Raw genomic sequence first — 112,238 nt, 5'->3', positions numbered from 1 at the left:
GGCAAGCGGGGAATTGTAAACGCATACCTCCCTGTAGGAGCTGCCGCAGGCTGCGATCTTTTGATTTCGTTTTTAAGGGCAAGATCAAAAGATCGCAGCCTGCGGCAGCTCCTACAAGGAATTCGCTTCAATGATGGCCATTCAGTTTCAATTAAGTTGATGTCGCTATGGTGGCCCCGTAGGCAACACCTAAAAATACGGAGACACCCCATGAAATTCCTGACTGCCCTGTCCATCGCGTCCCTCATCGGCCTGACCGCCAGCCTCGCCCATGCACGGGATCTGGGGCCGGATGAAGCCTTGCGACTGCGTGACGCTGGTACCATTGTGTCTTTTGAAAAACTCAATGCCACGGCACTGGCCAAACATCCCGGCGCAACGGTGACTGAAACCGAGCTGAAAGAAGAGTACGGCAAGTACATCTATCAGATCGAACTGCGCGATCCGCAGGGCCTGGAGTGGGATCTGGAATTAGACGCGGTCAGTGGGCAGGTACTCAAGGATCATCAGGATTCGTAATGACGTTGCTTTCTTTTAAACATCGACGCGTCAGTAGCCGGTTGGCGCTGGCGCTTCTGGCTGTTTGTTCAGTGGCGATGGCACGTGACCTTGACCAGGACGAAGCCCTGCGCCTGCGCCAGCAAGGGGTCATCCTGCCGCTCGAACAATTGCTGCAGCAGGCGCTGGCCCTCTATCCGGGCGCCAAACTGCTAGAGGCTGAGCTTGAAGAGAAGGACGACGTCTACATTTATGAAGTCGAGTTGCTGACCGCGCAAGGCGTGGTTCGCGAGCTCGACCTCGATGCCGCCACCGGCCGTTTACTCAAAGACAAGGAAGATTGATCGATGCGTTTGCTCCTGGTGGAAGATCACGTGCCTCTGGTGGACGAACTGAAGACCGGTCTCAATCGCCAGGGTTACGCCGTGGATTGGCTGGCCGACGGGCGCGACGCGGTGTACCAGGGCAGCACCGAACCCTATGACCTGATCATTCTCGACCTCGGCCTGCCGGGGTTGCCGGGGCTTGAAGTGCTGGCGCAGTGGCGAGCGGCCGGGCTGGCCACGCCGGTGCTGATCCTCACTGCCCGCGATTCCTGGGCCGAGCGTATCGAGGGGCTCAAGGCCGGAGCCGACGATTACCTGACCAAGCCGTTTCATCCCGAAGAACTGTACCTGCGCGTCCAGGCATTGCTGCGCCGCTCCCACGGCCAGGTCAATCAACCGACGCTCAAGTCCGCCGGATTGCATCTGGATGAAGGGCGCCAATGCGTGACCCGCGACGGCGCCGACATTCAACTGACTGCCGCCGAGTTCCGCCTGCTGCGTTACTTCATGCTGCACCCACAGCAAATCCTCTCCAAAAGCCACCTGGCCGAACACCTCTACGACGGCGAAACCGAGCGCGACTCCAACGTGCTGGAAGTCCACGTCAATCACCTGCGTCGCAAGCTCGGGCGCAGCGTGATCGAAACCCGTCGCGGCCAGGGTTACTTGTTCGGCGGGCAAGCGCAGTGAGGTCGATCCAGCGCCGCTTGAGCCTGGGCCTGATTAGCGTGATGGTGGTCGTCGGCCTGGTGCTGGCACAAACCAGCCTGTGGCTGTTCGAAATCGGCTTGCAGCGCTACCTCGAAGCGGGGCTGCGCAACGACAGCGAGAACCTGCTGGTGGCGCTGGTACGTGGCCCGCAGGGCTTGCAGCTGGATGAGCGGCACCTGGCGCCGGCCTATCAACGACCGTTTTCCGGTCATTATTTCCGCATCGATTTTGCCGACAGTCATTGGCGTTCCCGCTCGTTATGGGATCAGGAGCTGCCGCCGCTCGATCATCCCGGCCTGCACAGCAACCTGCAATTGGGGCCTGAGGGTCAGCAGTTGCTGGTGTTGCGTTCAGACTATCGCCGGCTGGGCCAATCGATTTCCATTAGCGTGGCGCAGGATTACACGCCGGTGCGCGAGAGCTTCCAACGCATGCGGCAGGTCGGTCTGGGGCTGGGCCTGGCGGGCTTGTTGCTGATTCTGCTGTTGCAACGGGTCACCGTGCGGCGTGCTTTACGTCCCCTGGAAAAGGCCCGCGAACAGATCGCGCAATTGCAAAAGGGCCAGCGCTCGCAACTCGATGACGAGGTGCCGGTGGAGCTGGAACCGCTGGTGGCGCAAATCAACCATTTGCTGGCCCACACCGAAGACAGCCTTAAGCGCTCGCGCAATGCCTTGGGCAATCTCGGCCATGCGTTGAAAACCCCCTTGGCGGTGTTGCTGAGCCTGACCGAGAGCGAACAGCTCGACGCACACCCGCATTTGCGCCAGATCCTCAAGGCGCAACTGGAGCAGGTCCAGCAGCGGCTCAACCGCGAACTCAACCGTGCCCGGCTGGCGGGCGACGCACTGCCTGGCGCCTTGTTTGACTGCGACGCCGAACTGCCAGGGTTGCTGGCGACCTTGAACATGATCCATGGCGAACATCTGGACCTGAGCTATCGAGCGCCGACCGGCCTGCAATTGCCGTGGGATCGCGAAGACTTGCTGGAGTTGCTTGGCAACCTGTTGGACAACGCCTGCAAATGGGCGGATGCCGAAGTGCGTTTGAGCGTGATCGAGTCCGCGCAAGGGTATGAGCTGAGCGTGGAAGATGACGGACCGGGCATTCCCGAAGACCAGCGCCACCTGGTCCTCAGTCGCGGCACCCGGCTGGATGAGCAGACCGATGGGCATGGACTGGGCCTGGGTATCGTGCGCGACATCGTCGACAGCTGGGGCGGGGTTTTGCAGTTGCAGGAAAGCGAGTGGGGTGGGTTGAAGGTGGTGATCGAATTGCCCAAAAGGTCAGGTTGAACACGGAACTTGTGGGAGCGGGACCTGTGGCGAGGGGATTTATCCCCGTTGGACTGCGCAGCAGTCCCATTTTTTGGGGTCGCTTCGCAACCCAACGGGGATAAATCCCCTCGCCACAAAGCCCGCTCCCACAGGGATTTCATAGGGCCCAGAGATTCAGGTGTGATGAATCTCCCGATCCTTGGTTTCCGGCATGAAGAAAATCCCCAGCACCGCGGTCATCAACGCGATGACAATCGGGTACCACAGCCCGTAATAGATATCCCCCGTGGCCGCGACCATGGCAAAAGCCACGGTTGGCAGGAAGCCGCCGAACCAGCCGTTGCCGATGTGGTAGGGCAGCGACATCGAGGTGTAGCGGATGCGCGCCGGGAACAGCTCCACCAACCAGGCGGCGATCGGGCCGTAGACCATGGTCACGTAGATCACCAGGATCGTCAGGAGCAGCAGCACCATCGGGTAGTTGGACTTGGCCGGGTCGGCTTTCTCGGGGTAGCCGGCCTCCTTGAGGGCGGTGGCGAGCGACGCAGTGAACGCGTCGTTCTGGGTCTTGAAGTCGGCGGCCGGCATACCGGTGCCTTCGAAGCTGGTGAGCACTTTCTCGCCGATGCGCACCTGCGCCACGGTGCCCGGCTCGGCCTTCACGTTTACATAGGGGATGGCGCGCTTGGCCAGCACGGTCTTGGCCAGGTCACAGGAACTGGTGAATTTGGCCTTGCCCACCGGGTCGAACTGGAACGAACACTGACCGGGATCGGCGATCACCGTGACCGGGTTTTTCTCCTGCGCGGCAAACACGTCGGGGTTACCGTACTGGGTCAGCGCATGAAAGATCGGGAAGTAGGTCAGCGCCGCCAGGATGCAGCCGGCCATGATGATGCCCTTGCGCCCGATGCGGTCGGACAGGCTGCCGAAGATGACGAAGAACGGCGTGCCGATCAGCAGCGAACCGGCGATCAGCAGGTTGGCAGTCTGCGGGTCAATCTTCAGCGTCTGCAACAGGAAGAACAGCGCGTAGAACTGCCCGGTGTACCAGACCACGGCTTGGCCGGCGGTGCCGCCAAGCAGGGCCATGATGACGATCTTGAGGTTTTCCCAACGGGCGAAGGATTCGGTCAGCGGTGCCTTGGACGCCTTGCCTTCGGCCTTCATTTTCATGAACACCGGCGACTCGCTCAGTTGCAGGCGGATGTACACCGAGACAATCAGCAGCAGAATCGACAGCAGGAAGGGGATCCGCCAGCCCCAGGCTTCGAAGGCCTCGGTGCCCAGCGCGGTGCGACAGGCGAGGATCACCAGCAGCGACAGAAACAGGCCCAGGGTCGCGGTGGTTTGAATCCACGAGGTGAAATAACCGCGTTTGCCCTTCGGTGCATGTTCGGCCACGTAGGTCGCAGCGCCACCGTATTCCCCCCCCAGGGCCAGGCCTTGCAACAGGCGCAGGGTGATCAGGATGATGGGCGCCGCCACGCCGATGGTGGCATAGCCGGGGAGAAAACCCACCACTGCCGTGGAGACACCCATGATCACGATGGTGATCAGGAAGGTGTGCTTGCGCCCGATCATGTCGCCCAGTCGGCCGAACACGATGGCGCCGAAAGGCCGCACGGCAAAACCGGCGGCAAAGGCCAGGAGGGCGAAGATGAAGGAGGTGGTTTCGTTGACGCCGGCGAAGAAGTGTTTGGCGATGATCGCGGCAAGGGAGCCGTAGAGGTAGAAGTCGTACCATTCGAACACGGTGCCCAGGGACGAGGCGAAAATGACCTTGCGCTCCTCCTTGGTGATCCCGCGGTTGGGCGCGCTGCCCGTGGTGGTGTTGTCGATTGCCGCCATGAGTTTTCTCCGTTGTTCTTGTTTTAGGCCGGAGCACCTTCAGTGTTTATTGCCGCACCCTGGCCCTGGGGCTGATGTCATCGAGCACGAACTGACGGCCTCACATCGCTGCAAGGTTTCTAGAAGCATAATCGGCTTTACGTGGATATCCACTCGCCATCATGGCGGGGGGAATGCGGGGGATTATGGGGGGGCGCTATCTGTAGGAGCGAAGCTTGCTCGCGATGGTGTGTCAGCTGCGGTGATGTCGCCTGACACACCATCGCGAGCAAGCTTCGCTCCTACAAGGATGGGTGTCAGGCGGCAGGATTGGGGCTACACGCGAAACTGGTCCATCAGGCTCTGTTGTTGGTTGGCCAGGCTATTGAGCGACTGGCTCACCCGCGCCGATTCATTGGCCTGTCCCGACAGCGATTCGGTGACGTCGCGAATGGTCGCCACGTTGTTGTTGATCTCCTCGGCCACCGCGCTTTGTTCTTCGGCGGCACTGGCGATCTGCAGGTTCATGTCGCTGATCACAGTCACCGCCTCGCCGATCTGCCGCAGGGCCGTCACGGCCTGACCGACTTGCTCGACACTGCCCTGGGCCTGGCGATGGCTGTTGCCCATCGACCCCACCACATCCTGGGTGCCGCTTTGCAGTTGTTCGATCACCAGACGGGTTTCTTCCACCGACTCCTGGGTGCGTCGTGCCAGGTTGCGCACTTCATCGGCCACCACGGCAAAGCCGCGTCCGGCCTCACCGGCACGGGCTGCTTCGATGGCGGCGTTGAGCGCCAGCAGGTTGGTCTGTTCGGCGATGGCGCGGATCACTTCCAGCACCGAACCGATCTTCTCGCTGTTGGCGGCCAGGCCTTCGACCTGGACCATGGCCGCGCTCATGTCGGCGGCCAGATGGTCGATGCTGGTGGTGGTGCGATCGATCACGGTCAGGCCCTGGCGGGTCGCCTGATCGGCATCCCGTGCCGCTTGTGCCGCTTGGGCGGCGCTGCGGGCGACGTCCTGGGCGGTGGCGCTCATTTCGTGGGAGGCGGTGGCGACCTGATCCACCTGGCGGTACTGCTGCTCCATACCGGCGCTGGTCTGGGTGGCGATGGCGGAAGACTGGTCGGCGGTGCTACGCGCGTCCTGCACCGAGCGTTTGACCTCGGCGATGATCGGTTGCAGCTTGTCGAGGAAGCGATTGAACCAGCCGGCCAACTGGCCCAGTTCATCCTGTTTGTCGTAGGCCAGGCGTCGGGTCAGGTCACCTTCGCCGCTGGCGATGTCTTCGAGCATGTGCGCTACGCCGAGGATCGGCTTGGTCACACTGCGGGCCATCAGCCACACCAACAACAAGCCGATCAACGCGGCCAGTACGCCCAGGCCCAGTTCGGTCAGAGAGCCGGCGGTGTTGCTGTCATCCAGTTGCTTTTTCAACGCTTCGGCAGGGCCGACCAGCACTTTTTCAGGCACGTCGAGCAACACGCCCCAGGATTTTCCACCGGGAATCGGTTGGAACGGTGCCAGCACCTTCAGTTGCTGATCGCTGTGCAAGCTGGTGGTCTTGCTGGCGGCAGCAAGCATGCGCATCAACTCGGCACCGGAAGTCTTGTCCACGGCTTCCAGGCGCTGGCTGAGTTTGCTCGCGTCCGAGCTGTAACCGGCGAGCAGGCCGGCGGGGCTGACGATGCTGACGCTGGTCTGGCCGTCATAGAGTTTCTTGCTGGCGCTCTGGCTGAGTGCTTGCAGGCTGTTGAGGTTGATGTCCACCGACAGCGACGCGATGACCTTGCCGTTGACCATCAGCGGGAAAACGATGCTGGTCATCAGCACGTTCTGGCCGTCGATCACATAGAAGTACGGCTCGATTACGCAGGGCTTGAGCGTGGCGCGCGGGCAGGTGAACCAGGCATTGGCCGCTTCACCGCTGGGGCCGGTGCTGGTGTCGGCGATGTCTTTTTCCGGCAGTGGCATGGCGGTCAGCTTGCCGGGCGTCGGTTGTGACCAGTACAGGGCAAAGCGGCCCTTTTCGTTACTGCCAACGTCGCTCTGACCGGCGAACAACTCGTCCTTGCCGTCCAGTGCGTTGGGTTCGAACACCAGGGACAGGCCGAGCAATTGCGGATTGGCTTGCAGCGCCGACTTGACCTGGCGGGTCAGGTCTTCGCGCAGGTCGAAGGCATCGAGAAAACGCTTTTCAGCCTGATCACGCAGAAACAGCACCTGCCGGGAAAAGCCATGGCCGTATTGATAGGCATCCATGAACTGCTGGCGAATGTTCAGCGCCTGGTTCTCGCCTTGGGACTCGATCCGCGCCTGGGCCGCTTCGTTCAGCATCTCCATGCTCGAGGCTTTCACAAGCGCAGAGCTGTGCTCCATGCGATACAGCGAAAGCCCCACCAGCAGGGTCACGATGCCCGCCAGGCAAAGTCCGGCCAGCAGGGTGATTTTCCATTGGATGGAAAGTTGTCTGAGCGACATGGAGACGTCCTTATTCGATAAGTATCTGAGACTTTGCACTGTAACGGCCGGGATTTGGATTTCTTAAGGCTCTGTAGGAGCCGGCTTGCTGGCGATCGCGGCAGGTCAGGCTCTGCATTGTTCAATGGACGGGCATCATCGCCAGCAAGCCGGCTCCTACAGTGGGCACACGCAGTTACATGTCCGCAAGGCCGAGGTTCTTTGACACCGGCCCCACTCTGCGGCACAGTGCGCGCCCTCTAATAAAACCCATTCTTCTTCAATCCGCTGGCGTCTCTCCTAGACTGCCGGACGGAGTCTTTCCGTTTGTCTCGAGGTAATGAAATGAATGCAGTGATTGCCGCGGTCGGCATCATGCTGATCCTCAGCCTGTCCCGTGTGCACGTGGTCATCGCGCTGATCGTCGGTGCACTGGTGGGCGGCCTGACCGGTGGCCTGGGTATCGAAGCGACGCTCAAAGCCTTTAACAGCGGCCTGGGCGGCGGGGCGACGGTGGCGTTGTCTTACGCGTTGCTCGGCGCTTTTGCCGTGGCGATTGCCAAATCCGGCCTGGCTCACGCCTTGGCTGACAAAGCCCTGGCGATGGTCGATCGTCAGCACGCCACCGGTGGGGGGCAGGTCAAGTGGCTGCTGATCGGCCTGCTCTGGGTGGTGGCCATCGCTTCGCAGAACATCTTGCCGATACATATCGCCTTCATTCCCTTGCTGGTGCCGCCGCTTTTATATGTGCTGACCAAGCTGCAACTGGACCGTCGGTTGATTGCCTGCGTTATCACTTTCGGTCTGATCACCCCGTACATGTTCCTGCCGGTGGGCTTCGGCAACATCTTCCTCAATGAAATCCTGCTGGCCAACGTCGCCCGCAGTGGCGTAGACATCAGCGGCATCAACGTCACCCACGCCATGGGCATCCCGGCGCTGGGCATGCTGGTCGGGCTTGGGGTGGCGTTTATCAGCTATCGCAAGAAGCGCGTCTACAACCTGGAAAAGATCGAGCAGGTCGAACAGGTGGCGGTTCAATACAACCCGTTGAGCCTGATGGTGGCGGGCCTGGCCATCGCGGCGGCGTTCATTATCCAGTTACTGCTCGATTCGATGATCATCGGCGCGCTGGCCGGTTTCCTGATCTTTTCGCTGTCGGGCATCGTCAAGTGGCGTGACACCGATGACCTGTTCACCGAAGGCATGAAGATGATGGCGATGATCGGCTTCATCATGATCGCCGCCTCCGGGTTCGGCGAAGTGATCAAGGCCACCGGGGAAGTGCAGACACTGGTCGAAGCGTCCGCCTCGTGGATCGACCACAGTAAAGCGGTTGGCGCGCTGATGATGTTGCTGGTGGGGCTGCTGGTGACCATGGGCATCGGTTCGTCGTTTTCCACGGTGCCGATCCTGGCGGTGATCTTCGTGCCGTTGTGCGTGCAACTGGGCTTCAGCCCGCTCGCCATCGTGAGCATCGTCGGCACCGCCGGTGCGTTGGGTGACGCCGGTTCACCCGCGTCGGACTCCACCCTCGGCCCGACCTCCGGCCTGAACATCGACGGCCAGCATCACCACATCTGGGACACCGTGGTGCCGACATTTTTGCACTACAACCTGCCGTTGCTGGCGTTTGGCTGGATTGCCGCGATGGTCCTCTAACCCCTTACCCCTGTAGGAGCAAAGCTTGCTCGCGATAGCGATGTACCAGTCAACATCAATGTTGGATGTGCGTACGTCATCGCGAGCAAGCTTTGCTCCTACAGGGGGCGTGTGACCTCAACTTTTGATCTGGCGTGCCGTTAAAGCCTTTAACCACGCCAATAAAACCAAAAGAGTGAACGTCATGCGCATGAGCCTGAAGGCCAAAGTCCTGTCCCTTGCCGTCCTCCCGGTGCTGCTCTTTGCGCTGGTCATCAGCCTGACCACATTGTTCATTCTGCAAGGGCAAGCCCGGCATGAAGTCGAGCAAACCCGTGAGCGCCTGCTCAGCGATGCCAAAGCCACTTTGCAAAGTTACGTGGCCGTGGCCATGACCACGATCAAGCCGTTGTACGACGCTGCCGCCCAAGGCGATAACGCCGCGCGCGCCCAGGCGATCAAGTTGCTGTCGAACATCAAGTACGGCAAGGAAGGCTACTTCTTTGGCTACGACTCCGAGACCGTGCGCCTGTTCAAGGCCAATGACCCAGAGGGCGTGGGCAAGAGCTTCAAGGACAATCGCGACCCGAACGGCGTCTACGTCAACCGCGATCTGGTGAAGGTCGCCAAGGACGGGACCCACTACCTGCAATACAGCTCGCCGTTGCCGGGCAATGCGCAGGTGCTGGTGCCGAAACTCGGCTACACCGAATACCTGGCGAAATGGGACATGGCGGTGGGTACCTCGGTCAATCTGGACGGCATCGAGGCGCAAGTGGCCGTGGTCGAAGCCAAGGTCCAGGAGCGCATGCAAGGCATGGTGCTGAGCATCGTCGGCGTGGCCGTGGTGGTGCTGTTGCTGATCGCGGCGGCCGGGATGTTGTTGGCCAATACCATTCTGCGTCCGCTGAACCTGATGAAAGCCAACCTCGACGACATCGCGGCGGGCGAGGGCGACCTGACCCGTCGCCTGACCATCACCAGCCAGGATGAACTGGGCGAGCTGGCCGCCTCGTTCAACCGGTTCGTCGACAAGATCCACGGCCTGGTGCGCCAGATCAGCGAAATGACCACCCAACTGACCGGGTTGGTGAATCAGGTCTCCGATCAGGCCCAGCGTTCGGACCAGGCCATGGAGCGTCAGCGCCACGAGACCGATCAGGTGGCCACGGCGATCAATGAAATGTCTGCCGCCGCCCAGGAAGTGGCCAAAAGTGCGCAAAACGCCGCGGTGGCTGCGCAGCAGACCGACGAAGAAGGCCAGGCCGCCAAGCGCGTGGTGGCCGGCAGTATCGTGAAGATCCATGCACTGGTGGACGACATCCGCAGCAGCGGCGTGTCTTTGGACAGCCTGCAAAAAGACGTGTCGTCGATTGTCAGCGTGCTCGGGGTGATCCGCTCAATTGCCGAGCAGACCAACCTGCTGGCGCTCAACGCGGCCATCGAAGCGGCCCGCGCCGGTGAGGCCGGGCGTGGTTTTGCGGTGGTGGCCGATGAAGTGCGGGCACTGGCCAGCCGCACACAGATCAGCACCCAGGAAATCCAGGGCATGATCGACCGCTTGCAGGCCGGCACCCAGTCGGCGGTGGAAGCCATGCGCCGTTCCAGCGAGGCCGGTGACGGCACCTCGGCCCAGGCCAACGAGGCGGGCGCTTCGCTCGACACCATGGCGCAGCTGATCGCCACCATCAATTCGATGAACGCCCAGATCGCCAGTGCCGCCGAAGAACAGACCGCGGTGGCCGAAGAGATCAACCGCAGCGTGCATCAGATTGCGGTGGCGGTGGACAACGTGGCCGATGAGACCCAGTTGGGCGCGCAAACCTCCAGAAGCCTGGCGGACCTTGGGCAGCGCCTGGGCGGATTGGTGGGGCAATTCCGGATCTAAGCCGCCCCTGTAGGAGCAAAGCTTGCTCGCGATGGCGGCGTGTCAGACACAGATGATGGCGCCTGACACACCGCCATCGCGAGCAAGCTTTGCTCCTACAGATACGGTGTGGGTATCACTGCCTATCCCAGTAAGGCACCTCGCCAAAACACTCCATAAAGAAATCAATCACCGTGCGCACCTTCACCGACAGGCGCCGGCTTCCCGGCCAGAGCACGGTGATCTGCTGCGGTTCGAAGCTGTTGGACACCTGATAATTGCCCAGCACCGGCACCAGCGTGCCGTTGCGCACCGATTCGCCAATCAGCCAAGACGGAAACATCACTAGCCCCAGGCCTTGTTCGGCGGCCTGGGTCAGGGTGTCGGCGTGGTTGCCGGTGATCGGGCCTTTCACCGAATACGGACTCCACGGCTGCTGACCCTGGCGAAAGTACCAGCGTTGCAAGCCGGTCACGCCCTTGTAGGCCAGGCAATCATGGGCCGCCAGGTCATCGGGGTGCTGCGGTGTGCCACGCCGCTCAAGGTAGGCAGGGCTCGCCGCCACCTGAAAACGGTGGGGCGCGAGGATGCGCGCCTGCATGCTGGAATCGGGCAGTGGACCAATGCGGAACAACAGGTCCGCGCCTTCCTGCAACGGGTCGATGTAGCTGTCGGTCTGCTGGATATCCAGTTGCAGCTTCGGGTAACGCGCACAGAGGCGCCCCAGCCAGGGTGTCAGGTGCCGTTGGCCGAACACCACCGGCGCGTTGATGCGCACTAGGCCGCTGGGTTCGCTTTGTTGTTCCTGCAAGGCCTGTTCGGCTTCCTCCAGTTGCACCAGCACCAACCGCGCATGGTGGCCGAGCATGCGCCCGGCTTCGGTGGGGGTAACGGCGCGTGTATGGCGGTAGAGCAATTGCTGGCCCAAGGCCTGTTCCATCAATTGGATCTGCCGCGAGATGGAAGAGGGCGCCAGACCTTCGCGGCGGGCGACTTCGGAAAAGCTGCCGTGGTCGAGCACCGCGACAAACAGGCGAAGCGCCTTGAATCCCAGTTCGTTGAGGCCGTGCATGGTGAGTCCTGTTGTGCGAGTTACGCAAAAGTGTTGTCAGGATGCTCCCATTTATCGCAAAGCATCGCCACCGGATAATGCCCCCCACAAACCTTGTAGGAGCAGAGCTTGCTCGCGATGGCGGTGTATCAGACACAAACGATGGGGCCTGACACACCGCCTTCGCGAGCAAGCTCTGCTCCTACAAGGGGAGTGTGTTTTTCATCTGATGACGGGTAGGTTTTCCCTATGCAATCTTCTTCAATCGATATCGCGATAACACCCACGACGAAACCGGGACTGCGGCTATTGCTGCTGCCTCTGGTGATCCTGGCGGGCATGGGCCTTTCCGTGGAGGCCGGTCTGCTCGGGCCGTTGGGTGTGCAGGTCGGGCACCTGTGGGCAACCTTGAGCATTTTCGGTGTCGGCTCGGCGATTCTGTTTCTGCTGTTGCTGTTCAGCGGCCCGCAACAAGGCCCGGCCCTGAGCGAGTTACCGCGCTGGCAGTTGATTGGCGGGTTTCTGGGGCCGATTTATGTGGTGGTGCTGACACTGGCCACGCCGCACATCGGCATTGCCATGACCATGATCGCGATCCTCTCGGGGCAGGTCGGTAAAAGCGTGCTGATCGACCATTTCGGCTGGTTCGGCGCGACCCGTAAGAAGGTCAACGCTGAACGCTGGCTGGCCTTGCTGCTGATCGTCGCGGCACTTGTTCTGATTGCTCGGGGGTAAGGATGAACCTGATTATTTTGTTGGCCGTGGTCGTGGTGGCCGGAGCGGTGTTGAGTGTGCAGGCGGCAATCAATGGACGCCTGGGGGAAACGGTCGGTGTGCTGCGCAGCAGTTTGCTGACCTTTGTGGTGGGCGCGGTGAGCACGGGGTTGCTGATTCTATTTTTTGAACCGGCCCACGCGGTGACCCTGCTGGACGTGCCGAAGTGGCAACTCGGCGGGGCACTGTTTGGTGTCGTCTACATGATGGTCATGGTCGGCGCGGTGCCACGGGTGGGAACCGCAGTGGCGACGGTCGCGGTCATCGTCGGGCAGTTGGGGATGGGGATGTTGATCGACAACTTTGGCTGGCTGGGCAATCCGGCGATCGAGTTATCGGGCAGCCGGATACTGGCGATGGTGCTGCTGGGGGTGGCGCTGGTGTTCATGTACCGCAGCAGTCGGGCCTGACACCGCTCTGTGTAGGAGCTGCCGCAGGCTGCGATCTTTTGATTTTGCTTTCTAAAAAACAAGATCAAAAGATCGCAGCCTGCGGCAGCTCCTACACTGGTTAAACGGGTTGTTTGTTCTGCCCTCGACGACCACTGCAAAAGGAGTCAGCGTCATGAGCGATGACCGCAAATGTGACTGTCCAAAATGCAACTGCAAGCTTGGCGAGCATCCGATCGTGCGTCACGGCAAACACTATTGCTGTGAAGCCTGCGCCAAGCACCATGAGCACGGTGAAGAGTGTGTCCATGAAGGCTGCAAGTGCGCCCACTGACCCGGCTTGAACCTTGTAGGCGCTGCCGAAGGCTGCGATCTTTTGATCTGCCTTTGAAAGATCGCAGCCTCGTTGCACTCGACAGCTCCTACGGGGCAGCGTCAGGCGTCAGTTCGCGGGTCGCCATTTGACGTTTTCGACGCCGAATTTCTCGGCCATCGGCTTACTGGTTTTCTGCACCTTTTCCCGGCCAAAACGCGGAATGCGGCCCACCCCCGCATCGCAACTCGCCCAGTGCCAGGCTTCGGCGTTGTCCATTTTGTCCAGGCGGATGATGAACGATTTGGGGACGCCATGAAGGGTGTACTCAATGACGAAGAGTTTTGCGTTGTTCATATGGCCCGTATTCCTCCCTGTTGTATCTAAACGGATCGCGGGCCGGACGGAAAATTCAGTCGGATTTTCAGTCGGGCGCACGCGCTGGCAGCCGGTTCGGCGTCTGGTTAACATAAAGCCTTCTTCCTACCCCAATGATCATTGACCATGGCCCTTGCCGCCCCTCCGGATCTGAGTGATACCGATGTGCCGGTGCAACCGCTGGCGCGAACCTATCCGCGTGGGTTGTTCATCGAGCCGCACGAGCATGTCTGGGGGCAGTTACTGTATGCCATGAGTGGCGTGATGTGGGTCGAGACGCCCCATGAGGCGTTGGTGGTGCCGCCGCAACGGGCGGTGTGGCTACCGCCGGGCGTGCCCCACGGGATTCGCGTGGTGTCTGACCTGCAAATGCGCAATATCTACCTGCGACCGTCCCTGGCAGCAACGCTCGATGACAGCGTTCAGGTGATCGAGGTCGGCGGGCTGTTGCGCGAGTTGATCGTCAGTCTGGTGGAGCAGGGCGACGATGGTGCTCCTGAGTATTACGAGGCATTGGTGGGGCTGGCGCTGCTGGAGCTCAGGCGGGCCCGGCGTTCGTTGATGAAAATCCCCTTGCCGGACGATTCCGACCGGCGTCTGATGAACCTGTGTCAGGCGGTCATGGCCCAGCCATCGCTGGACATTCCCTTTGAGCAACACGCCGAAAGCGCCGGTGCCAGCGTGCGTACCCTGGCGCGGTTGTTCAAGGAAGGGTTGGGCATGGGGTTCGCCGAATGGCGGCGCCAGGTGCAACTGGCGACGGCGACCGCCGAGTTGATCCAGGGGATGCCGGTCAGCGCCATCGCGAGGGAATTGGGTTACTCACCTAGCAGCTTCAGCGACATGTTCCGTCGCGAACTGGGGGTCGCACCCTCGCAGTTCTGCGCGAACCAGAACCTGTAGGAGCGAGCATGCTCGCGATGGACTCAAGCACACCGCGTTAATTCAGGAAGCACGCGTTATCGTTCACGTCCATCGCGAGCATGCTCGCTCCTACAAGTTCCATGTATTGAGGGTGGTTTGGCCGAAATTCCGAAGCACTTGGCCGGTGTCCGCATTCACCGCTCACTAGACTGGCGGCATCTCTCAACGGCCCACGGAGCCTGCCATGAGCTACTTCATTTCCCTGGTGATCGGTCTGGGTGTCGGCCTGCTCTACGGCGCCCTGGATGTTCGTTCTCCCGCACCGCCGGCCATCGCTCTGATCGGCCTGCTCGGCATGTTGACCGGCGAAAAACTCTGGCCGATGGGCCGGCAGTTGGTCGCTGGCTGGCTCTCCTGAATCGCGCTTATTGACTCGATGGAAACCCTCATGAAAGCACTACAGTTCGACAAAACCGGCGATCTCTCGGCCCTGCGCTACGTCGAGGTGCCGACCCCGGTTCCCGGCGCCGATGAAGTGTTGGTGGAAATCAAGGCCGCCGGCCTCAACCCCAGCGATGTGAAGAACGTGCTGGGGCGCTTTCCCTACACCACATTGCCGCGCATTCCCGGTCGCGATTTTGCCGGCATCGTCGTCGAAGGCCCGCAAGCGTTGATCGGCCAGCAGGTTTGGGGCACTGGCCGTGAGCTGGGCTTTTTCGCCGACGGGTCCCATGCGCAGTTCGTCAAACTGCCGGCCAATGGCGTAGCGCTCAAGCCCACGCATCTGAGTTTTGCCCAAGCGGCCAGTCTTGGCGTGCCTTACACCACGGCCTGGGATGCACTGGAGCGCAGTCTGGTGACGGCGCAAACCCGTTTGCTGGTGATCGGCGGCGGGGCGGTAGGCAGTGCCGCTCTGGCCTTGGCGAAGGTGCGAGGCGCCCAGGTGCTGGCGGCGGCGCGCCGACCGGAGCAGGTCAAGGACTTGCAGGATCAGGGGTACCAGACCCTGCAACTGGACAAACCCGAGGATCTCGGCGCACAGGTAAACGCCGTTTTCAGTGGCGGCGCCGATGTGATTTTCGACACCACCGGTTTTTGGCTGCCGGCGTCCGTCGCAGCGCTGGCCACGTTCGGGCGCATCGCGATCATCGCTGCACCGGTGGATGGCATGGTGCAGTTGCCGGCCCTGGCGCTGTATCGCAAGGGCGGGTCGGTGGTGGGCATCAACTCGTTGCTGTATGGCGTGCAAGCCTGTGCGGCGATGCTTGACCAGTTCGGCCGGTTTTTCGATCAGGACCTGCTGCCGTTGCCTCAGGGATTGTTCGAATCGCCGTTGTCTGAGGGGTTGGAGCGCTATGCCGAGGTAAATCAGGGCAGTGGTGAAAAGGTCATCCTATTACCTTGACCCCCGACACCCCCTGTAGGAGCTGCCGCAGGCTGCGATCTTTTGATCTTTTGATCTTTTGATCTTTTGATCTTTTGATCTTAAAAGATCGCAGCCTCGTTGCACTCGACAGCTCCTACACAGCTCCTACACAGCTCCTACAAGTGTTAACGAAAAACACCCCTCTGCTAGAATCGGCACCACTGTTTAAGCGAGGTGCCCCGATGAGCGAACCGATCCGCCTGACCCAATACAGCCACGGTGCCGGTTGCGGTTGCAAGATTTCCCCCCAGGTTCTGGAAGTGATTCTGGCCGGTAGCGGGGCGCAGAACCTGGACCCGAAACTTTGGGTCGGCAATGCCTCGCGCGATGACGCGGCGGTTTATTCGATCGATGAAGAACGCGGCGTGGTCTCGACCACCGACTTTTTCATGCCGATCGTCGACGATCCCTTCGATTTCGGCCGAATCGCCGCCACCAATGCCATCAGCGATATCTACGCCATGGGCGGCGATCCGTTGATGGCGATTGCGATCCTTGGCTGGCCGGTGAATGTGTTGGCGCCGGAAATTGCCCGCGAGGTGATTCGCGGCGGCCGCTCGGTGTGCGACGAGGCGGGCATTCCCCTGGCGGGCGGCCACTCCATCGATGCGCCGGAGCCGATCTTCGGCCTGGCCGTCACTGGCCTTGTGGAAAAACGCCACATGAAGCGCAACGACACCGCCACCGCCGGTTGCCTGTTGTATCTGACCAAACCCCTGGGCATCGGCATCCTCACCACCGCCGAGAAGAAGGGCAAATTGCGCAACGCCGACATAGGCCTGGCCCGCGACTGGATGTGCACCCTGAACAAGCCCGGCAGCCGTTTCGGCAAGCTCGAGGGCGTGACGGCGATGACCGATGTAACGGGGTTCGGGCTGCTGGGGCATCTGGTGGAAATGGCGGACGGCAGCGGCTTGACCGCACGTATCCGGTACGACCGGGTGCCGCGTTTGCCGGGGGTCGAGTATTACCTCGAACAGAACTGCATTCCAGGTGGCACCTTGCGTAACTTCGACAGTTACGCCAACAAGCTGGGCCGTCTTCAGGAACTGCATAAACGCGTGCTGTGCGATCCGCAGACCAGTGGCGGCTTGCTGATCGCGGTCACCCCCGCCGGTAACCGACAGTTTCTCGAAACCGCCGCGCAATTGGGCCTCAACCTTGAACCCATCGGCGAACTGGTCGAGCGACAGAATCACGCGGTCGAGGTGTCTTGATGTCTGTCGACTGCACCGATTACCGCGATATCTTCCTCAACGACCGGCCGATGATGGACGCCCGCGCGCCTATCGAGTTTGCCAAGGGCGCGTTCCCCGGTACGGTCAATCTGCCGCTGATGAACGATCAGGAGCGGCAACGGGTCGGCACCTGTTACAAGCAACACGGTCAGCAAGCGGCCATCGAGCTGGGGCATCAGTTGGTGTCTGGCACCATCAAGGTCGAGCGCATCGAAGCCTGGGCGGACTTCGCCCGGGCGCATCCAGACGGCTATCTGTATTGCTTTCGCGGCGGCCTGCGTTCGCAGATCGTCCAGCAGTGGCTCAAGGCCGAGGCGGGCATCGACTACCCGCGTGTCGTCGGCGGCTACAAGGCCATGCGCAGTTTCCTGTTGAACACGGTCGATGAGGCCGTCGCTCAGTGCGATTTCGTCTTGCTGGGTGGCATGACTGGCACTGGCAAGACTGAAGTGCTCACGCAATTGCGCAACGGGCTGGACCTGGAAGGCCACGCCAATCATCGCGGCTCCAGTTTCGGCAAACGGGCCATCGGCCAACCCTCCAATATCGACTTTGAAAACCGCCTGGCAGTGGACCTGCTTAAAAAGCGTGCCCAGGGCATTGAACAATTCGTGCTGGAAGACGAGAACCGTGCCATCGGCAGTTGTGCGCTGCCATTGCCGCTGTATCAGGGCATGCAGCAGTTTCCGATGGTCTGGCTCGAAGACAGCCTGCAAGGGCGGGTCGAACGGATCCTGCGTGATTACGTGGTGGATTTGTGTGCCGAGTTCATCCGGGTGCATGGCGATGAAGGCTTTGCGCTATTTAGCGAACGCATGCTGGAAAGCCTGAATAACGTGCACAAGCGCCTGGGCGGGGAGCGTCATCGACGGATGTTGGTGTTGATGGAAGACGCCCTGGCAGAGCAGGGGCGAAGCGGCGCTGTGGATTTGCACCGGGGATGGATCGAGGGATTGCTGGTTGAGTATTACGATCCGATGTATGAGTTTCAGCGGGAGAAAAAGGGCGCACGGATCGAGTTTGCGGGGGAGCGGGGGGCGGTGTTGGAGTATTTGCGTGAGCGGGTGAATCAACGAGGTTGATGGTGATTCTGCTGGCCTCTTCGCGGGCAAGCCCGCTCCCACAGGTACCACGTCGTACATAAAATTTGTGACCGACACGATAACTGTGGGAGCGGGCTTGCCCGCGAAGGCGTCGGAACAGGCACAGCAAAACTCAGGTCGGGCAAGTTTGCTGCCCATTATCCAGCCCCTGCTTGTAAATGTGGCTTTGCAGGCTAGCCTTGCCGTTGTGCCAAGTCAGGGTCAGCACATACAGCGAATCGTAATCGTTGGATGCCCAGTCTTCGGTGATCGTCTGTTCCTTGCCGACAGCTTCCCCGGCGACCTTGTTGATCAGTTCCGGCAGGTAACCGTGGGACCAGGCCGTGTAGATCACCGAGTTGTGATACTTGTCGTGCAGCAGCTCATCGGCCAGGTCGCTGGTGTCGTTGGCCGAAAAGTTGATGTTGACCGGCAGGCCGAGCTTGATCGCGCTGGGGCTGATGGTTATCAATGGCCGGATGTAGCTGTAGGAATTGTCCTGTTCGCCTTCCTCGACGTTGCGCGTCGGGTTGGCGGCAAACACATAGTTGGCCTTGCCGAATTTTTCCGGGAGCAGGGTCGCCAGGTCGATGGCGCGGTTCAGGCCTTGGCAATTAAGCTGGCCCAGGCCACCGGCGGGTTTTTCAGCATGGCGCAGGAACACCAGGGTCTGGGTGCCATCCACCGGTTGCGCGCGACTTTCGCGGGACTCCAGCGCCAGAAACAACGCGCTGGCCGCCAGCAGGGCGGGCAGGAAAATATAGGCGCGACGCTTGAAGCGATTGGCAAGTTTCAGAAAGTTCATCATGAAAAAAGGTTCTTCAGCGTATTGGGTTAAGGCTGACAAACCTTTACACCACGATTTTCCTGCATCGGGTGTTTTCCATGTCGTTGAGCCGGTCCGTTTTCAAAGGGGCAGTGCTCAGAGTCCTCTGAAGCCCGATTGGTTCGATTCCGGCCAAAAGCGCCGCAATGTATCGATAACCTGGTTCGGGTTCGAGCAGATGTTATCGACAGGATGTTGCGAATTTATGGACAGGGTACACGGGCGGGGGCGCAAGCCGGTCCTGAACTCTTCTGATCTTTACCATCAGCGATATTGATGGCTTGCGGCGCCGCACCCGGCGCCAACTCCATTATGATCATCACTCTCAACTGCCCGTGGATCTCGCCCATGACCGATTTGTCTGCGTTCCCCATCACCCGCAAATGGCCGGCCCAGTACCCTGAGTGGATTCAGCTGTACTCCTTGCCGACCCCCAACGGCGTCAAGGTTTCGATCATGCTCGAAGAGATCGGTTTGCCCTACGAGCCGCACCGCGTCGGTTTCGACACCAACGACCAGATGTCCCCCGAGTTCCTGTCGCTCAACCCCAACAACAAAATCCCGGCCATCCTCGACCCCCACGGTCCGGATGGCCAGCCACTGCCGTTGTTCGAGTCCGGGGCGATTCTGATTTACCTGGCCGACAAGAGTGGACAACTACTGGCCCAGGAATCTGCGGCCCGTTACGAAACCATTCAGTGGCTGATGTTTCAGATGGGCGGCATCGGTCCGATGTTTGGCCAGCTTGGCTTCTTCAACAAATTCGCCGGCAAGGATTACGAAGACAAGCGTCCACGTGACCGCTATGTCGAGGAGAGCCGGCGCCTGCTCAGCGTTCTCGATAAACGCCTGGATGGGCGGGACTGGATCATGGGCGAGCGCTACACCATTGCCGATATCGCCACCTTTCCGTGGGTGCGCAACCTGATCGGCTTCTATGAAGCTGGCGATCTGGTGGGCATCCAGAATTTCCCGAACGTTACACGGGTGCTGGAGCGCTTCCTGGCGCGACCAGCGGTCAAGCGCGGGTTGGAAATCCCGAAACCCCTCACTAACTGACACACCCCATACCCTGTAGGAGCGAGCCTGCTCGCGATGGACGTTAACGATAACGCGGGCCTCCTGATTCCCCGTGGTGTTCTTACCTCCATCGCGAGCAGGCTCGCTCCTACAGGGGGTGAACTCATTTCGTTTAAGATTTTTCAGGAATACTCATGTCCAGCCAATTCCCCGAAGCACGTCCACGCCGTCTGCGTCGCAATGCGAGCCTGCGCAGCCTGTTCCAGGAAACCGAGTTCAGCCTCAACGACCTGGTCCTGCCGATTTTCGTCGAAGAAGAGATCGACGATTTTGTGCCGATCAAAAGCATGCCCGGTGTCATGCGCATTCCCGAATCGAAACTGGCCGGTGAAATCGAGCGGTATGCCCGTGCCGGGATCAAGTCGGTGATGACCTTCGGTGTGTCCCACCACCTGGACAGCAGCGGCAGCGACACCTGGAACGACAATGGCCTGGTGTCGCGCATGTCGCGGATCGCCAAGGACGCGGTGCCGGAGATGATCGTCATGTCCGACACCTGTTTCTGCGAGTACACCGATCACGGCCATTGCGGCGTGCTGCACAACCATGAAGTGGATAACGACCAGACCCTGATCAACCTCGGCAAGCAGGCGGTGGCGGCGGCTCGGGCCGGGGCCGATGTGATTGCGCCGTCCGCGGCCATGGATGGGCAGGTCCAGGCGATTCGCCGGGCGCTGGATGACGCCGGTTTCACCCAGACGGCAATCATGGCGTATTCGACCAAATTCGCCTCGGCGCTCTATGGCCCGTTCCGCGAAGCCGGCGGCAGTGCGCTCAAGGGCGACCGCAAGAGCTATCAAATGAACCCGATGAACCGCCGCGAAGCGGTGCGCGAATCGCTGCTGGATGAGCAGGAGGGTGCCGATGCGCTGATGGTCAAGCCGGCCGGCGCGTACCTGGACATCATCCGCGACATCCGCGAAGCCTCGCGCTTGCCGTTGTCGGCGTATCAGGTCAGCGGCGAGTACGCGATGATCAAGTTCGCCGCGCAAGCCGGCGCTATCGACGAGGATCGCGTGGTGCGCGAAAGCCTGGGGGCGATCAAGCGGGCGGGGGCGGATCTGATCTTCACCTACTTCGCGATGGACCTGGCGCTGGCCGGGATCTAAAGACAACCACAAAAACCTGTGGGAGCGGGCTCGCCCGCGATGACGGCAGTTCATTCAATAAAGATGCTGAATGTGCCGGCCTCATCGCGGGCAAGCCCGCTCCCACAGGTTATGTATTGTCTTCAGGTTCTGCCAAAAAATGGCCGAATCCCGTGCTGGAGGAAATACCGCTCGATCAACTTCGGGTCCGAGCGGGTTTCGGCAATCGCCACATAAGTATCCGGGCGCAACAGATAAAACCCGTCGCGGCCCAGGCCTGCGGTCTCGAACGCCGGACGCCAGCCGAACACGTGTAGCGGCAAATGGTGTTCGTGGCACCAGGTGATCATTTCGTCGCTGGCGTCGCCATACACATGCACCTGCCAGGTCGGCGATGCCAGTGGCCCGAAATTGTCCCCTTCACCGTCATGTGCCCAGGGCAGGCGATCGCCGCCATGCACGTGCCCGGCAACGCCTTTGCTCAACGGCATCCCACGGTAGTTCAGGGTGATCTGCGACACCGTGCGAAAGAGGAATTCGCGAGAGGTTTCAAACGAGGCCATTTTCGGCAGCAGGAACGGCGCCAGGCGTGTGCGCAGCAGGTCGGCCATGCGACCTTCGGCGGTGACGAAGGTGAAGACCCGGTCGGTGGTGGACACCAGTTTTCGGGCAAACGCGATGCGTTCGGGTTCGTAGGTGGCGAGCAGTTTGGCCTCGGCGCCGCCACTCAACACGGCCGCGAGTTTCCACGCCAGGTTGATCGCATCGCCAATCCCGGTGTTCATCCCCTGACCGCCGGCGGGGCTGTGCACATGGGCGGCGTCCCCCAGTAAAAATGTGCGACCGGTGCGAAAATGATTCGCTACCCGGTGGTGCACGCGGTAGGTCGAGAACCAGTTCAGTTGCTCGACCTTGACCTTCATGTGCTCGATGGCCCGGCTGCTGACGTCTTCGAAACGCAGGGTTTCGGCATGCTCAGCGCGTTCGTCCCGGACCGTGCCGATCAGGCGCGCATGACCTTCGCCGGCCAAGGGGAACACCGCGAGGAAATCCGCTTCATCGAGGTCCACATGCAGTTCGCCATTGAACGTCGGCCCGCTGGCCTGCACGTCGGCGACATAGAAAATCTGTTGATAGGTGCCGCCGGGAAACCCGGTGTCCAGGGTCTTGCGCACGATGGAGCGGGCGCCATCGCAACCGGCCAGGTAGCATGCCTGGCAGTTTTCCTGCTGGCCGTCGGGCAGGCGCAAGGTGGCAATGATGTCGTCGCCGGTTTCGTCGAATCCCAGCAGTTCAGTGTTGCGCTCGACGGTCACGCCGAAAGTGGCGAGGCGATCGATCAGCAGCCGTTCGTGTTCGTCCTGGGGGAAAATTTCGAGGAATGCATAAGGCGTCAGGCCTTCGCCGACACGGCTCAGCGGCAAGCGTGCCACGGCTTGGCCCTTGACCCAGAAATTGGCGGCCGCCACGCGATGGCCTTTGTTGACCACCGCGTCGGCGAGGTCGAGCTGGCGATACAGCTCCAGCGTCCGCGCCTGTACGGCCAATGCTCGGGACGTGGTGCCGGGGGCTGACACCTTGTCGACGATCCTTACCCGAACTCCCAGTTTGCTCAGCCACAGTGCCAGTACCAGCCCGGTCGGGCCGGCACCGATAATCAACACGTCGCTACGGTGCATGAGCCCGTCCTCCTTTACCGTGTGGGTCAAGTATGGTCCAAACAGACCGGACAGCCAGATCATGTGCCCAATGGAACAGGTCTGTAGGAGCGAGCATGCTCGCGATGGACATCAACGATAACGCAGGCATCCTGAATCCCCGTGGTGTTCTTGTGTTCATCGCGAGCATGCTCGCTCCTACAAAGGGGGGGGGCAGCCAAGGGAACAGCGTGTGCTTGCCACAGTCATAGCCAGCACCCTGCCATCGGCCTTATGGTTGACCCGGCGCCTTCAATCACCAGGAGCAACATGCAAGCCCATCGATTGATCATGAGCATCGCCATATTGCTGGCGCTGGCCGGTTGCGGCAGTCAGCGGCCCCAGGAACCCCCGGCGCGCACGCCCGCCCAGATCAAGGCTGACATCCTGCGCCTGTTGCCGGCCAAAACCGCCGACCGCCAGGGTTGGGCCACCGATATCCAGGCGGCGTTCGCCGCGCAGAAGATCGCGCCGACCACGCAAAATCTCTGTGCGGTACTGGCGGTGACCGAGCAGGAATCGACCTTCCAGGCAGACCCTACCGTGCCCGGACTGGGCAAGATCGCCCGTGACGAAATCGACCGCCGGGCAGCCAAGGCGCACATTCCCGGCCTGTTGGTCAGCGGGGCGTTGCAGGTGCGTTCACCCAATGGCAAAAGCTACAGCGACCGGCTGAACGCGGCCCGCAGCGAGAAGGAACTGAGTGCGATTTTCGACGACTTCATCAGCATGGTGCCGATGGGCAAGACCTTGTTTGCGGGTTTCAATCCTGTGCATACCGGCGGGCCGATGCAGGTCAGCATCGAGTTTGCCGAGCAGCATGCCAAAGACTATCCCTACCCAGTGCAAGGCTCGATCCGCCGTGAAGTCTTCACCCGCCGTGGCGGCATGTACTTCGGTATCGCGCATTTGCTTGGTTATCCAGTGAATTACCCGGAGCCGCTGTATCGTTTCGCCGATTTCAACGCCGGTTGGTACGCCAGTCGCAACGCCGCCTTCCAGAACGCGGTCAGTCGGGCGTCAGGAATCCCGTTGGCGCTGGATGGCGATCTGGTCAACTACGGTTCGATCATGCCCGGCACCACGGAAAAGGCCGTGCGCACCCTCGGCAAGTCATTGGACATGCGCAATACGACGATCCGGGATCAATTGGAGCAGGGCAATACGTTGGCGTTCGAGAGCAGCAAGCTCTATCAGCGGGTTTTCGAGTTGGCCGAACAGGCAGAAGCTCGGTCGTTGCCCCGCGCGGTGCTGCCGGGGATCGTGCTGCAAAGTCCGAAAATCACCCGCAAACTGACCACGGCGTGGTTTGCCAAACGGGTGGATGAGCGATATCAGCGTTGCGTGGCGCGTGCGGATTAAGGTCAAAAGATCGCAGCCTGCGGCAGCTCCTACAGGGGTTAGGTGTTCTCTCTGTAGGAGCTGCCGCAGGCTGCGATCTTTGCGAGGCAGGCATGAAAAAGCCCGGCTGATCAGGCCGGGCTTTTGGGATGTAGCGATTTGATCAAGCGATGCTGTTGCGTTGCAGGTGGTCCGAGCCATCGGCAGCGACGGTGTTGCCTTGCAGGTGGTCCGAGCCATCGGCAGCGACGGTGTTGCCTTGCAGGTGGTCCGAGCCATCGGCAGCGACGGTGTTGCCTTGCAGGTGATCCGAGCCATCGGCGGCAACGGTGTTGCCTTGCAGGTGGTCCGAGCCATCGGCAGCGACGGTGTTGCCTTGCAGGTGATCCGAGCCATCGGCAGCGACGGTGTTGCCTTGCAGGTGGTCCGAGCCATCGGCAGCGACGGTGTTGCCTTTCAGGTGATCCGAGCCATCAGCGGCTACAGCGCGTTTTTCCAGCAGGCGATCAGCGCCACCTTCAGCGACACGGTTCTCGATCAGTCGATCCGAACCCCCTTCAGCGACACGATTTTCGATCAGGCGATCCGCGCCGCCTTCGGCGACCACAGGTTGAGCAGAGGTAGCGGCAAAAGCGTTCACTGCGAAAACCGAGAAAGCGATGCTGAGAAGGGTTTGGCGTTTCATGATCGTGTGCTCCAGGGTGTTATCGGTTGGTATGGAGCAGATGTTACGCCGCTGGATTTTCAAGAGAACTTGATTGACATGATTGCGAACATCGACGGGATTGATAGGCCGAGCCGCCGACTGCTCGCAGGGTTGATGATGCAGTCGTCGGATCGTTACGGCGTGGTCGGTGGCGGCTTCTACACTGGTTAGCTGTCGCGAGCCATCGCAAGGGGGTGTGCATGTATCAGCTCTACGGTTATCAAAACTCCGGCGCCGCGGCGATCGAGGCCGCCCTGGTGCTCTGCGGGGTTGCCTTTCGCTTCATCGATGTCGAAGCGTCGAAGGAGGCCGCCCAGACGTTGGGCACGCTCAATCCACTCAAGCAGATCCCGACCCTGCAATTGCCCGACGGCAGCATCCTGACCGAAAGCGCGGCGATCCTGATTCACCTCGGGCTGACCTTTCCACAATCGAAACTGCTGCCGGACACGCCCGCCGACCGCGATCAGGCCATACGCGGCATGGTCTACATCGTCAGCAATTGCTATGCCGCCATCGGCATCATCGATTACCCGGAACGCTGGCTGGCGAGTGCCGATGAAGGGTCGCGACAAAACCTGATCGCCGGCAGTCGTGCGCGGTTGCATGGGTATTGGGAGGTGTTTGCCGACCAGTTTTCCGGCGAACTGTACCTGGCTGACGAGAAGCCCGGAGCGCTGGATGTGCTGGCGGCGGTGATATCGCGGTGGGCCGGGAGCCGGGAGCATCTGCGCAGTACCCGACCGGGTTTCTTCGCCTGGCTGGAACGCATCGATCGTCATCCGACACTGGCACCGGTGTTCGCCCGGCATTGGCCTGCCTGAGCACGAATAATGACACCTGCAGCGCCCCATCCCCCTTGTAGGAGCGAGCGATGCGGCGACCCGACTTGCCCGCGAAGGCGGTGTTTGAGTCTATACATGTGTCGATGGACACACCGCCTTCGCGGGCAAGCCTCGCTCCTACGGAGGATAGGGTGGGTAAGTCATTCCCCGCGAATGTACTGTTCGAGCTGGATGATCAATTCCTTTTGTTCAGCCAGTGCCTCCTTGACCAGGTCACCGATCGACAGCAAGCCGATCAATTTGCCGTTTTCCACCACCGGCAGGTGGCGCAGGCGTTTGTCGGACATGATGCCAAGGCACGTATCGACGGTCTGGTGCGTGTCCACGGTGATTACCGGCGACACCATGATGTCGCGCACCGGCGTACCCACCGAAGATCGGCCGTGCAGCACCAGTTTGCGCGCATAGTCACGTTCACTGATGATGCCCAGCACCTGGTCGTTCTCCACCACCAGCAAGGCGCCGACGTTCTTTTCGGCCATCTTCATCAGCGCTTCGAGCACCATGTGATCAGGTTTGATCTGGTGCACTTCCTGATTCTTCTGATCTTTCAATTTGAGCAGTTGCGCGACGGTTTTCATGGCGGTTTCCCGGGTGTTGTCGTTGTCTTTGAAGAATCGTAGACCCGAGCGTGCAGGGCAAGGGCGAAAGCGGCGGATATCGCTCAAAAAACGTCATTTAGCGGATTTTATTTGGCCAGGCTGAAAAGATCGCAGCCTTCGGCAGCTCCTACAGGAGAACGCATACCTGTGTAGGAGCTGCCGAAGGCTGCGATCTTTTCAGGGCCTGGACGCGTAGAATCAACACCCTGAATCAATTCGAGGTTTGCAGTGGTGGATTTACCCCAGGGCTTTGTCCTGACCCGGCATTGGCGCGATACCCCGGCGGGGACGGAAGTCGAATTCTGGCTGGCGACCGACAGCGGTCCCCGACGCCTGCGCCTGCCTCATCAGCCGTCGGTGGCGTTCATCCCGGCCAGCCAGCGCGAGCAGGCCGAGGCCTTGTTGCAGGACGAAAAGCACGTCGAACTCAAGCCCCTGGCCCTGCAGGATTTCGAGCACCGCCCGGTACTCGGCCTGTATTGCCGGCAGCACGGCCAGTTGATGCGCCTGGAAACCACCCTGCGCCGAGCCGGCGTCGAGGTCTACGAAGCCGATGTACGCCCGCCGGAACGCTACCTGATGGAGCGTTTCATCACCGCACCGGTGCGCTTTGGCGGCACGCCGGGGGCGGAGGGCCTGTTGCTCGACGCACAGATGAAACCCGACCCTGACTACCGGCCGAACCTCAGGCTGGTCTCCCTGGACATCGAAACCACCGCCCAGGGCGATCTGTACTCCATCGCCCTGGAAGGCTGCGGCGAGCGCCAGGTGTACATGCTCGGCCCGGCCAATGGCGACGACAGCGCGGTGGATTTTCAGCTCGAATACGGCGAGTCGCGCACCATCCTGCTGAAAAAACTCAACGACTGGTTCGCACGTTTCGACCCCGACGCCATCATCGGCTGGAACCTCGTGCAGTTCGACCTGCGGGTGCTGCACGAACACGCCCGGCGCCTGGGCGTGCCGCTGAAACTGGGGCGCGGCGGCGAGGAAATGCAGTGGCGCGAACACGGCAACGGCAACCACTACTTCGCCTCTGCCGCCGGCCGGCTGATCATCGACGGCATCGAAGCCCTGCGTTCGGCGACCTGGAGTTTCCCCTCGTTCAGCCTGGAGAACGTCGCGCAAACCCTGCTGGGTGAAGGCAAGTCCATCGACAACCCGTACCAGCGCATGGACGAAATCAACCGCATGTTCGCCGAGGACAAGCCGGCGCTGGCCAAATACAACCTCAAGGATTGCGAACTGGTCACGCGGATCTTCGCCAAAACCGAACTGCTGAAATTTTTGCTGGAGCGATCCAGCGTCACCGGTTTGCCCGTGGACCGCATGGGCGGCTCGGTGGCGGCGTTCACTCATCTCTACATGCCCTTGATGCATCGTCAGGGCTTCGTCGCTCCCAACCTGGGCGGCAAACCACCGCAAGCCAGTCCCGGCGGTTTTGTCATGGATTCGCAACCGGGCCTGTACGAATCGGTGCTGGTGTTCGACTACAAAAGCCTCTATCCGTCGATCATCCGCACCTTCCTGATCGACCCGGTGGGCCTGATCGAGGGGCTCAAACACCCTGACGACGCCGACTCGGTGCCGGGTTTTCGCGGGGCACGGTTTTCCCGCACCCGGCATTGCCTGCCGTCCATTGTCGCCCGGGTTGCCGAAGGCCGGGAAACTGCCAAGCGCGAGCACAACGCGCCGTTGTCCCAGGCGTTGAAGATCATCATGAACGCCTTTTACGGGGTGCTGGGTTCCAGCGGTTGCCGCTTCTTCGATACGCGCCTGGCATCTTCCATCACCCTGCGCGGCCACGAAATCATGCTGCGCACCCGCCAGTTGATCGAGGATCAGGGGCATACGGTGATCTACGGCGATACCGACTCGACCTTCGTTTGGCTGCGTCGCGCCCACGGCCAGCAGGAAGCGGCGCAGATCGGCCGGGCACTGGTGGACCATGTCAATCAGTGGTGGCGTGAGCACGTGCGCCAGCAATACGGCTTGGAAAGCGCGTTGGAGTTGCAGTACGAAACCCATTACAAGCGCTTCCTGATGCCGACCATCCGCGGCGCAGAGGAGGGCAGCAAGAAGCGTTATGCGGGCTTGGTCACCCGTGCCGATGGCACGGACGAGATGGTTTACAAGGGGCTGGAGACCGTACGTACTGACTGGTCGCTACTGGCCCGGCAGTTTCAGCAGGAGCTGTATTCGCTGATCTTTCATCGCAAGCCCTATCAGGACTACGTTCGCGACTACGTGCGCAAGACCCTGGCCGGCGAGTTCGACGAGCGGCTGATCTATCGCAAGCGACTGCGCCGAACCCTCGACGACTACCAGCGCAACGTGCCGCCCCACGTACGGGCGGCACGCCTCGCCGACGAGTACAACGACCGCCAGGGCCGCCCGCGGCAGTACCAGAACGGTGGCTGGATCAGCTACGTGATTACCGTCGCCGGCCCCGAGCCGCTGGAAGTCCGCAGCGCGCCTATCGATTACGACCACTACATCAGCAAACAACTGCAACCGGTGGCGGATGCGATCCTGCCGTTTGTCGACGATGACTTCTCAACCCTGATTGGGGGGCAACTGGGCCTGTTTTGAGTCCAGCAACGACAGGGTCCAGTCGTCCAGGATGCCGTGGAAGTACTGGTTCAAGGCTTGATGAAACAGACTGTCTTGCGGCGCGACCTGGGAGAACAGGGTCATCGACGAGTGAAATTTCAGGTCATCCGGATGGCCGAAAATCGCCGCCACCGAGCGCTGCTGGATGTTCAGCACTTCATGGGTACAGGTGCGTAACCGGGCACCCAGCACGGGGTGATCAAGGTAGGCCTGTGCTTCCTCCCGAGAGCGGATCGCGTAGCGTCGGGACATTTCGCTGCCCCCCAATCCGGCGAATTGCGGAAACACGAACCACATCCAGTGACTGCGCTTGTGGCCGGCGGTCAGTTCGGCTTGAACCCGGTCGAACACCGGGTTTTGCGCCTGGATAAAGCGTTGCAGGTTAAAGGCGTCCTTCTGATCGGTGCTTCTCATGGCGAAGCCCTCTGACACTTATGGGTGTCGGGGCGCTGGCCTAGACCATGGCCAGTCGCTGCTTGCGTTTGGGCGCTTGAAACGCATGGTCCAGCGCCTCCAGATCCCCGGCTTCAAGCTGCAGTCCGGCGGCTTGGGCGTTAAGTCGCACGTGTTCGGGGCGAACCGCTTTGGGGATCGCGATCACGCCATCCTGTCGCAGCAGCCAGGCCAGCGACACCTGCGCCGGTGTTACGCCATGACGGCTGGCCACTTGCCTGAGCGTGGCATTGGCCAGCATCTGCCCACCCTGACCGATCGGACAATAGGCCATGACAGGCATCCTGTGCTGCTGGCACCAGGGCAGTAAATCAAATTCTATCCCCCGTTCCTCCAGGTTGTAGAGCACCTGATTGGTGGCGCAGGCGGGGGCGTTCAGTTCCAACAGGTCATCGACGTCGAAATTGGACACGCCCCAGCGGCCGATCTTGCCGGTTTCGCGCAGGCGTTCGAACGCTTCGACGGTTTCTTCCAGCGGGTACTGACCGCGCCAATGCAGCAGGTACAGATCGATGTAATCGGTATCGAGCCGGCGCAGGCTGCGTTCACAGGCCTGGGGGATGCCTTTGCGGCTGGCGTTGTGCGGGTAGACCTTGCTGACCAGGAACACCTTGTCCCGCTGACCGGCGATGGCTTCACCCACCACGTGCTCGGCACCACCTTCGGCGTACATTTCGGCGGTGTCGATCAGGGTCATGCCCAGCTCGATGCCCAGGCGCAGGGCGGCGACTTCTTCCTTGTGGCGCGATCGGTCTTCACCCATTTGCCAAGTGCCCTGGCCGATGGCTGGCACTTGGGTATCGGCCAGTGGTTCGGTTCGCATATCTCATTCCTTTTGCTCTTGCTGTTGTAGGAGCATGGCTTGCCCGCGATGGCGGCCTTTCAGGCAACCTCTGTGCTGTATGTGCTGCCGTCATCGCGAGCAAGCTTAGCTCCTACAGGGGTTGATGGTGAGCGAAGGCGAAGTGTCAGGCGAAATTGATGTTGCAGGTGCCGGCCTCTTCGCGAGCAAGCTTCGCTCCTACAGGTTTTTCGGGTGCCTGTTAGCCGATGATCGATTAGCCACTCTCAACACCGCACTTTTTGCGATTGACCGGCTCTATCCATTGCCGTTGCGGCGAATTCCGCCGCACAGGAATAAGCCGGCCCAATCACTTATGGTTCGAGTGTTGCCCTTATTTTTTTTCAGAGTTCGTCTACTGGCCGGGCTGTTGCTGCTCTGTGTCAGCGGTTGTAGCCACCAGGACGGTAACGATCTGTTCACTCAGTTGCGCGAAGGCAAACCCCAGGAATTCCTGCAAACCAGCGTCGACCGCATGGCCACGCTGACCATGCGCGATAACCTCGACAGTCTCTATTTGCTGATGAACAAGCTGTACCTGCGTAATCCCGATGAACTGAAAAAATCCGGTTTCCTCGACGCTCGCACCGCTGGCAAGCAAGTCCGCATGGCCATCGAGCAGCAACAACCGTTGCCCACCCTGGGCGGGAAAAAAGACCTGGCGGCACTGCGCTTCGCCATGAGCCCGGAGTTTCTCGGCGACCGGGTCGGGGCGTTCATCTATGCCATCGGCAGCATGCTGGTGACCGCCCATGGCAATCGCCTGGAGTTCTACATGACGGATGCAATCAACCCGACCTTCGTCAGCAACGCTGCGCGCAACATCGAAATCGCCACCTGGATTCTGAGTCAGCGGCAGAACAAGGATGGCCAGCCCATGCTGTTTTCCAACGAAATCTCGGAGGAGGGCAGCAACCTGAGTTTTGCCGTGGAGTTCGGCAAGATCGTTGCCCGGCTGGACCTGCTGACGCAGATGCTCGATGAGCGCTACCGGCGGATTGGCCTGAACTATGCGCAGAGCCTGTTGTTCCTCAATTTCCTTCCAGTCCAGTGAACGTCACACACCTCTGTAGGAGCAAAGCTTGCTCGCGATAGCGGTGTGCCAGTCGACGAATCGGTGGCTGACACTCCGCTATCGCGAGCAAGCTTTGCTCCTACAGGGATCGACGTGTGTTATTGGCATAAATATAGATCGCATCGTTCTAACTGGTTATAAGAAAAATCGCTATGCTGCGGGCCAGATTTCCCCTGCGATCTTTGTGGACGTATCAATGGATTTAGTGAACATCGGGTTGATCGTGGCCGGGCTGGCTGTAGGCTTCATCGTCGGCATGACGGGTGTAGGTGGCGGGTCGTTGATGACTCCAATCCTGCTGGCGTTTGGCATCAACCCGGCAACGGCGGTCGGCACCGATCTGCTCTACGCGGCCATCACCAAGTCCAGCGGCGTACTGGTTCACAGAAAGAACAACAACATCGACTGGGCGATTACCGGTTGGCTGACCCTGGGCAGCGTGCCGGCAGTGGCATTGACCCTGTGGTTCTTGAGCAGCCTGCACGAAGCCCCTGATGCGATGAACGCGATCATCAAACAGGCGCTGGGCTTCGTGCTGTTCGCCACGGCGCTGGCAATCCTGTTCAAGAAGCGCCTGCTGGATTTCGCCCACAAACGCGCCGGCGGTAAGTACAACCCCAGCGGTTCGCGCCTTAATGCCCTGACCGTGATTACCGGCCTGGTGCTTGGCACCATGGTCGCCCTGACCTCCATCGGTGCTGGCGCCCTGGGCACCGTGGCCTTGTTCATTCTCTATCCGCTGCTGCCGACCCGCCGCCTGGTGGGCACGGAAATCGCCCATGCCGTGCCCCTGACCCTGGTCGCCGGCCTTGGCCACGCGAGCATGGGCAACATGGATTGGCATGTGCTGGGTTACTTGTTGGTGGGTTCGTTGCCGGGGATTTACCTGGGCAGCCATTTGACCGGGCGCATCTCCGATGAGCTGCTGCGTCCTTGCCTGGCGACCATGCTGGTGTTGATCGGTTACAAGCTGGCGTTCTGATTCCAGCGCACAACTCTCGCTTCATTCGCGGGTGAATATTTCCAGCAGATGCCCCTCCGGATCATCGAAATTCACCCGCCGCCCCTGATGATATCTCGACCGTTTCAACGTTCGAGATTGCGTCTGCCTATTGCGCAATGACTGCCCTGACCTAAGCTTGGGTCAAGGCGAAACACATTTGCGAAGCGTCACCGGAACGAACGCCGCAATGCGCAATCAGTAGAGCGTGGATATCAAAAGGAGATGCGCATGCTCATCAGGTCACTGACCCTGGCTACTCTGCTGGCGATTGCCGGCCCCCTGTTCGCCAACGATGGCGATTCACCGCTGGATATCGACAAGGGCAGGGCACGACCACTGATCGTCATCGCACCCAGCACCGCAGATCCCGTCTGGAGAAACCTGAAAAAATCCCTGGAAGACCCGGCCAACAAGCAGGGGCTCACCGACCGCAGCATCAGGGTGTACAGCGTGTTGAACATGTCCGGTCAGCTCGATGGCAAGGACCTCGGCCAACAGGACACCATGGCCTTGATTCGCGCGTTGAAGCTCGGTGCCGGCGCTTTGCCCAAAGTGATCCTCGTGGGCAAGGACGGCGAGAAAAAACTCGAAAGCTCGGGGGAGGAATCGAAGTCGGTGGACCTGAAGAAAATCTTCGACACCGTTGATGCGTTGCCGACGACAGAGAAGGAAATGGCCGCACCCACTCCGCCACCGGTAACCGCCGAGGTAGCACCGCCTGCTGCCAAGGGCGCCAAGAATGCAAAAAATGCCAAAACGGCGAAACCTGCCAAGCCGCCTGAGCAGCCGGATGATTGATCAGACCAGTTGGTTTCGTTTGGCGAAACCAATCGGGCGATACGGGCAGTGATAAACGCGGGCGTGAGTATTAAAAGATCGCAGCCTGCGGCAGCTCTCACACAGGAAAATGTGTAGGAGCTGCCGCAGGCTGCGATCTTTTTATTTGGCTACATCATTCGCTCAAGGCGCTCAAGATCTGATGAGCCACCTTCACCCGCTCCGCATTCGGATAGTTTTTATTGGCCAGCATCACAATGCCAATCTGCTTTTGCGGTACATACGCGACGTAGGCACCGAAGCCGCCGGTGGAACCGGTCTTGTTGAACAGTGCATCCTGCCGAGGCGCTTGTGGCGGGTTGATCCACTGGACTTCATGGGGTTCATACGCCATCTGATTCGAATTGCCGGCCTGCAATTGGTCGAGTGTCACCGGGTACGGATAGAACTCCCAGCCCAGGCCCTGCGTCATGCCGTCCACCTTGTAGTAACCGGTATGAGTGAGGGCGATTGCCTGTTGCAAGGGCTTTTCCAACTTCGCCGGTTTCATGTTCGCTTGAACATAACGAAGCAAGTCCGAGGCGCTGGTTTTCACGCCATACGCTTCTGAATCCAGTGCGCCTGGGCCGACTCGTACCGGGTTGTCGTCCTTGTTGTAGCCCTGTGCGTAAAGTCCCATCTGGTCCTGCGGCACCTTGAGGAAGGTGTGCTTGAGGCCGAGTTTGGGCAGCAGGGTCTTTTCCATGGCTTCATCGAACGGTACGCCCATACGTTGCGCGGCCAGATAGCCGAACAGTCCCAGGCTTGGGTTGGAATACTGGCGATGACTGCCTGCGGTATACACCGGTTTCCACTGCTTGAAATAGCCGAGCATCTTGTCCGGCGCATCGAACTCGTTCGGGAACTGCAGCGGCAGTCCACCCCCTGAATAGGTGCCCAGTTGCAATACGCTGATGTTGTCGAACGCGCTGCCACGCAACACCGGCAGGATATGGCTGGCCTTGTCCGACAGGTCCAGCTTGCCGCTGGCCTGTGCGTAGGCGGCGAGGGTGGCGGTGAAGGTTTTGCTCACCGAGCCGATTTCGAACAAGGTGTTTTCGCTGACGGTGTTGCCTGTTTCCTTCGAAGCGACCCCGTAGTTAAAGTAATGGGATTGGCCATTAATGCTGATGGCAATCGCCACGCCGGGGATCTGCTGTTGTTGCATCACCGGTTTCATGGCGGCATCGACGATGCCTTGCAGGCGATCGTCCGCCATGCACTGGCTGGCACCGAATAAAAGTAGGAAAGCACTGTAGGACGCGAGTTTGTTCAGGTTGATTTGAGACATGACGCAAACACTTCCATGAGTTGTCAGGGGATTGGCCATTGGGCGAAGGCCAATCTATGCACTCTTCTGAGGCTGAACAACCGATGATATTTTGTACGAGCCATTAGAAAAACTTGGGAGTGGACATGATCCGTCCTCAATTACCGCTCAATGCCTTGCGCGCCTTCGAGGCCTCGGCACGGCACTTGAGTTTTACCCGGGCAGCGGTGGAGTTGTGCGTCACCCAGGCGGCGGTGAGCCATCAGGTCAAAAGCCTGGAGTCGCAGCTGAGCGTGACCCTGTTCAAGCGCCTGCCCCGCGGGCTGATGCTGACCCGCGAAGGAGAAACCCTGCTGCCGGTTTTACGCGAGAGTTTCGACCGTATCGCCGAAACCCTGGGGTGTTTTCAGGGCGGGCATTTTCGTGAGGTGTTGACGGTCGGAGCGGTGGGGACGTTCGCGGTGGGTTGGTTGTTGCCGCGACTGGCGGACTTTCAGGCGAAACATCCGTACATAGATTTACGTTTATCGACCCACAACAATCGCGTGGATGTCGCCGCTGAAGGGCTGGATTACGCCATTCGTTTTGGCGCCGGTGCCTGGCATGGCATCGAGGCCGTGCGATTGATTGAGGCACCCCTGTCGGTGTTGTGTGTACCGCAGATTGCTCGCCAGTTGAAATCGCCCGTCGATCTTTTGCAGCAAACGTTACTGCGTTCCTACCGCACGGACGAGTGGCCCGAGTGGTTCCAGGCGGCTGGTCTGTCGACTGTGGCGGTATCGCCCAGGAGCATTGTGTTCGATTCGTCGCTGGCGATGATGGAAGCAGCCTTGCAAGGTGCGGGCGTGGCGCTGGCGCCGTCGTTGATGTTCTCGAGGCAATTGGTGGCAGGGGGGATTGAGCAGCCATTCCCCATTCATATCACCACCGGCAGTTACTGGTTGACCCGATTGCAGTCACGGGCTGAAACGTCGGCGATGTTGGCGTTCAAGGAGTGGTTGCTGAACGCCACGATCCCGTAGGAGCCGAGCTTGCTCGCGATGGCGGTGTGTCAGACAGCCAATGGTGGTCTGACCCGACGCCATCGCGAGCAAGCTCGGCTCCTACAGGGGTTGTGGTGTTTTTGGGTTAGCGCACCAGACACGGCCGCTTGTTATCGAATGTCCACCCCGGAATCAGGAACTGCATCGCCACGCTGTCGTCCCGGGCACCCAGGCCCATGCCTTTGTACAGCTCATGGGCCTTGGCCAGTTGATCCAGGTCCAATTCAACCCCCAGTCCCGGCTTCTGCGGCACTTGCACGCAACCGTCGACGATTTGCAGCGGGGCCTTGGTCAGGCGCTGGCCGTCCTGCCAGATCCAGTGGGTGTCGATGGCGGTGATGTCGCCCGGTGCGGCGGCTGCGACGTGGGTGAACATCGCCAGGGAAATGTCGAAGTGGTTGTTGGAATGCGAACCCCAGGTCAGACCCCATTCGTGGCACATCTGCGCCACGCGTACCGAGCCTTGCATCGTCCAGAAGTGCGGGTCGGCCAGCGGAATGTCCACCGATTGCAGCTGGATCGCGTGGCCCATTTCCCGCCAGTCGGTGGCGATCATGTTGGTCGCGGTTTTCAGGCCCGTGGCACGGCGGAACTCGGCCATGACTTCGCGGCCCGAATAACCATTTTCTGCGCCGCAGGGGTCTTCGGCGTAGGCCAGCACGTGGTGCTGGTCGCGGCACAAGCGGATGGCTTCCTTGAGAGACCAGGCGCCATTCGGGTCGAGGGTGATGCGCGCATCGGGGAAGCGTTCGGCGAGGGCGGTGACCGCTTCGATTTCCGCGTCGCCGCTGAGCACGCCGCCCTTGAGCTTGAAGTCCTTGAAACCGTATTTGGCGTGAGCGGCCTCGGCCAGGCGCACCACCGCATCGGCGCTCATGGCTTTTTCGTGACGCACACGGAACCAGTCGTTGTCGGCGTCCGGCTCGCTGCGGTAGGCGAGGTCGGTCTGGTTGCGGTCGCCGACATAGAACAGGTAGCCGAGCATCTTCACTTCATCGCGCTGCTGGCCTTCGCCGAGCAGGGCGGCGACTGGCACATCCAAGTGCTGGCCGAGCAGGTCGAGCAGGGCGGCTTCCAGGCCGGTGACGGCGTGGATGGTGATGCGCAGGTCGAAGGTTTGCAGGCCACGACCGCCGGCATCGCGGTCGGCGAAGGTCTGGCGCACCTGGTTGAGGATCTTCTGGTAGGTGCCGATCGGGCTGCCAACCACCAGGCTGCGGGCGTCTTCGAGGGTCTGGCGAATGCGCTCGCCGCCCGGGACTTCGCCGACGCCGGTGTGGCCGGCGTTGTCCTTGAGGATCACGATGTTGCGGGTGAAAAACGGGCCGTGGGCGCCGCTCAGGTTGAGCAGCATACCGTCGTGGCCTGCCACCGGGACGATTTGCATGCTGGTGATGATCGGGGCATTGGCGGTTTCGTACGGGGTCATGTTCTTGTCCTTCTCAAAAGCAGTATTCAGGCGTGATTCGTTGTAGGGGCAGCCGTTGCAATGGCAGGTGCGACCTTGGGTTTGTTACGGGCGGCGAAGACGATGATCGCGGCGATGATCGAGGTCACGGCCAGGCCATACAGCCCGCCCTGGATTGACCCCGTACGTTCTTCCAGCAGGCCAAAGGTGGTGGGTGCGACGAAGCCGCCGAGGTTGCCCACCGAGTTGATCAGCGCGATGACGCCGGCGGCGATCCGTGCATCCAGATAGGCCTGGGGAATCGGCCAGAAGCACGATGACGCCGATTTGAAACCCAATGCGGCGAAGCAGATCGCCACGAAGGCGAAGATCGGCCCGCCGGTGGTGGACATGAACATACCGGCGGCGGCAATCAGCAGGGCCACGGCGACCCAGGCTTGCTGGTGCTTCCATTTGGCCGACAGCGAGGCAAAGGCGTACATGCCGACAATCGACAGCAGCCACGGGATCGAGTTGAACATCCCGACCTGGAAATCGCTCAGCTCGCCCATCTTCTTGATGATGCTTGGCAGCCAGAAGGTGGCGGCGTAGATGGTCAACTGGATGAAAAAGTAGATGACGCAGAAGAGGATGATCTGCCGGTCCTTGAGCAGGGTGCCCAGTGACGCCTTGATCGGCGACGCGGCTTCGCGGGCCCGTTGTTCGTCGTCGATGGCCTTGACCAGCGCGTCCTGCTCGTCACGGGTCAGCCATTTGGCATCGTGGGGTTTGGAGTCCAGCCAGAACCAGACAAAGAAGCACAGACCCACCGAGAACATGCCCTCGATGAAATACATCCATTGCCAGCCGTGCATGCCCAGGCCTTCGATTTGCAGGAGCAGGCCGGATAACGGACCGGAAATCAGCGAAGCGAACGCCGAGCCGCTCAGAAAAATGGCAATGGCCTTGCCGCGCTCCGCGCCGGGCAACCAGCGGGTGAAGTAGTAGATCACCCCGGGAAAGAACCCGGCTTCAGCCACGCCCAGCAGAAACCGCAGGATGTAGAAGTGGGTCTCGTTCTGGATGAAGGCCATGCCAGCGGCCACCAAGCCCCAGGTCAGCATGATGCGGGTCAGCCAGATACGGGCGCCGACCTTTTGCAGCAGGATGTTGGAGGGTACTTCGAACAGCGCGTAACCGATGAAGAACAGGCCGGCACCGAGGCCGTAGGCGGCAGCGCCGATGCCCAGGTCGTGTTCCATGTGGGCGCGGACGAAGCCGATGTTCACGCGGTCAATGTAATTGACGATGAACATGATGACGAACAGCGGCAAGACGTGGCGTTTGACTTTCGAGATCGCGGACTGCAGCGCCGAATCGGCACCGTTGTCCATCCCGGAAATGGATGTATTCACTGCGGTTTCTCCCACTGATTATTTTTATGCGGGGTGAGGCGGGCGTTGCGTTGTTGATGGACATCATACAACTAGATTTTTTTGCCCTGCAACCATTGTCACTCAACAAAATAGCCATTGTTAGGCGGTTTTTTATTCTATTTTGGGTTTTGTGTCGTTCGAAAAACAGTTCGTTTTACGGTGGTTGTTGAGTGTTGTCATACAAGTTGAAGGTGTTTTTACGAGATTCCAGACAAGCGCGGTGCTACGATTCCGTTAGCGCTACCTTTGGATGAGTACCATGCAAGAAGACCTCGACGTCCCTGCCCGCAAGCGCAGCCATAATCTGGCCCATGACTTGGTGGCCAAACTGACCCAGAGCATCCTGCTCGGACAGATGCTGCCGGGTGACAAGCTGCCGTCGGAGAACTCCATCGTTCAGGAACACGGGGTCAGCCGTACCGTGGTGCGCGAGGCGATCTCCAAGTTGCAGGCATCAGGGCTGGTGGAAACCCGTCACGGCATCGGCACCTTTGTGCTGGAGCGCGCACCGGAGCAGGGGTTGCGGTTGAATGTCGATACCGCGCTGGGGGTGCGTAGCATTCTGGAGCTGCGCATGGGTCTGGAAACCCAGGCGGCAGCGCTGGCGGCGGTGCGCCGAACGGATCAGCAATTGGCGCAGATGCGCCAGGCGCTGGACGACTATCAAAGCCTGCTGGCCAACAACGACAGTTGTGTCGAGGCTGATCGGCGCTTTCATTTATTGATAGCCGAAGCCACCGGCAATCTGTGCTTCACCGAAATCATGCAGCACCTGGGCAGCGCCATGATTCCGCGAACCCGGGTCAATGCAGCGGAGCGCGGCGCGGTGGACCTGAGCAAGCTCGGGGAACTGGCGAATCTTGAACACGAGGCGATTCTCAACGCCATCAAGCGCCAGGACCCGGACGCGGCTCGGGCGGCGATGTGGCTGCATTTGACCAACAGTCGGGACCGGTTTTCACCGAGCTGATTGTCAGTAAAACCGCGTCATCGTTCTTCGCGGGCAAGCCTCGCTCCTACGGAATTTGGGTCGGGTCAAAGTAATGTGATCGACTCAAATTCCGTAGGAGCGAGGCTTGCCCGCGAAGAGGCCGGTTGCCACAACACAAATCAATGATCAGGTACGCGCAACCTGAACCACCGCCCGCCGCTCCAGATTCAACGCCAGCACACTGATCAACACCACCACCGCACCGACCGCCACCATCAAGGTCGGCTGTTCGCCCAGCCCTACGGACGCCATCGCCATTGCCATTGGCGGCACCAGATACAACGTCATGGTCGCCCGGCTCAAGTCCACATGTGCCAGCACATAGGCCCAGGCCAGATAGGCCAAGGCGCTGGGAAAAATCCCCAACGCAACCACCGCGAACTGCACGCGCAACGGGGCATTGACCGCTTGATCCAGCAGCCCGGGGAGGAAGATCAACAGCAACGCCGTCCCGGACCAGACTGTGTAACACACCAACGTCAGCCCGTCGTAACGCCCGGTGTGGTGCTTTTGCAGCGCAAAATAGACACTCCAGGACAGCGCCGCCAGCAGGATCAGCAAGCCGTGGGCGTCGATGCTGCCCAAGCCATGATCGCCCGCCACCACAATCACCACGCCGATCAATCCCAGCACTACGCAGCCCCAACGCCAGGCGCTCACCCGATCTCTGAAGACGAAGCGCGCCAGCAAGGTGCTGAACAGCGGCGTTGACTGCGCCAGCACACTCGATGCGCCGGCACTGACCCCTTGCTGCCCGAAATTGATCGTCACGTGGTGCAGGCTCACCGCAAAGAAACCCAGCCCCATCAGCAGCGGTACGTCGCGAAGTCTCGGCAGGCGAATGCCCCTGAGAAGCGCGACCACGGCCATGAACAGCGACGCCAGCAAAAAGCGCAACAACGCCAGATGCACCGGGTCGTAGGCCTGCAATCCAATGTGGATACCGGTTGGGGAATAGCCCCAGCAAGCCACGACAAAGGCCATGGCCAGGATGATTTTCAAGGGGGAGGCTGGGGTGAGGTCATTCATGCTTGTGCACCGAAAGGCAGGTGCACTGAGTATCAGAACTCCGATTGCTCGCCACAACTGACTTATACTGCGCAAATCGTTCACTTTGAGTGATGTATATGGAGCTGTCCCAAATTCGCATGTTCAAGACTGTTGCCGAGGTTGGCAGCATTGCCCGCGCGGCTGAGGTGCTGCATTGCGTGCCGTCGAACATTACGGCCCGGATCAAGGCGTTGGAGGCGGAATTGGGTGTCGCGTTGTTTCTGCGTGAGGGGCGCGGGTTACGCATCAGCCCGTCGGGGCAGACTTTTCTGGCCTATGCCTTGAAGATCCTGGCCTTGACTGCCGAAGCCAAGCGCGCGGTGGACCCCTCTGCCGAACCGTCCGGACCGTTGCGCATTGGTGCTATCGAATCCTCGGCCACCGGTCGCTTGCCGCGCTTGCTGGCCAAATTCCACAAGCGTTACCCGGCGGTGGCGCTGGAATTGACCACTGGCTCCTGGGGCCAATTGCTTGATGACACCCTGAGTCATCGCCTCGACGGCGCCATCGTGGCAGTGGATGTCGAGCGCTCGCACCTAAAACGCACCCCAATGTATCGCGAGGACCTGCTGCTGATCGCCTCGACCTCACTGGGGCCGGTGCGTGACATGACGGATTTGCAGGACAAGACCGTCTTCATGTGGCCCCAGGGTTGTCCATATCGCGCGGCGCTGGAGCATTGGTTGTTGCGCCAGGGGCAAGCGCTGCCGATTGTCAGCCTGGCCAGTTATGGCGCGATTGTCGGCTGTGTCAGTGCCGGAGCCGGCGTGGCGCTGGTGCCTAAGGGGGTGTTCGATCAATACGCCAAGGGGGCGGGGTGCGTGGGGTACGAATTCCCTGAACTGACGGCCATCGACAACCTGTTTTACTGGCATGAAAACGCCGGGGTACACCCGGCGCGGGAGGCGTTTGTGGCGATGCTGCGCGAAGAATTTGCATAACCACCCTGTAGGAGCTGCCGCAGGCTGCGATCTTTTGATTTAGTTTTTTAAGATCAAAAGATCGCAGCCTGCGGCAGCTCCTACACGGGGTCAGGCGACTCTGACATCCCGCATCAACAACCCAAACTCTAGATCCACCGCATCCGGTATCGGCAGGTACACCGTATGCCCATCCCCCGGTGCCACGTCGATCGGTGCACCTTTGACGTTCTGCAACTGATGCAGGTCGAAATGGAAATTACCCTTGGGCGTCATCAGTTCCATGTGATCGCCCAGGGCGAAGCGGTTTTTTACCTTTACTTCGGCCAGTCTGTCCCGGCGTGCGCCGGTCAGTTCGCCGACAAACTGTTGCCGCTCCGACACTGAGCTGCCGTTCTGGTAGTTCTGGTATTCGTCGTGCACATGCCGGCGCAGGAAACCCTCGGTATAGCCACGCTGGGCGAGGGATTCGAGGTCGGTCATGAGGCTGCGGTCAAACTCGCGACCGGTCACCGCGTCGTCGATCGCCCGGCGATAGACCTGGGTGGTCCGCGCGCAATAAAAGTGCGATTTGGTCCGGCCCTCGATCTTCAGGGAATGTACGCCCATCTGCGTTAAACGCTCGACATGCTGCACCGCACGCAGGTCCTTGGCGTTCATGATGTAAGTGCCGTGTTCGTCTTCGAAGGCCGGCATCAGTTCGCCAGGGCGATTGGCTTCCTGCAGCAGGAACACCTGCTCGGTCGGCGCGCCGATGCCCAGGGTCGGTTCAGGCTCATACTGCTGGACGATCTCGCCCAGCAAGTCTTGCGTAGCCTCTTGTGCCGAATACTTCCAGCGGCAGGCGTTGGTGCAACTGCCCTGATTGGCATCGCGCTTGTTCATGTAGCCCGACAGCAGGCAGCGACCGGAGTAGGCCATGCACAACGCGCCGTGAACGAACACTTCCAGCTCCATGGCCGGGACCTGTTGGCGGATCTCGGCGATTTCTTCCAGGGACAGTTCCCGCGACAGGATGACCCGGCTCAGGCCTTGTTGCTGCCAGAACTCGACACTTGCCCAGTTCACCGTGTTGGCCTGCACCGACAGGTGAATCGGCATCTGCGGGTAATGTTTGCGCACCAGCATGATCAGGCCGGGGTCGGACATGATCAGTGCATCGGGTGCCATGGCGATGATAGGCGCCAGGTCCTTGAGGAAGGTCTTGAGCTTGGCGTTGTGCGGCGCGATGTTGACCACCACGTAGAAGCGCTTGCCCTGGGCCTGTGCTTCGGCAATGCCGAGGGCCAGGTTGGCATGATCGAATTCATTGTTGCGCACCCGCAGGCTGTAGCGCGGCTGGCCGGCGTAGACGGCATCGGCGCCATAGGCGAAGGCATAACGCATGTTTTTCAAGGTGCCGGCGGGGGCGAGCAGTTCTGGGGCGACGAGGTTCATGGCGGGCGTGATCGCAAAAGCGCGCAGGGTATACGCCTTGCCCCGGGAATTTATTGATCTGGATCTATGCTTGACCAACAAATCGATGGCACTCGCGCGAGCCGTTGTGGCCTAAGCATCAGGGCGTACATTCGCGTCCCGGCGCACTGGCGTGGATCGGACATGAACGAAGAAAGCGTACAAGGCAAATCGCTGACGATCCTGCTGGGCGTGGTGAGTATCGCGTTCATCTGGATACTGTTGCCGTTTTACGGCGCGGTGTTTTGGGCAGTGATCCTCGGTATCCTCTTCGCGCCCATGCAGCGTCGGTTGCAATTGAAGTTCGGCTGGCAGCGCAACCTCACGTCGCTGCTGACCTTGAGCATCTGTCTGGTGATAGCGATTCTGCCGGTGATCATCATCAGCGCCTTGCTGGTTCAAGAAGGCGCGGCGGTGTACCAGCGCATCGAAAGCGGCGAGCTGGATATCGCCGGTTATGTTGCGCAGATCAAGCACAGCTTGCCGCCGTACTTCCAGCATCTGATGGATCGCTTCGGGTTGGGCGGGTTGGAGGGTATGCGCGAGAAAGTCGTCAAAAGCGCGATGGCCGGCGGCCAGGCACTGGCGACCCAGGTGTTCAGTTTCGGCCAGGGGACTTTCGATATCGTCGTCAGCTTTTTCATCATGTTGTACCTGTTGTTCTTTTTCCTGCGTGACGGCGCCGAGCTCGCACGCAAGGTGCGCGCCGCCGTGCCGCTGGAAGAGCAGCAGAAGCGTCGCTTACAGCTCAAGTTCAATCGTGTGGTGCGGGCCACGGTGAAAGGCAACCTGCTGGTCGCGATTACGCAGGGCGCGTTGGGCGGTCTGATCTTCTGGCTACTGGATATACCCAGCGCATTGCTCTGGTCGGTGTTGATGGCGTTTCTGTCGCTGTTGCCAGCAGTGGGGGCGGGGATTGTCTGGGCGCCGGTAGCGGCTTTTTTCCTGTTCACCGGTGCGATCTGGCAAGGCGTGGCTTTGGGGTTGTTCGGGGTGTTCGTGATCGGGCTGGTGGATAACGTGCTGCGCCCGATCCTGGTGGGCAAGGACACGAAAATGCCGGATTACCTGATCCTGATCTCGACCCTGGGCGGCCTGGCGGTATTCGGGCTCAACGGCTTCGTCATCGGCCCGTTGATCGCGGCACTGTTCATGTCGAGCTGGGATATTTTCCTGGAAACCAGACCTCGGGTGCAGTTGCCTTAGGCGTTGAGTTTGCCGTTCTTGCTCGCACTGACTTGTTGCGACATCGCCTGGGCGGCCGGCAATGAGGTGAGCGGCCCGCTGATCGGTTCACCGTCCAGCACCAGATACCAGCAGGCGAGCAATCCCGAGGCCCTGAGCGAGGCGGGAACGGCGCTGCCGATAACGGACATGATCTGAACCTGCGACATCATAAGGACCTCCAACAATCTATGGAGATACCTTACGGCGCCGGGGATTTTTCCGACAATCACCGTTTTCGATAGTGGTCATTGACGCCGTTGAGGCCAACGGACCGTCTGTCGCTCAATCGACCACTTGATCCAGCATATGCACCACTTCCTGTTCGTTCAGCAGGCCCTTGCGCACCAGGTTTTGCGTCAGCAGCGAGAGGAACTTGGCACTGCGATGACCTTCCAGCTGCTTGAGCTCGGTCAAGACGTTATAGACCTTGCTGGAGGTGCACAGGCCGACAATGCGGTGCGGGTTCTGTGTGGGCATGAGGGTGTCCTTGTTGTTATCAACCTGTTGTGGGCGGACAGGTGCAAGCTTGCGGATCTGACATGACATGAAGATGACGGTTTTTACCGGCCGATACTGTCCCGATAGCGACACTGACGCGATTTATCCAGACCTCTACCTGTAGGCGCTTGCCCTGCTCGCGAGGGTCGTCAACGATAACGCGGGCTATCTTAGTGCCCGCGTTGACTGGGCGTTCATCGCGAGCAGGGCTCGCTCCTAAAGGGGTAGATATCAAATCGCAGACATAAAAAAGCCCCGCGTACGGGGCTTCTTGCGTGTTTACCAGTGACCATAACCATGTGGAGGGCCGTAGTAACCGCGTGCGGGGCCGTAATAAACATGGGGTGGTCCGTAGTAGACCGGTGCCGGACGGTAGTAGATCGGTTGTTGTACATACACCGGTGCCGGCTGGTAATAGACCGGTGGTGGCGGTGGTGCGTAATAAACCGGTGCCGGCGCGGCATAGACCGGCTGGGGCGCGACATACACCGGCCGGTTGGCGTTGATCAGGGCCGAGCCGACGATGGCCGTGCCGACGATCGCCCCATATACCGCCGCATCATTACCACCACCATGGGCTTGCGCCTGGCCTGCGATAGCGAGGGCGCCAATCAGCAAGGCAACTGTGGGGACTTTACGGATCATGATAGTTCCTCGGTTCATCGACCCGGCGCTTGTGTCTGCAATAGACCCAAGGATTGTCGCGGGGATACTTCTAAGACAACGTATTTCTGAAAATCAGCACAGCCGCTGGGTAAATTTTGTGTAAGGTCTGTACCGGCTTGCTTACGGTCTCGTGAGGCTGCGGGCAGGCACAGAAATATGATCGATCAGAACACGATGGCCGGCTAATCCCGTCCATCCGAAAGTGCATTGCAAGGAGATCCGCATGCAGATGAACCCGAACAAAGACACTCAGCTATGCATGTCCCTCTCCGGTCGCCCCGGGAACTTCGGCCTGCGATTTCACAATCATCTGTATGAGCAGTTGGGCCTGAATTTCTACTACAAAGCGTTCAGCAGTCAGGATTTGCCGGGCGCGGTGGGCGGCATTCGTGCGTTGGGGATTCGCGGCTGTGGTGTGTCGATGCCATTCAAAGAGGCGTGCATCGCCTTGGTCGATGAATTGGATGCATCGGCCGCCGCAATCCAGTCGATCAACACTATTGTTAACACCCAAGGCCATCTCAAGGCCTACAACACCGACTACATCGCCATTGCCCAGTTGCTGGACACCCACGCGGTGCCCAAGGACACCACTTTTGCCCTGCGTGGCAGTGGCGGCATGGCCAAGGCCGTGGCCAGTGCCTTGCGCGATGGAGGCTACAAGAACGGCCTGATCGTGGCCCGAAACGAGGGCGCCGGCCGGGCGCTGGCCGATTCACTGGGCTACGAATGGCAAGCCGAACTGGGCTCGCGCCGCCCGCAAATGCTGGTCAATGTCACCCCTGTCGGCATGGATGGCGGGCCGGAGGCCGGGCAGTTGGCGTTTGAGGTCGACGTGATCAAGGCGGCGGATATTGTCTTTGATGTGGTGGCGATTCCTTCAGAAACACCGCTGGTCGTGCGGGGTCGGGCCGAGGGCAAACAAGTGATCACCGGGTTGGAGGTGATTGCGATCCAGGCGCTAGAGCAGTTTGTGTTGTACACGGGTGTGCGGCCGACGCAGGAACAGTTTCAGGCAGCGGTGGCTTTTGCTCGGAGTTGATGTTTCCTGAAGATCAAAAGATCGCAGCCTGCGGCAGCTCCTACAGGTGCCGAAGGTTGCGATCTTTTGCTTTTGCCCATGCCTATACTGCTGGCCTCCACTAGCAATCACCGTGACCGAGGCCTCCCATGCACCCGCCAATTCTCAACCTGGACCAGGCTGAACTCCTGCCGCTGCCCGAAGAGCTCGCGCCGACCGGTGAAACCGCCGGTCGCTATCAACAGCGATTTGCGCGCATTGGCCAGCAACTGGGTGCGCAGAAGCTCGGCTATCGCTTGTATGCGCTGGAGCCCGGCATGCGCGGCAGTCCGTTTCACAGCCATCGGGTCAACGAAGAAATGTTCTACGTCGTGGCCGGGGAGGGTGAGGTGCGACTCGGTACCGAGCGTTTTGCGATTCGCGCCGGTGACGTGATTGCCTGCCCGGCGGGTGGTCCGGAAAAGGCGCACCAGATCATCAACACCAGCAATGCCGAACTGCGCTACCTGGCGGTCAGCACTCAGCAATCACCGGAGATTTGCGAGTATCCCGACTCCGGCAAATATGCAGTGATGGACGACTTCAAGGTCGACGCCCAAGGCAATGCCTCAGGGTTCGTCGCCGTGGCCCGGCAGGCGGATGGGGTGGATTATTGGGAGGGGGAATAATTATCCAGATTGGTGGTGACCGTTGGTCTGCCTTCGCGGGCAAGCCCGCTCCCACAGGGATTTGTGGTGTTCACATGTTCTGCGGGCTTGCTCGCGAAAAACGTCCGGGCAGCGCGGTCATTCGGACAGCACGCGTCATCGTTAACGTCCATCGCGAGCAAGCTCGCTCCTACAGGTATTGCGCGGTCCTGTGTGGGCTTGCTCGCGAAAAGCCTCCAGACAAAGCGTTCATCCAGACAGCACGCGTCATCGTTAACGTCCATCGCGAGCAAGCATCGCTCCTACAGGTATTGCGCGGTCCTGTGGGAGCGAGCTTGCCCGCGATGGCGTCGGTTCATTCAACATCAATACATGGGCAGATCACGTTATTCCAACCGCGCCAACCGCTCTTCCAGCGCCGCGATCCGCGCTTCAAGCTCTTCGATCCGCTCCACCGAAACGCCACTGCCACCACTGCGTTCGACCGGGTTCTGTCGTGCGGCAAGGATTGCCTCGATGTCCGCCGGATCGCCCAATGCATGCATATAGCGGTCTTCCCGTTGACCGCCCTGACGCGGAATCAGCAATGCCAGGTCCCGGGCAATCAAGCGTTCCAGCTGATGCACCACTTGTTCGGTGTCTTCAAAATCATGCATGCGCGCGCTGCGGGTCAGCAGTTCGTTGACGGTTTGCGGGCCGCGCAGAAATAGCAGTCCCATTAGAATGACCTGAGCCGGTACCAGTTCCAGCGCCTTGTCGACCTTGTGCTCCCAACGATCGGCGCGACTGCCCATCACCAGTTTGGTAAAACCGCGTCCCTCGAGTGCGCGCAGGCTTTGGCCGACCTGACCCTGGGTCAGGTTCATCACCGGTTCGCGGCTGGTTTTCTGGTTGCAGGCAATCACTAGCGCATTGAGGGTCAGCGGGTAGGTTTCCGGGCTGGTGGCCTGTTTCTCGATCAATGAACCGAGTAGGCGGATTTCCGTGCTGTTGAGGCGTGGTTCGTCGGCGGTCGTCTCTTGCTCAGTCATGGTTCTGCGTCCTTAACCGTTTCAGGTTTTCTCTTGCGTGGATGCACTTTAGATTGGCGCGCGCTAATGGCAATATAAATCGTTACTTCAACTGGTCGGTATCCACGAATCCTGAATGAAATGTTAACGACTTTTTTACAATCTGCCGGGCACCGTATGCGTCGCTGCGCATAGTGGCTTATTGTGAATGGGTGCCATTTCTTCTTCCGCGCACCGACAGCGTCACTGAAAATATAAAAAGGTTATGGGAAAAGGCATGAAACTGACGTTGTGTTTGACCTGGCACGAAGCGCTGATTGACGTGTTCGGGGTATGACCATCCTGGTCACCGGCGCAGCCGGTTTCATCGGTTTTCACGTCGCCAGGCGTTTGTGCCTGGACGGCCATGAAGTGGTCGGGATCGACAACCTCAACGACTACTACGACGTAGGGCTCAAGCAGGCGCGGCTCAAGGAGCTGGAAGCCTTGCCGGGGTTTCGTTTCGAAAAAATCGACCTGGTGGACAAATCGGCCCTCATGGCCGTGTTCGATGAGCACCGCTTCACCGACGTGGTGCACCTGGCTGCCCAGGCCGGTGTGCGTTACTCGCTGGACAACCCCGATGTCTATGCTCAGTCGAACCTGGTGGGGTTCCTCAATATGCTGGAGGCCTGTCGGCAACACCGAACCGGCCACCTGATCTATGCGTCAAGCAGTTCTGTATACGGCGCTAACAGCAAAATCCCGTTCTGTATCGAGGACCCGGTCGAGCAGCCGATTTCGCTGTACGCCGCCAGCAAGCGCGCCAATGAACTCATGGCCCACAGCTATTGCCACCTGTACGGCCTCAAGGCCAGTGGCCTGCGTTTCTTCACGGTTTACGGGCCCTGGGGCCGGCCGGACATGGCGTTGTTCAAGTTCACCAAGGCGATGCTCGAAGGACTGCCCATCGACATCTATAACCAGGGGCAGATGGCGCGGGACTTCACCTACATCGACGACATCGTCGAAAGCATCGTCCGCTTGCGCACCCGTCCGCCGGTCCCGAAAAACCCCGGCGAAGGTGTCAATCGGCTGTTCAACATCGGGCGCGGCGAACCCATGCCCCTGCTGGATTTCGTCGAATGCCTGGAGTCAGCGCTTGATATTTCGGCCATTCGCAACCTCATGCCGCTGCAAGCCGGCGATGTGGTCAAGACCTGGGCCGATGTCTCGGCGCTGACCGAGTGGATCGATTTCCGACCCCAGGTGAGCGTTGCCACCGGCGTCGGGGAATTCGTGAAGTGGTATCGGCGGTTTTACGGGGTGTGAAGTATTCGCCCCGGATCATTTAAATCAAAAAAGAAAATCGAGTGAGCTCCATGAGGCAGGACATTTTTGTATCAGTGCTGATTCCAGCGAAAAACGAAGCGAACAACCTCAAGCCGTTGCTTGAGGAGGTTCGCGTGGCACTGGCCAATGAGGCTTACGAGATCATCGTGGTCGACGATGGCAGCACCGACGCCACCCTGCACGAGCTGCGGCAGATGCGTCACGACGGCCTGGACACCTTGCGCATCCTGCGTCATGAGCGTTCGCTGGGGCAAAGCACGTCGCTCTACCACGCGGCGCAGGAAGCCCGTGGGCAGTGGCTGGCCACCCTCGATGGCGACGGCCAGAACGACCCGGCGGACATCCCCGGCATGCTGGCGCTGGTGCGCGGCGAGGCGGGCCTGGTCGATGTGCAACTGGTGGCTGGGCACCGGGTCAACCGTCGCGACACGGCGAGCAAACGCTGGGCCTCGCGCTTCGCCAATAACCTGCGTAGCCGTCTGCTCAAGGACGCCACTCCGGACACCGGCTGCGGATTGAAGCTGATCGAACGGGCGGCGTTTCTGCGCCTGCCGTATTTCGACCACATGCACCGCTACATTCCGGCGCTGATCCAGCGCCACAACGGCCGGATGATTGTCCACCCGGTCAACCACCGCCCCCGCACCGCCGGGGTGTCCAAGTACGGCAACCTCGACCGCGCCCTAGTGGGTATCCTTGACCTGATCGGCGTCTGGTGGCTGATCAAGCGTACACGCCTGAACACCATCGCCCAGGAGATCGAGGCATGATCCTGACCCGCGAAACGCTGTGGCTGGTGATCGGTTTTGCCGGGCAAGTCGCGTTTACCGGCCGCTTCGTCCTGCAGTGGCTATACAGCGAATACAAGAAACGCAGCGTGATTCCGACCAACTTCTGGTACCTGAGCATCGTCGGCAGCACCTTGCTGTTGGCCTATGCCGTTTACCGGGAGGACCCGGTGTTCATTGTCGGCCAGGCCTTTGGCTCGATCGTGTATTTTCGCAACCTGCAATTGATTGCAATAAGCAAAAAACTCAAGGAATAAGTCATGCGTCGATCGCTATCGCCCAGGGTAGAGTGCCTGGGCTTGATGCTGCTCGCCCTGCTTTTGGTCGGCGCGGGTCTGGGGTTGCGTCAGGCGCAGAACGTCGATGAGGAGCGTTTCCTCGGCGTGGCCCTGGAAATGCTGAACCACGGTTCATGGCTGATCCCGCACCGCGCCGGGGAAATCTACGGCGACAAGCCGCCGATCTTCATGTGGACGGTGGCGTTTTTTGCCTGGCTCACCGGCAAGCCCAACCTGGCTTTGTACATTCCGGGCCTGTTCTCGGCGGTGACGGTCACGGCGATGCTCTACGACCTGGGCCGGCGGGTGTGGACCCAGCGTATCGGTCGCATCGCGGCGCTGTTGTACCTGGCGACTTATCAGACCTACAGCATCCTGCGCACCGGGCAGATCGACAGCTTCCTGATTCTGTTCACCACCCTGGGCCTTTATGGGCTGGCGCGTCACTTGCTGATCGGCCCGGCCTGGCGCTGGTTCTACGTCGGCTGCGCGGCGATGGGCATCGGCGTGATCACCAAGGGCGTGGGCTTTCTGCCGGCGCTGATGCTGATCCCGTACGCCTACGCGGTGCGCAAGGGCTGGCCGGGTGTGGTGGCCATGCCCGGCCAGGCACGCAAGTGGTGGCTGGGTTTGCTGGTGATGCTGGCTGGCATTGCCATCTGGCTGCTGCCGCTGACCCTGTCCATCGTGCTCAACGGCGGCGCCGACGAAATCGCCTATGCCCGGGAAATCCTTCTGCGCCAGACCGCTGGGCGCTACGCCGCCTCGTGGGATCACCGCGAACCGTTCTGGTACTTCCTCACCAACGTCATTCCGCAGTACTGGTTGCCGCTGGTGCTGGTGTTGCCATGGCTGGTACCGGCCTGGCGCCGTCAGCTGCAAAAGCGTGATGGCCGGGTGTTGGTGCTGCTGGGTTGGGTAGCGTTGGTGGTGCTGTTTTTCAGTATCAGTGCCGGCAAGCGCAAGTTGTACATCTACCCGGCGCTGCCTGCGCTGGTGCTGGCGGCAGCGCCATTGGTGCCCTGGTTGCTCAAGCGCTGGTTCCACAAGCGTGCGAAGTGGCAGCGAGTGTTTCCAGTGCTGGTGGCGAGCTGGTTCGCGCTGTGGTTCGCCCGCGGCTTTATCGAGCCGGTCAAGGACGGCGCCAATCCCCATGAGGCAATCATGGCGCAGGCAGCGACCATGACCCATGGCGCCGACCTGGTCCTGGTCAATTGGCGCGAAGGGCACTGGCTGTTTGCCCGCCAGCCGATCGTGCATTTCGGCATGGCTGATTCGACGATCGAGCAGGCGGCGCAGTGGTTGCGCGAGAACCCCAAGGCTTATGCCCTGGTCCCTGACGAATTGCTGAATCGCTGCTTCAAGCCTGAGGCGGCCCATGAACTGGGTGAAACATCACGTGCCGAATGGTCGATCGTCGGGGTTGATGCCGACAACGGCCAATGCCATCCCGGTCAACCTGACCATGTTTTTCGTTTTGTTTGGGATCGAGAAAAAGCATGAGTAAAGCAAAAAAGGTTGGGTTGCTCATTGTCGTTATTGCCTTGGTTCTGTTGTTCGCCACCGGTGCCCGATCTGTCCTGTACTCGCAGTTGTACGCGCACCTGCACAACAAGTGGCCCGGCAATCAGGCACCTGACAAAAATATCTGGCTGCCGGACTTCAAGGCTGTCATCCAGGCCAAGCCCATCGGGAATGTCCTGAATTTGTCCGGCATCGCCTACGACTATGATCGGGATCGTCTGCTGGGCATCACCAATGGTTCACCCATGCAGATTCTGGAGCTGAACCGTGACGGCGATTTGCTCGCAAGCTACCCGTTGATTGGATTCGAAGACACAGAAGGCATCGCTTATATCGGTGGCGGCCGTATCGTGATCGCCGATGAAAGAAAGCAGCAACTGAACGTTGTCACCCTGCCCGATACCCCGGGCCCCATCCATGTTGAGCAGGCACAGTTTCTCGCCATTGGCGTCAACCTCAGCGATCACAACAAAGGCTTTGAGGGCGTAACGTACGATGCGGCCAACGACCGTATTTTCGCCATCAAGGAGCGTGATCCACGGCAGCTGTACTCGGTCACCGGCATGCTGGCTTCCATCGGTGGTCCCCTGCAGATCCGCATCAAGGACCTGACTTCCTGGGTCGACCGCAGCGTTTTCAGCACCGACCTTTCCGAGGGCTATTACGACCCTAAGACCGGGCACCTGTTGTTGCTCAGCGAGGAGTCCAGCAACGTCACCGAACTGGACGAGAAGGGGGATTTCGTCAGCATTCTTTCCCTGCGCAAGCAGGCGGGCGATCTCAAGAAGACCATGCTGGGTGCGGAGGGGATGACGATGGATGCCGATGGCGAGTTGTACATCGTCTGTGAGCCGAATCTGTTCTACCGGTTCAGCAAGTCGAAGAACACTCAAATAGCCCGCGCGGAATAACCCTGATGAAGTCGAACCTGAGCTCATTGTCGACCCGCCACATCGCCTTGCTCGCGGCCATTGCCATCGCTCTGCTGTTTTTCTGGGGGCTGGGCAGTGTGCCGTTCATGAGTGTCAACGAGGCTCGCCGAGCCGTCACCGTGCGTGAAATGCGTGAAGCCGGGAGTTGGTTGCTGCCCTACATGAACGGCGAGTTGTACTTGTCCAAGCCTCCGTTTTTCTATTGGGCGGGCCTGGTTTCGACGGCAGTGCTCGGCAGCTTGTCCGAGTGGAGCGTGCGTTTGCCGTCGGCACTCGCCGCAGCCCTGTGCTGCATCGTCACCTATCTGTACGGCGTGCGGCAGGCTGGGCGCCAGGCTGGATTGTTCGCCGTGGTGTTTCTGGCGGCCAACGGGGGCTTCAGTCTGTTTGCCCGTCGCTCGGAAATCGAGATGCTGCTGACCCTGCTGTGTTTCGGCGCCTTGCTCGCGGCCTGGCAGTTCATTTTTCACCAGGGGCGGGCCCTGTGGAGCCGGCTCAGTTACGTGCTTTTAGGCTGTGCTCTACTGACCAAGGGGCCAGTTTGCCTGTTGTGGGTCACGGCTCCGATACTGTTGTATGCACTGATCTATCGCGACGCCCGGGCCAAGGCCTATCTGTGTGATGGCTGGGGCTGGCTGATTGCCGTGGCGCTGGGCGCTTCCTGGTATGTGGCGGTGTCCCTGAACCAGGGTTGGGGGATCTGGGCGTCGATCATCAACGAAGACATCGTCAAAAAGATCGATGGACAAGGCGCTGAGTCCTGGTATGCCTATCTGTTGTTCCTGGCCGGTGATTTCTTTCCATTCTGGTTGATCGTACTGGTACAGCCTCGACGCTTCTGGGCGATGATCCGCTCGCGTCGCGAGGCAGCCATGCTGTTGTGCTGCACCTTGTTGCCGCTGCTGGTTTTTTCCATGTTCACCGAAAAGCATGGCAAGTACCTATTGCCCATCTACCCCTCCATGGCCTTGTTGCTGGCCATGCATTGGACAACGGTGCTTGATGAGGCGAAGGGCCGCTGGCGTGCCTGCCTGGCTACGGTGCCCTACGTGATGTTGGCCGGATTCGTGGTGTTTTACCTGTTCGTCGAAGCGCGGGTCCTGGCCCATCGGGTCGATGGTCTGCAGGAGGTCGCCACGCTGGCCGCCAGCCAGCCGGGTCAGAAAGCCTACAGTGTCGGTGAACCGGATATCCGCCTGGTCTATTACATGGGTCGACCGGTTGCACGGCTGACGTTGGCTCAATTGCAGGCGGCAAACCGTCCGCAGGGCCTGCTGTTTGTAAAGGAACCCCTGGAGGCGAGCATACAGGGCCTGGCATCGTGCAAAATTGGTAAAGTCGAGCCGTATCTGAGTCCGGGCAAGGCTGCGTTGCTTGTCAAACTCGGAGCGGAATGTCACTGATGGCAGTTCAACGATAAAAAAGACCGGTCTGGGGAGGGGTGTGCATGGCTATAATCGGCCCACGTTCCCTCCTGTCACCACACGAGACTGCCATGACCATTTCCTTGTACGACGCCTCCGTTCCAGTTTTCCAGCAAATGCTCAACGCCCTGAGCGATGTGCTGAAGAAGGCCGAGGCCCACGCCACCGCCAAGAACATTGACCCCAACGCCTTCCTGCAAGCTCGCCTGTACCCGGACATGTTCCCGCTGGTGCGTCAGGTGCAGATCGCTGTTGATTTCGCCAAGGGCGTTTCGGCGCGTCTGGCTGAAGTCGAACTGCCAAAGTACGACGACACCGAAACCACCTTCGCCGAACTGCAAGCACTGATCGCCAAGGTCCTGTCTTTCATCGGCGATTTCAAACCGGAGCAGATCAACGGCAAGGAAGGCATCGAAATCGTGACCCGTCCGGGCACGCCGAAAGAAAAGCGTTTCTCTGGCCAGGCTTACCTGCTGACCTACGGCCTGCCGCAGTTCTTCTTCCACATCACCACCGCTTACGCGCTGCTGCGTCACAACGGTGTGGAAGTGGGCAAGCGTGATTACATGGGCGCGTTCTAAACCGCCCAGGTACAAAAAAACCGCCAAGGTGGAAGCCTTGGCGGTTTTTTTTGCTGAATCAAAAGATCGCAGCCTTCGGCAGCTCCTACATTGGATTGCGTACGCTTGTAGGAGCTGTCGAGTGAAACGAGGCTGCGATCTTTTGATCTGTTGATCTTTATTGCGCCGAACGCTCGGCCTTTACTTCTTCACCCAGGCAAGCCGCCGCCGTGAACAGCACGTCGGTCGACGAATTCAACGCGGTTTCCGCCGAGTCCTGCAGCACGCCGATGATGAAACCGACCGCCACCACCTGCATGGCGATTTCGCTCGGGATGCCGAACAGGCTGCACGCCAGAGGGATCAGCAGCAGCGAACCGCCTGCCACGCCAGAAGCGCCACAGGCGCAGACCGCCGCGACGACGCTCAGCAGAATGGCCGTCGGAATGTCCACGGCAATGCCCATTGTGTGCACCGCTGCCAGGGTCAGTACGGTGATGGTGATCGACGCACCGGCCATGTTGATGGTCGCACCCAGGGGGATCGACACGGAGTAAGTGTCTTCGTGCAGACCCAGGCGCTTGCTCAGCTCCAGGTTGACCGGAATGTTCGCTGCGGAACTGCGGGTGAAGAATGCGGTGATACCGCTTTCGCGCAGGCACATCAAGGTCAGTGGATACGGGTTGCGGCGCAGTTTCCAGAACACGATGGCCGGGTTCATCACCAGTGCCACGAACAGCATGCAGCCCAGCAGCACGGCCAGCAGGTGCGCGTAGCCGATCAGGGCGCCGAAGCCGGAGGTGGCCAGGGTCGAGGCCACGAGGCCGAAGATCCCCAGCGGGGCAAAACGGATCACCATGCGCACGATCAGGGTCACGCCGTTGGACAGGTCGTCCAGCACCCCGCGTGTAGCCTTGCCGGCATGGCGAATGGCGATGCCCATGCCGATGGCCCAGGCCAGGATGCCGATGAAGTTGGCGTTCATCAGCGCACTGACTGGGTTGTCGACCACGCTGAGCAACAGGCTTTGCAGCACTTCGCTGATGCCGCCAGGAGCGCTAACGGCGACATCCTGGGTCGACAGCACGAGGTTCGACGGAAACATCATGCTGGCAACCACCGCGACCACGGCGGCCGCGAATGTGCCCAGCAGGTACAGGAACAGGATCGGCCGGATGTGGGTTTCCTGACCGTGCTTGTGGTTGGCGATGGACGCCATGACCAGGATGAACACCAGGATGGGTGCGACAGCCTTCAGCGCCGAGACGAAGACCTTGCCGATGAAGGCCGTGGACTTCGCCGCTTCAGGCGCCATCAGGGCCAGGGCAATGCCGGCGATCAGGCCGATGAGGATCTGCGTGACCAGGCTCATGCGATTGAGGCGTTGCAATAGAGAAGGGGATGAATCGCTCATAAAACGGCATCTCTGATTTTTTATAAATGCATGGTTTCGCAGGTTTGCAGCAAGAAACAAGACAGGCCGCAGGCGGGAAACCGAAAGGGGGAGCACGTGGCTAATGCCAGCGCTGATCCCTGTGGCGAGGGAGCTTGCTCCCGCTGGCCTGCGCAGCAGGCCCATTTGTTGGGGGCGCTTCGCTGCCCAGCGGGAGCAAGCGCCCTCGCCACAAGGGCGCGGACTTTATCACAGCGTTGTACAGATACTTCAGTCCTGTGACGATCTGCCACTCGGCGCTTAAACGCGATTTGCAGGTTCGTGCAACCCTGATCCGAAACACTCTGTTAAGCTTCGCCATCCTCATTTTCATGTCTGCCAGTGAGCCTTCGGGCTAGCACTGGTGTCGTCGTTTTTCTGGAGTTTTGCATGCTGTTGCCCGTTTTTCTGCTGTCGGCCGCCGGTTTTACGGTGCTGACCACGGAGTTCATCATCGTCGGCCTGTTGCCGGCCATCGCCCGAGACCTCGACGTCAGCATCCCGCAAGCGGGGTTGTTGGTGACCCTGTTCGCCTTCACGGTCGCCGCATTCGGTCCGTTCCTCACGGCGTACTTCGCCCGTTTCGAGCGGCGCAAGCTATTCATCTCAGTGCTGATCATGTTTGGCCTGGCCAACACGCTCGCCGCAATGGCGCCGAACATCTGGGTGATGGCCTTTGCCCGGTTGGTCCCAGCCTTGGGCTTGCCGGTGTTCTGGGCGTTGGCCAGTGAAACGGCGGTGGACATCGTCGGGCCGGACTACGCCGGGCGCGCCATCGCCAAGATCGGTTTCGGCATTGTCTGCGCCACGGTGTTCGGCATTCCCGTGGGCACGCTGATTTCCGATGCCTTCGGCTGGCGCAGTGCTTTCGCCATTCTCGCGTTCATCGCCTTTGCCAAGGCGCTGCTGCTGTTTATCTACTTGCCCAAAACCAACCTGCATCAGCATCAGGTCAGCTTCCGCTCGCAATTCAAGATCCTGCACAGCCCTTTAATGGTCGGGCATGTACTGCTGTCGATCATCGTGTTCAGCGGCATGTTCACCGCTTACACCTATCTGGCAGACATCCTTGAGCGCCTGGCCGGTCTCGACGGCACGGTGGTCGGCTGGTGCCTGATGGGCTTCGGCGCGGTGGGGCTGATCGGTAACTCCTTGGGCGGTCGCGCGGTGGATCGCCATCCGCTGGTGGCTTCGATGATGTTCTGCGCCTTCATGATCGCCGGACTGGTGGCGCTGGTACCAAACATTCACTCGCCCTACGGGTTGGCGGCAGCGATGGGCATCTGGGGCATTACCCAGGCCGCGCTGTTCCTGGTCAGTCACGTGCGCCTGATGAAAGCCGCGCCCGAAGCGCCGGCGTTCGCCGCGTCGCTGAACATCGCCGGGGCCAATCTCGGGATCGGCCTGGGCGCCATGATCGGCGGTCGGGTGATCGACAGCGTCGGCCTACAGGGGCTGGGATTCGCCGCTGCCGGATTGATCCTGGCCTCGATCCTGCTGGCCATCGCGCTGATGACCTTCAAGCCTCGGGAAGTCGTCACAGCGCTGTAAACAGCTCGCGTCGGGCACCTTCGGTAATCGCGACAATGCCGGGGTGCTTGACCTTGCGCTCCACCGAAATGGCGTAGAACGACTCGCTCACCGCGTCGGTCTGGCCAATCACCTCCACGCCCAGTTGGCGCTTCACTTCGTCGGCGATCACGCTGGGGCCGATGAAAATGCCGCTGCCGGATTGGCCGAAGGCCTGCATCAAGGCACTGTCATCGAACTCGCCGACGATTTGCGGCTGGATCTGCTGTTCGGCGAACCAGCGCTGCAAGCGGCTGCGCACCACGGTTTCCGGCCCGGGAATCAACAGCGGTGCGCCGTGCAGGCTGCGAGGAAAGTCCTGGCCATAGTGTGCCGCCAATTCGGCGGTCGCGAAGAAACTGATCCCGCATTCACCGAGTTTCTGGCTGTAACCCTTGATGTCCAGGTGCGATGGCATCGGGCTGTCGGAAATCACCAGGTCCAGGCGTTGGATGGCCAGGTCGGCCAGCAACCGTTCGAGTTTGTCTTCACGACAGGTAATGCGCAGCGGTTCGCTCAATTCCATGGTCGGCGCGATCAGGCGATAGACGATGGATTTGGGCACTACGTCGGCTACGCCCACCCGAAACAGAATCTGCTGTTCATTGGGTTGGGCGCGCAGCATCAACTCCAGCTCGCCACCCAGCTGAAACATCTGTTCGGCATAGGGCAAGGTCTGGCGCCCGGCTTCGGTGAGTTCCAGTTGCCGCCCAACCCGGCGAAACAACTCGATGCCGTAGGTTTGTTCGAACAATGAAATCTGTCCGCTGATGGTCTGCGGCGTCAGGTTCAACTGCTCGCAGGCACGCACGATGCTGCCGGTTTTGGCCACCACCCAGAAGTAATGCAGTTGTCGGTAATTCAACATGTTGGTGAAGTCCCCTCGGTTCACATCATCTATGTAGGAGCTGCCGCAGGCTGCGATCTTTTGATTTTTAAAAGCAGGATCAAAAGATCGCAGCCTGCGGCAGCTCCTACACAGAGCGATCTGCGTATAGAGATCTGAATTCGTAAAAACCGAAGTATAACCGCTGAAAATACGAATTTTCCTGAAGTGTCCATCTCCATAGAATGCGTCGCTATCAACGGGTCATCGTTGCGGTCCGTTCGTTCTATCGAGGAAAACATCATGAAGCTTAAAACCACGGCCCTGCTGATTGCGTCTTTACTGGTGTTGGCCGGTTGTGACCAGGCGGAGAAAAGCGCTCAGCAACTGATGGGCAAGGCGGCCGAGAGTGCCAAGCAAGCCATCGACGACACCCACAAGGCCGCCGAGCAAGCACTCAGTGACGCCACCAGCGGTTTGATCAGCAAGAAAGAATCATCGGAAAAAGATGCGGAAAAAACCGAATCTTCCTCCCAGGAAATCTAAACCGTCTTACAGCGAGTCAGGACTGACCCATGGAATACCTTTTACAGCTAGCCGCCAGCCCCACCGCATGGATCGCTTTGGCCACTCTGGTGGTGATGGAGATCGTGCTCGGTATCGATAACCTGATCTTCATCTCGATCCTGACCAACAAACTGCCCGAGCAGCACCGGCAGAAGGCACGGCGTATCGGTATCGGTATGGCGCTGATCCTGCGTCTGGGCTTGCTGAGCACCATCGCGTTCATCGTCCAGTTGACGGAGCCTGTGATCGAGGTTTTCGGCCAAGCGTTCTCCTGGAAGGACATGATCCTGATCGCCGGCGGCCTGTTCCTGTTGTGGAAAGCCACCACGGAAATCCATCACAGCATGGACCCGTCGCCGGAAGATCCAACGTCGAAAACCTCGACCGTGACCCTGGGCTTTGCTGCCGCGATCGGCCAGATCCTGATGCTGGATATGGTGTTCTCCATCGACAGCATCATTACCGCTGTCGGCATGACCGAGCATTTGCCGATCATGATCATCGCGGTGGTGGTGTCGGTGTTGGTGATGTTGCTGGCGGCTGATCCGCTGGCCAAGTTCATCAATGACAACCCGACGGTCGTCATGTTGGCCCTGGGCTTCTTGATCATGATCGGCATGACGCTGATCGCTGAAGGCTTCGGTGCCCACGTGCCCAAAGGCTACGTCTATGCGGCGATGGCGTTCTCGGCTGCGATTGAGGTGTTGAACATGATGTCCCGTCGGGCCAAACAGAAACGCCTGGCCGCCGAGGTCTAACAGCCGCCTGAACTCACAGTAGGAGCTGCCGCAGGCTGCGATCTTTTGATCTTGTTTTTTAAAAATCAAAGTCAAAAGATCGCAGCCTGCGGCAGCTCCTACAGGAGGGCAGGCGTTTTGGTTTTTGGGTGTCAGTGAGCGTTGACGTGACGGGCAGGGGGCTCGGAGGTTTTTTCCGGTTGTACAGGATGATGGTGGCGGCGAGCGATTCGCAGAACGCCCCACAACATGGCGGCGGCGACGGCCAACCAGCTGAACACCAACATCACGATCGTCATTGCCAGGCTCATCAGTGCCTCCTCTTTGCCCTGCGGCGGGCGCACACGCTTTGCAAGTGACAGTCTAGCCGCTGACGTGTTGCAGGCTATTGACCAAAGGTCGACTGCAACCAACCAGTTCGCTCTATAGAGCGCCATCAACTACCGGTTAAGGCTATACCGCCGCTGCGCGGCATCCTATGATCGACGGCCAAGCCGGGAAGCGGATTGCCTGGCGTCTGACCAAGAGAGTGATGATGGTGCGGGTAATTTCTCGAATTCTATCGGTAGCAGTGATTGCGGGGTGTGTTGCCGGGCTGTCCGGGTGTGCAGGAAACGTTGCGCCGCAGATCAAGCGTCTGCCGGAGCGGGTCGAACTCACGGGCCGGTTCTATCGCGGCGTGGCCAATCAAAGCGGGCCGCAAGTGCTGGCGAGCCTGTTGTCCCAGCAAGGCATCGTGATCACTCCGGGTTTGCTCGACAAACCGCTGCATTTGCCGGGCGCGGAGGCCCAGCTGCAACAAAACATGCAGAACCTGGCCCGTGAGTACGGAATGATGGTCTATCCCCTGGACAGCGATCTGCCTGCCCTGTTGACTCAGGTGGCAGCGGGTTATCCGGTGATGGTGCGCTTTACCGAGGGTTCCGCACTCTGGGCTGAACCGCGTTATGCCATTTTGTCCGGCTACAACCGTCAGAAGCAGACGGTGCTGTTGCGTGCCGGCATGGAGCAGCGGGTATTGATGAGCTTCAGCTCGTTCGAATCGGCTTTCAAGGATGCCGGTGGCTGGGCAGTGTTGATTCAGGCACCGACGCAAATTCCGGCCGAAGTCGATCGGCAGCGCTGGCTCAAGGCGGCGAACGATCTGGCGCAGGCGGGTCAAGAGCAGGCGGCGGCGCAGGCCAAAAAGGCCTTGAGCGCACAGTAAGGCCGTTCGTCATCTGCCGGGCACAGCACGGCGCTGCAGGTATCTGATAGATAGGGCCCGGATGTATCGGGCCGCGATCAGGAGGCGTCCATGGCACATTCCAATACCCCGTCCGGCCCGCACTCGTCTGAACATTCGTCTGGCGACGAGTTGGGCTTCGACCCCGATTCGCCGGACGTTGCCGACCCGCAGGTCGATCCTGTGGGTCCAGCCAAGGCGCCGCTGGACGTAAAACCGGGTGACAATCCCAAGGCTCCGGCAAAGCCCTATGACCCACTCGGCAATCTGAAACCCTAGGTTGCATGGAGGTGTGTATGTCTACCGACTCAAGCTTCAACGACAAACGTCCGGAAAACGTCCCGACAACGCCTGAAGAGAGCATCGATCCGGTGATGGATCCGGACAGCCCACTGAGAGATCCGCTGGCTCGGCCAGTCGTGACGCCAGTGGAGCCTGCGCGAGGTTGGCAAGACCCCAGCAAAGGGGATGGCATTCCCGATGACGACCAGATGCCGCTGCCTAATGACTGATCGCTGACGAAAAAAAGCCCCGAATGTTCGGGGCTTTTTCATGTGATTACAGCAAGACTATTTCGACGCCTCAACCACACTGCTCTGGCGGTGCTTGATGTTCTTATCCGATTTGTACTGCATGGCTGCAGACGCTACGTTGGCGCTTTTGCCGGTTTCGACCCAGTTGCGGATGCGCGTGGCATCGGCAAAATGTGTGTACTTGCCATATGCGTCAAGGAGCACCAGGGCAACCGGACGGTCACTCATCCGGGTCACCAGTACCAGGCAGTGTCCTGCATCGTTGGTGAAACCGGTTTTCGTCAATTGAATATCCCAATCCGGTTTACGGACCAAATGGTCGGTGTTGCGAAAGGCCAGGCTGTAGTTGGGTTTGCGGAACGCGACGATTTTTTCCTTGGTCGTGCTCAGCTCTGTCAGCATTGGGTATTTGTGCGCAGCGATCAGCAGTTTGCTCAGGTCGCGGGCGGTAGACACGTTGCGCGGCGACAGACCGGTCGGCTCAACGAAATGGGTACTGGTCATGCCCAGCGCCTTGGCTTTAGCGTTCATCGCAGCGATGAACGCGGCATATCCGCCCGGATAGTGGTGGGCCAGACTCGCGGCGGCGCGGTTCTCGGAGGACATCAGCGCAATCAGCAGCATTTCCCGACGCGGCATTTCGCTGTTGAGTTTGACCCGGGAAAACACGCCTTTCATTTCCGGGGTGTCACTGATGTTGATGTTGATGTACTCGTCCATGTTCTGCTTGGCTTCAACCACGACGAGGCCGGTCATCAACTTGCTGACCGAAGCGATGGGGGCAATCCTGTCTGGGTTGCTGGCATAGATGATTTTGTTGGTCTGCAGATCCAGCAGCAATGCACTGCGCGAAGCGATCTTGAGTTGCGAGGCGTCTCGAGGCGCGGCGGTGGTTTCGCCTGCGCTGGCAATTGGCGTGATGAAAGTCCCTGTAACTGCAAAAAATAGGCTCAGGATGGAAAGACGGATTTTCACGCTGGCAGACTCATAAAGTGTTGATACGCCGTTATGTAACGGGCTATTTCTTAAAAAGCGCGACATTCTGGAGTATGGCTGAATAACTGTCGATGGTTGTTCGAGGGGGGCGTGAAAGTCCCCGGAAACATGAAAAAAAAGTCATTTTCCGGCGGATGGTCGATCCTTTTCCAAAGGCAAAAAAGAACCCCGCCATGGGCGGGGTTTCTAGAGTCACTGGCTACCTTGGCAACAAGGTTCAGCTGTGCAGGGTTTCGGCTGCATACAGGGTGTTTTCCAGCAGGCACGCGCGGGTCATCGGGCCGACGCCACCTGGTACTGGAGTGATCCAGCCGGCGCGGGGCAGGGCGGTTTCGTAGATGACGTCACCGACCAGTTTGCCGTCGTCCTGGCGGTTGATGCCCACGTCGATCACGATCGCGCCTTCCTTGATCCACTCGCCCTTGACCAGGCCAGGCTTGCCGGCAGCGACGACCACCAGGTCGGCACGACCGACGTGGCCGGCCAGATCCTTGGTGAAACGGTGGGTGACGGTCACGGTGCAACCGGCGAGCAGCAGCTCCATCGCCATCGGACGACCAACAATGTTGGAGGCGCCGACAACCACGGCGTCCATCCCGTACAGATCGACACCGGTGCTTTCCAGCAGAGTCATGATGCCTTTAGGCGTGCATGGGCGCAGTAGCGGAATGCGTTGAGCCAGACGGCCGACGTTATAAGGATGGAAACCATCGACGTCTTTGTCCGGGCGAATGCGCTCCAGCAGTTTGGACGCGTCCAGGTGCTCGGGCAGAGGGAGTTGCAACAGGACGCCGTCAATCGCCGGATCGTCATTGAGGCGATCGATCAGCTCGGTCAGCGCTTCTTGAGTGGTGTCGGAAGGCAGGTCATAGGCTTGGGAAAGGAAGCCGACCTCTTCACAGTCTTTACGCTTGTGCGAGACATAAACCTGAGAGGCGGGATCGCTGCCGACCAGGATCACCGCGAGGCCTGGCGTACGCAAGCCTTGCTGGCGACGCTCGGTGACGCGTTGGGCGATCTGCTGGCGCAGGCTGGCGGCGATCGATTTGCCGTCGATTAGTTGTGCAGTCATTGCGCGTGATTAACCATCGAGAGGGGAAAAAAAGAGAGCGCATTCTCGCATGTCATGCGGTGAGGGCAAAGGCGCTTGGTCTGTAAATTCCCCTAAGCCCTTTAATTAAATGAATTTTTTTCAAAAAGGATTTGACGACCTTTAGGGGGCTCTATACTATTCGTCGCACTTGTCGGGCACAGCCTAGCACTGGTTAAGAAGGTCAAGCGGAATCAAGGTTCTGCAAGGCTGGAAAGCATTTAGTTTGTAGTCCTTCAAGGGTACAGATTAATAAGGCGCCCGTAGCTCAGCTGGATAGAGCATCCGCCTTCTAAGCGGATGGTCGCAGGTTCGAGTCCTGCCGGGTGCGCCATTAGGCAGCTTTGGCACAAGTAGCGCGATATGGTGGGCGTAGCTCAGTTGGTAGAGCACGGGATTGTGACTCCCGTTGTCGTGGGTTCGATCCCCATCGTCCACCCCATATTTCGAAAGGCGCCAGATTTAACGGTCTGGCGCCTTTGCTTTAAAAGCTTCAAGTCGCGGATGTGGTGGAATTGGTAGACACACTGGATTTAGGTTCCAGCGCCGCGAGGCGTAAGAGTTCGAGTCTCTTCATCCGCACCAAATAAAGCTTTAGACGTGTCAAATGACATGGCTGGGGCTCACAAAGAAGTTGTTTGACTTCTTTGGCACGCAATATGGTGGGCGTAGCTCAGTTGGTAGAGCACGGGATTGTGACTCCCGTTGTCGTGGGTTCGATCCCCATCGTCCACCCCATATTCCGAAAGGCGCCAGATTTAATAGTCTGGCGCCTTTTTTGTTTCAGTGGTTCGAATTTCGGCGACTGCTGGTTTCGGGGTCGCAGGGCGGGGTGTTTCGTCGAATTTATGTTTCCCGATGATGCCGCGCTGTCCGCCGGCTTGCTCGCAAGCTCGGCTGCCAGGGAGATGGTTGGCAACCGCTTCTATATATAGAAAGGTTGGCGCAGAGCCCTGGCATGATTGGCTGTTTTCGCCACAGGGGCGAGGTGCATTCGTGCATTCGCACCTATAAATTGCCTGCTGCGTTTTTACCCGTTTTCAGTAGGGTGACTTCTTGAGTTTGACCCACTAGAATGCATGCCCTTGATTCTGGGGTCGGAAACGGCCGGCTAACGTCTGTGCAACGAGGAATATCCATGCAAGTTTCTGTTGAAAATACTTCTGCTCTTGAGCGCCGCATGAGCATCACCGTGCCGGCTGAGCGCATCGAGACTCAGGTCAACAAGCGTCTGCAACAGACCGCCCAAAAGGCCAAGATTGCTGGCTTCCGTCCAGGCAAAGTGCCAATGAGCGAAATCAAGCGTCGTTTCGGCGCTGAAGCTCGCCAGGAAGCTGTGGGCGACGTGATCCAGTCTTCCTTCTACGAAGCTGTTGTCGAGCAGAAGCTGAACCCGGCTGGTTCGCCGTCGATCGAGCCAAAATCCCTGGAAGCGGGCAAGGACCTGGAATACGTAGCCGTATTCGAAGTGTTCCCTGAGTTCACCGTTGCCGGTTTCGAAGGTATCACCGTCGAGCGCCTGAGCGCTGACGTGAGCGATGCCGATCTGGATAAGATGCTGGACATCCTGCGCAAGCAGAACACCCGTTTTGAAGTAGCCGATCGTGCTGCCCAGAACGAAGATCAACTGAACATCGATTTCGTCGGCAAGGTTGACGGTGAAGTGTTCGCTGGCGGTTCCGCCAAGGGTACTCAGCTGGTGCTGGGTTCCGGCCGCATGATCCCTGGCTTCGAAGATGGCTTGGTTGGCGCCAAGGCTGGTGAAGAGCGCGTTCTGAATCTGACCTTCCCTGAGGACTATCAGAATCTGGACCTGGCTGGCAAAACCGCTGAGTTCACCGTGACCGTGAACACTGTTTCCGAGCCAAAACTGCCAGAGCTGAACGAAGAGTTCTTCGCTCAATTCGGCATCAAGGAAACCGGTCTGGAAGGCTTCCGCGCCGAAGTTCGCAAGAACATGGAGCGCGAGCTGCGCCAGGCGATCAAATCCAAGGTCAAGAATCAGGTAATGGACGGTCTGCTGGCCACCAACCCGATCGAAGTGCCAAAAGCCCTGCTGTCCAACGAAGTTGACCGTCTGCGCGTGCAGGCCGTTCAGCAGTTCGGTGGCAACATCAAGCCTGACCAGCTGCCAGCCGAGCTGTTCGAAGAGCAAGCCAAGCGCCGTGTTGTCCTGGGTCTGATCGTGGCTGAAGTGGTCAAGCAATTCGACCTCAAGCCTGACGAAGCTCGCGTTCGCGAAATGATTCAGGAGATGGCTTCGGCTTATCAGGAGCCTGAGCAGGTTGTGTCCTGGTACTACAAGAACGACCAGCAATTGAACGAAGTTCGTTCGGTTGTGCTGGAAGAACAAGTTGTGGATACTGTTCTGCAGAAAGCTAGCGTGACCGACAAATCGGTCTCTTACGAAGAAGCGGTCAAGCCGGTGGAAGCTCCACAAGCCGACTAAATTGTTTTTGCGTTAGAAGAACACACCATAAGCCAGCCTTCGAGCTGGCTTATGCGTATTCAAGACATAACTTTTGGGAGTGACTGCAGAGCATGTTCCGTAATTCTTATATTCAGCAGAACTCTGATATCCAGGCCGCAGGCGGCTTGGTCCCGATGGTTGTCGAGCAGTCTGCTCGTGGCGAACGCGCCTACGACATTTACTCGCGTCTTCTCAAGGAGCGGGTGATCTTTCTGGTGGGTCCGGTAGAGGACTACATGGCCAACCTGATTTGCGCGCAATTGCTGTTCCTTGAAGCGGAAAACCCAGACAAGGACATCCATCTTTACATCAACTCCCCGGGTGGTTCGGTGACGGCGGGCATGTCGATCTATGACACCATGCAGTTCATCAAGCCAAACGTTTCGACCACCTGTATCGGTCAGGCCTGCAGCATGGGCGCGTTTCTGCTGACGGCCGGTGCTCCTGGCAAGCGTTACTGCCTGCCGAACTCGCGTGTGATGATTCACCAGCCACTGGGCGGTTTCCAGGGCCAGGCATCGGACATCGAAATCCATGCCAAGGAAATCCTCTTCATTCGTGAGCGCCTCAACACGCTGATGGCCAAGCACAGTGGTCGCACCCTTGAAGAAATCGAGCGCGATACCAATCGCGATAATTTCATGAGTGCAGAAGCCGCGCGTGAGTATGGGTTGATCGATGAAGTGATCACCCAGCGCCCTGCTTAAAATAAGCAGCTCAAAATAAGGCTGGTCGGCTGGTCCGATCATCGGCGGGCTTGAAAAAGCCCGCAATAGCCTTCATCTTGTGTTGCAAGCCTATCGGATTTGGATCGAACGAATGACTGACACCCGCAACGGCGAGGACAACGGCAAGCTGCTCTATTGCTCCTTCTGTGGCAAAAGCCAGCATGAAGTACGCAAATTGATTGCCGGCCCCTCGGTCTTTATCTGCGACGAGTGCGTTGACCTGTGCAATGACATCATCCGTGAGGAGGTGCAAGAAGCCCAGGCCGAGAGCAGCGCGCATAAATTGCCTTCGCCTAAAGAAATCAGCGGCATCCTTGATCAGTATGTGATTGGTCAGGAGCGTGCGAAAAAGGTTCTGGCCGTAGCGGTGTATAACCACTACAAGCGCCTGAACCAGCGTGACAAAAAGAATGACGACGTCGAACTCGGCAAGAGCAACATCTTGCTGATCGGCCCGACAGGCTCGGGTAAAACCCTGCTTGCCGAAACACTGGCCCGCTTGCTGAACGTTCCGTTCACCATTGCCGACGCAACCACCCTCACCGAGGCGGGTTACGTGGGTGAGGATGTCGAGAACATCATTCAGAAGCTGCTGCAGAAGTGCGATTACGACGTGGAAAAGGCCCAGATGGGCATTGTCTACATCGACGAGATCGACAAGATCTCCCGCAAGTCTGACAACCCGTCGATCACCCGGGACGTTTCCGGTGAAGGCGTGCAGCAGGCCCTGCTCAAGTTGATCGAAGGCACGGTCGCTTCCGTTCCGCCTCAAGGTGGTCGCAAGCATCCGCAGCAGGAATTCCTTCAGGTTGATACCCGTAACATCCTGTTCATCTGCGGTGGCGCCTTCTCTGGTCTGGAAAAGGTTATTCAGAACCGTTCCACCAAGGGTGGCATTGGTTTCAGCGCAGAAGTTCGCAGCAAGGAAGAAGGCAAGAAAGTCGGTGAGTCCCTGCGTGAAGTCGAGCCTGATGATCTGGTCAAGTTCGGTCTGATCCCGGAATTCGTCGGTCGTCTGCCGGTCCTGGCAACGCTGGACGAGCTGGATGAGGCTGCTCTGATGCAGATCCTCACCGAGCCGAAAAATGCGTTGACCAAACAATATGCCAAATTGTTCGAGATGGAAGACGTGGACCTGGAATTCCGGGCCGATGCGCTGAAGGCTGTCGCCAAGCGTGCGCTGGAACGTAAAACCGGTGCTCGTGGGCTGCGCTCCATTCTTGAAGGTGTACTGCTCGACACTATGTATGAAATCCCCTCGCAGTCCGAGGTGAGTAAAGTAGTGATCGACGAAAGCGTTATAGAAGGCAAGTCCAAGCCACTGTATATCTATGAAAACAGTGAGCCTGCTGCCAAGGCCGCGCCAGACGCCTAAGCGTCACGCAGCCGGTACAAAGAAGGGGCCTTCGGGCCCCTTTGCTTTTGTAGGCGCGAGGCTAGCGCGCGAAAGCGGCCGGCACTGTCTGTTATCTGATGCGACCGCGAAATCGGGTCGCAATCGGACAATCTTTAAAGCGGTACTTTTATCCGCTTGTTTTTTTCGAAAGTAGCCCCCATCTTGGTTTCAAGCTTACTTCCATCTGTTTCCGGCCTTGTGGCCGCCGTAGAGGCGAAATCATGAAGACAACCATCGAATTGCCTCTCCTGCCATTGCGTGATGTCGTGGTTTATCCGCACATGGTTATCCCGCTGTTCGTGGGGCGCGAGAAATCCATCGAAGCCCTTGAGGCAGCGATGACGGGCGACAAGCAGATCCTTCTGCTGGCTCAGAGAAACCCTGCTGACGACGATCCCGGTGAAGACGCACTTTATCGCGTCGGTACGATTGCTACTGTCCTGCAGCTGCTGAAGCTGCCTGACGGCACGGTCAAGGTTCTGGTCGAAGGCGAGCAGCGCGGCGCCGTGGAGCGCTTCAGCGAAGTGGATGGCCATTGCCGTGCCGAAGTTTCGTTGATCGATGAAGTCGATGCGCCAGAGCGCGAGTCGGAAGTGTTCGTTCGCAGCCTGCTGTCCCAGTTCGAACAATATGTGCAGTTGGGCAAGAAACTCCCGGCTGAAGTCCTCTCGTCGCTCAATAGCATCGATGAGCCTGGGCGCCTGGTCGATACCATGGCAGCGCATATGGCGCTGAAGATCGAGCAGAAGCAGGAAATCCTTGAAATCATCGATTTGTCGGCACGGGTCGAACACGTTCTGGCCTTGCTGGATGCCGAAATCGATCTGCTGCAAGTCGAAAAACGCATTCGCGGTCGCGTCAAAAAGCAAATGGAGCGCAGTCAGCGCGAGTACTACCTGAACGAGCAGATGAAGGCCATTCAGAAAGAGCTCGGCGACAGCGACGAAGGTCATAACGAAGTCGAAGAGCTGAAAAAGCGTATCGATGCCGCTGGCCTGCCCAAAGACGCGCTGGCCAAGGCCCAGGCTGAACTGAACAAACTCAAGCAAATGTCGCCAATGTCCGCGGAAGCGACCGTGGTGCGTTCGTACATCGACTGGCTGGTTCAGGTGCCGTGGAAGGCTCAGAGCAAGGTTCGCCTTGATCTTGCGCGTGCCGAAGACATTCTCGATGCCGACCATTATGGTCTGGAAGAAGTCAAAGAGCGGATTCTCGAATACCTCGCCGTGCAAAAACGCGTGAAGAAAATCCGTGGTCCTGTGTTGTGCCTGGTGGGGCCTCCGGGGGTGGGTAAAACCTCTCTGGCAGAGTCGATCGCCCACGCCACCAACCGCAAATTCGTGCGTATGGCGCTCGGCGGCGTACGCGATGAAGCGGAAATCCGTGGTCATCGCCGTACTTACATCGGTTCGATGCCAGGAAGATTGATTCAAAAGATGACAAAGGTGGGCGTGCGCAACCCGCTGTTCCTGCTCGACGAAATCGACAAAATGGGCAGCGACATGCGTGGCGATCCGGCATCGGCATTGCTGGAAGTGCTCGATCCAGAGCAGAACCACAACTTCAACGATCACTATCTGGAAGTCGATTACGACCTGTCGGATGTGATGTTCTTGTGCACCTCGAACTCCATGAACATTCCACCGGCGTTGCTGGACCGGATGGAAGTGATCCGTCTGCCGGGCTACACCGAAGACGAGAAAATCAACATCGCTGTCAAATACCTGTCGCCCAAGCAGATTCAGGCCAATGGCTTGAAAAAAGGCGAGCTGGAATTCGACGAGGAAGCGATTCGCGACATCATTCGCTACTACACCCGTGAAGCCGGTGTGCGTGGTCTGGAGCGCCAGATTGCCAAGGTTTGCCGCAAGGCGGTCAAAGAGCATGCGCTGGAAAAACGCTTCTCTGTGAAGGTCACGGCAGACGCGCTGGAGCACTTCCTGGGCGTGCGTAAATTCCGTTACGGCCTGGCTGAACAGCAGGACCAGATCGGGCAGGTCACTGGGTTGGCATGGACTCAGGTGGGCGGCGAATTGCTGACCATCGAAGCCGCTGTCGTGCCAGGCAAAGGCCAGTTGATCAAGACCGGTTCGCTGGGTGACGTGATGGTCGAGTCGATCACCGCAGCGTTGACGGTGGTGCGCAGCCGCGCGAAGAGCCTGGGGATCCCCCTGGACTTCCACGAGAAGCGCGACACCCATATCCACATGCCGGAAGGGGCGACGCCGAAGGATGGCCCTAGCGCCGGTGTAGGCATGTGCACGGCACTGGTATCTGCTCTGACCAGCATTCCGGTGCGTGCGGACGTGGCCATGACCGGTGAAATCACCTTGCGTGGTCAGGTATTGGCAATCGGTGGATTGAAAGAAAAACTGCTGGCTGCTCACCGGGGTGGAATCAAGACGGTGATCATTCCCGAAGAGAATGTTCGCGATCTGAAGGAAATTCCTGACAATATCAAGCAAGATCTCCAGATTAAACCGGTTAAATGGATTGACGAGGTCCTGCAAATTGCGCTGCAATACGCGCCGGAGCCCTTGCCAGATGTGGCTCCGGAGATTGTCGCGAAGGATGAAAAGCGCGAGTCCGATTCTAAGGAAAGAATTAGCACGCATTAGTACGTATTTGCCTGGGGGGCTTCCTTGACAGCTTTTTAGAGCCCTTGTTATAAAGCGGCTCTTAAGTGTCTGTAGGCCATTCAGCACTCGTTTTTGCTTTCACCAAAAAAACTTAGAATCATACTCAAATAGATAGATATAAGGGGACTTAGAGTGAACAAGTCGGAACTGATTGATGCTATCGCTGCATCCGCTGATATCCCGAAAGCTGCTGCTGGCCGTGCGCTGGACGCTGTAATCGAATCCGTCACTGGCGCTCTCAAGGCTGGCGACTCTGTTGTTCTGGTTGGTTTCGGTACCTTCTCCGTAACTGATCGTCCAGCTCGCATTGGTCGTAACCCTCAGACCGGTAAGACACTGGAAATCGCAGCAGCTAAAAAACCAGGTTTCAAAGCCGGTAAAGCACTGAAAGAAGCTGTCAACTAAGTTCGATTCAGTTTTTTGCCTATCCGGGTCGGGGTCATGCCTGACCTGGCAGCGGAGCGGTAGTCCAGTCGGCAGGTCGCCGATCCGAGACACCGAGGCTCGCAAGTTCGAGTCATCGGTCCGCTCCGCCAGTTACGAGAAGGCGCATCCTCGGATGCGCCTTTCTTCTATCCGGATTCTACCCACGCTCCACGGTTGCCTAATTTCGAAGTTCAACCGTTTATGGGGGACGCATGCTGCAGAATATCAGGGACAATTCACAAGGCTGGATTGCCAAGACCATTATCGGGGTCATCGTTGCATTGATGGCTTTGACCGGTTTCGACGCCATTTTCAAGGCTACGACGCACAAAAACGAGGCGGCGAAGGTCAATGGCGATGAAATCAGCCAGAACGAGCTGAGCCAGGCGGTCGATATGCAACGCCGTCAACTCATGCAACAGCTGGGCAAGGATTTCGATGCTTCCTTGCTCGACGAAAAAATGCTGCGCGAATCGGCCCTCAAAGGCCTGATCGATCGCAAGCTTCTGCTGCAAGGCGCAGCAAGCTCGAAATTCGCTTTCTCCGAAGCGGCGCTGGACCAGGTCATCCTGCAAACGCCTGAGTTTCAGGTGGATGGCAAGTTTAGCCCTGAGCGTTTCGATCAGGTTATTCGTCAACTCGGTTACAGCCGCCTGCAATTCCGCCAGATGCTGGCTCAGGAAATGCTGATCGGCCAACTGCGTGCCGGTCTGGCGGGTAGTGGTTTCGTCACCGATGCACAGGTGCTGAACTTCGCTCGTCTGGAAAAGCAGACTCGCGATTTCGCTTCCCTGAACATCAAGGCTGACCCGGCAGCGGTCAAGCTGACCGACGATGAAGTCAAGGCCTACTACGACGAACACGCCAAGGAATTCATGACCCCGGATCAGGTGGTTATCGATTACCTGGAGTTAAAGAAGGCTTCCTTCTTTGATCAAGTCGGCGTCAAGGACGAAGACTTGCAAGCGGCGTATCAGAAAGAAATCGCCAATCTTTCCGAGCAACGTCGGGCTGCGCATATTCTGATCGAAGTGAACGACAAGACCACTGAGGCGCAAGCCAAGGCCAAGATCGACGATATCCAGGCCCGTCTGGCCAAAGGCGAGAAGTTCGAGGCCCTGGCCAAGGAATTCTCCCAGGATCCGGGTTCGGCCAACAACGGTGGTGACCTCGGCTACGCAGGTCCCGGTGTCTATGACCCAGCGTTCGAAAAAGCCCTGTATTCGTTGGCCAAGGATCAGGTTTCCGAGCCAGTACGTACTGACTTCGGTTTTCACCTGATCAAGCTGCTGGGTGTGGAAGCGCCTGAAGTGCCGACGTTCGCCAGCCTGAAAGACAAGCTGACCCGTGAACTGAAAGCACAGCAGGTCGAACAGCGTTTTGTCGAAGCCACCAAGCAATTGGAAGACGCCTCGTTCGAAGCCTCCGATCTGGCCCAGCCGGCTCAGGACCTGAAGCTGACCGTTCACACGTCCAAGCCGTTTGGCCGCGAAGGTGGTGAGGGTGTAACGGCCAACCGTGCCGTGATTGCCGCCGCGTTCAGCCCGGAAGTGCTGGATGAGGGTGCCAACAGTACGGCCATCGAACTCGATCCGGAAACCGTGATCGTGTTGCGTGCCAAGGAGCACCTCAAGCCTGCGCAATTGCCACTGGAGAACGTTGCAGGCCCGATTCGCGCCCAATTGGCCAAGGAGCACGCCAGTGCTGCCGCCAAGACCAAGGCTGAAGAGCTGATCGCCAGCCTGCGCGATGGCAAGACTGCACTGGACAACGCTGTCGACGGTCAGAACTGGAAAGTGACCGAAGCGGCGACCCGTGCTCAGGAAGGGGTTGATCCAACCGTACTGCAGGCTCTGTTCCGCATGCCTAAGCCTGCCGCCAAGGACAAGCCGACGTTCACCAGCGTGACCTTGCCCGATGGCAGCCTGACGATCGTGCGTCTGAATGGCGTCAACGAAGCCGCAGCGCCGACCGAAGAAGAGAAGGCTCAGTACCGTCGCTACCTCGCTTCGCGCGTTGGCCAGCAAGACTTCGCGGCTTACCGCAAGCTGCTGGAAAGCCAGGCCGACATCAAGCGTTTCTGATGTCGGACTGAGTGATGCGTGACACAGGAACCCCGGCCGAGAGGCCGGGGTTTTTTATGGCAGAATCAAAAGATCGCAGCCTTCGCCAGCGCCTACAGACGTACGACCGTAGGCGCTGGCGAAGGCTGCGATCTTTTTCGCGTTTGCGAAGCAATTCATGACCTTTTCCGTTTATAAGCGGTCAACACCCCTGTATCCGTTTTAAGACAGAATCGATGCGACGCTAAGCATCGATCTGTTGCACAATACGCCCCGAATCGTTTTCCCCAGGATGTTCAATGTTTAAATCATTTCCGATGCGTGTTGCCGGGCTGGCGTTGGTGCTGGCCGCCGCGGCCGGGTGCTCGTCGAAGAAAGCCGCCATCTATGAGCATGAGAACTTCGACGACTCCGGAACCTATTCCCGTAATTACCCTGTGACCGACGCACAAAGCTGCGAAGCCGCACGTCGGGCCTTGCTGAGCCAGGGCTATATCATCACCAGCAGTGATCCAAAACTGGTCAGCGGGCACAAGAGTTTCCAGCAGACCGGCGAGAACCATATGGAAATCAGTTTCAGTGTGGTCTGCGCTGATGACGGTAACGTCGAACATCACGCCACGGTGTTTGCCAATGCCCTGCAGGACAAGTACGCACTGAAGAAAACCAACAACTCCGCCAGCCTGGGGGTGGGTGTACTGGGTTCGGTGTCGATGCCGATCGGCTCCTCGGACGATTCCATGGTCAAGGTCGCGAGCGAAACCGTGACATCCGCCAAGTTCTACGAGCGTTTTTTTTCCTTGGTCGAGCTGTTCCTGCCCAAGGAAGCGAAAGAAGCGGCGCATATCGCCGATAAACCGAAAACCGATCTGGGCGTGCCTGAACCCAAGGCCACGCCAGCTCCGTTGGCCCCGCAAACCACCACAGAGCCAGCCCCTGCCGCGCAAGCGACAACACCCCCGACCGACGTCACTCCGGCGGCGTCCGAACCGGTAGCCCCGCCGCCTGAGGCCACACCGATTACCGCGACCCCGAGTGCCGAGCCGACGCCTGCCGTGGAAACGATCACGCCACCGAGCAACCCGAGCGACATCCCGCCACCCTCCGAGCCGATCCGGGCCATGCCGGTCAGCGGCCAATGATTGGCATGGACGCATGCTTGTAGGAGCGAGCTTGCTCGCGATAGTCGTTAACGATGGCGCGCGTTTTCTGGTTGAACGCGACGCTCATTAATCCATCGCGAGCAAGCTCGCTCCTACAGAAAAATCCTGTGATAAATTCCTGACCGCCTGCTACGTTTTATCTTGTAGCGACGAACTGTCGTGCCCGCGTCATTTTTCTTTCACTCGGGCACTTTAAGCTCAAGGCGCTGGTCATTTATTCAGACGTTTTTCGATGTGCTGTGGGGGATTTGAATATGGACGACTATCAAGAAGAACTGCTCGAATATCAGGCTTTCGAACTGGATCCGCCGGAGCCTGCGGAAGACGCTACCGAGCTGTAATCAACGCTTTCAGGCTGACTTTCTATGACTGCGGCGAAACTCGCCGGGTGTCTGTGCGGTCCAGCGCTTGAAGGCACGTTGAAACGCTTCGGCTGAGGCGAAGCCCAGCAGGTAGGCGATTTCTCCGAAGGCCAGTTCTGTATCGCGAATGTAGGTCATGGCCAGGTCGCGACGGGTGTCATTGAGAATGGCGCGAAACTGCGTGCCTTCTTCAGCCAGTTTGCGGCGCAATGTCCAGATCGGTAGCTTCAAACGTGCCGCCACTTCTTCCAGGTCGGGTTCCCGGCCACCATTGAGCAACGGTCCCAGCAACTGAGTGATGCGTTCACGCAGGCTGCGGGTGCGTGTCAGTTGCTCCAGCTCCCGCTCACACAACATCAACAGGTGGCGCCAGGTGCTCGGGCAATGCTCTGGGTTACGTTGTGCGAGGCTGGCCAGGCTCAGGCGCAGCTGGTTGTGCTCGGCGCCAAACTGAATCGGGCAGTCCCCCAGTACGTTGTAAGCGGCTTGGTAGTCGGGTGCTTCAAACTCGATTTCGATGCGCTCGGCCTGCAGCGGGGCAAGGCTCACGCTGGAAAGTTGATGCAGCCAGCCACAGAGGATCGAGTCGACGACGAAGCGGTTATAGTTGTTGTAGGGGCTGATGGAATAAAAACGCAGCCAGGCCCCCTGAGGGTCTTCGTGAAAGCTCGATTGACCGCGATAGTTGGAGCCATACAAGGCTTCGAAGCGAATCAGGCAACGTGCCGCTTCGCGCACCGTCGGCGCCTGGGCCGCCGTGACGCCGGCCAGGCCGACTTGGCTCAGACGGCTGAGCTGGCCCATGCGCAAGCCGAGCGCCGGGTCGTTGGTCAACGCAATGGCACTGTGTCCCAGGCGCATGAAGCGTGGAATGGACAGTCGGGCGCCGGCTTCACCCAAGCGGGCAGCATCGAGGCCGTACTGTTCGAGCAGGGGTTGCGGGTCTGCACCGTGACTGCTCACGGCATCGGCCAGACTGTGAACAATGCCCACCGTGAGGTCGCCGAGCCGCATGGGTAGCGGTTTCATGGGTTACAACCACAGGTTCAGCAAGCGCGCACCGTGAGCATTGCCATCGGCGAAATGCTGTCCGTTGCTGCTGAGAAAACTCTGGCCGGCACTGGCCTGGTCCCAGAATTGTCCACGCAAGAACACGCTCATGCCGGCGATCGCCTGACTGGAAGGGGGTTGAGCGGTCAGGGTCAAGCGATGCCAGGCCTGGCCTTCGCTCAGTTCCCCAGCCTTGAGGCTGACAGAGCTGGGTGTCGACGAGCCCACATAGCCGCGCCACGGTTGATCCCAGGTACCGCGGCCAGCAACGAACGCCGGGACCGCGACGATCCTTGCCTGCTGCTCGTCGAGCTTGCGGTAGTTGTCCGGGTACCAACTGTCGCTGCCGATCAGTACACCCAGTCGTCCGGCCGGGGTATCGACGACGTTGAGCGTGTGCTCGCGATTCGCCTTGATCGCGTCCTGCTGTTCGGAGACTGGGTGCATTTGCCGTTGAGGCTGACCGATCGGTACCCCGTCGCTGCCGAACACGACACTGCTATTGAACAGCGCGCCGCGACCGATTTTCAGGCGACCGTCGATGATGCTGGGCTCGGGTAACACGATGGAGCCCGCCACCAGGGTCACGTGAAATTCCTTTGCCAAACCGCCGAACAAGGCCTGGTAATCCTTGGCCATGCCTTTGGCTTTCATGCGCAGGTGAGCGTCATCCAGGCGACTGCGACCCTCAGCGCTGATCAGGGCTCGGACGAACTTCAAGGGATTACTGACCGCCAGCCAGTTCATGGCTTCCTTGAGGGTGGTGGCCTGGTACAACTCATCCTTTTCGCCGCTGACCATCAACCAAGTGCCGACATGTTCAGGCAGCACGACGATGGTTTTGTCGTTCAACAGACCTTGTTCCTGGGCTTTTTGCAGATAGGCCGCGAGTTTTCGATGCAGGCGCTCAGGGCTTTGATAATCGGTGGGAAACAGCTCGGGCTGGATGCCCAGCAGGTTGCCGCGGTCGCCGGGTGTACCCTGATCGATGGCCAGATTGATCCGCAGGTCCGACAGGTAATGACCCACCGGCCGGTCCGCGGCCCACATTGCGTAGGTCGTCAGGGCGGCGATCAACGCCATGGAGAAGGTCAGGTACAGAAATTTGCGCATGGGAAAGCAGTCGACAGCCTTGTGCAGGATTCATGATTCGGCATTCGGAATGGCATCGAGGCTACGGTAAAACCACGGCCCGGGGCTAGATAAACGTGTTTTTTTTGATTTTTTTTAACGTTTTGCATGGGGCCGGGTCGCACGCAGAACGTTCTGCCGCAACAAGGACAGTGTGCCGAATTCGTCATCGCAGCGGCCTAAAGCGATCAAGCCAGGGAGGTGCGAGTGCGCCAGTCTGCAGGGTCTGTTCAAGGAGTGGATTATGATCCGACTGACCCTGGCCGAAGCTCGCGAGCTGGCCGAATCGATCTTGCTGCACAACGGTTTTAACCTGGCCCACGCTCAGGCCGTTACCGCCACGGTGATTGCCGGTGAACGCGACGGTTGCGCCTCCCACGGATTGTACCGGGTTCTGGGCTGCGTCAACTCGCTCAGGGCCGGCAAGGTGGCGGCCGATGCCGAGCCGCAGGTGATCGATCAAGCGCCGTCGATTGTGCGTGTCGATGCCCGAGGCGGTTTTTCGCAACTGGCATTTCAGGCCGGTTTGCCGTTGCTGATGCACAAAACCCGGACCAATGGGATTGCCGCACTGGCGATCAATCGCTGCGTGCATTTCTCGGCGCTGTGGGTGGAGATCGAGCAACTGACCGCCGCTGGCCTGGTGGCGCTGGCGTGCAATCCCAGTCACGCCTGGGTGGCACCGGCCGGTGGTCACAAGCCGGTGTTCGGCACCAATCCCATTGCGTTCGGCTGGCCGCGTCCGGGCAAGGACCCGTTTGTGTTCGACTTCGCCACCAGCGCGATTGCCCGAGGTGATATCGAACTGCACCGGCGTGCCGGTAAGGCGATTCCCGAGGGTTGGGGCGTGGACGGGTTGGGGCAGCCGAGCACCGATGCCAACGTGGTGCTCGATGCCGGTGCGATGCTGACGTTCGGCGGGCACAAGGGCTCGGCGCTGGCGGCGATGGTGGAGTTGATCGCCGGGCCGTTGATCGGCGACCTGACCAGTGCCGAATCACTGGCCTTCGATGCCGGCAGCAAGTCGTCGCCGTACCATGGCGAACTGATCATCGCCTTCGATCCCAAGCGCTTTCTCGGTGACGCCAGCGAGCATCATCTGGCGCGCGCAGAAGTGCTGTTCGAGAGCATTCAGGGGCAGGGTGCACGGTTGCCATCGCAACGACGTTACGAGGCGCGAACGCGGAGTCTGGAGGAGGGTGTGCAGATTCCCGAGGCCTTGTACCACGACCTCAAGGCACTGCTGGGATAAGTTTGCCGGCAAGATAAAAATGCGCCACCGATAGATCGGTGGCGCATTCGATCAAAGCGGATCGCGCTGACTCATACCATCCACCAACCGCGCGATACCCAGCGGATTGGCGTTTTTCAACGGATCGGGCAACAGCGCGTCGGGGCAGTTCTGGTAACACACCGGGCGCAGGAACCGTTCGATGGCCAGGCTGCCGACCGAAGTGCCTCGGGCATCGGAAGTCGCCGGATAAGGCCCGCCATGCACCATGGCATCGCAGACTTCGACCCCGGTGGGGTAGCCGTTGAACAGCACTCGGCCGACTTTCTGTTCCAGCAGCGGCAGCAGTCCGGCGTGATGTTGCAGGTCGCCGGCCTCGGCGATCAGCGTCGCCGTGAGTTGCCCATGCAGGCTGTGCAAGACACGCTGCAGTTCGACTTCGTCGGCGACCTCCACCAGCACGGTCGCCGGCCCGAACACTTCTTCCTGCAACAGCGGATTGCCCTCAAGCAAAAGGCTGACGTCGGCCTGGAATAGTTGCGGTTGTGCCTGCGTGCCTTGTTGTTCATGCCCGGCCAGATGCTCGATACCCGGCTGCGCATGCAAGGCCTGCACACCCTTGGCATAGCTGCCGAGCGTGCCGCGATTGAGCATGGTCTGTGCCGGTTGTTCGGCCATCAGTGTGCTCAGCGTCGCGGTGAAGGTGCTGAATGCGGGCGAGCGAATGCCGATCACCAGGCCCGGATTGGTGCAGAACTGGCCGCAGCCCTGGACCACGGAAGCGACGAGTTCACCGGCAATTTTCTCGCCACGTGCCTGTAGTGCTTCGGGCAATACCACCACCGGATTGATGCTGCTCATCTCCGCAAACACCGGGATCGGCTGGGGCCGTGCGGCGGCCATATCGCACAACGCGCGACCACCCTTGAGCGAACCGGTAAAGCCCACGGCCTGGATCGCCGGATGCTTGACCAACGCTTCGCCGACCCCCGCACCGTAGATCATGTTGAACACGCCCTTGGGCATACCGGTTTGCTCGGCGGCGCGGATGATCGCCTCGGCCACCTGCTCGGCGGTCGCCATGTGCCCGCTGTGGGCCTTGAACACCACCGGACAACCGGCGGCCAGCGCGGCCGCGGTATCGCCACCGGCGGTGGAGAAGGCCAGCGGGAAATTGCTCGCACCGAACACCGCCACCGGCCCGACACCGATCCGGTATTGGCGCAAATCCACCCGTGGCAATGGCTGGCGCTCGGGCAGGGCGCGGTCGATGCGTGCCCCATAAAAATCACCGCGACGCAGGACTTGGGCAAACAGGCGCATCTGGTTGGCGGTACGCGCGCGTTCGCCCTGGATGCGAGCGGTCGGCAGTGCGGTCTCGCGGGTCAACAGGGCCACGAAGTCTTCGTCCAACGCCTCCAGTTGCGTGGCGATGGCCTCGAGAAACTCGGCACGACGGCTGGCCGGGAGCGAACGGAAGATAGGGTAGGCGGCTGCGGCGGCAAGGGCGGCGGCGTCGACTTCGGCCACGGTGGCCTGCATGAACGACCAGGGCAGTGCTTCACCGGTTGTGGCATCGAAGCTGTGCACGGCGGTGGCGCCAGCGGCGCTGCGCGCGCCGCCAATGTAGTTGTGTCCGATGATCTCGGGCATGAATAACTCCTGACGGAATGTGGGGCGGTGGTAAACCTGCGTGATCCGGTAAGCCGGCTCACGCAAGGCGCAAGTCAGGCCAGCGAATCGCCACGGCGAGTGGCAATCGGTTCGGCGCCATTTTGCGCGGCGACGCGGGCGGCGGATTCGCTGTCGACCAGATGCAGCGACTTGCCACGGGTTTCCCGGGTCAGGCCGACGGCGACGATGGAGATCAGCGAAGCGCCGACCAGATAGAGCGCGATCGGTGTCGAGCTGTGGTACTTGTTGAGCAGGGTGATCGCAATCAGCGGGGCGAGTGAGCCGGCGAAGATCGGCGCCACCTGGTAGCACAGTGACAACGCGGTATAGCGCACATGGGTCGGGAACATTTCGGCCATCAGCGCCGAGTAGGGCGCATAGGTCATGGACTCAATGGCCAGGCCCAGGGTAATGGCGGCCATGATCAGCCAGGCGTTGCCGGTGTCCATCATGGGAAAGCCGACGAAGCCCCAGAACGCCGTGAGCACCGCACCGACCAGGTATACCGGCTTGCGCCCGACCAGATCGGACAGATACCCCATCAGCGGAATCATGAAGAAGTGCAACAGGTGGGCGCCGAACATCAGCAGCAGAATTTCCGAGGTGTCCTTGTTCACCACCAGTTTCAGGTAAGTGATCGAGAAGGTGACGACGGTGTAGTAGAGGATGTTTTCGGCAAACCGCGCACCGATGCCCACCAGCACCGAGCGCCAGTGATGACGCAGTACTTCGACCACACCCAGTTGCTGCTGACGGGTTTGGGCTTGACGGGCCTGGGCCTGTTTGAAGATGGGGGCGTCATCGACGCTGGTGCGAATCCAGTAGCCGATCAATACGACGACGGCCGAGAACCAGAACGCCACGCGCCAGCCCCAGGCGAGAAATTGCTCCTCCGACAGGTTCGAAGACAACAGCAGCAAGGCCACCGTCGCCACCAGGTTCCCCGCCGGAACGCCGGCTTGCGGCCAACTGGCCCAGAAGCCGCGCCGGTTGTCCGGGCAGTGTTCGGACACCAGTAGAATCGCACCGCCCCATTCGCCACCGAAGGCGAAGCCCTGGATCAGTCGCAGCAGCACCAGCAGCACCGGCGCGGCGTAGCCGATCTGGTTGAAGCCGGGCAGGCAGCCCATCAGGAAGGTGGTGATGCCGACCACCACCAGGCTCAGTTGCAGCAGGCGCTTGCGGCCGAATTTGTCACCGTAATGACCGAACACCAGGCCGCCCAACGGACGGGCGAGAAAGCCCACGGCATACAGGGCGAAGGCGGCGATGATACCGTCGATGGCGCTGCCGGTCTGGCGAAAGAACAATTGACCGAAGACCAGCGCCGAGGCGGTGCCATAAAGGAAGAATTCATACCACTCGGCGACGGTACCAGCCATGGCGGCGGCCACGACACGCTTGAGTCCCGAGGGTGTGGTTGCGCTTTGCGGGTGTTGAGTGTTGGACATGCTGATGTTTCCTGTAGAGGCGCAAAAACAGGCAGCCGGGCCGGGTCCGCGAAGACCCGCCCGGCACTCACTCAGAGACCGACATCCGGCAGTTGCGGACGGTTGGCCAGGGCCTTGGCCATGATCTGCTCGACGAACACCCGATCAGCTTCCGGCAGCGCCAGGCGTGGTGGACGGGTCAGCGCGCTGCCGCGACCGGCGATGGCTTCGCACAACTTGATGCACTGCACCAGGTCGGCACGGGCGTCCAGGTGCAGGATTGGCATCAGCCATTCGTAGATCGGCATGGCTTCGGCAAAGCGTCCGGCCTTGGCCAGGCGGAAGATGGTTTCGCCTTCCTTGGGGAACACGTTGGACATGCCCGATACCCAGCCCTCGGCGCCCACGGCGATGCTTTCGAGCACCACGTCGTCCAGGCCCGCGAACAGCACGAAACGGTCACCCACTTCATTGCGCACGTCGATGAAGCGCCGGGTGTCACCGGAGGAGTCCTTGAAGCACACCACGTTGTCGCAGTCAGCCAGGGAAATCAGGATGTCCGGGGTGACGTCGTTTTTGTAGATCGGCGGGTTGTTGTAGACCATCAGCGGCACGTCGGCGTTTTTTGCCACGTAGCGGTAGTGCTCGGCGGTTTCGAACGGCTTGGAGCCGTAGACCAGCGCCGGCATCAGCATCACGCCATCGACACCGACCTTGCGCACGGCGTTGGCCACCTTGGCCGCTTGCACGCTGGTGAACTCGGCCACGCCGCAAATCACCGGCACCCGCCCGCGAGAGGCATCGACCGCTACTTCGGTCACGGCGATTTTTTCTTCAGCGGTCAACGATGTGTTTTCACCCACCGAACCGCACACCACCAGCCCCGAAACACCGTCACGGATGACGTTGGAAATCACCTGATGGGTCTTGTCCAAGTTGATGGAAAAGTCATCGTTGAATTGAGTGGTTACCGCAGGGAAGACGCCACTCCAGTTAATACGCTTGCTCATTGTTGCCTCCGGGTCGTTTTTTGTATTTCGTATACGATATTTAAAATGACAAAACTTGGCGAGTTCTTTTTTGGGTTTTTCAGGGTTTTTATTGGCCGTTGGTCCGAGCGTTCAGAAAGGGTCACTTAACGCCAGAGGCACTCAGGCCCCGGGCCAGGTGTCCGAAAGCCGATAACCTTGTGGCCATGGGTCGCTCGGATCGAGCAGCAACTGGTGAGTGCCGGTGATCCAGGCCCGACCGGAAATGCAGGGGTAGATGGCGGGGCGGCCGGCCACTTCAGTCAGTGAGTCAATGCGGCAGTGAAACTCGGAACCGATGATCGAGCGGCCGATGAAACGCTCGCCCACCCGCATCAATCCCTTGGCCTGCAACACCGCCATGCGCGCGGAGCAACCCGTACCGGTGGGGGATCGGTCGATCTTGCCCGGTTGAATCACCACCGCATTGGCACCGGTAGCGATGCCGTTTTCATATTCGATAGGCGCCGCGATCTGGCAGAAAGAAATGTGCGACCACTCGGGGTTCAGCGGATGGGTGAAGCCCAATTGTTCATTGGCCGCACGGGTGATTTTCAGACCAACCGCCACCAGATCGGCAGCCTCATCGGGGCGTATGGAGAAGCCCAGGCCCTTGGCATCGGCGATCACGAAGCTGTCGCCGCCATAGGCGGTATCGACCTTGAGCGAACCAAGCCCTGGCACTTCGATCCACGCATCCAGGCGATCGGCGAATGAGGGTACGTTCTTCACCTCCACCCGTTGGACCTTGCCGTCTCGACAATCGGCCACGGCCTCGATCAGGCCACCGGGGGCTTCGAGCACCAGCCGGGTTTGCGGTTCGGTCATCGGCAAAATGCCGGTGTCGAGCAACACGGTAGCCACGCACAATGAATTGGAGCCGGACATCGGCGGCGTGTCCGCCGGTTCCATGATGATCCAGGCCATCTGTGCCCGTGGGTCCTTGGCCGGCACCAGCAGGTTGACGTGGCGGAACACCCCGCCACGGGGCTCGTTGAGCACGAAGTTGCGCAGGGTGTCATCCCGTGCGATCCAGCGTGATTGTTCCCACACGGTAGCGCCGGGTGGTGGGGCGACACCGCCGACGATCACATCGCCGACTTCACCTTCGGCGTGGCAGCTGACTACATGAATCACTTTCGATGAGCGCATTATCGTTTCCTTGTGTTGTCTCGCGGGCGGATGCGTACCCCTGTAGGAGCTGCCGCAGGCTGCGATCTTTTGATTTTTGTTTTTAAAAAGACAAGATCAAAAGATCGCAGCCTGCGGCAGCTCCTACAGGGGGTGAGCATTCGCCTGCGATTGGGGTCACGGTTATTTCACCGACTTGAGAAACGCCGCCGTCTCGGCCTGCAGCGGATTGCCAATCACCTGGTCCGGCGAGCCGATCTCGTGCACCAGGCCGTTGCGAAAGAACGCCACGCGGTCGGACACGTCCCGGGCAAAGCGGATCTCGTGCGTCACCAGCACCATGGTCATGCCGTCCTCGGCGAGCATGCGCATGGTGTCCAGCACTTCACCGACCAGCTGCGGGTCGAGGGCCGAGGTGGCTTCGTCGAACAGCATGTAGTCCGGCGACATGGCCAGGGCGCGGGCGATGGCCATGCGCTGTTGCTGGCCGCCGGAGAGTTTGCCGGGGAACACCTTGAGCTTCTCGCCAAGTCCCACGTGGGTCAGTTGTTTCACCGCCAGTTCCTCCGCTTCGGCCTTGCTTTTGCCCAGCACCTTGCGCGGCGCCAGCATCACGTTTTCCAGCACGGTCAGGTGCGGGAAGGCGTTCCATTGCTGGAACACGATGCCGATCTTCTGCCGCAGGCGATTGAGGTCGGTGCCGCGCCCGTGCACCTCGACGCCGTCCACGCGGATGTTGCCTTTCTGGATCGGCTCCAGACCGTTGATGCACATCAGCAGCGTCGATTTGCCTGAGCCTGAGCCGCCGATGATGGAGACCACTTCGCCTTTGTCCACCGTCAGGCTGACACCCTTGACCACATCCAGATCGCCAAAGGATTTGTGTACGTTTTCGATCTCAATCATTTTCTTGCCACCTTCTTTCCAGACGAGCGCCGAGGCGTGCGACCACCAGGCTCATGACGTAGTAGATGAGGCCCGCAACGCACAGCACCAGCAGCGGTTCCTGAATGCGGGTCACGATGGTTTGCGAGGCGCGCAGCAATTCGACGATGCCGATCCACATCACCAGCGCGGTGTCTTTCATCACGCCCAGGACCAGGTTCAGCCAGCCGGGAAAGGCCACGCGGGTGGCGATCGGCAGGACGATCCAGCGCAGGTCCTGGAAGAAACTCAGGCCCAGCGAACGGCTGGCCCGGCGCAGGGTCGGCGGCACCGAGAGCACGCCGCCGCGCACGATTTCGGTGAAGTACGCCGCGGCGTACACCCCGAGCACGATGCAACCGACGCTGAATGCGCTGATGTTGAGGCCGACGATGCTCTTGAGTGAGTTGAACAGCACGAACTGGATCAGCAGCGGCACGCTGCGAAACACATCCAGTACCCAGGCCAGTGGCAGGGTCAGCCGTGGCAGCAGGGCGCGCAGCAGACCGAACAGTAGCCCCACGAGCGTGCCGAGCAAAATCGACCAGCAGGTCAGTTGCAGGGTGACCCAGGCGCCGTTGAGCAGGAACAGCAAATCGTTCCAGGAAAAGCTGGTGGAAAACATAGGTCACGTCCTCAGTAACGGAACAGCCGCCAGGCCATCAGCCGGGCCGTCGCGACGATGGCCTTGGCGATCAGGTAATACAGCACCGCCGCGATGGTGAAGTACTCGAAGGAGCGGAACGTCTTGACGTTGTAGTCCTGGGTCACGCCCGTGAGGTCGTTGTTGAGCCCCACGATCACCCCCAGCGAAGTCATCAACACCGCCCAGACCATCTGGTTGCTTAACGGGTAGAACACGATCCGCAACAGCTGCGGCACCACAATCATCCGGTAAGCCTGGAAGGCGCTCATGCCCAGCGAGCGCGCGGCGCGCACTTGCGTGCCGGGCACGGCCTTGAGCCCGCCGCGAAAGTTTTCCGCCAGATAGCCGGCATTGTTGAAGGTGATCCCGGCCAGCAGCGCCAACCAGGAGCTGACATGCAGCCCCATCGAACCCAGGCCGAAATACAACACGTAGATCTGGAACAGCGACGGCGTGTTGCGGGCAATCGACACCCAGCCGTTGCCAATACCACGCAGCAGCGGGTTCCGGGTTTCACGCATGACCGTCAGGGCCAGGGCGATCAGAACGCCGAAAATCATCGACAGTGCGGCAGTCTCAAACGTGACCCAGGCACCGGCGAGCATGTCCGGCAAGGCGCGCAGGGTCGCACGCCACTGGAAGGTGTAATCAAACATGCGCGGGGGTCTCCATCGGCAGGGCAGGTTGCAACCAGGTCGGCAGCCGCCCGCTGGCGGTGCCAGTGCAGGCGGCATCGACACATTCGGCGAGGCTGGCGAAGTGCACGGTGCGCCCCACCAGACCCGGTGCGTAATGGGCGTATTTGCCCGAGTTGGTCATCAAAGTGGTGGCAGCCGGCGGGATCACGGGCTCGCCGAGCATGCACCAGCAAGTGTCGGTCACCAGCGTGGCGCCGAAGGCTTCGATTGCGTCGAGGTGCCCGGCTGTGCGCGCCTGTTCCAGCACCGCACGACCGCAGGTAATGGCGAGCACCACCTGGGGATGTTTGCGTCGGCCACGGCACAGACGCGCCAGGTGGGCGAATTCGCCGAGGGAGAAATGCGGGTTACCCAAAGTGACCGCATCCACCCGATTGTCCCGGGCGCTGTTGAGTTCACGCCAACTGAGCAACAGGTCCTCCAGGCGGACCCTTTGCACCGGCAACGCAATGTCCGGTTCCAACACCTGCGATGGGTCGAGTGCTTCGGGGGTTATCCCGGCGATGTGGAACAGCGGCGCAGCGGAGGTAGTGGCAAACGCCGCGCCGAAGGCCTTCAGGTCATCCAGATCCGGCTGTTGCTGTTGCAGTCCAAGCACCAGCGGGATCCGGCTGCCGGCGAGGGCGCCGATGTGGTAGCCGAGCAAGGGGTAGAACACATCATCGAGTTCACTCAACGGCGGTAACTCGATCAGCAGTTGCGCCTTGCGTTGTGCGTCCAGATGACAACCGATCAGAGGCGCGCGGCCGGTCAGGGCGATGCAGATATCCAGGTAGTCCGGGTACTTGAGGGTGCGTGCGCCGAGCACGCTGTTGGCGTAGACCACCGCGTTGGATTCGGCCCAGACGATCTGCTCGCCAGCCTTCGGTGCGCTGTCGAGCAAGTAGGGCGCGCAGGTGAAACTGAGTTGCGCGCCCATCGCCATGTAGGCGTCGCCCAAGGCACTGGCCGGTACGCCGAGCGCCGGGTCGATGCCCAATTCGCGCCAGCGACGCTGGTCGACGGAAATCGAATTGAGGGTGGTGGGCACGCGAACCTTCGCACCCCACTGCACCAATTGTTCGGCAAAGCGCAGGCTCGCGGGGCCGGTGTAAATGCAGCCGTCGATGTGGGCCTGGGTGACATCCACCAGACGCGGTGCGCCCTGGATGTGCGCCATGCGCAGGACGATCTGCATCGCCATTTGCGCGGCCTTGCCATGTTCGCCATCGAGTAGCGCGCGGTCGAACTCGGTGAGTTCGATGTGATAGCGGACTTCGCGGGTATCCAACGGCGTGTCGGTGGCCTGCCAGCTATCGACAGGCACCTGATCGAACACCCGCACCGACGCATTTTCCACGCGAGCAAAGGCCCCGCCGCGCAAGGCGGCGAAGGCCTCCCGACCGATGCACAGCACCGGCAGGGAACGCTCGAAAATGGTCTGAGCGACCAGCACGCCCAGGGTCAGGATCTCATCGGCTTCGGCCAGTACCAGCGCGGCTGGCGCATGTCCGTTGCTGATCAGTTCCATCAGCACACTGCTGCCGGTACAGGAGCCGCGACCGCTGGGTATGGCCAGCACCCGACCGGCCAGGCATTGGCCGCTCAGCGCATGGTGACGGTCGATGATCTCGCCAGTGCAGGGATCGACGCCGCCCCAGAAGCTCAAGCCCACATCGGCGAACAGCAGTTCGCCCTGGGCCCAGCCCGCCACCAGACTACGGCCCGTGAGAGTAGATCCAGGCATGCTGGACATCTCAGTAGTAGACCTTCGGCACGGTCAGGTCGGTCGGCGGGATTTCGGTACCGACCCATTTGGTGAACAACTCGTTGTAGCGACCGCTGCGCACCTGCTGGTTGACGAACAGGTTGAGGTAGTTGAGCAAACCGTACTCGCTGCGTTTGGCACCCAGGGACACATAGTCGATGGTGTACGGTGCGTTACCGGCGACTTTCAGGTTCTTGTATTTGCCTGACTTGATCGTCGCGGCAGCCACGGTATTGGTCACCACCGTGGCGTCAATGTGACCCTGGGCCACCGCCAGCAGCGTGTCGTTTTGCGACTGGTAGGCACGGAAGGAACCACTGCCCCATTTCTTCACATCGCCCTCCAGGGCGATGGCTTCGAAGGTGCCGCTGGTGTTGCCCAGGGCCTTGCCCTTGAGGTCGCTGAAATTGTTGATGCCAGTGTCGTCGCGGGTCAGCACCACCATCTGGAAGGCGAAGTAGGGCACGGTGAGGCCGACGGTCTTGGCCCGTTCGAGGGTGTCGGAGGTAGAGGCGACGATTACGTCTGCGCGCCCGGAGATCAGCGCCGGAATGCGGTCGGGGAACGGCGTTTCCACCACTTCGGCCTCCACGCCCAGGATCTTCGCCAGGTCGTTGCAATAGTCCACGTCGAAACCGGCCGGGCTGTTGCTCGCATCACGGAAGCCCATGGGCGGGAAGTCCAGGGTCACGGCACAGCGCAGCTTGCCCGAACCGATGATGTCGTCGAGCTTGTCGGCGTGCGCGGTAGCGATGAAGGAGGTACTGAGAACAGCGCTGAGGGCTACGGCAAATGCGGAGTTTTTCATAGAGGCCTCGTTGTCGGAAAATGCTGTTAGATATCGTATTGGGGATTTCGTATACGATATTAGCTGTTAGCAATGAGCGTGCCGATATTTTTTTCCCCGCTGAAATTCCAACCGACCCTTGAGACAGGGCGGTTCAGGACAAGGCAACGAAAGTAGTGGCGCGATGGCGCGAAACGCAGGGTGTTACGGAAGGGAGCAGGGCGCGTGTGAAACGCACCCTAACGGAACATCTCAGTGACGTCCTTCCCGATACTGGCTGGGCGAGAGACTGGTGAGGGCGCGGAACTGACGGCTGAATGCACTGTGGTCGGTGTAACCGCAACGCAGGGCGATTTCGGTGATGGGCAGATCAGTTTCCAGCAACAGCTGCGAGCCTTCTTCGAGGCGGGCTTTGTGGATCATTTGCCGTGGCGTGAGCTGGAACACCCGTTTGCAATGGCGTTCCAGTTGAGCCACGGAAAACCCGGCAATGGCGGTCAGTTCGGCCAGGCTGATAGGACGGGCGAAATGGCGACGGATATGCGCGTCCACCGCGGCGAGTTTCTGGAACGCCGGGTGATTGGACTGGGGCAGTTGCAGATCGCGCGAGATCCCGGCCAGGCCAACGATCCGCCCCTGATCGTCGTGCAACGCGAGCTTGTGAGTCAGGCACCAGACCGGCTGATTGCCCAGATACAGGTGCAATTCCAGTTGATCGGCCAGTTCGCGGCCGGTGGACAGCACGCGACGATCCTGTTCGGTGTACAGCGGGCCGAAGCGTGCGGGGAAGACCTGGTCGGCGGTCAGTCCGAGCAACTGTTCACTGCGTTTGAAACCGCAGCGCAAGGCCAGCGTCTGGTTGACGAAGACGTAGCGGGCCTGGGTGTCCTTGATGAAAAACGCCACGTCCGACAGGGTGTCGAGCAGCGTCGCGATGGGCTGCAGGCTGCTCAGCAGGGTGGGCAGGTCACAAGGTTTGAAGGCATTGAGTGACGGGAACATGGGGTTGGGGGCCTTGGGGGGACAGCGGGATCATAAAGACTCGCCGTCATGGCTGGAACCCCGGTGCCGGGCATGCCTCTGTAGGAGCGAGCATGCTCGCGATGGCTTTGCGTCTGGCGACTTATTTTTGATGGTGTACATTTCCATTGCTGCGGTAACGGCCGCTTATGGTTCCGCCCTTACGGCGGGTCACTTTGGAAAAGCCTACGCGGCCCGGCGCAAAGTAACCAAAACGCTTGATCCCCTGACGTACGGTGCCTCGCCTGGGCTCGGCATACCCTCGCTCCGGCATTCATCCGGGGGCATCGCCTCTGGATAAACGCCTCCACTCGGCCTCCCGACGGGGCGGATCAAAATCAAAAGCCGACGAGGCGAGCTGACACTCGACCTTGCTTGGCGCGGTCCCGTGTAGGAGCTGCCGAAGGCTGCGATCTTTTGATCTTGTTTTTAAATCAAAAGATCGCAGCCTCGTTGCACTCGACAGCTCCTACACAGGTCCCCAAATGGGCACATACCTGTGGGAGCTGGCTTGCCAGCGAAGGCGGCCTGACAGCCGACCGTGATTTCACGGATGTACCCGCCCCCTTGTAGGAGCGAGCATGCTCGCGATGGTCGTCAACGATAACGCTGGTCGCCTGACACCCCGCGGTGTCCTGGCGTTCATCGCGAGCATGCTCGCTCCTACAGGGGTCGCGATCTGCTTTAGCTTTGGCTTTTGATCTTGATTTTGACCTGCCCCGTCGGAAGGCCGAGTGGAGGTGTTCATCCGGGGGTAAGGCGCGTAGCGCCGTGCGGCGAAGCTGCACACATCGAGAGGAGGTGCAGCGCAGCAAACCGGAGGCGATGCCCCCGGATGAATACCGGAGCGAGGGAATGCCGAGCCTAGGCGAGGCACCGTACGTCAGGGGATAAAAGCGCTTGGTTACTTGGCGCTTTTCCAAGTAACCCGCCGTAAGGGCGGAACCATTAGCAGCCGTGACCGCAGGAATGGATATGTACTCGACAAGGAGGCCGCCATCGCGAGCATGCTCGCTCCTACAGAAGACTCCATCAAACCTTCAAGCCGGCGGTGCGTCATCCACACACAACAACGTTTCAATCCGGGCCGGACTGAACGGCGGCCTTGGCGCCGAGGGTTGCCAGTCGAACAAATACTGCAAGGCCCCCCCACACACACGCCCCTGACACGCTCCCATGCCGCATCGACTGGCCAGCTTGGCACCACGCCAATCAGCGTGCCCGGCGACGGCGGCATAGGGAACATCTTCACAGCGACAGACCAGCGTATCGGCCCGCGCCAATGCCTTGAGCTGCGGATCAAGCCGGAAAGCATTGTTCAACGCCCTGGCAAAGCCTTGCCAACGCGCCCGACGCGGCCATAGCTGTCGGGCTGCTTCGGTGTTACCAACAGCCGCATGCCCGGCGATAGCCCCTTCCACCAGTGCCAGTTCGCTGCCGCCAAACCCGGTGCATTCACCGGCGGCGAAGTGATTGGTCACGCTCGTCGCCTGCCAGCCATCGACCGCGAGCGCCGTGCCGGCCAGTTCGCAACCCAGCGCCTGGCCGAGCTGCGTGTTGGGGATCAGGGCGAAACCACAGGCCAGACGATCACAGGCCAGCTCGACGATTTTGCCTTGTTGGCGCAGGCGCACCGCTTCCAGTCGTTGATTGCCCAAGGCTTCGACGACGTGGGTACCGGTGCGGTACTGGCGGTCGAACAGGGTAAAGGATTGCATCCACTTGCCCGGCCAGCGTGGCAGTTGCAAGGCGAACCCGGCGACCGTCAGCGAAGGGGCCTGCTCGGCAATGCGCAGCACCTGGGCACCGTTGTGTTTCGCCGTGGCCGCGCTGGCCAGTAACAAAGGACCGCTGCCGGCGATTACCACGCGTTCGCCCTGCACCGGCAAGCCACCTTTGATCAGTGCCTGAAGTCCCCCGGCCCCGGTGACGCCTGGCAAGGTCCAGCCAGGGAAGGGCAGCAGCAATTCGCGGGCGCCGGTGCACAGAATCAGCTTGTCGTAGTCGATCAGCCAGCCGTGATCGGCGTCTTCCACCAGCAACTGATTGGGCGCGGTACAGGCGATCACCCGAGTGCCGGGGTGGTGACGGATATTGTGGCTGGCGTGCAGGCGCTCACGCATCTGCCGCGCTTGATCCGGCAGACTGGCTTGCGGCCCGTCACGCCAGATCTGTCCGCCCGCCAGCGGGTTGTCGTCGAGCAGCACAATGCGCGCGCCACTGGAGGCGGCGGCGAGGGCGGCGCTCATGCCGGCAGGGCCGGCGCCAATGATCAGCAGGTCGGCGTATTCGTTCATGGTCGGGTCTGCACCTGCATGTCGTCCTGGCACAGGGTTTGGCAAGCCAGCCGACGACGGCCATTGATGGTCACCCGGCATTCCTGGCAAATGCCCATGCCGCATAGCGGTGCGCGCCGCTGACCGCTGACCGAAGTGCGACTGCAACCGTCGCCGGCCACGGCCAGCGCTGCAGCCACCGTGGTGCCCTCGGCCACTCGCAGGGCACAACCGTCCAGGATCAAATCAGGCATGGATGGCCTCCCCGAGAAAGCGTTGCGGTAGATAGGGTTGCGCCGCCAGTGGCGGCGTCTCTCCGAATAATTGCGCGGCCAGTAGATCGGCGGTGCCGGGGGCGGTGGTGACCCCGAGTCCTTCGTGACCGACGGCCAGCCACAGGCCTTTGCGTTGTGGATGCTCGCCCAGCAGCGGCAGGCCGTCGGGGCTGGCCGCGCGAAAACCGGTCCAGGCGCGGATGCCATTGAGTTGCGCCAGGCCGGGCATGTACTCGGTGGCGCGCTTGAGCATTTTCGCCAGCATCCAGCCTTCGACCTGCGGATCGGTGGTGCCGAATTGCCGCGAGGCGCCGATGAACAATTGCCCGGTCGGTCGCGGCTGGATATTGCAGGCCGTCGACGGTCCCGTGGCGTTGTGGGCGCTGGTGACATAGCCCAGCTCCACCAGCGTATGGGTGACCTTGCCGGGGTAACGGTCAGTGATCAGCAGATGGCCTTTTTTCGGCTCGATCGGCAATTCCGGGCACAGCTCGGTGGCCTGAATGCCATTGGCCAAAATGACCGCCTCGGCATGCAGCCACTGGCCGTCGTCGAGGCGCACGCGGTTGCCGTCGACTTCGCTGACCCGTGCCCGCCGTTGTTCGATATGGGTGTTGTCGAGCATCCAATGGGCCGTCGCCGGGGCGTACAGAATGCCGTCGCCGTTGATCAGCAGGCCACCCTCGAGGTCTTCGCACAATGCCGGCTCACGGCTGTGCAAGGCGCGGCGGGCGATCAGCTCGCAGGCAACACCCTGAGCCTGCAGGTTCAGGTATTTGCTTTCGGCCACGGCCATTTCTTCGGCATTGGCCGCCAGCCACAAGGTGCCGTTGTTACGGTAAGCGCAACCCTCGGGCAGGTCCGGTCCCTGTTCGCGCCAGCGTTGCAGCGAGTATTGACTCAGGGCCAGTTCAGCCGGGTTGTCATCCAGCACGAGCAAGTGCCCCATGCCCGCCGCCGTCGCACCGTGCAGGCCGGCGTCCAGCACCAGCACGCGCAAGCCGCGCCGGGCCAGTACCTGGGCGCAAGCGGCGCCGATGATGCCGGCACCGATCACGATCACATCGGCCACCTGGCCCTGGATCATGGGCGAATGCCCCAGGCGAACGGGTCATCCTGTTCGATGATCAGACTGGCCTCGGCGCTGATGAAGGCGCGGCCACGAATGGTTGGAACGATGCGCTCCCCTTGCCATTGGTACGAGCCCTCGAATTCGCTGCCGATCACGCTCGCCTGACGCCAGATCTGCCCCGGCTGCAATTTGTCATCGGCTGCCAGGCACGCCAGTTTGGCGCTGGTGCCGGTGCCGCACGGTGAGCGGTCATAAGCCTTGCCGGGGCAGAGCACGAAATTGCGGCTGTCGGCCTGGGCGTCGTCGGCGAACAGTTCGACATGATCGATCAACCCGCCGTCTTCGCCGCGTATGCCCTGATTCTCCAGTGCCTGCTGCACAGCGTAGGTATAGACGGTCAGCGCATCGAGGTTGTCGCTGGCGACCCGCTGGCCGTGATCGGCGATCAGGAAAAACCAGTTGCCGCCCCAGGCGATATCACCGACCACTTCGCCGATCCCCGGCACCTGCAACGCCACCGTCTTGCGATAGCGGTAGGCCGGCACGTTGCGCACGCTGACGGAGTGATCCGGATGCAGGGTCGCTTGCACCGTGCCCACCGGCGTTTCGATGCTGTGCACGCCCGGACCGATCTTGCCCAGATGCGCCAGAGAGGCCACAAGGCCGATGGTGCCGTGGCCGCACATGCCCAAATAGCCGGTGTTGTTGAAGAAAATTACCCCGGCGCACGCGCTCGGGTCGACCGGCTCGCACAACAGGGCGCCGACCAGCACATCGCTGCCCCGTGGTTCGAGGACGCAGGCGGCGCGCCAATGGTCATGTTTTTCAGCCAGCTGCTGTCGACGCTCGGCCATGCTGCCGGTGCCCAGGTCGGGAAAGCCGGCGGTCACCAGGCGGGTCGGTTCGCCGCCGGTGTGGGAGTCAATCACGGTGATGCGTTTCATGAAGGCCACGTCCGTTCAGATGAGTGAACGCAAGAGTGGCCTGTGCGGGGCATGGGCGGCTTGATGTTTTTAGCCTGTGCCGATGACGAAATCGGCACAGTGCAAAAAGCCGTCAGTGGTGGTGGGGCAGGTGCTCGAACAGGGTCTTGCAGACGCCGGCAATGTGCTCGTCAAGCAGCTTCACCGCCCGGTCGACGTCACCGGCGCGGCAGGCGGCGATGATCTCTCGGTGCTCGTGGTCGGCGCGTTCCTTTCCGGCCGACAGACTCATTTGCATGCGCAGGTAGCGTTCCAGCTTGTCGTTGACCGAGCGGATCAGACCCACCAGAAACGGCCGTTGCGCCGGTTCGTAGAGGCAGGCGTGCAGCTCCCAGTTGAGCTCTGCCCAGCGTCCGACGTCATCCTCGCCGACGAACTCCTGGCAGATGCTCTCGGCGCGGGCGAAGGTGGCTTCGGTCATGTTGGGAATGGCCAGGCGCAGCACCTTGTCTTCGAGCAGCATGCGCACTTCGAACATCTGCGCCAGTTCCGCATCGGACACCCGCGTGACCATCGCCCCGCGATTGCGCTGGAACATCACCAGGCCTTCGGCCTCCAGACGCTTGAGGGCCTCTCGCACGGGGATCTTGCTGACGTTGAACTGCCGGGCAATGTCGTCCTGGCGAATCGGTTCGTCCTCGGCGAAATGCCCGGCGACGATGGCATCACGCAGATGACGGGTGATGATTTCCGATGTCGAAGGCGCGTTGCCTAGATCGGGGGCATTGAATTTGGGTAGGGTCACGGCGGCGGTCGTTCGGAGTTGTTTGGCGATATGGTATACGAATTTTCGGGCGCCACTCACTGCGCCCGCACGGTTGGCCGACAGTTAGCTGCACAATTGGATCATTAAGTTGTCACTTACGGTCATTGAGCGGTCCGGGGAGTGCTCATAGTCTGTAACGCATGACTGAGGGGCGCCGAAGAGCGCCCGCCTTTTTCCGTGATCGCTCGTTGTGGAGTTACCGATGACCGCCGCTCATTACCCGCACCTGTTGGCCCCGCTGGACCTGGGTTTTACCACGTTGCGCAATCGTACCCTGATGGGCTCGATGCACACCGGTCTTGAGGAAAAGCCCGGTGGTTTCGAGCGCATGGCGGCGTATTTCGCCGAACGTGCCCGTGGCGGTGTGGGTCTGATGGTCACCGGCGGTATCGGCCCGAACGACGAGGGTGGCGTGTACTCCGGTGCGGCCAAGCTGACCACCGAGGAAGAGGCGCTCAAGCATCAGATCGTGACCCGCGCGGTGCACGAGGCAGGCGGCAAGATCTGCATGCAGATCCTTCATGCCGGCCGTTATGCCTACAGCCCGAAACAGGTCGCCCCTAGCGCCATCCAGGCGCCGATCAACCCGTTCAAGCCTAAAGAGCTGGACGAGGACGGCATCGAGAAGCAGATCCGCGACTTCGTCACCTGCTCGACCCTGGCGCAACAGGCCGAGTACGACGGCGTCGAAATCATGGGCTCGGAAGGTTATTTCATTAACCAGTTCCTCGCCGCCCACACCAACCATCGCACTGACCGCTGGGGCGGCAGCTACGAAAACCGTATGCGCCTGCCGGTGGAAATCGTGCGTCGGGTGCGTGAAGCGGTCGGCCCCAACTTCATCATTATTTTCCGTCTGTCGATGCTCGACCTGGTGGAAGGCGGCAGCACCTGGGAAGAGATCGTGCAGTTGGCCAAGGCCATCGAGCAGGCCGGTGCGACCATCATCAACACCGGTATCGGCTGGCACGAAGCGCGGATTCCGACCATCGCCACCAAGGTTCCCCGTGCGGCCTTCAGCAAGGTCACGGCCAAGCTGCGCGGATCGGTGAACATCCCGTTGATCACCACCAACCGCATCAACACCCCGGAAGTCGCCGAGCAGATCCTGGCCGAAGGCGATGCCGACATGGTGTCCATGGCGCGGCCGTTCCTCGCCGACGCGGACTTCGTCAACAAAGCCGCCGAGGGCCGCGCCGACGAAATCAACACCTGCATCGGGTGCAACCAGGCCTGCCTGGACCACACCTTCGGCGGCAAGTTGACCAGTTGCCTGGTCAACCCGCGTGCCTGCCACGAGACTGAACTCAACTATCTGCCGGTGCAGCAACTGAAGAAGATCGCCGTGGTCGGTGCAGGTCCCGCCGGTTTGTCTGCAGCGACGGTTGCCGCTGAGCGAGGCCATCAGGTGACGCTGTTTGATTCGGCCAGCGAAATCGGCGGCCAGTTCAACGTCGCCAAGCGTGTGCCGGGCAAGGAAGAGTTCTACGAAACCCTGCGCTATTTCGGCCGTAAATTGCAGACCACTAACGTCGAGGTGTGCCTGAACACCCGTGTTGATGTGGCCAGCCTGGTCGAGGGTGGTTACGACGAGATTATCCTGGCCACCGGTATTGCGCCGCGAGTGCCGGCCATTCCCGGCGTGGAGCATGCCAAGGTGCTGAGCTACCTGGACGTGCTGCTTGAGCGCAAACCGGTGGGCAAGCGTGTCGCGGTGATCGGCGCTGGCGGTATCGGTTTCGACGTCTCGGAGTTCCTGGTTCATCAAGGGCAGGCCACCAGCCTGAACCGCGAAGAATTCTGGAAAGAGTGGGGCATCGATACGCACCTGGAAGCGCGCGGCGGTGTCGCCGGCATCAAGGCCACGCCCCATGCACCGGCCCGCGAAGTGTTCCTGCTGCAACGCAAGAAATCCAAGGTCGGCGACGGCCTGGGCAAGACCACCGGCTGGATTCACCGCACGGGCCTCAAGAACAAGCAGGTGCAGATGCTCAACAGCGTCGAATACCTGAAGATCGATGATGAAGGCCTGCACATCCGCATCGGCGAAGCCGGTGAGCCTCAGGTGCTGCCGGTGGACAACATCGTGATCTGTGCCGGGCAGGACCCGCTGCGCGAATTGCAGGAAGGCCTGGTGGCGGCAGGGCAGAACGTGCACCTGATCGGTGGTGCGGATGTGGCAGCGGAGCTGGATGCCAAGCGGGCGATCAATCAGGGTTCGCGGTTGGCGGCGCAGTTGTAATACACAGGCCCATGCTTTTCGCGGGCAAGCCTCGCTCCTACAGTCACATTGGAACCGTAGGAGCGAGGCTTGCCCGCGAAAGCGTCCTCAAGCCTGCTAAGATGCCGACTGTTTTACTAGAGCCAGCATCAATGCTTCTCCCTCCCAACGACTGGCTACCCAAAGCCCCCCTCGAACGCCTCCCTCTCGACTGGCTCACCAAGGCCGGTATCGAAGTCGCCATCCTGCGCCTGGACCTCATCGACCCGCTGATCAGCGGCAACAAGTGGTTCAAGCTCATCGAACACCTCAAGGCCGCCGACCGAACAGCTGCCAAGGGCATCATCAGCCTGGGTGGCGCGCACTCCAACCACCTGCATGCACTGGCGGCGGCCGGCAAGCGCTTCGGCTTTGCCACGGTGGGGTTATTGCGTGGGCATCCGCAGGAAACACCAACGGTCAAGGACTTGCAGGCGTTCGGCATGCAACTGCATTGGCTGGGCTATGGCGGTTATCGCGCGCGGCACGATCCCGGATTCTGGGAGCCATGGCTGGCGCAGTACCCCGATCTGTTTGCGGTCCCGGAAGGTGGCGGCGGTTTATCGGGCGCAGAGGGGTGCATGCAGCTCAAGGCATTCGTGCGCGAGCAACTGAACGGTCTGGCGTGGAGCGACTACGACGCCTGGTGGCTGGCCTGCGGAACCGGCACCACCCTGGCCGGGTTGGTGCTGGCCGAAGCTGGCGATCATCCGGTCTACGGCGCGTTGGCGGTGCCTGACGATCATGGGGTGGCGCAGCAGGTCGAGCGGATTCTGGAGGAGGCGGATGTGACAAACGCCGTCTATGAACTGTTCGACGCCAGCCGGGGTGGCTTTGCCAAGGTTGATCCGCAGCTGCTCGAATTCATCGAACAAACCGAACACGCCAGCGGCGTGCCCCTTGAACCGTTGTACACCGGCAAGGCATTAATGGCGCTCAGACAGCAAGTCGAGGCGGGAAAATTTGCTCCAGGTACGCGGCTGATATTCATGCATACCGGCGGCTTGCAGGGGCGGCGGGGGTTAACACCCAAATAACTGTAGGAGCGAGCCTGCTCGCGATGGCGGTGACACATTCAGTATCGATGTGTCAGACACACCGCTATCGCGAGCAGGCTCGCTCCTACAGTTGGGATTCTCCGGAATCAGGAATTGCGATTTACACGCTTGGGCATCATCCGCAACAAGGTGTTATCCCCCACCACATAATGGTGATACAGCGCGGCCACGGCGTGCAGGCCGATCAACCAGTAGCCGAGGGTGCCGGCGAGCTCGTGCCATTCCTGCAGTTGTTTGGCGAACACTTTGTCTTCAGCCACCAGCAACGGCAGGTCGACACCGTAGAACATCACTTGATTGCCTTTGGCGCTGGTGGTCAGCCAGCCGAGAATCGGCGTGGCGATCATGAACAGGTACAGCGCCCAATGCATCAGTTTGGCCAATGCTGTTTGCCATTGAGGCGATGCCGGGAAAATCTGTGGCGCCGGGCCGAAGGTGCGGGCGAACAACCGTAGCCAGACCAGGACAAACACCGTCAGGCCGAGCATGAAGTGCGATTCGACAATCAGCGTTCGTCCGCCACTGCCCTTGGGAAAAATGCCACGAAACTCGATACAGGCATAAACCAGTGCCAACAGGACCAGCATCAACCAATGCAGCGCGATCGATACGGTGCTGTAGCGTGAAGCAGAATTCTTCCACGGCATGCGGCGTTCCTCACAGGTCAGGTCAAGCCACCGTTCTTGGTCGACGGTGTGCTTTAACTGTAATCCTGTTTCAGCCGGTTCGCCTGACACCCGTGCAGGTTCAATGCTCTAAATCAGCTGATCGAGCAAAATAAACGCCGAATACCTGTAGAAGCTGAGCTTGCTCGCGATCGCGGTGTGTCAGCCAACATCAATGTTGAATGTTAGGCCGTTATCGCGAGCAAGCTCGGCTCCTACAATGGATCGGCGGTGTGTCCTGCCAACACCTGTAGGAGCAAAGCTTGCTCGCGATGGCGGTGGTTCATTCAACATGGATGTTGTTTGACTGGCCGTCATCGCGAGCAAGCTCGGCTCCTACAATGGATCGGCGGTGTGTCCTGCCAATATCTGTAGGAGCGAAGCTTGCTCGCGATGGCGGTGGTTCATTCAACATGGATGTTGTTTGACAGGCCGTTATCGCAAGCAAGCTCGGCTCCTACCAGGATGAGGGCGGGATCAGTGGGCTTGCGGCATTTCGCCTTTTGCCAAGCGTTTGTTGATGTCGGCGATCACTTCCGGCAGGTCTGTGATGGTGTCGATCATGTAGTGCGGGCGCGAGCTTTCGAACAGCTTGTGGATGCGCTTGCGCTCGCTGTCCAACTTGTCGCTGCCCAGGGCACGATAGCCTTCGTAGTCCAGGCCCAGCGCGTTGCCCGAGCAGATCAAGGCCACGGTCCACATGCCGGCACGGCGACCTTCGAGGATGCCCGGCACGGTGTCGTCGATCTTCACGCAGGCGGCGACGTCATCGATACCCAGAGCGATCACGTTGGCCAGAGCCTGAGCCGGCCATGGCCGACCGTTCGGCACTTCATCGGTGGCCACCACGTGGTCGGCGACGTAGCCGTTGGTGGCGGCCAGTTCGACGACCTTGTCCATCACCTGTTTCGGGTAACCGGAGCAGGAGCCGATCTTGATCCCTTGCTGACGCAGGTTGGCGATGGTGTCCAGGGCGCCTGGAATCAATGCCGAGTGCTCCGCGATTTTTTCGATCTGCAGCGGCATGAAGCGCTGGTAGATGGCCGTGACGTCATCGTCGGTCGGCGTGCGGCCGAACACTTTGCGGTAACGCTCGGCGACTTCCGGCAGGTCGCACAGGGTGCGGATGTGGTCCCACTTGCCCATGCCCATCGGGCCACGGGCTTCGTCGATGGAGACCTGCACGTCGAACTCGGCGAAGGCTTCGACAAAAATCTGGGTCGGCGCAAAAGAGCCGAAGTCGACGACGGTGCCGGCCCAGTCGAGGATGGCGGCTTGCAGTTGAGTTGGGTTTGCGTAGTTCATGGTGATCAAATTCCTGTGGCAACTGGCTAATTGGAGAGCTGCTTTCAGGTGGGAGCGGGCTTTTGTGGTGAGGGGATTTATCCCCGTTCGGCTGCGTAGCAGTCGCAAAACCATTTAGTGCGGTGTATTTGATACACCGCGGTTTTTGATTCAGGGGCCGCTTCGCTGCCCAACGGGGATAAATCCCCTCGCCACAAAAGCCCGCTCCCACAGGGGGACGGCGGTGTCTTTTTATTCAGATGTCGAGCACTTCCATCTCGCGCAGCACTTCGCCGATGGCGGCAACCGCTTCGCGCATTTCGGCAGGCTGGACATGACCGATGCAGCCGACGCGGAAGGTCTCGACCTGGGTCAGTTTGCCGGGGTAGAGGATGTAACCCTTGGCCTTGACCCGTTCATAGAACTCTTTGAACTGGTAGCGCGGATCTTTGGGCGCGTGGAAGGTGGCGATGATCGGCGCCTGGATGGCGGCCGGTAGAAAGCTGCGCAGGCCCAGCTTACCCATCTCTTCCATCAGCGCCTGGCAGTTGGCGGCATAACGCGCATGCCGCGCCGGCAGGCCGCCTTCTTCGTTGTATTGCAGCAGGGCTTCGTGCAGCGCCGCGACCACGTGGGTCGGCGGGGTGAAGCGCCACTGACCGGTCTTCTGCATATAGGCGTGCTGGTCGAACAGGTCCATCGCCAGCGAATGCGAGTTGCCGGCAGCGGCGGCCAGGGATTGCTTGTTGGCAAAGACGAAGCCCATGCCCGGTACGCCTTCCAGGCATTTGCCGGATGCGGCGATCAAGGCGTCGAACGGAATCTGCTGCGCATCGACCGGCAGGGCACCAAAGGAACTCATGGCATCGATGATCAAACGCTTGCCGTGCTGCTGCACAACCTGGGCGATTTCCGGCAGCGGGTTGAGGATGCCGGTGCTGGTTTCGCAGTGGATCAGCGCAATGTGGGTGATGCCAGTATCGGCCCGCAGCAGGCGGTCGACGTCGGCGGCGGTGGTCGGTTCGTCTTCGGCGGTTTCGAAGGTGCTGAAAGAGCGACCGAGCACTTCGCAGATTTTCGCCAGGCGTTTGCCGTAGGCGCCATTGATCAGCACCAGCACTTTGCCGTCGCGGGGCACCAGGGTGCCGATCGCTGCTTCCACTGCAAAGGTGCCGCTGCCTTGCAGGGGCACGCAGTGGTGGCTGGCGGCGCCGTTGATGATCGCCAGCAGTTGTTCGCACAGGCTGGCAGTCAGTTGGTTGAAGCGGTCATCCCATGAACCCCAGTCAACCATCATCGCCTGACGGGTGCGGGCGGACGTGGTCAACGGGCCGGGGGTGAGCAGGATGGGTGCGGCAATACTCATTCTCGTGTCCTCGCAATCGATGGGATGAAGCTACGGGGCTTAAATTGCAATTTGCCGTGTTATCAATCAAATTGTTTGTTGTTATGCCAGCCATCAGTAGGACTTATTCATGAACCTGTTTCAGCTCCGCGCTTTCGATGCCGTGGCCCGTGAGGGCAGCTTCACCCGGGCGGCGGCGCGCTTGTTCATCAGCCAACCGGCGGTCACCGGACACATCAAGGCGCTGGAGGAGCACTACCAGATCACCCTGTTGCGTCGCACCGCGCGACGGGTGGAATTGACGGAAGAGGGCACCAAACTGGCAGCGATCACCCGGGCGATGTTTGGCCTGGCCGAGGAAGCGCAGGTGATGCTGGAAGCCAATCGACAGTTGCTCACCGGGCGTCTGGAAGTGGCAGCGGACGGACCGCACATGGTCATGCCGATGCTGGCGAGCCTGCGTGCGCGTTATCCGGGGATTACCGTGAACCTGCGTTTGGGCAACGCCCAGGAAACCTTGGCGGCGTTGTTGTCCGAGCATGCCGATGTGGCGGTGCTGACCGAAGTCGAGCCGCGCAAGGGCCTGCACCTGCAAGCGCTGAGCGAGTCGCGCATTTGTGCGCTGGTGCCCGACGGTCATCCTTGGGCTTCGAGGACCAAGGGCGTGGCGCTCAAGGATTTGGATCAGGTGATCATGGTGCTGCGTGAGCCGAGCTCGATCACCCGGCGCACGTTCGATGAGGCCTGTGCCCAGGCCAAGGTCAATCCGCGGGTGCTGCTGGAGCTCGACAGTCGTGAAGCGGTGACCGAGGCCGTGGCGGCAGAACTGGGAGTGGGGGTGGTGTCGTCGGTGGAAGTCAGCCATGACCCACGGGTCGCGGCGGTGCCGATCATTGGCGAGGGACTGGTGAACCGGCACATGATGGGGTGCATGGAACGGCGGCGGGATTTGCGCCTGATACAGGCGTTTTTCGGGTTGGTGCCGGTCAGGTAGACCGAAGCGCCTGCATCGCGAGCAAGCTTTGCTCCTACAGATTTCAGTCGAGTCCATTTGTTGTGATCGACTCATATCCGTAGGAGCAGAGCTTGCTCGCGATGAGGCCAGACCTGCTTACACCAAACTCTCGCGCACCATCTCTAGAAACGTCGCCACAATCCGCCGCGAACTCTGCTCGCGCAAGCACACCAAGGTCTCGGTCAAGCGCCTTTTGCAATCGGTAATCGGCAACGCGCACACCCTGGAATCCGCGCCGAACTCGGCAGCGGAAACCACCCCCACGCCAATCCCCACCACCACCGCTTCACGCGCCGCCTCGCGACCTTCAACCTGAATCGCCGGACGAATCCGAAACCCCGCGCCGGCCATTTCTTCTTCCAGGGTCTGGCGCGTCACCGAGCCGATTTCCCGCAGCACCAGCGGCGTGTCGTCGAGGTCCGCCAGGCAGATGGATTCACGGTCGGCCCAAGGGTGGTTGCGTGAAACGAACGCCACCATCGGGTCATTGCGCAGCGGCAAGGAAATCAGGCGTTCGTCGCTGACGTCGCGGCCCAGCAACGCCAGGTCGGCCTGGTAGTTGAAGAGCCGGAACAGCGATTCATCGGTGTTGCCGGTTTCGATCTTCACGCTGATGCCGGGATAACGCTCGCAGAACCGGGCGATCTGCGGCAGCACATGCACCGGGGCGTCCACGGCCAGAATCAGGCTGCCGGTTTGCAAAGCCTGGGAGTCCTGCAACAACTCCTGGGCCTCGGCTTCGATCACAAACAATTTCTGGGTGACGCCGAGCAGACGCTCGCCCAAATCCGTCAGGCGCACCGAGCGTTTGTTGCGATGAAACAGAAGCACGCCGTAGCGCTCTTCGAGTTTGCGCACTTGATCGGAAATTGCCGGCTGCGTAAGAAACAGTCGTTCGGCGGCTTTGGTGAAGCTCCCGTAAACGGCCACGGCGTGGAAAGCCTTGAGCTGAGCGTGGGAAACCGACATCGAACCTCCAATAACAAGCTGGGCTTATTTTTGAAATACGATAAATCGATTTCACTTATTAATCAGTAATTGTTTTGATCCGCTCCAGCCCCGGTGACTGGTCAGTCGAACAGCAACGGTGGCCATGAGCCTGTGCGTGCAACAGCAGGACTCATCTGACCGGAATCGTCCACAGGGATCGGGCGATTTCGCAGTGCTCAACAATAAAAACACAGGCGTTTTCTTCCAATTCTGCCGGCACACTCACACCCTGAGGTCAGAACCACAATGAACAAGCACATCGGCACCATCAAGCGTTGGCGCGTGCAGATCTTCGCGATCACCTGGCTCGCCTACGCCGCTTTCTACTTCACCCGCAAAGCGTTTTCCGTCGCCAAACTCGGGATCGGCGAAGACCCGACGTTCATGCTCGACAAAATGGCCATGGCCAACCTTGATGCCATCTACCTGACCGCTTACGCCGTCGGCCAATTCACCTGGGGCATCCTCGCCGACCGCTTCGGTCCCAGGGTTGTGGTCCTCGGTGGTTTGCTGATTTCTGCGGCGGCGGCGTTGGTGATGGGCAGTTTCGCCACCTTGCCGATTTTCGCCACCTGCATGCTGATCCAGGGCCTGGCGCAGTCCACGGGATGGTCGGGGCTGTGCAAGAACCTCGGCAGTTTCTTTCCCGCCGAGCAGCGTGGGCGGGTACTGGGGCTCTGGAGTTCCTGCTACGCCTTTGGCGGTTTGGTGGCTTCGCCGTTTGCCGGTTGGTGGGCGTACACGCTCATCGGTACATGGCATGCGGCGTTCATTTCCAGTGCGGCGGTGGTTGGGCTGGTCGCCGTGCTGTTTTTTATTTTCCAACGCAATAAACCTGAAGATGTGGGCTTGCCGGCCGTGGAGCCTGAACCGCAGTTGACGGCTGAAGAGGCACACGCCCAAAGCAAGATCAGCGTCCTGGAACCGTTGAAGGAAATCCTGCGCAACCGCACCGTGCTGATCCTGGGGCTTGCGTACTTCATGCTCAAACCGGCGCGTTACGCGATTCTGCTGTGGGGCCCGGTGATCGTTTTCGAGCAGATGCCTTCGGTGGGCAAGGTGGGCGCGGCGATCATTCCCACGGCGTTCGAGCTGGCCGGGTTGCTCGGGCCGATCATGATCGGTCTGGCCTCCGACAAACTGTTCGGTGCCCGACGCATGCCGGCCTGTGTCATCAGCCTGTTGGCGCTGACCGTGTCGCTGGCCTTCTTCATGGGGGCGCTGCACACCGGTAGCGTGGCGCTGGTGGTGGCGCTGTTGTTTGTCATGGGCCTGACGCTTTACGGGCCGGACTCGATGATCAGCGGTGCCGCCGCCATCGATTTCGGCACCGCCAAGGCCGGCGCCACGGCAGCAGGCTTCGTCAACGGCTGCGGTTCGGTCGGGGCGGTCCTGGGCGGTTTGCTACCGGGCTATTTCGACTCCGTCACCGTGTTCATCGTTTTCGCCGGCTGCGCGATGTTCTCCGCGCTGGTGCTGATTCCGCACTGGAACAGTCGCCCTGGCGGCCTGAAAACCAACTACCCCTTCGTGCCTAACCGGCCGATGGACATCAAACCCCTGCGTACCTGAACCTTGCCACTCGCGGCCTGTTGCGCGTGCGGCAGGCTGACGTGTGGAGATCTGACCGGAGATTGACCCATGAGACCCTTTTGGCTGGACCAGGCCCTGAAGGCTGAAACGTCCGAGACCTGCCCGCCACTGCAAGGCGACGTTCGCACCGACGTCTGCATCGTCGGCGGTGGTTATACCGGGTTATGGACCGCGATCATGCTCAAGGAGCAGAACCCCGAACTGGATGTATTGCTGATCGAAGCAGACATCTGCGGTGCCGGTGCCAGCGGGCGCAACGGTGGTTGCGCACTGTCGTGGTCGGCCAAGTACTTCACTCTCGAGCGGTTGTTTGGCGTCGAGGAGGCGGTGCGTCTGGTCAAGGAATCGGAGCGCAGCATCCACGCTATTGGCGCCTTCTGCGAGCAGTACGGGGTGGAGGCCGACTACCGCCTCGACGGCACCCTCTACACCGCGACCAATCGCGCCCAGTTGGGTTCGACCGATGCCGTGATCGCGGCGCTGGAGCGCCAGGGCATCAATTCGTTTACCCAGCGACCGCTGGCGGACGTGCAGCGTATGGCCGGCTCCAGCAAACATCTGGAAGGCTGGTTTTCCCCGGCAGCGGCCAGTGTGCAGCCGGGCAAACTGGTGCGCGGCTTGCGCCGCGTGGCCCTGCAATTGGGGGTGAAAATTCATGAACATACCGCCATGACCGGGCTGGAAGAAGGCAAACCGGTGGGGATTCAAACGGCTAATGGCACCGTTCGCGCTGATCGTGTGGTGCTGGCGATGAACGCCTGGATGGCCCGCGCTTTCCCGCAGTTCGAGCGCAGCGTGGCGATCGTGTCCAGCGACATGGCGATCACCGAACCGCGGCCCGACCTGCTCAACGAAATCGGTTTGACCAGTGGTGTCACGGTGCTCGATTCGCGGATTTTCGTGCATTACTACCACAACACCCCGGACGGTCGGATCATGCTGGGCAAGGGCGGCAACACCTTTGCTTATGGCGGGCGGATGCTGCCGGTGTTCGACCAGCCGTCGCCCTATGCAGATTTGTTGAAAAACAGCCTGGCGGATTTTTTCCCGGTCTTCGCCGACGTCAAGGTCGAATCGACGTGGAATGGGCCGTCGGATCGTTCGGTCACGGGGCTGCCGTTCTTCGGGCAGATGAGTGCCAGTGGCAACGTGTTTTACGGCTTCGGGTATTCCGGCAGCGGGGTCGGACCGTGTCACATGGGCGGGCAGATATTGGCTTCGATGGTCCAGGGCCTCGACAACCCCTGGACCCGTTCGCCGCTGGTGAACGGGCCGTTGGGCTTCTTCCCGCCGGAACCGATTCGTTACCTCGGCTCATTGATGGTGCGCAACGCCATCCGCCGCAAGGAACGCGCCGAAGATCACGGTCGCAGGCCGCGGCATCTGGACGTGCGCCTGGCGAAGTTCGCGGCAGCGGCGGGCAAGGCGGATAAGGGCTGAGCAATGCTCAGCGCTTCAGGCTTCCAGCCTATGGCTGCGGCCTGCTGATCAGCCAGTCGAGCAGTAGACCGGTATCGTTGCATGGCTTCGTGGCGCGGATCGGTCGAGGTGTCTGGCGTTGCGCCAGGTTGGCGCAGAACAGCGGTCGGTCGGGGTCGCCATCGAGGAAACTGACCAGCCCGTCGCTGCCGGCCAGTGGCATTTGCGACGGATCGAAAAGGCTGTCCGACACTGCCAGGACAATGGGCATCCAGAGACCTTCGCAAGGCTCGGGCTCCTGTTCAGGGGAGGGCCACAAACAGACCTGGATGCGACCTTGTTTATCCAGCACCGTCGGGTGTCCGGTCTGGCCACATACCCGGGCAGGCTGAAAACCGGGGATGTTCGGTCGGACCTGTTTGAGCGCCGCGCGGAACACGGTTGACCAGGGCACTGCGGTGAATTGATTGCGGTAACGCGGCGGTATTGCCGGTGCACCCGACGCGATCGTCGATCCCTGTTGCCACTGATGTCGCACCTCGGTCACCAACCATTGATCGTTGAAACCCTTCAGAGGATGTTCGGCCACTTGCACGATATGGGCGCTGCGCAATAGCTCGTGATTGCTTTGGCCGTGAATCTGCATCTGCGGGCAACGCAGGCGCTCAAGCTGCCGGCGGGCGGTTTGATCCTGATGGCGTTGTTCGAACGTGGGGCGAGGCGAGAGTGGCACTGCCTGGGCAACGGTATGGTTGGCTGCGATGTCGGTATGGCCCGCTGCGCCGCGGTTGCGGGTATCCAGGTGCTGTGAAAAGGCTGGCGTGTCATGGCGCTGGAACAGTTCGCTGATCGTCGGTGAGTCGCCAGGGCTGGGTCCATCGCCCTGGAACGTCATCAGCAGCGGTTCCTGCGCAAAGCTCAGGCTGTCTTCAGCGAACACCAGCACATGATCGTGGTGATGATGTTCGAAGTGGTAGTGAATACCTTCTTCCTCACACAGCCGTTGCAACAGGGCCAGGTCGGTTTCCTCGTACTGAATACAAAAAGGTCGCGGCGGATAGTGCCCGGTCGCCAGTTCAAAGCGATAGCTGCTGTCGGGCAGGCCATGTTCCACCAACAACTGGTGCAGGATCATCGGCACGCTCAAGTGCTGGAAGACCCGCCGTGATCGGTGCTGATCCAGCCCCTGCAAGGCGGGCACCAGGACCAGTTTGTAGCGGACCCACTGCGCCCCGTGATGTTCGCGACCGACGCTGTGCAGCACGCCATGAATACCCGGGCCTTGTCCCAGGTCCAGATGTGCCGGTTGTTGCAGTAAACGCTCCAGAGGCATGGCCGGTGCCAGGCCGAGCACTTCGATGTCGAAGCGATAGGGTTGGTTGAGGGCCTCGTGACCCCTGAACTGCAGCACCTGCAGACTCAAGTCTTCATTGAGGAGGGTCAGGGTGAAGGGACTTTCCTTGTCGTTAAGCATCGAATGCGCTTCTGCCATGGAGAACGGGTGAAAAGGGTACGAAACCCCAGCATCCTGTAGTCATCGCAAATCGAAGTTTCAGAATCGCCCTACAACGACCGGTGAAGTTACTGACGGAAGATGCCGATAGGGGCGGCGGACCGGTCATGAATTTTTGGTCGATTGCCGACTTTAGGCCGTATAAACTTGGCGCCATGCGTCGGCCAATAGATGTCTCGGCGCCATAGACAAGAGAGTGAGTAATGGGCGCACAGTGGAAGGTTAAACACAAAGAAGCGGCAGCCAATGCCAAGGGCAAGATCTTCGGCAAACTGGTGAAGGAAATCACCATTGCTGCGCGCAACGGCGCTGATGTCGCTACCAACGCACACCTGCGTCTGGTGGTTGAGCAGGCCAAGAAAGCTTCGATGCCCAAGGAAACCCTGGATCGCGCCATCAAGAAAGGTGCGGGTTTGCTGGGTGAAACCGTGCAATACCATCGCGTGACCTATGAAGGCTTTGCGCCGCATCAGGTGCCGCTGATCGTTGAATGCGTGACGGACAATATCAATCGTACCGTCGCTGAAATCCGCGTCGCCTTCCGCAAGGGCCAGTTGGGCGCTTCCGGTTCGGTGGCCTGGGATTTCAACCACGTGGGCATGATCGAAGCCTCCCCGGACACCCCGGATGCCGACCCGGAAATGGCCGCCATCGAAGCCGGCGCCCAGGACTTCGAGCCGGGTGAAGACGGCGCGACCCTGTTCCTGACCGAGCCAACAGACCTCGATGCGGTACAGAAAGCTCTGCCAGAGCAAGGTTTCACCGTGCTGTCGGCCAAGCTGGGCTATCAGCCGAAGAACCCGGTCAGCGGCCTGAGCGACGAGCAGATGGCAGAAGTCGAAGCCTTCCTCGAAGGCCTCGATAACCATGACGACGTGCAGGACATGTTTGTCGGGTTGGCGGGTTAAACATTAAAAGATCGCAGCCTGCGGCAGCTCCTACAGGGTTACACAGAACCCTGTAGGAGCTGCCGCAGGCTGCGATCTTTTAGCTACTGCGGCAATAACTGAACAATCTCGCCAAACCCAGGACGCGCCAGCACATCCGGCTGACAGCAACGCTGCTGCAAGTCCTCCAGCTGAACACGCTGCTCATCGCCCAACCCTGAATCAATCCGCTCGAGCAATTCCCCCAGCAAAATCCCGAACGCTCTCACTTCGATTCGCTGCAACGCACGGCTTTCAAGGCTGTCCTGCGTGGCATGGAAAGACGCCGCACCGAAGTCGCCCAACAGGCAATCGCCTTGCTCATTCCACAAGATGTTGTGGCCATAGAGGTCACCGTGGGTGATGCCCTGGTGATGAAGGTGCCCGGCCACCGAAGCGATGCCTCGGGCAATGCGCAGGGCACTGTCGGCATTGAAGCGCGTGTCGTCGGCGTAGACGTCACGGCTGCATGACGCCAGGCTTGGCAAACTGGCGAGGTTGCGAAACTGCGGCCCGATCAGTTGCATCACCAGCCCGGCCGTTTGTTGCGGATGATCGATGATCTGCCCTTCAACGCGAATCAGGTTGGGGTGAAGGCCTGCGGTGATGCAGGCGTTCATTTCGTGCAGGGGCGAGCCATCGCTGGTCATTTCGCCTTTGTAGAGTTTGACGGCAACCGGTGTGGAGGGTTGTCCCGGTGGTGTCCACGTGGCTCGATGGATCACACCCGACGCGCCTTCACCGAGGATCTTTTCAAGGTGCAGTTGCGACCAGGCAATATCCGCCGTCGCTTCAAAAGCGGCTTCGGTTTCCAGCGGATTACCGGCGTAGGCCAGCCAGGTCAGGCTCGGCAGGGACAGCAGCCATTGAGGCAACTCGGTCAGGCGGTTGGCGGCGATGCGGATCAGTTCGAGCCGATGGCAATGACGCAGGCTGTCGGGCAACTGCTGCAACCGGTTGCCCGCGAGCATGAGTTTTTGCAGGTATGGGCGTTCCCCCAGCTCGGTGGGCAGCTCGCTGATGCGGTTGTCAGTCAGGATCAGCCAGCGCAGCAGGGGCGGCAATGCCTCACCGGTCACGCGTTCGATGCGGTTGGCTTTGAAGCCGATCATGGTCAGCGCTGCGCATTGACCCACGCAAGCCGGCAGCTCGGTGAACTGGTTATCGGAGCAGAACAACACGCGCATGCGGGTCAGGCGGTGCAGGTCGTCCGGCAGGCTGCTCAAGGCATTGCCGCTGAGGTTGAGCACTTCCAGGGAGTCGGCCAGGTCGAAGATTTCCCGGGGAAACTCGGTCAGGCCACAACTGAGGTCCAGGCGAGTGATACCCGCCAGCGTGCCGGCGCGCAGTTGAGCAAGGGTGTGCATGAAGAGGGTTCGCTGTTGATCAAGGAATGGGCGGCATGATAGCGGGAGTATGTATGCCTGTCAGGCCGCCTTCGCGAGCAGGCTCGCTCCCACATTAGATCGCACACCACATTCAACTGTGGGAGCGAGCCTGCTCGCGAAGAGGCCGGCTGCCTTCACCGAAAACTATCGGTCAGACCACTTCCCTGACCTCAACCAACTGCCCCAACCGACTGCGCGTACGCGCCAGGTCGATGGCGTCACCCCCCAGGCTTTCGCGCAACGAACGCTGGCCGAGCAATATCAGGTGCTTGTCCTGATCGTATAAAACGTCCACCAGATTGATGAAGCGCTGCTGGGCGGCTATCGAACAATCGGCCAGGTTGGGCAGGTCGTCGATGATCCAGTGATCGAAACGTCGGCACAGTTCCAGGTAATCCATAACCGCCGTGGGGTGGTCGCACAGGTCGCTGAAGGTAAAGCCGATGGTGCGTCCGTTGCAGTAGCGGGCGGGCAGGTGACGGGTGCCGACCGGCAGGGCAATGGCCGGTGCATCGACGGCCGGCAGGTTCGAGGCCTGGCGTTGTGCCGGCGTGGCGGGCCAGACGTACTGCCCTTGGGTAAACAGTTGTTGCGCGTGGGTTCTGACCTGGCTGCGGTAGTCGTGCGGTCCACCGACTTCCATCACCTGCATGCGTGCATTGATCAGGTCGATCACCGGTTTGAAGCGCGCGTGGTAGAGCGGGTTGGGCAACAGGCCTTCCGGCGGGTAATTCGAGGTGACGAGCAGCAGAATGCCGCGGCCGAATAACGCCTTGAACAACCGCGTAATCAGCATCGCATCACCGATGTCGTGGACGTGGAATTCGTCGAAGCACAGCACCCGGCAATCGAGCAGCAGTTCATCGAGGGCGGTCGCCAGTGCATCGGGCTGATTGCGATGCTTGAACATCCCTTGATGTAACTCGGCAAAAAATTCGTGGAAATGCAGGCGCTGTTTTTCTGCGACAGGGACGGCCTGGAAGAAACCATCGAGCAGCCAGCTCTTGCCGCGCCCTACTGCGCCGTGCAGGTAGAGGCCGGGTTGGGATTGCGCCGCGGCACCCAACAACGTCGCGGCGTGCTGCGCCATGCTGTGGATCACGCGTTGCTGGCTGAGGCTGAGGGTGTAGCCCTGGGAGTGGGCTTTGCGGTGAAAGTAGTCATGGATCACTTGTCCACCCGCGGCACTGTTGCTCGATGCCTTGCCAAAGAGACGGCGCAACGATGTCCAGCGCGGTGTGAGTCGCGAACGGTTGGGCGGTCGAACGGCCACTGTGATTTCACCCCGATGTGTTCAAGCAGGCTCCCCGAGCTGCGGCGACATAGTGTAACCAGAGGCGGGAATTTGCTTCCAGTTGTGTCGATGGATTCTGGGCAGAATTGGACAGAATACTGCGGCGTGTACAATTTATTACCCGCGACTGACGTGATGTTTCCCGGTAATGGCCATACGAAATCACTGTAACGCTATGGATCCAATTTCTCCTTGGCAACTGGCGATTTTCCGACGCGTTGCTAACCTCAGTCTTACAAGACACCCCGCAAAAGGAATGGGGCCGTGAATGGACGTGTGGTATTGGCAGTCTTGGGTGCAGGGCTAAGTACGATGGTGTCGGCCGCCGAGCTCCAGATTCAGGTGCGGGTCGACGTGCAACGTGGTTGCCAGTTGGTGGGAAAACAACGCACTGCAGGTATCGAGCAACTCGGCGTGCTGGACTTCGGCAGCACCGCGCGGCTCGACAATCCCGCCGGGCCACTGGGCGCGGCGCTGATGAACGAGCGCTTGCCACGGCTCGAGTGCAACCCCGATACCCCTTATCAATTACGCGTCGATGGCGGCCTGCACGGTGGTGTCGGCGACGTGCGCTACATGGCGGGCAACGCCGAACACAGCAAACCCATTCCCTATCGCCTGTATCAGGACCCGGCGCGACGTATTCCGCTGGCGGTGGATGTGCCGGTCAGCGGTCGTGTACCCGATACCGGCTCGGTGGATTTGCCGCTGTATGCCCGTATCGAACCGATGGTCGGGATTCCTCCGGTCGACCGTTATTCGGATGTCGTCAAGGTGACGCTCACCTGGTGAGCGCATCGGCAGCAAGCGACCTGGCGGAGTCC

The 112,238-nt window shown here is 60.1% G+C and carries 103 protein-coding genes, 4 tRNA genes and 3 pseudogenes; 61 read left to right on the top strand and 49 right to left on the bottom strand.

What is annotated here, in order from left to right; genetic code table 11:
- Positions 1-210 precede the first annotated feature (210 nt).
- The 4 genes from ABTV22_RS19825 (at position 211) to ABTV22_RS19810 (ending at position 2,830) form a co-directional block, all read left to right on the top strand.
- Entirely contained in the window at positions 211-519 is a 309-nt protein-coding gene (locus ABTV22_RS19825) for a PepSY domain-containing protein (protein ID WP_433736181.1), read from the top strand.
- A 77-nt stretch (positions 520-596) separates the two neighbouring features.
- A complete protein-coding gene (locus ABTV22_RS19820) occupies positions 597-842 on the top strand; it encodes a PepSY domain-containing protein (RefSeq protein WP_433741457.1) in 246 nt (81 codons plus the stop codon).
- A gap of 3 nt (positions 843-845) precedes the next feature.
- Entirely contained in the window at positions 846-1,514 is a 669-nt protein-coding gene (locus tag ABTV22_RS19815; RefSeq protein ID WP_433736180.1) for a response regulator transcription factor, read from the top strand.
- Entirely contained in the window at positions 1,511-2,830 is a 1,320-nt protein-coding gene (locus ABTV22_RS19810; RefSeq protein ID WP_433736179.1) for a sensor histidine kinase, read from the top strand. Before ABTV22_RS19815 ends, ABTV22_RS19810 begins: the two co-directional genes overlap by 4 nt.
- A 156-nt stretch (positions 2,831-2,986) precedes the next feature.
- Here the strand turns inward: ABTV22_RS19810 and ABTV22_RS19805 are convergent, their stop codons facing one another.
- The 3 genes and pseudogenes from ABTV22_RS19805 to ABTV22_RS19795 all read right to left on the bottom strand — a co-directional run.
- Positions 2,987-4,663: an MFS transporter gene (locus ABTV22_RS19805; RefSeq protein WP_433736178.1), complete on the bottom strand. Its 1,677-nt coding sequence runs from the start codon at positions 4,661-4,663 to the stop codon at positions 2,987-2,989.
- Between the two features lie 315 nt (positions 4,664-4,978).
- A pseudogene (locus ABTV22_RS19800) lies at positions 4,979-5,494 on the bottom strand (methyl-accepting chemotaxis protein); the annotation flags it as partial.
- A 390-nt stretch (positions 5,495-5,884) separates the two neighbouring features.
- Positions 5,885-6,907, bottom strand: a pseudogene (locus tag ABTV22_RS19795) (PDC sensor domain-containing protein); the annotation flags it as partial.
- Positions 6,908-7,450: 543 nt separating this feature from the next.
- Between ABTV22_RS19795 and ABTV22_RS19790 the strand changes: the two are divergent.
- From ABTV22_RS19790 to ABTV22_RS19780, 3 genes and pseudogenes are all read left to right on the top strand, one after another.
- Entirely contained in the window at positions 7,451-8,767 is a 1,317-nt protein-coding gene (locus ABTV22_RS19790; protein WP_433736177.1) for a Na+/H+ antiporter family protein, read from the top strand.
- Between the two features lie 184 nt (positions 8,768-8,951).
- Positions 8,952-9,728, top strand: a pseudogene (locus ABTV22_RS19785) (cache domain-containing protein); the annotation flags it as partial.
- Positions 9,729-9,812: 84 nt separating this feature from the next.
- A complete protein-coding gene (locus tag ABTV22_RS19780) occupies positions 9,813-10,634 on the top strand; it encodes a methyl-accepting chemotaxis protein (protein ID WP_433741455.1) in 822 nt (273 codons plus the stop codon).
- 115 nt (positions 10,635-10,749) lie between these two features.
- On the opposite strand, the gene ABTV22_RS19775 is transcribed toward ABTV22_RS19780, so the two are convergent.
- On the bottom strand, positions 10,750-11,685 hold the full coding sequence (locus ABTV22_RS19775) for a LysR family transcriptional regulator (RefSeq protein ID WP_433736176.1): 936 nt from the start codon (positions 11,683-11,685) through the stop codon (positions 10,750-10,752).
- Positions 11,686-11,913: 228 nt separating this feature from the next.
- On the opposite strand from ABTV22_RS19775, the gene ABTV22_RS19770 reads away from it, so the two are divergent.
- The 3 genes from ABTV22_RS19770 (at position 11,914) to ABTV22_RS19760 (ending at position 13,161) form a co-directional block, all read left to right on the top strand.
- Positions 11,914-12,399: a DMT family transporter gene (locus ABTV22_RS19770; RefSeq protein ID WP_433736175.1), complete on the top strand. Its 486-nt coding sequence runs from the start codon at positions 11,914-11,916 to the stop codon at positions 12,397-12,399.
- Between the two features lie 2 nt (positions 12,400-12,401).
- Entirely contained in the window at positions 12,402-12,848 is a 447-nt protein-coding gene (locus ABTV22_RS19765) for a DMT family transporter (protein ID WP_433736174.1), read from the top strand.
- Between the two features lie 154 nt (positions 12,849-13,002).
- A complete protein-coding gene (locus tag ABTV22_RS19760) occupies positions 13,003-13,161 on the top strand; it encodes a metallothionein (protein WP_433736173.1) in 159 nt (52 codons plus the stop codon).
- A gap of 108 nt (positions 13,162-13,269) precedes the next feature.
- Here ABTV22_RS19760 and ABTV22_RS19755 read toward each other — a convergent pair whose 3' ends face one another.
- Positions 13,270-13,497 carry a DUF6555 family protein gene (locus tag ABTV22_RS19755; RefSeq protein WP_047527456.1) on the bottom strand — a complete coding sequence of 76 codons (228 nt, stop codon included), beginning with the start codon at positions 13,495-13,497 and terminating at the stop codon, positions 13,270-13,272.
- Positions 13,498-13,644: 147 nt separating this feature from the next.
- Here ABTV22_RS19755 and ABTV22_RS19750 point away from each other — a divergent pair, with 147 nt between their 5' ends.
- From ABTV22_RS19750 to mnmH, 5 genes are all read left to right on the top strand, one after another.
- Positions 13,645-14,421 carry an AraC family transcriptional regulator gene (locus ABTV22_RS19750; protein WP_433736172.1) on the top strand — a complete coding sequence of 259 codons (777 nt, stop codon included), beginning with the start codon at positions 13,645-13,647 and terminating at the stop codon, positions 14,419-14,421.
- A 205-nt stretch (positions 14,422-14,626) separates the two neighbouring features.
- A complete protein-coding gene (locus ABTV22_RS19745) occupies positions 14,627-14,800 on the top strand; it encodes a DUF1427 family protein (protein ID WP_433736171.1) in 174 nt (57 codons plus the stop codon).
- Between the two features lie 30 nt (positions 14,801-14,830).
- Positions 14,831-15,787: a quinone oxidoreductase family protein gene (locus ABTV22_RS19740; RefSeq protein ID WP_433736170.1), complete on the top strand. Its 957-nt coding sequence runs from the start codon at positions 14,831-14,833 to the stop codon at positions 15,785-15,787.
- A gap of 203 nt (positions 15,788-15,990) precedes the next feature.
- Positions 15,991-17,025: a selenide, water dikinase SelD gene (selD, locus tag ABTV22_RS19735; protein WP_433736169.1), complete on the top strand. Its 1,035-nt coding sequence runs from the start codon at positions 15,991-15,993 to the stop codon at positions 17,023-17,025.
- Entirely contained in the window at positions 17,025-18,128 is a 1,104-nt protein-coding gene (gene mnmH / locus ABTV22_RS19730) for a tRNA 2-selenouridine(34) synthase MnmH (protein WP_433736168.1), read from the top strand. The genes selD and mnmH overlap by 1 nt, the downstream gene beginning before the upstream one ends.
- Positions 18,129-18,261: 133 nt before the next feature.
- Here the strand turns inward: mnmH and ABTV22_RS19725 are convergent, their stop codons facing one another.
- A complete protein-coding gene (locus ABTV22_RS19725; protein ID WP_433736167.1) occupies positions 18,262-18,936 on the bottom strand; it encodes a histidine phosphatase family protein in 675 nt (224 codons plus the stop codon).
- 366 nt (positions 18,937-19,302) lie between these two features.
- Here ABTV22_RS19725 and ABTV22_RS19720 point away from each other — a divergent pair, with 366 nt between their 5' ends.
- Both ABTV22_RS19720 and hemB read left to right on the top strand, forming a co-directional pair.
- On the top strand, positions 19,303-20,013 hold the full coding sequence (locus tag ABTV22_RS19720; protein ID WP_433736166.1) for a glutathione binding-like protein: 711 nt from the start codon (positions 19,303-19,305) through the stop codon (positions 20,011-20,013).
- 155 nt (positions 20,014-20,168) lie between these two features.
- Positions 20,169-21,143, top strand: coding sequence for a porphobilinogen synthase (gene hemB / locus ABTV22_RS19715; protein WP_433736165.1), 975 nt, complete (start codon positions 20,169-20,171; stop codon positions 21,141-21,143).
- Between the two features lie 122 nt (positions 21,144-21,265).
- Here hemB and ABTV22_RS19710 read toward each other — a convergent pair whose 3' ends face one another.
- The gene (locus tag ABTV22_RS19710) at positions 21,266-22,801 is read right to left on the bottom strand and encodes an FAD-dependent monooxygenase (RefSeq protein ID WP_433736164.1); all 1,536 of its coding nucleotides are present in this window, start codon (positions 22,799-22,801) and stop codon (positions 21,266-21,268) included.
- A 288-nt stretch (positions 22,802-23,089) separates the two neighbouring features.
- On the opposite strand from ABTV22_RS19710, the gene ABTV22_RS19705 reads away from it, so the two are divergent.
- Positions 23,090-24,181, top strand: a complete 1,092-nt coding sequence (locus ABTV22_RS19705; RefSeq protein ID WP_433736163.1) for a DUF1615 domain-containing protein — start codon at positions 23,090-23,092, stop codon at positions 24,179-24,181.
- A 142-nt stretch (positions 24,182-24,323) separates the two neighbouring features.
- Here ABTV22_RS19705 and ABTV22_RS19700 read toward each other — a convergent pair whose 3' ends face one another.
- Positions 24,324-24,845 carry a hypothetical protein gene (locus ABTV22_RS19700; RefSeq protein ID WP_433736162.1) on the bottom strand — a complete coding sequence of 174 codons (522 nt, stop codon included), beginning with the start codon at positions 24,843-24,845 and terminating at the stop codon, positions 24,324-24,326.
- Positions 24,846-25,066: 221 nt separating this feature from the next.
- Here ABTV22_RS19700 and ABTV22_RS19695 point away from each other — a divergent pair, with 221 nt between their 5' ends.
- Positions 25,067-25,690: a glutathione S-transferase family protein gene (locus ABTV22_RS19695; RefSeq protein ID WP_433736161.1), complete on the top strand. Its 624-nt coding sequence runs from the start codon at positions 25,067-25,069 to the stop codon at positions 25,688-25,690.
- A 161-nt stretch (positions 25,691-25,851) separates the two neighbouring features.
- Here ABTV22_RS19695 and ABTV22_RS19690 read toward each other — a convergent pair whose 3' ends face one another.
- Positions 25,852-26,292, bottom strand: a complete 441-nt coding sequence (locus ABTV22_RS19690) for a CBS domain-containing protein (protein WP_433736160.1) — start codon at positions 26,290-26,292, stop codon at positions 25,852-25,854.
- Between the two features lie 252 nt (positions 26,293-26,544).
- Here ABTV22_RS19690 and ABTV22_RS19685 point away from each other — a divergent pair, with 252 nt between their 5' ends.
- Complete coding sequence (locus ABTV22_RS19685; RefSeq protein ID WP_433736159.1) at positions 26,545-28,905, top strand: DNA polymerase II; 2,361 nt, start codon at positions 26,545-26,547, stop codon at positions 28,903-28,905.
- Here ABTV22_RS19685 and ABTV22_RS19680 read toward each other — a convergent pair.
- Positions 28,870-29,340 carry a DUF1810 domain-containing protein gene (locus tag ABTV22_RS19680; protein WP_433736158.1) on the bottom strand — a complete coding sequence of 157 codons (471 nt, stop codon included), beginning with the start codon at positions 29,338-29,340 and terminating at the stop codon, positions 28,870-28,872. The two genes, ABTV22_RS19685 and ABTV22_RS19680, sit on opposite strands and share 36 nt — an antisense overlap.
- A gap of 40 nt (positions 29,341-29,380) precedes the next feature.
- A complete protein-coding gene (locus ABTV22_RS19675) occupies positions 29,381-30,202 on the bottom strand; it encodes an aldo/keto reductase (protein ID WP_433736157.1) in 822 nt (273 codons plus the stop codon).
- A gap of 334 nt (positions 30,203-30,536) precedes the next feature.
- Between ABTV22_RS19675 and ABTV22_RS19670 the strand changes: the two genes are divergently transcribed.
- From ABTV22_RS19670 to ABTV22_RS19660, 3 genes are all read left to right on the top strand, one after another.
- On the top strand, positions 30,537-31,274 hold the full coding sequence (locus tag ABTV22_RS19670; protein ID WP_433736156.1) for a hypothetical protein: 738 nt from the start codon (positions 30,537-30,539) through the stop codon (positions 31,272-31,274).
- Between the two features lie 217 nt (positions 31,275-31,491).
- Positions 31,492-32,277, top strand: a complete 786-nt coding sequence (locus ABTV22_RS19665) for a sulfite exporter TauE/SafE family protein (protein ID WP_433736155.1) — start codon at positions 31,492-31,494, stop codon at positions 32,275-32,277.
- Positions 32,278-32,526: 249 nt separating this feature from the next.
- Positions 32,527-33,096 (top strand): DUF4174 domain-containing protein, encoded by a 570-nt coding sequence (locus tag ABTV22_RS19660; RefSeq protein WP_433736154.1) that lies wholly within the window; start codon positions 32,527-32,529, stop codon positions 33,094-33,096.
- A gap of 154 nt (positions 33,097-33,250) precedes the next feature.
- Here the strand turns inward: ABTV22_RS19660 and ampC are convergent, their stop codons facing one another.
- Complete coding sequence (gene ampC / locus ABTV22_RS19655; protein ID WP_433736153.1) at positions 33,251-34,405, bottom strand: class C beta-lactamase; 1,155 nt, start codon at positions 34,403-34,405, stop codon at positions 33,251-33,253.
- A gap of 125 nt (positions 34,406-34,530) precedes the next feature.
- Here ampC and ABTV22_RS19650 point away from each other — a divergent pair, with 125 nt between their 5' ends.
- On the top strand, positions 34,531-35,406 hold the full coding sequence (locus ABTV22_RS19650; protein ID WP_433736152.1) for a LysR family transcriptional regulator: 876 nt from the start codon (positions 34,531-34,533) through the stop codon (positions 35,404-35,406).
- A 106-nt stretch (positions 35,407-35,512) separates the two neighbouring features.
- Here the strand turns inward: ABTV22_RS19650 and gudD are convergent, their stop codons facing one another.
- Entirely contained in the window at positions 35,513-36,856 is a 1,344-nt protein-coding gene (gene gudD, locus ABTV22_RS19645; RefSeq protein ID WP_433736151.1) for a glucarate dehydratase, read from the bottom strand.
- A 26-nt stretch (positions 36,857-36,882) separates the two neighbouring features.
- Positions 36,883-38,229 carry an MFS transporter gene (locus tag ABTV22_RS19640; protein ID WP_433736150.1) on the bottom strand — a complete coding sequence of 449 codons (1,347 nt, stop codon included), beginning with the start codon at positions 38,227-38,229 and terminating at the stop codon, positions 36,883-36,885.
- A 280-nt stretch (positions 38,230-38,509) separates the two neighbouring features.
- Here ABTV22_RS19640 and ABTV22_RS19635 point away from each other — a divergent pair, with 280 nt between their 5' ends.
- The gene (locus ABTV22_RS19635) at positions 38,510-39,220 is read left to right on the top strand and encodes a FadR/GntR family transcriptional regulator (protein WP_433736149.1); all 711 of its coding nucleotides are present in this window, start codon (positions 38,510-38,512) and stop codon (positions 39,218-39,220) included.
- Between the two features lie 147 nt (positions 39,221-39,367).
- Here ABTV22_RS19635 and ABTV22_RS19630 read toward each other — a convergent pair whose 3' ends face one another.
- Positions 39,368-40,270 carry a DMT family transporter gene (locus ABTV22_RS19630; RefSeq protein ID WP_433736148.1) on the bottom strand — a complete coding sequence of 301 codons (903 nt, stop codon included), beginning with the start codon at positions 40,268-40,270 and terminating at the stop codon, positions 39,368-39,370.
- A 98-nt stretch (positions 40,271-40,368) separates the two neighbouring features.
- Between ABTV22_RS19630 and ABTV22_RS19625 the strand changes: the two genes are divergently transcribed.
- A complete protein-coding gene (locus ABTV22_RS19625; RefSeq protein ID WP_433736147.1) occupies positions 40,369-41,232 on the top strand; it encodes a LysR family transcriptional regulator in 864 nt (287 codons plus the stop codon).
- Between the two features lie 90 nt (positions 41,233-41,322).
- On the opposite strand, the gene yegQ is transcribed toward ABTV22_RS19625, so the two are convergent.
- Positions 41,323-42,648: a tRNA 5-hydroxyuridine modification protein YegQ gene (gene yegQ / locus ABTV22_RS19620; protein ID WP_433736146.1), complete on the bottom strand. Its 1,326-nt coding sequence runs from the start codon at positions 42,646-42,648 to the stop codon at positions 41,323-41,325.
- 162 nt (positions 42,649-42,810) lie between these two features.
- On the opposite strand from yegQ, the gene ABTV22_RS19615 reads away from it, so the two are divergent.
- Positions 42,811-43,872, top strand: a complete 1,062-nt coding sequence (locus tag ABTV22_RS19615; RefSeq protein ID WP_433736145.1) for an AI-2E family transporter — start codon at positions 42,811-42,813, stop codon at positions 43,870-43,872.
- Here the strand turns inward: ABTV22_RS19615 and ABTV22_RS19610 are convergent.
- The 3 genes from ABTV22_RS19610 to ABTV22_RS19600 form a co-directional block, all read right to left on the bottom strand.
- Positions 43,869-44,060: a hypothetical protein gene (locus ABTV22_RS19610; protein WP_433741454.1), complete on the bottom strand. Its 192-nt coding sequence runs from the start codon at positions 44,058-44,060 to the stop codon at positions 43,869-43,871. The genes ABTV22_RS19615 and ABTV22_RS19610 overlap by 4 nt on opposite strands.
- A 115-nt stretch (positions 44,061-44,175) precedes the next feature.
- Entirely contained in the window at positions 44,176-44,370 is a 195-nt protein-coding gene (locus ABTV22_RS19605) for a hypothetical protein (protein WP_175390873.1), read from the bottom strand.
- 300 nt (positions 44,371-44,670) lie between these two features.
- Positions 44,671-45,036, bottom strand: coding sequence for a hypothetical protein (locus tag ABTV22_RS19600; RefSeq protein ID WP_433736144.1), 366 nt, complete (start codon positions 45,034-45,036; stop codon positions 44,671-44,673).
- A 244-nt stretch (positions 45,037-45,280) separates the two neighbouring features.
- Between ABTV22_RS19600 and ABTV22_RS19595 the strand changes: the two genes are divergently transcribed.
- The gene (locus ABTV22_RS19595; protein ID WP_433736143.1) at positions 45,281-46,099 is read left to right on the top strand and encodes a shikimate 5-dehydrogenase; all 819 of its coding nucleotides are present in this window, start codon (positions 45,281-45,283) and stop codon (positions 46,097-46,099) included.
- Positions 46,100-46,227: 128 nt separating this feature from the next.
- Positions 46,228-46,746 (top strand): cupin domain-containing protein, encoded by a 519-nt coding sequence (locus tag ABTV22_RS19590; RefSeq protein ID WP_433736142.1) that lies wholly within the window; start codon positions 46,228-46,230, stop codon positions 46,744-46,746.
- 365 nt (positions 46,747-47,111) lie between these two features.
- Here ABTV22_RS19590 and ABTV22_RS19585 read toward each other — a convergent pair whose 3' ends face one another.
- Complete coding sequence (locus ABTV22_RS19585; RefSeq protein WP_433736141.1) at positions 47,112-47,756, bottom strand: YceH family protein; 645 nt, start codon at positions 47,754-47,756, stop codon at positions 47,112-47,114.
- A gap of 312 nt (positions 47,757-48,068) precedes the next feature.
- On the opposite strand from ABTV22_RS19585, the gene ABTV22_RS19580 reads away from it, so the two are divergent.
- The 7 genes from ABTV22_RS19580 (at position 48,069) to ABTV22_RS19550 (ending at position 54,594) form a co-directional block, all read left to right on the top strand.
- Positions 48,069-49,046 (top strand): NAD-dependent epimerase, encoded by a 978-nt coding sequence (locus tag ABTV22_RS19580; protein ID WP_433736140.1) that lies wholly within the window; start codon positions 48,069-48,071, stop codon positions 49,044-49,046.
- Between the two features lie 50 nt (positions 49,047-49,096).
- The gene (locus ABTV22_RS19575; protein WP_433736139.1) at positions 49,097-49,837 is read left to right on the top strand and encodes a glycosyltransferase family 2 protein; all 741 of its coding nucleotides are present in this window, start codon (positions 49,097-49,099) and stop codon (positions 49,835-49,837) included.
- Complete coding sequence (locus ABTV22_RS19570; protein ID WP_433736138.1) at positions 49,834-50,112, top strand: lipid-A-disaccharide synthase N-terminal domain-containing protein; 279 nt, start codon at positions 49,834-49,836, stop codon at positions 50,110-50,112. Before ABTV22_RS19575 ends, ABTV22_RS19570 begins: the two co-directional genes overlap by 4 nt.
- A 3-nt stretch (positions 50,113-50,115) precedes the next feature.
- Entirely contained in the window at positions 50,116-51,636 is a 1,521-nt protein-coding gene (locus ABTV22_RS19565; protein WP_433736137.1) for an ArnT family glycosyltransferase, read from the top strand.
- The gene (locus ABTV22_RS19560; protein ID WP_433736136.1) at positions 51,633-52,568 is read left to right on the top strand and encodes an SdiA-regulated domain-containing protein; all 936 of its coding nucleotides are present in this window, start codon (positions 51,633-51,635) and stop codon (positions 52,566-52,568) included. Before ABTV22_RS19565 ends, ABTV22_RS19560 begins: the two co-directional genes overlap by 4 nt.
- A 5-nt stretch (positions 52,569-52,573) precedes the next feature.
- Positions 52,574-53,992: an ArnT family glycosyltransferase gene (locus ABTV22_RS19555; protein ID WP_433736135.1), complete on the top strand. Its 1,419-nt coding sequence runs from the start codon at positions 52,574-52,576 to the stop codon at positions 53,990-53,992.
- A 92-nt stretch (positions 53,993-54,084) separates the two neighbouring features.
- Positions 54,085-54,594, top strand: coding sequence for a DUF1993 domain-containing protein (locus ABTV22_RS19550; RefSeq protein WP_433736134.1), 510 nt, complete (start codon positions 54,085-54,087; stop codon positions 54,592-54,594).
- 157 nt (positions 54,595-54,751) lie between these two features.
- Here ABTV22_RS19550 and sstT read toward each other — a convergent pair whose 3' ends face one another.
- A complete protein-coding gene (sstT, locus tag ABTV22_RS19545; RefSeq protein ID WP_433736133.1) occupies positions 54,752-55,987 on the bottom strand; it encodes a serine/threonine transporter SstT in 1,236 nt (411 codons plus the stop codon).
- Positions 55,988-56,395: 408 nt separating this feature from the next.
- On the opposite strand from sstT, the gene ABTV22_RS19540 reads away from it, so the two are divergent.
- Positions 56,396-57,556 (top strand): MFS transporter, encoded by a 1,161-nt coding sequence (locus ABTV22_RS19540; protein ID WP_433736132.1) that lies wholly within the window; start codon positions 56,396-56,398, stop codon positions 57,554-57,556.
- Here the strand turns inward: ABTV22_RS19540 and nhaR are convergent.
- Complete coding sequence (gene nhaR / locus ABTV22_RS19535) at positions 57,543-58,442, bottom strand: transcriptional activator NhaR (RefSeq protein WP_433736131.1); 900 nt, start codon at positions 58,440-58,442, stop codon at positions 57,543-57,545. The two genes, ABTV22_RS19540 and nhaR, sit on opposite strands and share 14 nt — an antisense overlap.
- Positions 58,443-58,703: 261 nt before the next feature.
- Here nhaR and ABTV22_RS19530 point away from each other — a divergent pair, with 261 nt between their 5' ends.
- The gene (locus ABTV22_RS19530; RefSeq protein WP_433736130.1) at positions 58,704-58,946 is read left to right on the top strand and encodes a hypothetical protein; all 243 of its coding nucleotides are present in this window, start codon (positions 58,704-58,706) and stop codon (positions 58,944-58,946) included.
- A gap of 29 nt (positions 58,947-58,975) precedes the next feature.
- Complete coding sequence (locus tag ABTV22_RS19525) at positions 58,976-59,725, top strand: TerC family protein (protein ID WP_433736129.1); 750 nt, start codon at positions 58,976-58,978, stop codon at positions 59,723-59,725.
- A gap of 131 nt (positions 59,726-59,856) precedes the next feature.
- Here the strand turns inward: ABTV22_RS19525 and ABTV22_RS19520 are convergent, their stop codons facing one another.
- Positions 59,857-60,015: a hypothetical protein gene (locus ABTV22_RS19520; protein ID WP_433736128.1), complete on the bottom strand. Its 159-nt coding sequence runs from the start codon at positions 60,013-60,015 to the stop codon at positions 59,857-59,859.
- 167 nt (positions 60,016-60,182) lie between these two features.
- Here ABTV22_RS19520 and ABTV22_RS19515 point away from each other — a divergent pair, with 167 nt between their 5' ends.
- From ABTV22_RS19515 to ABTV22_RS19505, 3 genes are all read left to right on the top strand, one after another.
- A complete protein-coding gene (locus ABTV22_RS19515) occupies positions 60,183-60,911 on the top strand; it encodes a peptidase C39 family protein (protein ID WP_433736127.1) in 729 nt (242 codons plus the stop codon).
- 90 nt (positions 60,912-61,001) lie between these two features.
- A complete protein-coding gene (locus ABTV22_RS19510; RefSeq protein WP_433736126.1) occupies positions 61,002-61,208 on the top strand; it encodes a DUF6021 family protein in 207 nt (68 codons plus the stop codon).
- Positions 61,209-61,225: 17 nt separating this feature from the next.
- Complete coding sequence (locus tag ABTV22_RS19505; RefSeq protein WP_433736125.1) at positions 61,226-61,441, top strand: hypothetical protein; 216 nt, start codon at positions 61,226-61,228, stop codon at positions 61,439-61,441.
- 57 nt (positions 61,442-61,498) lie between these two features.
- Here the strand turns inward: ABTV22_RS19505 and pbpG are convergent, their stop codons facing one another.
- Together pbpG and folD are read right to left on the bottom strand one after the other, a co-directional pair.
- Positions 61,499-62,437: a D-alanyl-D-alanine endopeptidase gene (gene pbpG, locus ABTV22_RS19500; protein ID WP_433736124.1), complete on the bottom strand. Its 939-nt coding sequence runs from the start codon at positions 62,435-62,437 to the stop codon at positions 61,499-61,501.
- A gap of 238 nt (positions 62,438-62,675) precedes the next feature.
- Positions 62,676-63,530, bottom strand: coding sequence for a bifunctional methylenetetrahydrofolate dehydrogenase/methenyltetrahydrofolate cyclohydrolase FolD (gene folD, locus ABTV22_RS19495; RefSeq protein ID WP_433736123.1), 855 nt, complete (start codon positions 63,528-63,530; stop codon positions 62,676-62,678).
- A gap of 275 nt (positions 63,531-63,805) precedes the next feature.
- On the opposite strand from folD, the gene ABTV22_RS19490 reads away from it, so the two are divergent.
- From ABTV22_RS19490 to ABTV22_RS19440, 11 genes are all read left to right on the top strand, one after another.
- Positions 63,806-63,882 (top strand) — tRNA-Arg (locus tag ABTV22_RS19490).
- A gap of 32 nt (positions 63,883-63,914) precedes the next feature.
- A tRNA-His gene (locus ABTV22_RS19485) sits at positions 63,915-63,990 on the top strand.
- Positions 63,991-64,048: 58 nt separating this feature from the next.
- Positions 64,049-64,133: transfer RNA gene (locus ABTV22_RS19480), tRNA-Leu, on the top strand.
- A gap of 77 nt (positions 64,134-64,210) precedes the next feature.
- Positions 64,211-64,286: transfer RNA gene (locus ABTV22_RS19475), tRNA-His, on the top strand.
- 400 nt (positions 64,287-64,686) lie between these two features.
- Positions 64,687-65,997 (top strand): trigger factor, encoded by a 1,311-nt coding sequence (gene tig / locus ABTV22_RS19470; protein WP_433736122.1) that lies wholly within the window; start codon positions 64,687-64,689, stop codon positions 65,995-65,997.
- A 92-nt stretch (positions 65,998-66,089) separates the two neighbouring features.
- A complete protein-coding gene (clpP, locus tag ABTV22_RS19465; RefSeq protein WP_008034105.1) occupies positions 66,090-66,725 on the top strand; it encodes an ATP-dependent Clp endopeptidase proteolytic subunit ClpP in 636 nt (211 codons plus the stop codon).
- Positions 66,726-66,837: 112 nt separating this feature from the next.
- The gene (clpX, locus tag ABTV22_RS19460) at positions 66,838-68,121 is read left to right on the top strand and encodes an ATP-dependent Clp protease ATP-binding subunit ClpX (protein WP_433736121.1); all 1,284 of its coding nucleotides are present in this window, start codon (positions 66,838-66,840) and stop codon (positions 68,119-68,121) included.
- 242 nt (positions 68,122-68,363) lie between these two features.
- A complete protein-coding gene (lon, locus tag ABTV22_RS19455) occupies positions 68,364-70,760 on the top strand; it encodes an endopeptidase La (RefSeq protein WP_433736120.1) in 2,397 nt (798 codons plus the stop codon).
- Between the two features lie 153 nt (positions 70,761-70,913).
- Positions 70,914-71,186 (top strand): HU family DNA-binding protein, encoded by a 273-nt coding sequence (locus ABTV22_RS19450; protein ID WP_002552737.1) that lies wholly within the window; start codon positions 70,914-70,916, stop codon positions 71,184-71,186.
- Between the two features lie 233 nt (positions 71,187-71,419).
- Complete coding sequence (locus ABTV22_RS19445) at positions 71,420-73,291, top strand: SurA N-terminal domain-containing protein (protein WP_433736119.1); 1,872 nt, start codon at positions 71,420-71,422, stop codon at positions 73,289-73,291.
- A gap of 278 nt (positions 73,292-73,569) precedes the next feature.
- Positions 73,570-74,412 (top strand): DUF2242 domain-containing protein, encoded by an 843-nt coding sequence (locus ABTV22_RS19440; RefSeq protein WP_433736118.1) that lies wholly within the window; start codon positions 73,570-73,572, stop codon positions 74,410-74,412.
- Between the two features lie 371 nt (positions 74,413-74,783).
- Here the strand turns inward: ABTV22_RS19440 and ABTV22_RS19435 are convergent, their stop codons facing one another.
- Positions 74,784-75,824 carry an AraC family transcriptional regulator gene (locus ABTV22_RS19435; RefSeq protein WP_433736117.1) on the bottom strand — a complete coding sequence of 347 codons (1,041 nt, stop codon included), beginning with the start codon at positions 75,822-75,824 and terminating at the stop codon, positions 74,784-74,786.
- A gap of 3 nt (positions 75,825-75,827) precedes the next feature.
- Positions 75,828-76,958 carry a carbon-nitrogen hydrolase family protein gene (locus ABTV22_RS19430; protein ID WP_433736116.1) on the bottom strand — a complete coding sequence of 377 codons (1,131 nt, stop codon included), beginning with the start codon at positions 76,956-76,958 and terminating at the stop codon, positions 75,828-75,830.
- A 262-nt stretch (positions 76,959-77,220) separates the two neighbouring features.
- Between ABTV22_RS19430 and ABTV22_RS19425 the strand changes: the two genes are divergently transcribed.
- The gene (locus ABTV22_RS19425) at positions 77,221-78,228 is read left to right on the top strand and encodes an Ldh family oxidoreductase (RefSeq protein ID WP_433736115.1); all 1,008 of its coding nucleotides are present in this window, start codon (positions 77,221-77,223) and stop codon (positions 78,226-78,228) included.
- Positions 78,229-78,279: 51 nt separating this feature from the next.
- On the opposite strand, the gene ABTV22_RS19420 is transcribed toward ABTV22_RS19425, so the two are convergent.
- The 15 genes from ABTV22_RS19420 to ABTV22_RS19350 form a co-directional block, all read right to left on the bottom strand.
- Complete coding sequence (locus tag ABTV22_RS19420; RefSeq protein ID WP_433736114.1) at positions 78,280-79,860, bottom strand: aldehyde dehydrogenase (NADP(+)); 1,581 nt, start codon at positions 79,858-79,860, stop codon at positions 78,280-78,282.
- A 74-nt stretch (positions 79,861-79,934) separates the two neighbouring features.
- The gene (abaF, locus tag ABTV22_RS19415; protein ID WP_433736113.1) at positions 79,935-81,332 is read right to left on the bottom strand and encodes a fosfomycin efflux MFS transporter AbaF; all 1,398 of its coding nucleotides are present in this window, start codon (positions 81,330-81,332) and stop codon (positions 79,935-79,937) included.
- Between the two features lie 71 nt (positions 81,333-81,403).
- Positions 81,404-82,321, bottom strand: coding sequence for a dihydrodipicolinate synthase family protein (locus tag ABTV22_RS19410; RefSeq protein WP_007944309.1), 918 nt, complete (start codon positions 82,319-82,321; stop codon positions 81,404-81,406).
- Between the two features lie 141 nt (positions 82,322-82,462).
- Positions 82,463-83,491, bottom strand: coding sequence for a trans-3-hydroxy-L-proline dehydratase (locus ABTV22_RS19405; protein WP_433736112.1), 1,029 nt, complete (start codon positions 83,489-83,491; stop codon positions 82,463-82,465).
- A 162-nt stretch (positions 83,492-83,653) separates the two neighbouring features.
- Entirely contained in the window at positions 83,654-84,376 is a 723-nt protein-coding gene (locus ABTV22_RS19400; RefSeq protein ID WP_433736111.1) for an amino acid ABC transporter ATP-binding protein, read from the bottom strand.
- Positions 84,369-85,019, bottom strand: coding sequence for an amino acid ABC transporter permease (locus tag ABTV22_RS19395; RefSeq protein ID WP_433736110.1), 651 nt, complete (start codon positions 85,017-85,019; stop codon positions 84,369-84,371). The genes ABTV22_RS19400 and ABTV22_RS19395 overlap by 8 nt, the downstream gene beginning before the upstream one ends.
- Positions 85,020-85,030: 11 nt before the next feature.
- The gene (locus ABTV22_RS19390) at positions 85,031-85,696 is read right to left on the bottom strand and encodes an amino acid ABC transporter permease (RefSeq protein WP_433736109.1); all 666 of its coding nucleotides are present in this window, start codon (positions 85,694-85,696) and stop codon (positions 85,031-85,033) included.
- Complete coding sequence (gene lhpI / locus ABTV22_RS19385; protein WP_433736108.1) at positions 85,689-87,464, bottom strand: cis-3-hydroxy-L-proline dehydratase; 1,776 nt, start codon at positions 87,462-87,464, stop codon at positions 85,689-85,691. The genes ABTV22_RS19390 and lhpI overlap by 8 nt, the downstream gene beginning before the upstream one ends.
- Positions 87,465-87,474: 10 nt before the next feature.
- On the bottom strand, positions 87,475-88,293 hold the full coding sequence (locus ABTV22_RS19380; RefSeq protein WP_433736107.1) for a transporter substrate-binding domain-containing protein: 819 nt from the start codon (positions 88,291-88,293) through the stop codon (positions 87,475-87,477).
- Positions 88,294-88,524: 231 nt separating this feature from the next.
- A complete protein-coding gene (locus ABTV22_RS19375) occupies positions 88,525-89,274 on the bottom strand; it encodes a helix-turn-helix domain-containing protein (protein WP_433736106.1) in 750 nt (249 codons plus the stop codon).
- Between the two features lie 1,058 nt (positions 89,275-90,332).
- On the bottom strand, positions 90,333-91,589 hold the full coding sequence (locus ABTV22_RS19370) for an FAD-dependent oxidoreductase (protein WP_433736105.1): 1,257 nt from the start codon (positions 91,587-91,589) through the stop codon (positions 90,333-90,335).
- A complete protein-coding gene (locus tag ABTV22_RS19365; protein ID WP_433736104.1) occupies positions 91,586-91,822 on the bottom strand; it encodes a 2Fe-2S iron-sulfur cluster-binding protein in 237 nt (78 codons plus the stop codon). Before ABTV22_RS19365 ends, ABTV22_RS19370 begins: the two co-directional genes overlap by 4 nt.
- The gene (locus ABTV22_RS19360; protein WP_433736103.1) at positions 91,815-92,930 is read right to left on the bottom strand and encodes an NAD(P)/FAD-dependent oxidoreductase; all 1,116 of its coding nucleotides are present in this window, start codon (positions 92,928-92,930) and stop codon (positions 91,815-91,817) included. Before ABTV22_RS19360 ends, ABTV22_RS19365 begins: the two co-directional genes overlap by 8 nt.
- A complete protein-coding gene (locus ABTV22_RS19355; protein ID WP_433736102.1) occupies positions 92,927-93,859 on the bottom strand; it encodes a 4-hydroxyproline epimerase in 933 nt (310 codons plus the stop codon). The genes ABTV22_RS19360 and ABTV22_RS19355 overlap by 4 nt, the downstream gene beginning before the upstream one ends.
- Positions 93,860-93,971: 112 nt before the next feature.
- Positions 93,972-94,643: a GntR family transcriptional regulator gene (locus tag ABTV22_RS19350; protein WP_110963867.1), complete on the bottom strand. Its 672-nt coding sequence runs from the start codon at positions 94,641-94,643 to the stop codon at positions 93,972-93,974.
- A 223-nt stretch (positions 94,644-94,866) separates the two neighbouring features.
- Here ABTV22_RS19350 and ABTV22_RS19345 point away from each other — a divergent pair, with 223 nt between their 5' ends.
- Together ABTV22_RS19345 and ABTV22_RS19340 are read left to right on the top strand one after the other, a co-directional pair.
- Entirely contained in the window at positions 94,867-96,906 is a 2,040-nt protein-coding gene (locus ABTV22_RS19345; protein ID WP_433736101.1) for an FAD-dependent oxidoreductase, read from the top strand.
- Positions 96,907-97,037: 131 nt separating this feature from the next.
- Positions 97,038-97,961, top strand: a complete 924-nt coding sequence (locus tag ABTV22_RS19340; RefSeq protein ID WP_433736100.1) for a 1-aminocyclopropane-1-carboxylate deaminase/D-cysteine desulfhydrase — start codon at positions 97,038-97,040, stop codon at positions 97,959-97,961.
- Between the two features lie 107 nt (positions 97,962-98,068).
- Here the strand turns inward: ABTV22_RS19340 and ABTV22_RS19335 are convergent, their stop codons facing one another.
- The 3 genes from ABTV22_RS19335 to ABTV22_RS19325 all read right to left on the bottom strand — a co-directional run bounded on the left by ABTV22_RS19335 (position 98,069) and on the right by ABTV22_RS19325 (position 101,297).
- The gene (locus tag ABTV22_RS19335) at positions 98,069-98,629 is read right to left on the bottom strand and encodes a cytochrome b (RefSeq protein ID WP_433736099.1); all 561 of its coding nucleotides are present in this window, start codon (positions 98,627-98,629) and stop codon (positions 98,069-98,071) included.
- A gap of 495 nt (positions 98,630-99,124) precedes the next feature.
- Positions 99,125-99,952 (bottom strand): phosphonoacetaldehyde hydrolase, encoded by an 828-nt coding sequence (gene phnX / locus ABTV22_RS19330; protein WP_433736098.1) that lies wholly within the window; start codon positions 99,950-99,952, stop codon positions 99,125-99,127.
- Positions 99,953-100,187: 235 nt separating this feature from the next.
- The gene (locus ABTV22_RS19325) at positions 100,188-101,297 is read right to left on the bottom strand and encodes a 2-aminoethylphosphonate--pyruvate transaminase (RefSeq protein ID WP_433736097.1); all 1,110 of its coding nucleotides are present in this window, start codon (positions 101,295-101,297) and stop codon (positions 100,188-100,190) included.
- Positions 101,298-101,406: 109 nt separating this feature from the next.
- On the opposite strand from ABTV22_RS19325, the gene ABTV22_RS19320 reads away from it, so the two are divergent.
- Positions 101,407-102,270, top strand: coding sequence for a LysR substrate-binding domain-containing protein (locus ABTV22_RS19320; RefSeq protein WP_433736096.1), 864 nt, complete (start codon positions 101,407-101,409; stop codon positions 102,268-102,270).
- Between the two features lie 117 nt (positions 102,271-102,387).
- Here the strand turns inward: ABTV22_RS19320 and ABTV22_RS19315 are convergent, their stop codons facing one another.
- A complete protein-coding gene (locus ABTV22_RS19315; protein ID WP_433736095.1) occupies positions 102,388-103,260 on the bottom strand; it encodes a LysR family transcriptional regulator in 873 nt (290 codons plus the stop codon).
- Between the two features lie 267 nt (positions 103,261-103,527).
- Here ABTV22_RS19315 and ABTV22_RS19310 point away from each other — a divergent pair, with 267 nt between their 5' ends.
- Together ABTV22_RS19310 and ABTV22_RS19305 are read left to right on the top strand one after the other, a co-directional pair.
- Positions 103,528-104,853, top strand: coding sequence for an MFS transporter (locus tag ABTV22_RS19310; protein WP_433736094.1), 1,326 nt, complete (start codon positions 103,528-103,530; stop codon positions 104,851-104,853).
- A 69-nt stretch (positions 104,854-104,922) separates the two neighbouring features.
- Positions 104,923-106,314 carry an FAD-dependent oxidoreductase gene (locus tag ABTV22_RS19305; RefSeq protein WP_433736093.1) on the top strand — a complete coding sequence of 464 codons (1,392 nt, stop codon included), beginning with the start codon at positions 104,923-104,925 and terminating at the stop codon, positions 106,312-106,314.
- A gap of 28 nt (positions 106,315-106,342) precedes the next feature.
- On the opposite strand, the gene ABTV22_RS19300 is transcribed toward ABTV22_RS19305, so the two are convergent.
- Positions 106,343-107,767: a type VI secretion system Vgr family protein gene (locus ABTV22_RS19300; RefSeq protein ID WP_433736092.1), complete on the bottom strand. Its 1,425-nt coding sequence runs from the start codon at positions 107,765-107,767 to the stop codon at positions 106,343-106,345.
- 242 nt (positions 107,768-108,009) lie between these two features.
- On the opposite strand from ABTV22_RS19300, the gene ABTV22_RS19295 reads away from it, so the two are divergent.
- Complete coding sequence (locus tag ABTV22_RS19295; RefSeq protein ID WP_008020881.1) at positions 108,010-108,714, top strand: YebC/PmpR family DNA-binding transcriptional regulator; 705 nt, start codon at positions 108,010-108,012, stop codon at positions 108,712-108,714.
- An 83-nt stretch (positions 108,715-108,797) separates the two neighbouring features.
- On the opposite strand, the gene ABTV22_RS19290 is transcribed toward ABTV22_RS19295, so the two are convergent.
- Both ABTV22_RS19290 and zapE read right to left on the bottom strand, forming a co-directional pair.
- On the bottom strand, positions 108,798-110,099 hold the full coding sequence (locus ABTV22_RS19290; RefSeq protein WP_433736091.1) for a protein kinase: 1,302 nt from the start codon (positions 110,097-110,099) through the stop codon (positions 108,798-108,800).
- Positions 110,100-110,271: 172 nt separating this feature from the next.
- On the bottom strand, positions 110,272-111,393 hold the full coding sequence (gene zapE, locus ABTV22_RS19285) for a cell division protein ZapE (protein WP_433736090.1): 1,122 nt from the start codon (positions 111,391-111,393) through the stop codon (positions 110,272-110,274).
- A gap of 333 nt (positions 111,394-111,726) precedes the next feature.
- Here zapE and ABTV22_RS19280 point away from each other — a divergent pair, with 333 nt between their 5' ends.
- Positions 111,727-112,206, top strand: a complete 480-nt coding sequence (locus tag ABTV22_RS19280; protein WP_433741453.1) for a Csu type fimbrial protein — start codon at positions 111,727-111,729, stop codon at positions 112,204-112,206.
- Positions 112,207-112,238: the final 32 nt, after the last annotated feature.

It is taken from the genome of Pseudomonas putida (genome assembly GCF_050990305.1).
Classification (GTDB): Bacteria; Pseudomonadota; Gammaproteobacteria; order Pseudomonadales; family Pseudomonadaceae; genus Aquipseudomonas; species Aquipseudomonas putida_AH.
This window is presented reverse-complemented; position numbering and strand designations above follow the sequence as displayed.

Excerpts from the sequence above, each read along its gene's own strand:
- ABTV22_RS19295 (WP_008020881.1), top strand. The coding sequence starts at position 108,010 with ATGGGCGCACAGTGGAAGGTTAAACACAAAGAAGCGGCAGCCAATGCC.
- ABTV22_RS19510 (WP_433736126.1), top strand. The coding sequence starts at position 61,002 with ATGGCACATTCCAATACCCCGTCCGGCCCGCACTCGTCTGAACATTCG.
- ABTV22_RS19820 (WP_433741457.1), top strand. The coding sequence starts at position 597 with ATGGCACGTGACCTTGACCAGGACGAAGCCCTGCGCCTGCGCCAGCAA.
- ABTV22_RS19290 (WP_433736091.1), bottom strand. The coding sequence starts at position 110,099 with ATGCACACCCTTGCTCAACTGCGCGCCGGCACGCTGGCGGGTATCACT.
- ABTV22_RS19420 (WP_433736114.1), bottom strand. The coding sequence starts at position 79,860 with ATGCCCGAGATCATCGGACACAACTACATTGGCGGCGCGCGCAGCGCC.
- ABTV22_RS19400 (WP_433736111.1), bottom strand. The coding sequence starts at position 84,376 with ATGATTGAGATCGAAAACGTACACAAATCCTTTGGCGATCTGGATGTG.
- ABTV22_RS19550 (WP_433736134.1), top strand. The coding sequence starts at position 54,085 with ATGACCATTTCCTTGTACGACGCCTCCGTTCCAGTTTTCCAGCAAATG.
- ABTV22_RS19310 (WP_433736094.1), top strand. The coding sequence starts at position 103,528 with ATGAACAAGCACATCGGCACCATCAAGCGTTGGCGCGTGCAGATCTTC.
- lon (WP_433736120.1), top strand. The coding sequence starts at position 68,364 with ATGAAGACAACCATCGAATTGCCTCTCCTGCCATTGCGTGATGTCGTG.
- ABTV22_RS19825 (WP_433736181.1), top strand. The coding sequence starts at position 211 with ATGAAATTCCTGACTGCCCTGTCCATCGCGTCCCTCATCGGCCTGACC.
- ABTV22_RS19770 (WP_433736175.1), top strand. The coding sequence starts at position 11,914 with ATGCAATCTTCTTCAATCGATATCGCGATAACACCCACGACGAAACCG.
- ABTV22_RS19530 (WP_433736130.1), top strand. The coding sequence starts at position 58,704 with ATGAAGCTTAAAACCACGGCCCTGCTGATTGCGTCTTTACTGGTGTTG.
- ABTV22_RS19585 (WP_433736141.1), bottom strand. The coding sequence starts at position 47,756 with ATGACTGAGCAAGAGACGACCGCCGACGAACCACGCCTCAACAGCACG.
- ABTV22_RS19395 (WP_433736110.1), bottom strand. The coding sequence starts at position 85,019 with ATGTTTTCCACCAGCTTTTCCTGGAACGATTTGCTGTTCCTGCTCAAC.
- ABTV22_RS19440 (WP_433736118.1), top strand. The coding sequence starts at position 73,570 with ATGTTTAAATCATTTCCGATGCGTGTTGCCGGGCTGGCGTTGGTGCTG.
- ABTV22_RS19575 (WP_433736139.1), top strand. The coding sequence starts at position 49,097 with ATGAGGCAGGACATTTTTGTATCAGTGCTGATTCCAGCGAAAAACGAA.
- ABTV22_RS19775 (WP_433736176.1), bottom strand. The coding sequence starts at position 11,685 with ATGCACGGCCTCAACGAACTGGGATTCAAGGCGCTTCGCCTGTTTGTC.
- ABTV22_RS19360 (WP_433736103.1), bottom strand. The coding sequence starts at position 92,930 with ATGATCCAGGGCCAGGTGGCCGATGTGATCGTGATCGGTGCCGGCATC.
- clpX (WP_433736121.1), top strand. The coding sequence starts at position 66,838 with ATGACTGACACCCGCAACGGCGAGGACAACGGCAAGCTGCTCTATTGC.
- ABTV22_RS19320 (WP_433736096.1), top strand. The coding sequence starts at position 101,407 with ATGAACCTGTTTCAGCTCCGCGCTTTCGATGCCGTGGCCCGTGAGGGC.
- ABTV22_RS19435 (WP_433736117.1), bottom strand. The coding sequence starts at position 75,824 with ATGAAACCGCTACCCATGCGGCTCGGCGACCTCACGGTGGGCATTGTT.
- ABTV22_RS19365 (WP_433736104.1), bottom strand. The coding sequence starts at position 91,822 with ATGCCTGATTTGATCCTGGACGGTTGTGCCCTGCGAGTGGCCGAGGGC.
- ABTV22_RS19425 (WP_433736115.1), top strand. The coding sequence starts at position 77,221 with ATGATCCGACTGACCCTGGCCGAAGCTCGCGAGCTGGCCGAATCGATC.
- ABTV22_RS19760 (WP_433736173.1), top strand. The coding sequence starts at position 13,003 with ATGAGCGATGACCGCAAATGTGACTGTCCAAAATGCAACTGCAAGCTT.
- ABTV22_RS19695 (WP_433736161.1), top strand. The coding sequence starts at position 25,067 with ATGTATCAGCTCTACGGTTATCAAAACTCCGGCGCCGCGGCGATCGAG.
- ABTV22_RS19750 (WP_433736172.1), top strand. The coding sequence starts at position 13,645 with ATGGCCCTTGCCGCCCCTCCGGATCTGAGTGATACCGATGTGCCGGTG.
- ABTV22_RS19605 (WP_175390873.1), bottom strand. The coding sequence starts at position 44,370 with ATGCCCACACAGAACCCGCACCGCATTGTCGGCCTGTGCACCTCCAGC.
- ABTV22_RS19650 (WP_433736152.1), top strand. The coding sequence starts at position 34,531 with ATGATCCGTCCTCAATTACCGCTCAATGCCTTGCGCGCCTTCGAGGCC.
- ABTV22_RS19725 (WP_433736167.1), bottom strand. The coding sequence starts at position 18,936 with ATGATGAACTTTCTGAAACTTGCCAATCGCTTCAAGCGTCGCGCCTAT.
- selD (WP_433736169.1), top strand. The coding sequence starts at position 15,991 with ATGAGCGAACCGATCCGCCTGACCCAATACAGCCACGGTGCCGGTTGC.
- ABTV22_RS19505 (WP_433736125.1), top strand. The coding sequence starts at position 61,226 with ATGTCTACCGACTCAAGCTTCAACGACAAACGTCCGGAAAACGTCCCG.
- ABTV22_RS19720 (WP_433736166.1), top strand. The coding sequence starts at position 19,303 with ATGACCGATTTGTCTGCGTTCCCCATCACCCGCAAATGGCCGGCCCAG.
- ABTV22_RS19405 (WP_433736112.1), bottom strand. The coding sequence starts at position 83,491 with ATGCGCTCATCGAAAGTGATTCATGTAGTCAGCTGCCACGCCGAAGGT.
- ABTV22_RS19675 (WP_433736157.1), bottom strand. The coding sequence starts at position 30,202 with ATGCGAACCGAACCACTGGCCGATACCCAAGTGCCAGCCATCGGCCAG.
- ABTV22_RS19540 (WP_433736132.1), top strand. The coding sequence starts at position 56,396 with ATGCTGTTGCCCGTTTTTCTGCTGTCGGCCGCCGGTTTTACGGTGCTG.
- ABTV22_RS19805 (WP_433736178.1), bottom strand. The coding sequence starts at position 4,663 with ATGGCGGCAATCGACAACACCACCACGGGCAGCGCGCCCAACCGCGGG.
- ABTV22_RS19780 (WP_433741455.1), top strand. The coding sequence starts at position 9,813 with ATGACCACCCAACTGACCGGGTTGGTGAATCAGGTCTCCGATCAGGCC.
- ABTV22_RS19740 (WP_433736170.1), top strand. The coding sequence starts at position 14,831 with ATGAAAGCACTACAGTTCGACAAAACCGGCGATCTCTCGGCCCTGCGC.
- clpP (WP_008034105.1), top strand. The coding sequence starts at position 66,090 with ATGTTCCGTAATTCTTATATTCAGCAGAACTCTGATATCCAGGCCGCA.
- ABTV22_RS19690 (WP_433736160.1), bottom strand. The coding sequence starts at position 26,292 with ATGAAAACCGTCGCGCAACTGCTCAAATTGAAAGATCAGAAGAATCAG.
- ABTV22_RS19630 (WP_433736148.1), bottom strand. The coding sequence starts at position 40,270 with ATGAATGACCTCACCCCAGCCTCCCCCTTGAAAATCATCCTGGCCATG.
- ABTV22_RS19745 (WP_433736171.1), top strand. The coding sequence starts at position 14,627 with ATGAGCTACTTCATTTCCCTGGTGATCGGTCTGGGTGTCGGCCTGCTC.
- abaF (WP_433736113.1), bottom strand. The coding sequence starts at position 81,332 with ATGTCCAACACTCAACACCCGCAAAGCGCAACCACACCCTCGGGACTC.
- ABTV22_RS19765 (WP_433736174.1), top strand. The coding sequence starts at position 12,402 with ATGAACCTGATTATTTTGTTGGCCGTGGTCGTGGTGGCCGGAGCGGTG.
- ABTV22_RS19660 (WP_433736154.1), top strand. The coding sequence starts at position 32,527 with ATGCTCATCAGGTCACTGACCCTGGCTACTCTGCTGGCGATTGCCGGC.
- gudD (WP_433736151.1), bottom strand. The coding sequence starts at position 36,856 with ATGACCCCGTACGAAACCGCCAATGCCCCGATCATCACCAGCATGCAA.
- ABTV22_RS19335 (WP_433736099.1), bottom strand. The coding sequence starts at position 98,629 with ATGCCGTGGAAGAATTCTGCTTCACGCTACAGCACCGTATCGATCGCG.
- ABTV22_RS19315 (WP_433736095.1), bottom strand. The coding sequence starts at position 103,260 with ATGTCGGTTTCCCACGCTCAGCTCAAGGCTTTCCACGCCGTGGCCGTT.
- ABTV22_RS19445 (WP_433736119.1), top strand. The coding sequence starts at position 71,420 with ATGCTGCAGAATATCAGGGACAATTCACAAGGCTGGATTGCCAAGACC.
- ABTV22_RS19815 (WP_433736180.1), top strand. The coding sequence starts at position 846 with ATGCGTTTGCTCCTGGTGGAAGATCACGTGCCTCTGGTGGACGAACTG.
- sstT (WP_433736133.1), bottom strand. The coding sequence starts at position 55,987 with ATGAGCGATTCATCCCCTTCTCTATTGCAACGCCTCAATCGCATGAGC.
- ABTV22_RS19560 (WP_433736136.1), top strand. The coding sequence starts at position 51,633 with ATGAGTAAAGCAAAAAAGGTTGGGTTGCTCATTGTCGTTATTGCCTTG.
- ABTV22_RS19280 (WP_433741453.1), top strand. The coding sequence starts at position 111,727 with ATGGTGTCGGCCGCCGAGCTCCAGATTCAGGTGCGGGTCGACGTGCAA.
- ABTV22_RS19580 (WP_433736140.1), top strand. The coding sequence starts at position 48,069 with ATGACCATCCTGGTCACCGGCGCAGCCGGTTTCATCGGTTTTCACGTC.
- ABTV22_RS19625 (WP_433736147.1), top strand. The coding sequence starts at position 40,369 with ATGGAGCTGTCCCAAATTCGCATGTTCAAGACTGTTGCCGAGGTTGGC.
- ABTV22_RS19520 (WP_433736128.1), bottom strand. The coding sequence starts at position 60,015 with ATGAGCCTGGCAATGACGATCGTGATGTTGGTGTTCAGCTGGTTGGCC.
- ABTV22_RS19555 (WP_433736135.1), top strand. The coding sequence starts at position 52,574 with ATGAAGTCGAACCTGAGCTCATTGTCGACCCGCCACATCGCCTTGCTC.
- yegQ (WP_433736146.1), bottom strand. The coding sequence starts at position 42,648 with ATGAACCTCGTCGCCCCAGAACTGCTCGCCCCCGCCGGCACCTTGAAA.
- ampC (WP_433736153.1), bottom strand. The coding sequence starts at position 34,405 with ATGTCTCAAATCAACCTGAACAAACTCGCGTCCTACAGTGCTTTCCTA.
- ABTV22_RS19595 (WP_433736143.1), top strand. The coding sequence starts at position 45,281 with ATGCAGATGAACCCGAACAAAGACACTCAGCTATGCATGTCCCTCTCC.
- ABTV22_RS19565 (WP_433736137.1), top strand. The coding sequence starts at position 50,116 with ATGCGTCGATCGCTATCGCCCAGGGTAGAGTGCCTGGGCTTGATGCTG.
- ABTV22_RS19375 (WP_433736106.1), bottom strand. The coding sequence starts at position 89,274 with ATGTTCCCGTCACTCAATGCCTTCAAACCTTGTGACCTGCCCACCCTG.
- ABTV22_RS19515 (WP_433736127.1), top strand. The coding sequence starts at position 60,183 with ATGATCGACGGCCAAGCCGGGAAGCGGATTGCCTGGCGTCTGACCAAG.
- ABTV22_RS19410 (WP_007944309.1), bottom strand. The coding sequence starts at position 82,321 with ATGAGCAAGCGTATTAACTGGAGTGGCGTCTTCCCTGCGGTAACCACT.
- ABTV22_RS19355 (WP_433736102.1), bottom strand. The coding sequence starts at position 93,859 with ATGAAACGCATCACCGTGATTGACTCCCACACCGGCGGCGAACCGACC.
- ABTV22_RS19790 (WP_433736177.1), top strand. The coding sequence starts at position 7,451 with ATGAATGCAGTGATTGCCGCGGTCGGCATCATGCTGATCCTCAGCCTG.
- ABTV22_RS19525 (WP_433736129.1), top strand. The coding sequence starts at position 58,976 with ATGGAATACCTTTTACAGCTAGCCGCCAGCCCCACCGCATGGATCGCT.
- ABTV22_RS19680 (WP_433736158.1), bottom strand. The coding sequence starts at position 29,340 with ATGAGAAGCACCGATCAGAAGGACGCCTTTAACCTGCAACGCTTTATC.
- mnmH (WP_433736168.1), top strand. The coding sequence starts at position 17,025 with ATGTCTGTCGACTGCACCGATTACCGCGATATCTTCCTCAACGACCGG.
- ABTV22_RS19570 (WP_433736138.1), top strand. The coding sequence starts at position 49,834 with ATGATCCTGACCCGCGAAACGCTGTGGCTGGTGATCGGTTTTGCCGGG.
- ABTV22_RS19710 (WP_433736164.1), bottom strand. The coding sequence starts at position 22,801 with ATGCACCGTAGCGACGTGTTGATTATCGGTGCCGGCCCGACCGGGCTG.
- ABTV22_RS19340 (WP_433736100.1), top strand. The coding sequence starts at position 97,038 with ATGCTTCTCCCTCCCAACGACTGGCTACCCAAAGCCCCCCTCGAACGC.
- ABTV22_RS19300 (WP_433736092.1), bottom strand. The coding sequence starts at position 107,767 with ATGCTTAACGACAAGGAAAGTCCCTTCACCCTGACCCTCCTCAATGAA.
- phnX (WP_433736098.1), bottom strand. The coding sequence starts at position 99,952 with ATGAACTACGCAAACCCAACTCAACTGCAAGCCGCCATCCTCGACTGG.
- ABTV22_RS19370 (WP_433736105.1), bottom strand. The coding sequence starts at position 91,589 with ATGAACGAATACGCCGACCTGCTGATCATTGGCGCCGGCCCTGCCGGC.
- lhpI (WP_433736108.1), bottom strand. The coding sequence starts at position 87,464 with ATGCCTGGATCTACTCTCACGGGCCGTAGTCTGGTGGCGGGCTGGGCC.
- ABTV22_RS19615 (WP_433736145.1), top strand. The coding sequence starts at position 42,811 with ATGAACGAAGAAAGCGTACAAGGCAAATCGCTGACGATCCTGCTGGGC.
- ABTV22_RS19755 (WP_047527456.1), bottom strand. The coding sequence starts at position 13,497 with ATGAACAACGCAAAACTCTTCGTCATTGAGTACACCCTTCATGGCGTC.
- nhaR (WP_433736131.1), bottom strand. The coding sequence starts at position 58,442 with ATGTTGAATTACCGACAACTGCATTACTTCTGGGTGGTGGCCAAAACC.
- ABTV22_RS19610 (WP_433741454.1), bottom strand. The coding sequence starts at position 44,060 with ATGTCGCAGGTTCAGATCATGTCCGTTATCGGCAGCGCCGTTCCCGCC.
- ABTV22_RS19590 (WP_433736142.1), top strand. The coding sequence starts at position 46,228 with ATGCACCCGCCAATTCTCAACCTGGACCAGGCTGAACTCCTGCCGCTG.
- ABTV22_RS19325 (WP_433736097.1), bottom strand. The coding sequence starts at position 101,297 with ATGAGTATTGCCGCACCCATCCTGCTCACCCCCGGCCCGTTGACCACG.
- hemB (WP_433736165.1), top strand. The coding sequence starts at position 20,169 with ATGTCCAGCCAATTCCCCGAAGCACGTCCACGCCGTCTGCGTCGCAAT.
- ABTV22_RS19670 (WP_433736156.1), top strand. The coding sequence starts at position 30,537 with ATGGTTCGAGTGTTGCCCTTATTTTTTTTCAGAGTTCGTCTACTGGCC.
- ABTV22_RS19705 (WP_433736163.1), top strand. The coding sequence starts at position 23,090 with ATGCAAGCCCATCGATTGATCATGAGCATCGCCATATTGCTGGCGCTG.
- ABTV22_RS19345 (WP_433736101.1), top strand. The coding sequence starts at position 94,867 with ATGACCGCCGCTCATTACCCGCACCTGTTGGCCCCGCTGGACCTGGGT.
- tig (WP_433736122.1), top strand. The coding sequence starts at position 64,687 with ATGCAAGTTTCTGTTGAAAATACTTCTGCTCTTGAGCGCCGCATGAGC.
- ABTV22_RS19700 (WP_433736162.1), bottom strand. The coding sequence starts at position 24,845 with ATGAAACGCCAAACCCTTCTCAGCATCGCTTTCTCGGTTTTCGCAGTG.
- ABTV22_RS19390 (WP_433736109.1), bottom strand. The coding sequence starts at position 85,696 with ATGTTTGATTACACCTTCCAGTGGCGTGCGACCCTGCGCGCCTTGCCG.
- ABTV22_RS19635 (WP_433736149.1), top strand. The coding sequence starts at position 38,510 with ATGCAAGAAGACCTCGACGTCCCTGCCCGCAAGCGCAGCCATAATCTG.
- folD (WP_433736123.1), bottom strand. The coding sequence starts at position 63,530 with ATGACTGCACAACTAATCGACGGCAAATCGATCGCCGCCAGCCTGCGC.
- ABTV22_RS19380 (WP_433736107.1), bottom strand. The coding sequence starts at position 88,293 with ATGAAAAACTCCGCATTTGCCGTAGCCCTCAGCGCTGTTCTCAGTACC.
- ABTV22_RS19600 (WP_433736144.1), bottom strand. The coding sequence starts at position 45,036 with ATGATCCGTAAAGTCCCCACAGTTGCCTTGCTGATTGGCGCCCTCGCT.
- ABTV22_RS19430 (WP_433736116.1), bottom strand. The coding sequence starts at position 76,958 with ATGCGCAAATTTCTGTACCTGACCTTCTCCATGGCGTTGATCGCCGCC.
- ABTV22_RS19665 (WP_433736155.1), top strand. The coding sequence starts at position 31,492 with ATGGATTTAGTGAACATCGGGTTGATCGTGGCCGGGCTGGCTGTAGGC.
- ABTV22_RS19305 (WP_433736093.1), top strand. The coding sequence starts at position 104,923 with ATGAGACCCTTTTGGCTGGACCAGGCCCTGAAGGCTGAAACGTCCGAG.